Here is a 113227-nt window from a genome sequence, read left to right on the forward strand (position 1 = left end):
ACGGTATTACGGAGACGACAGTACATGTTAGTTATATTGAATTAGATGAAACTATCGTCTCTTTACGAGCAAATAGTTTAATTGGGTGCAGTATACCTGACCTTAAAGTGTATGTGTTAGATAACTATTTACAACCAGTGCCACCTGGAGTAGTTGGAGAAATGTATGTTGCAGGTGCAGGGCTTGCGCGTGGATATTTAGGAAGAGCAGGATTAACGGCTGAACGCTTTATCGCAGATCCATTTGGCAAGCCAGGTACAAGAATGTATCGTACAGGAGACTTAGCTCGCTGGCGTAAAGATGGGACGCTAGATTATATAGGACGTGCAGATCATCAAATCAAAATTCGTGGATTCCGAATTGAATTAGGAGAAATAGAAGCAGTCATAATGAAGCACCCTAAAGTTGAGCAAGTAGCCGTTATTGTACGTGAAGATCAACCAGGGGATAAACGGTTAGTTTCTTATATCGTTGCATCAAATAATGAAGCGATTGATACGAATGAAATGCGTCAGTTTGCTAGTGGTAGTTTACCAGATTATATGGTTCCATACGCTTTTGTAGTAGTAAATGAGTTACCTTTAACTCCAAACGGTAAATTAGATAGAAAGGCATTGCCAGCTCCAGAATTTATCGCATCATCTTCTAGTCGTGGTCCAAGAACACCGCAAGAAGAAATGTTATGTGACTTGTTTACAGAAGTGCTAAGTGTACCTCAAATTGGAATTGATGACGGATTCTTTGATCTTGGTGGCCATTCACTCCTTGCAGTGCAACTTATGAGCCGCATGAAAGAGGCGCTTGGAGTGGAACTAAATATTGGCACTTTATTTGCAGCACCGACTGTTGCAGGGTTAGCTGAAAGACTTGAGATGGGGAATGGTCAAAGTGCACTTGATGTGTTGCTTCCTTTACGAGCAAGTGGCGATCAATTACCACTATTTTGTGTACATCCAGCTGGTGGATTAAGTTGGTGCTATGCAGGACTTATGAAATCTTTAGGAACAGATTATCCAATCTATGGTGTACAAGCACGAGGTATTGCTAAAAATGAAGAACTTCCAAAAAGTTTAGAGGAGATGGCGGCGGATTACTTGAAACATGTTCGTGAAGTACAGCCTTATGGACCATATCGTTTACTAGGTTGGTCGCTTGGAGGAAATGTTGTGCATGCAATGGCGGCGCAATTACAAAATGAAGGGGAAGAAGTAGAATTACTCGTTATGCTTGACTCTTATCCTGGACACTTCTTACCGAATACGGAAGCGCCTACTGAAGAGGAAGCGTTAATCGCATTACTTGCTTTAGGCGGATATGACCCAGATAACATGGATGGTAAACCACTTACAATGGAAAGTGCAGTTGAAATCCTTCGTAAAGATGGAAGTGCATTAGCAAGTCTTGAAGAAGAGACTATATTGAACTTGAAAGAAACATATGTAAATTCAGTAGGGTTGTTAGGGAAATATGTACCGAAAGTTTATAACGGAGATATCTTATTCTTTAGATCTACTGTTATACCAGACTGGTTTGATCCTATTTCTCCAAATACGTGGCTAAATTATTTAGATGGGCAAATTGTGCAGCACGATATTGATTGTAGACATAAAGATCTATGTCAGCCAGGTCCACTTACGGAAATTGGACAAGTATTAGCGAAATATTTGCAGAATAAGAAAGGGGTAAGTAGAGTATGACGAATCCATTTGAAAATGATAATTACACATATAAAGTATTAATAAATGAGGAGGGCCAGTATTCTCTCTGGCCTGCTTTTCTCGATGTACCTATTGGCTGGAATGTCGTATATGAAGAAGCTAGTAGGCAGAGTTGCTTAGAATATGTTGAATATAACTGGAAAGATTTGAATCCACAAGGTAATCAAGTTCGCGAAAAAACATTAGTAGGAAAACGATAATGAAAGAAAAACTAAATCCAAAAGTAGTTGTAAGTATCGTTTATATAACTGCGATGTTTATGGCTGCGATGGACGCAACGATTGTAAATGTAGCACTGCAAACGATAAGTAGAGAACTACAAGTACCTCCATCTGCAATGGGGACGGTTAATGTTGGGTATTTAGTTAGTTTAGCTGTTTTCCTTCCGATTTCTGGTTGGTTAGGAGATCGTTTTGGTACGAAAAGAGTGTTTTTAATTGCTCTTTTCGTATTTACAATTGCATCTGCTTTATGCGGAATGGCTAACGATATTACTTCATTGAATATTTTCCGTATTATTCAAGGTGCTGGCGGAGGGCTTTTAACACCGGTTGGAATGGCGATGTTATTTCGAACATTTTCACCAGAGGAAAGACCGAAGATTTCCCGGTTCATTATACTTCCAATTGCTGTAGCACCAGCAATTGGTCCTATCATCGGTGGTTTCTTTGTAGATCAAATGTCTTGGCGTTGGGCATTTTATATTAATCTACCGTTTGGAATCGTTGCATTGCTATTTGGACTTCTATTTTTAGCAGAACATGTTGAAAAATCAGCTGGTCGCTTTGATTCGCTCGGCTTTATTTTATCAGCACCAGGATTTGCGATGCTCATATATGCACTCAGCCAGGGACCATCAAAAGGGTGGATTTCTCCAGAAATTATGAGTACTGGGATAGCTGGGGTTGTATTCATTACATTGTTTATAATTGTAGAACTGAAAGTAAAGCAACCGATGTTAGATTTACGCTTATTAAAAGAACCAGTCTTTAGAAAGATGAGCCTTATATCATTATTTTCATCAGCTGGTTTATTAGGAATGTTATTTGTTTTTCCTCTTATGTATCAAAATGTGATAGGAGTTTCTGCACTGGAATCAGGACTTACGACATTTCCAGAGGCGATTGGATTAATGATTTCTTCACAAATTGTACCATGGTCATATAAGAAATTAGGAGCTCGAAAGGTAATTTCTATTGGATTAATTTGTACCGCGGTTATCTTTGTTTTATTAAGTTTTGTAAATCACGATACGAATCCGTGGCAAATCCGGGCATTATTGTTTGGTATCGGTATTTTCTTAGGTCAATCTGTCGGTGCGGTTCAATTTTCTGCCTTTAACAATATCACGCCGCCTTCTATGGGGAGAGCGACTACTATATTCAATGTGCAAAATCGACTAGGTTCAGCAATAGGAGTAGCGGTTTTAGCTAGTATACTAGCTGGTTTTGGAGGTAATAACGTTCAATCCGATTTTTTACCATATCAAGCAGCATTAATTGGGTCAGCAATATTTTTGCTCATAGCACTACTATTTTCTTTACGTATTTCCGATAAAGAGGTAATGTCAAAGAAGAAAGAAAAAACATTATCTGTATCAGAAAAAGAGAAAGTACTTGTCAATGAATAACAATATACGTATGCTTTTTTATGAAAATTGATATTCGTTGAATAAAGGAGAGTTTACATGATAGAAAGTAAAGTTGTAGATTCTATTCCAACTTTGAATGAGAATGATTGTCAAATATGGTGGGCAAGAATTTCGGATTTACAATCATGGCATTACAATTTACTAAATGATATAGAGCGAGAGAAAGCAAATTCGTATCATCATTCGGCAGATCGAGCTCGTTTTATAATAGGTTGCGTAATAAGTAGATTAGTTCTCGGCAAGATACTTTCTATGTCACCAGTCCAAGTACCAATTGATCGAATGTGCTCAGTATGTAAATTGCAGCATGGAAGACCACAATTACCAGAAGGTATGCCGCAATTATCCGTTTCGCATTCAGGTGAGTGGGTTGTCGTTGCATTTACAAAATCTGCACCTGTTGGCATAGATGTAGAACAAATGAATCCAAGTATAGATGTTATGAAAATGGCAGAAGGTGTATTAACAGACATTGAAATAGCGCAAGTTATGAAACTGTCAAATGAACAGAAAATAGAAGGTTTTTTAACATATTGGACTCGAAAAGAAGCGGTGCTGAAAGCGACAGGTGAAGGACTAATGATTCCACCAGTACATATTACAGTATCAGCTCCAAATGATCCTCCAAACTTGTTGGTTTTTAAGGATAGACAAGAGTTAGCAAGTAATACAGTGATGGAAGATGTAAGGCCTAGTTTAGATTATAGGGCTTCTGTTGCAATATTCAGTAAGGAAGTGACTGAAATTACGCAATTAGACGCAGCAGCACTTTTAAATCTTAAATAAAAAAATTACAGAAGAGGTGTTCCTCATGTTAGTAGCGGAAAATAGGAAGAATGAATTCACTTATAATGTACAAGCAATTAAAAATATTTTATTTTCTGGAGATACATCATCCATTCATGCTTTAGAAAAGCTTTTAAATGATACAGTTCAGTTTGATGTTCTTGAACAAGAGGCACTTGGTAGACAGTACATTCCGAAAGAAGCAAAGAATTTCTTTGATAAAGATGGAACATTTCTTTACCGTGTATCTAATGTTAGTTATAAAGGAAAGGTGTTATCTGAAAATCTAATTTTTGCAGACACTTCGTTTTTACCGGACGCAATAAAGAGTGAATTAGAGAGTGGAAATATTCCTGTTGAAAAGCTTATAGAAAAGATGGAAGTAAGAAGAAACGTATTATATGAAGGATATCAGCCATCTGGAAATATTATTGAATTGTTTGATGGATGTTCTGTTACAGCGAATGTGTATCCAACTAGAAAGTATCAAATTGTAAGTAACTGCAAATGTGTATTTTATATTTGTGAAGTGTATCATGCAGAGAATATAAAGCGATTGCTTAAATAAAAACAAGAAACCAGCCTATAAAATGGCTGGTTTCTTGTTTTTATTTAACAGCTTCTTTTAATTCTTTACCCGCTTTAAATGCAGGAACTTTACCAGCGGCGATTTGAATTTCTTCGCCAGTTTGCGGATTACGTCCTGTACGAGCAGATCTTTCGCGTACTTCAAAAGTTCCAAACCCGATTAGTTGAACCTTATCTCCAGATTGTAATGCATTAGCAATTGTGTCAAATACGGATTGTACAGCTGCAGAAGCGTCCTTTTGAGAAATATCAGCTGATTGGGCTACGTTTTTAATTAATTCTGTTTTGTTCATGTTTTCACCTCATAAAAAAATTTTTGGAATGAATGTTTTAGTATAATAGATAGTAAAGATAAAGCTATCACTATGATTAGAAAGAATACTATATAATTATGTTAATTTCGTTGCAAGAGACTGAATCCCTTCTATTATTTAGGGATTAATTAAGAATCGATGCATATAAAAAGCTTTAATATGAGGATGAGGGGGAGTATACGAATGATTTTTCGTGAAAAAAATGAGAAGGAAAGTATTTTAATTCGTCAACATGATCATGGTTTTTTAGCTGGAGAGATTGCAAAGCATATAAAAGAAGACTTTTTTGAAGATAAAACATATTTAAAAGAAACAGTTGATGCAATATATGAGCATGACAGAGGATGGATAGAGCTTGATAAAGTACCAATTTTGAATGATGCTAAAAATATTCCATATACATTTATGGATTGTCCAAGCCCATTACGTTTTGTTTTTTATACGATTGGGTTGAATGAAATTGAAAATTCTAATCCATACGGGGCATTGCTTTGTAGTAAACATTTTTTATCATTTCCACTAAACGAGGAAGATGAAGAAATGATGTCATTTTATAAACATGAATTAGAACGACAAAAAAGAATTTTGAAAACGTTAACAAAGGAACAGTTTGCGATGTTCGATAAGCATTATAGATTATTAAAGTTTTGTGATGAACTTTCTTTATACGTATGTATGAATAAGCCTGGTGTCAAAAAGAAAGATGAAATTGACTTATTTAAAGATGGTTTTGAAGGAACAGAAATGTTTAATAGTAAAGAGGAGAAACTTATTCAAGCTGAATGGGTGGACGAGGAAACAATTCGGATTACACCATTTCTATTTCAAACGGAATTTTATACGTATGTAAAATATAAAACGATAAATAAGCATGAAATGAAAGAAAAAGGGATTGCAAAGGCTGATAGAGAATCAGAAATGAAGAAACAAACCATTCGTTTCATACAATAAGGAGGTAATATAAATTGAAAGATTATATATTAAAACAGTGTGATTACCATGCTTGGGCTAATACTAGATTATTCAATCGATTAAAAGAGTTACCAAACTATGAGACAATTTTTAATGAGCAGATACAGTGTGTATTCCCATCCATTAAGGATACTTTTGTGCATATTTATATTACAGATCAAGTGTGGTTACATATATTGCATGGTAAAAGTATGAATGAAGCAATACAAGACCGAGAAGATTTACGAAAACAAATTGAAACTAAATCGTTACATGAATTAGAAAAAATGTTTGAAAACATGGCAAATCAATATAAAGAGTTTTTAATTACAATACAAGATGTGAATGCTGTATTTGTTATTGAGAATCCATACGTAGGGAAATTAGAAACTTCGATTTTAGAATTAGTGCAACATGTCGTAAATCATGGTACATATCATAGAGGAAATATAACAGCGATGATCCGTCAACTTGGTCATTCGTCGACAATGATGGATTTTGTACTGTATTTACATATGGTTAAAAAGCAGGGAGAGTAATATAGTTTGTAAGAAGGAGAGGCTGTAATTGTAGAAGTCTCTCCTTCTATTTTATCCGGCATTAATGGTAGATCGACCGATTAAAATTTTACTTTCTTTATTAAGAAGCTTTATTTTCTTGTAATTGCTTAGCGTATTGTACAGCCTTATATGCATTGACTCTACCATTTTTCCAGTACGTACCTGTACCACTAATTTTATCAGAAGTTGACTCAATAATTTGGCGGATTTGTGTATTGCTATATCCTTGATTTGCTAAAAGAGCAGCGACTCCTGCAACATGAGGTGTTGCCATAGATGTACCACTTAATGATTGATACGTGCTTCCTTTATATGTTGAATATATATTTGAACCTGGTGCTGCAACATCTACCCAGCTACCATAAGTAGAAAATGAAGATTTTCTATCTGATTGATCTGTAGAAGCAACTGCAATTACTTCGCTGTAATAAGCAGGGTAATTAGCTTTTGTGTTTCCAGCATTTCCAGCAGCTGCAACTATAACAGAGCCTTTATTCCATGCATATTGAACGGCTTGTTGTAATGCAGTACCACCATTTGGAGCTCCTAAACTTAAACTAATTACTTTTGCACCCGAATCAGCAGCTTCCCGAATACCTTGCGCTACAGCATCAAGAGTACCACTTCCTTGATTATCTAATACGCGGACAGCATAAATTGAAGTTTGTGGGGCAACACCAGCAATTCCGACACTGTTATTTGTAAGTGCTCCAGTAATTCCAGCGCAATGTGTACCATGACCATTACCATCATCAGATGTATTGTCATTATCAACATAATCATGCCCGTAAATTACTTTCGAAGCCAAATCAGGGTGTGATCCTTGAACTCCTGTATCAATAATAGCTACTTTTACACCAGGATCACTTCGTTGGCTATCCCAAGCCTGTGGAGCTTGAATCTTTTGCAATCCATATTGATTTTTAAAATATGGGTCGTTTGGAGTCCAAAAGGCGTGAACGTAATAATTCGGTTCTGCATATTCCACATCTGGATTATTTTTATAACTCTTTATTTTTTCTTTTACAGTACCTTTCGAAAATTGTACGACTTCAAAACCTAACTTATCATCTTTAGATAAGACATTAGCTCCGACAGATTTATGAAAAGATTGCACATTACTTAAAGATGCATTTTGCTTGAACTTAACGATTAATTGGTTAGGAACGTAATCAGTAGATGAAGTTTCAGCACTTGAAGTATTTGTGTTAAAGAAGAAACCACCAATAATAAATGACAAAACAGATAGGAAAGCAATGATTTTGTTTTTCAAAAGATTTTTCCTCCCTTTTCTTGGATGAGTTTTTCAGCGACTCTTTAATGTCGCATTCCTTTTCAACTATATAGTTAGACCATACGATTTATGACATTTATGTGAAAAACTTTTGGAGGAATAAAAAGGAGTAAACATTGATATAAATATATTTTTAATGACAGTAATTAAGTAAAAGAGGGGATGAAAAAAGGAATGCTCAACATGTATGAGTCATTCCTTTTTTCATAGATTAACTTGCCTGTTTTTTATTACTTTCTTTCAATTTCTCTGCTTGTAAAAAGCGATTCGTTTCAGCAACAACAATACTACTTAATCCAATTAGACCAATCAAGTTTGGAATTGCCATAAGTCCATTTGCAATATCAGCAAATGTCCATACGATTCCTAGTTTTAAATTAGCACCAATTGCAATCATGACAATAAAGATTGCTTTATAATATTTAACTGCACTTTCTCCGAATAAATAAGCTACACATTTTTCTCCATAATACGACCAGCCTAAAATAGTAGAGTAGGCAAATAAAATAATTGCGATACCGAGAATCATACTACCAGCAGTACCGAATACAGATTGGAATGCAAGTGTTGTAGCTTCAACGCCAGTTTTACCAGATTTCCAAGCGCCTGTAGTAATTAATACTAGTCCTGTAATTGTACATACAATAAACGTATCTAGAAAAGTACCAGTCATTGAAACTAAAGCTTGCTTTGCAGGCGAATCAGTTTTTGCAGCCGCAGCAGCAATTGGTGCACTCCCTAAACCAGCTTCGTTCGCAAATACACCACGCGCCATTCCGATTTGGATAGCTGATGCAACTGTTGCCCCAATAAAACCACCAGCAGCTGCCGTACCATTAAATGCACCAGAAAAAATAAGTGAAAATGCTTCTGGAATTTGGTCGTAGTGATAGAAAATAATTATAAGACCAGCAATTATATAAAAGAAAGCTTTTATCGGAACGACATAACCCGTCACTTTCCCGATTTTTTTTACACCGCCTAAAATAACAATTGCGATTAAAAATGCCATTAGTATACCAGTTAAAGCAGGAGGGAAAGAGAAATTAATTCGCATTGCCTCTGCAACTGAGTTAGATTGCACCATATTACCAATACCGAAAGAAGCAGTTGTACCAAATATAGCGAATAATATAGCAAGCCATTTCTTACCTAAACCACGCTCTAAATAATACATTGGTCCACCTGAATATTCACCATTTTCATTACTAACACGGTATTTCACTGCAAGTATTGCCTCGGCATACTTTGTTGCCATACCGAATAAAGCGGTAATCCACATCCAAAATATTGCACCAGGACCACCAATTGTAACAGCTGTTGCAACACCTGCGATATTTCCCATACCAATCGTTGCGGCCATAGCTGTCATAAGTGCTTGGAAGTGACTAATATCTCCAGAAGAAGAGGTATCTTCTGATTTTTTAAATGCTAGTTTGTGAGCGTATAACAGTTTACTAAACTGTAAACCTTTCAAACGCACTGTGAGAATGATACCAGTTCCAACGAGTAGCAACAAAGTTGGTAATCCCCACACGTATTGATTCATTTGTTCTAATACTTTACTTACTGTCTCCATCTTTATTCTCCTTTATTTAGAAAAAATAAAAACCACTTCAAGTAAATGAAATGGTCTCTGGAGAAACAAGGGATAGAAAAATAAACCGATACAATCGGCTTTTTCTTTCGCTTGTCTCTGTCCTTTTACCTGAGAGATTATCCGCTAAAGTAGCGGATTTGCTCCTTCGGTGCTCGTTTTCCTCCGCGCTCTATGAAAGCGAGAGGGAGTCTCTCCAGAGATTCGTCCCCATGCAGTTCTACTTGTAACCAAGACCTGAGAGTTTCAAAGTTGGTATAACAACTTTTTGCCCCGTCGGTAGATCAATAGACCTTCTCCTGAATGGTTCATCCGAATTATAAAATTTATAAACACATTGATTGTAAATCAATAAAAACATTATAGACATACAAATTGTGAATTGCAATCATTTTTTATTTTAAAATAGTAAATAGTTTTATTTTTTTGTAATTCCTAATTTATCTTTAACTTCATTTAAAGTAGATAAAGCGATGACAATATGTTGATCCGCAAGTCCTAAAGCTTGTTTTGTTTTTTCAATAGTTTCATCGGTTGGAGTAGAGTTATTTGCTCCGTCTATAATTAAATTTGCTGCATTTTTCATGAAATTTGATGCGGATTTAAACTGAGTTGTGAACTGAAGTAGTTGTTTTTGTATATCTATATCTGTTATGTTTTCTTCAATTTTAAGCGTGTCTATTTCGTTCATAATTGTTTCGTACTGCTTGGAAACAGCACTCATTGTAACTAATAGTTTATTTCGATCTACTGAATCTCCATTCGTGTGAATCTCTTCCCAGGCAGGTAACCAATCTTTTTCGATGATGTCATTATAATGAGTAGTCAATTCATTGATTTTAGGCTGTAATTTAGTTTTGAAAGTTTTTGTCTCCGCTGTTTCTACAGTTGCTTTTTCATTGTTATTTTTAACATTAGTAGCGTAGAGAATCGTACCGAAAATGATGAAAATAGAAATAACAACTGTCCATTTAGTAAAAAGTAATTTCTGCAATATGTAACGCCTCCAAAATTTAAAAACTTATAATTATAATATATAACAATAATGTTGCTTAAAGTAGAGAAAATAGGCTAGAAATAATTTAAATTATTTCTTTTCTATACATAAATAATTAAAGTTAGTAAAATGATGAAAGTTATATGCGAGAAAAGAGGGTTTTTAGTGAAAATGAATAGAAGAAAACTAGTTTCAAATATTTCAATGGCTATGTTATTAGTTGTTTTAATTGCATTCATATTTATGGATAAAGAATCTAAAATTAAAGGTTTTCCAGTACCAATGTCAGCAATTCATATTAACGATGATAAGGAAGAGGACTATCAATATATAAGTGTAATGCCTATTACAAAGGCCAGTGGATGGGAGAGCTTAGGGGAAAACGGGCATACTGTTACTTTTAAAAAAGGGGAGAGGAATGTAACTGTAATACATTATCCGGGAGAACTAACGTTTTATTTATTTGAGAAAAAGGTGAATATGGGAGATAAGATAAAGATGTAATTCGTTAAGGGTTACATCTTTTTTTGATTCTGAATTATTTGAAATAAAATTAGATAGATGGTTTGATAGATGTAGTGATAAATATGATAAGTTCTATATGTTGATAAAAAGCATCGAAGAGACCATAAAAACATTATGTAAATTAAAAGTTGTAAGTGGAAGATAAATTATATCTTAAGGGGGAATTAAAAATGTTACTAAAAACAATTTACTGTGAAGTGGAAGAAGAGAAAAAAGAGTTATTTTCAAACGCACAAGAAAAATGGCGCGATATACAGCATCTAGATGGATTTCATGGACAATTTGGTGGATGGAATAAAGATGAGGCATGTGTATTTACTTTATGGGAAAATCGAAATGCATATCAATCATTTATGAATGGTGCTCACGATACAATTTATTTAAATAGTAATCAAGAGGATACGTTTCTTTCATGTGAAATTGAATTATTTCAAACGTTGTATGATATAACTGATACGCATTTAAAAGACGTTGTTACAGAAGGATCATTCGTAAGAGTTGCTATATGTGATGTAAAGGTGGAAAAGGAAAATCATTTTTTACATAAGCAAGAAACAATTTGGAATAAAGGAATGGAAAAAGCAAAAGGAATGTTAGGTGGAGTAGTTGGGAAGTCTTTAAAAAATGAAAATCGTTACATAGTGTTAACGTATTGGAAAGATGAAAAGACGCATCAACATTATGTGGAAGAGATTTTCCCAGATTTATATAAATTAGCTAATATTCATGAAGATACAGAAGAGATAAAAGGAAAACAAGCTGTATGTAAGGAAGAATGGCTTGTATATTAAACAAAGAAAAAGTGCATAAATGAATGTATAATAAAGATATTTTCTTATAAACAAGTAATTAATAGAAGACGTTATATACCCTTTCATGTTAATATATTTAAGTTATAATAGGAGGCTTACCCTTTTGTATTGTACGGTAGAAGCAGTGTGAGCTTGAAATTTTTTTAGAAAAGGATGTGCCTAATTTGCGTATCAATAAATTTATTAGTGAAGCTGGAAAAGCGTCTCGACGTGGAGCGGATAAACTAATTAATGAGAGAAGAGTAATTATTAACGGTAAGGTTGCAAAAATTGGTGACCAAGTGAACCCAGGTGATGATGTACGAGTAAATGGAGAGCAGCTTCGAATTGCTCGAGATCATGTATATATCGCTTTAAATAAACCAGTAGGTATTACATGTACCAGTGAAAAAGCTGTAAAAGGTAATATTATCGATTTAGTGAACCATCCTTTACGAATTAGTCACATTGGTCGTCTTGATAAAGACTCAGACGGTTTAATTTTGTTAACGAATGATGGTGATATTGTTAATGAAATTTTACGTGCTGAAAATAAACATGAGAAAGAATATATCGTTTCAGTAGATAAGCCTATTACCCCTGATTTCTTAGAAAAAATGGCAGCTGGTGTGAAAATTTTAGGAACGAAAACACTTCCTTGTGAGATCACACAGTTATCAAAATATGAGTTCAAAATTATTTTAACACAAGGGCTAAATCGTCAAATTCGTCGTATGTGTGAAGCTTTAGGTTATCAAGTATACACGTTAAAACGTACGAGAATTATGAATATTGAATTGAATAATTTACCCGTTGGACAGTGGAGAGATTTAACGAAGAAAGAGAAAAGACGTCTATTTGCAGACTTAAATTACGAACCACAAGATTGGTAAAATTGTGAAGTGAAACCAAAAAAATTTGGTTTAACTTTTTTAAATTAAATAAATAATTTTTTTAAACACTTGCAAAAATAAAATGAATAAGATATATTAAATAACAATAAATGGATGTTTTACAAAAGCGAAGAAAAGGACACGAGTTATTTTCCCCGGTTATACAGAGAAGGAAGGAAAGCTGAGAACTTCCTAACGCAGAAAAATAACTTACCACCTTAGAGCTGCACTAGGGAAACGAAGTATCTAGTGCCGTGTAAGCGACGTTATCGCAAAAGAAGCCATTATGTTTTTTGTGATGGGAATCTGGGTGGAACCACGGATATAAGCATATTCGTCCCTATATTTAGGGATGAATATGCTTTTTTTGCATTCAATTTCATAATAAGCGAAGAAAAGGACACGAGTTATTTTCCCCGGTTATACAGAGAAGGAAGGAAAGCTGAGAACTTCCTAACGCAGAAAAATAACTTACCACCTTAGAGCTGCACTGGGGAAATTAAGTATCTAGTGCCGTATAAACGACGTTACCGTAAAAGAAGCCATTGTTTGTTCACAATGGGAATCTGGGTGGAACCACGGGTATAAGCACGCTCGTCCCTATTTTAGGGATGAGTGTGCTTTTTATTATGAAATGGAGAGATGAAAAATGAAAGAACAAATGATTGAAATTAAATTTCCAGATGGTAGCGTGAAAGAATTTGTAAAAGGAATTACTTTAGAAGAAATTGCGGGATCCATTAGCAGTAGTTTGAAAAAGAAAGCAGTCGCGGGGAAAGTAAATGATGGATTATATGATTTACGCCGAAATATTGAAGAAAATGCGGAAGTGGAAATCATTACTATAGATTCAAATGAAGGGGTAGAAATTGCAAGACACTCAGCAGCACATATTTTAGCGCAAGCTGTAAAAAGAATGTATGGTGATATAAATCTTGGAGTAGGGCCTGTTATTGAAAATGGATTTTATTATGATATGGATCTTCCAAGTAGTGTAAACATGGAAGATTTACGAAAAATCGAAAAAGAAATGAAAAAGATCACAAATGAAAATATAAAGATAGAACGAGTTGAGGTTTCTCGAGAAGAAGCAGCTAAACTGTTTCAAGAAATGAACGATCTCTTGAAATTAGAACTTTTAGAAGCAATTCCTAGTGGGGAAAGTGTAACACTATATAAACAAGGGGAATTTGTAGATTTATGTAGAGGACCACATTTACCATCTACAGGTTATTTGAAAGCATTTCAATTAACTCACGTTTCCGGTGCATATTGGCGAGGTGATAGTAATAACCAAGTGCTTCAGCGTATATATGGCGTTGCATTCTCTTCTCAAAAAGAATTAGAAGAGTATTTACATTTCGTTGAAGAAGCAGCAAAAAGAAATCATCGTAAGTTAGGCAGTGAGCTTGAGTTATTTATGTTTTCTGAAGAGGCTCCGGGGATGCCATTTTATTTACCGAAAGGACAAATGATTCGTAACGAATTGGAAGCATTTTTAAGAGAAATTCAAAAAGAGTATAAGTATCAAGAAGTACGCACTCCGTTCATGATGAACCAAGAAGTATGGGAGAGATCAGGGCACTGGGGACATTATAAAGATAATATGTATTTCTCTGAAGTAGATAATAAAAGTTTTGCATTAAAACCGATGAACTGTCCAGGGCACATGCTTATGTTTAAAAATAAATTGCATTCTTATCGTGAATTACCGATTCGTATGTGTGAATTTGGTCAAGTACATCGCCATGAATTTAGTGGTGCATTAAACGGGTTATTAAGAGTACGTACTTTCTGCCAAGATGATGCACATTTATTTGTAACTCCAAAACAAATTGAAGATGAAATTAAATCAGTAATGGCGCAAATTGATTACGTATATAAAACTTTTGGATTCGAATATGAAGTAGAGCTTTCTACTCGTCCAGAAGATTCAATGGGTGATGATAAATTATGGGAGCAAGCAGAAGCAGCATTAGAAAATGTATTACAATCGCTAAATTATAAATATAGACTAAATGAAGGTGACGGTGCATTTTACGGGCCGAAAATTGATTTTCATATTAAAGATGCTTTAAATAGAAGTCACCAGTGCGGAACAATCCAGCTTGATTTCCAAATGCCAGAGAAATTTGATTTAAATTATATAGATGAAAATAATGAAAAGAAAAGACCAGTTGTTATTCATCGGGCAGTTTTAGGTTCATTAGATCGCTTCTTAGCAATATTAATTGAGCACTTTGGAGGTGCGTTCCCGGCATGGGTAGCACCAGTTCAAGTGAAAGTAATTCCAGTTTCAAATGCAGTACATGAACAATATGCCAGTGAGGTTGCACATAAATTAGCACAAGCTGGGATTCGTGTTGAACAAGATGCACGAGATGAAAAACTAGGATATAAAATAAGAGAAGTACAAATGCAAAAAGTACCGTATGTTCTTGTTATTGGCGATAAGGAAATGGAAAAAGGAGCTGTAAATGTACGTAAATATGGGGAAGAGAAGTCAGAAGTTGTTGCGCTAGATGTGTTTGTGGCAAGTATTGAAGAGGAAATAAAGAATAGAAAATATTGATTGTAAAGAACACACACTCTTAGAAATTAGTGTGTGTTCTTTTTTATCTTACAAAAATGTAAGGTAAATGTAAGCGAAATCGAGGGAACGAGTTGTAGAAAAATGAGAATATGAAGTAGGAAATAGGAAATAGATTCATGTTAAGGGTGTAACTCTTATTGAATGAATAATTAAAAAATTATTAAGGATTTACATGACAAAATAATAAGAAATATGTGAGAAATTAATTTTATACAAAAGGGATGGAGTGAAAGAGATGTCAGCAAATGTAGTTACTGTAGAAAGTGTAGAAAAAACGTATGGAAAAAGAAATGAGAATCAGTCAAAAGCATTAAGGGGTGTATCGTTAAGTATTAAAGAAGGAGAATTTGTCGGGATCATGGGACCTTCTGGGTCTGGAAAAACGACGTTACTTAATGTGATAAGTACACTTGACCAAGCGACAGGTGGTAGTGTGACGATAGCTGGTACAAATATTACTTCTATGAAGGGCAATGCGTTATCTGATTTTCGCTCTCAAAAATTAGGTTTCATTTTTCAAGATTTTAATCTACTAGAAAACTTATCAATTTATGAAAATATAGCTTTACCACTTTCTTTGCAAGGCGTACCATCAAGTGAGATTACTGGGAAGGTAAATGACGTTGCGAAGAAATTAGGCATCACTGAAATTTTAAAAAAATATCCGACGGCTGTTTCTGGAGGACAAAAGCAAAGAACAGCGGCAGCACGAGCTTTAGTACATAATCCAGCAATTGTATTAGCAGATGAACCGACAGGAGCGCTTGATAGTAAAAATGCAAAAAGTTTATTAGAAGCGATGCAAGATTTACATGAAAATCACAATGTAAGTATTTTAATGGTTACACACGATGCATTTAGTGCAAGTTATTGTGAGCGTATTTTATTTATTCAAGATGGTCTTCTTTATAAAGAATTAAATCGTCAAGGCACTCGAGAGAATTTCTATCAAGACATTTTAGGTGTGCTCGCTCATATGGGCTCAGCTGCTGAGTCTAAGTAGGGGGCGAAACTATGTTATTTAAATTATCACGTCATAGTATGAAAAAGATGTTAAAAGATTATATGGTTTTACTTATTGGCCTCGTTATTAGTATTAGTATTTTCTACATGTTCCAAACGATGGCGATGAATAGTGAATTTACGAAAGATAATAGCCTAATTAGTAGTATTAGACTCGTCTTTTGGGTAGGTGCAATACTATTATCTTTCATTACTGTATTTTATATTATATATGCCAACTCTTTCTTACTCACGTTAAGAAGAAAAGAACTCGGTATGTACATGATGCTTGGTGCAAAAAAGAAAAAAGTAGCACAGTTATTATTTATTGAAACATTCGGTATGGGTATTGTCAGTATTATTATCGGTATTTTAGTAGGGATGTTACTTGCAAGTGTAGCAGGAAACTTTTTAATGAATGGAATGGAAATTTCAGCAAAAGGTAGTTATGCATCTGTATACACACCAGCAATTTTAGTTACAGCTATTTTCTTCTTAATACTATTTTTCATTACTGGCTTAATGAACGGTGTCCGATTGTTACGTAAAACTGAACTAGAGTTAATTCGTGAAGATGAAACACTAGATGAAGTGAAGAAAAGTAAAACTCGCATTATAATAATGACAGTACTTGGTGTATTACTAGTAAGTACAGGGTACTATTTTATGATCAATGTAAAAATATATGCTGAATTAGGTTTTATTATAGCAACCATCGTTACAACACTTGGAACATATTTTATCTTTAGTTCATTACTCCCATTTTTTGTGATGAAAATTAAGGGGAATAAAAAACGAAATGAAACGGGCTTAAATAGTTTTACATATGCACAGCTACGCTTTCGAGTAAATAGTTTATCGAGAGTATTAGGTACTGTAGCGATGTTAATTGCATTAGGCGCAGGTGCGATGACGGCAGGTATGGCTTTCCAAAAAAATGTAGGTATTATGACAGACCTTTCTCGTGTATATGATGTCGTAATTCATGATCCAAATGATCAAGATAAAGCAGCCTTAAAAGAAATGGAAATTGTTGAAGAAAGCAAGTACAACTATAAAGTAGATGGGGAAGCGGTTTATTACTTACGTAATGATTTAACAGCGAAACCACCACTTGTTTCAGACCATTTTGATACGAAAACTTTAAAAGAGCCTGCGCGTAAACGGGTGGCTGAACCTTTAACTGAACCTATATATTCTGCTTTGGAAGCTCCTGAAGTAGCAAAATTTCCTCGTATGCCAAAAGATTGGGAAGATGCGATTGTAAGAGAGATACAAATTACACATAATCAATTCAACGGAAAACCTGTAAGAATTGCAGATGAAGCGCATTATAAAGGAATTCAAGGAACAGAACACACTGTAACATTAGCAAAAGTAGATGATATGAAAAAGTATAAACCGTTATTGATTGAAATAGATAAGAGACAAAAAGAACAAATTGAAAAAACAACAGGTACAAAAGTAGACATATTTACGAAAATGACAATTTATCAGTTAACGAGCAGTTTCATGAGCGGAACAATGTTTATGGGATTTTTCCTCGGAATTGCCTTTTTAGCAATGATGGCGAGTTCCCTTATGTTCAAAATATTAACAGGTGCTTCTCGTGATGTACGCCGTTATGAAATGTTACGAAAAATCGGTGTAAGACGCAGTATGTTAACGAAAAGTATATATAAAGAAATTTCGTATTTATTTATCTTCCCAGCGATCATTGGCATTTCTCACGTTTTAGTTGGGCTTAACTTATTCAGCTTTATATTAGTTGACCCGTTTGTGAAAGTGTGGGTGCCAATAGGAATCTTCTTAGTCATTTATTTTATGTATTACTGGATAACTGTTCAACTTTATAAAGGTATGGTAATGCCGAAAGAAGAAGTAGCTAAATAGTTTATGAAAAGAGTCCTTGTGTTGAGAATAAGGGCTCTTTTTTATGTTTTTTATAAATAAGGAAAAGATTGGATAATGGTTGAAAAATATAATATTATTTCTAATAAATTACTAAAATGATAATGTTTTAGTAAGAGAAACGATCTGAAGTATGAAAGAAATACTACAGTTAGTTGGAAACAAAGTGTATGCACGTTTTTTCTAGGGAATATTTTAGAGCGAATTAGTTCTATAATTGCTGGAATCATTCTTTCTATAGAGAGATAGAAAGAATAAAAAAGATAGCTGAAAACAAATTGTTTTCAGCTATCTTTTTTGTTTAATTTAGTGATGTCCAGCTAGTAGAGTAAACGCTATTATTAGGAGAAAACCACTAGTTGCCCACATTAGAAATGTAAGGAAAGAGAGCTGTTTCTTAGCTTTCCAAAGCATTTCATGAATTGTGACATATCCAAGTGAACCGATAGCACTTCCCATAATGAGGCCTTGCAGGTGAAGAGCTTTTCCTTCCATCAAAATTCCAAAAACTGTGCCAGTACCGAGAATAAGAGAAAGTAATAAAGTCGTTAATAAAAAGGAAATATATTTATGTTTTGTAAAAAGAAATGGAATAATTAAAGCTAATCCTTCTGGAATATGGTGAACGACAATTGCTATTAAAAAGGGAATGGCAGAGTCATTATGATTTATAAAAGCTGTACCTAACGCAAATCCACTAGGTATATTATGAATAAATATAGCGAAAGAGAGAAAAAGGAAGGTTTGCCATGCTTGTTGATCTTTTTTATGTATCATTGGATGGTGACAATAGTTATCTAATAAGCTCATAACTAAAATACCGATAGCTATACCAAGTATAGGCCCAACTATTTCGTAGCTTGAAAATGTTTCAGGAATAATTTCAAGGGATAAAAGCCCAAGTAAAATACCACCACATAATGCGTATAAACGATGCATCTTTTCTTCAATAAGTTGGCGTGTTGCTACTCCAACAGCACCTCCTAATAGTAATCCACCGAACGAAAAAAATGTTACAATCATTGGAATCCATAAACGTTCCATAGTATCACACTCCGATTCTATTCCCTTATTTTTAGCTTACGAAAAGGAAAGTTAGATTAGTCCAAGTAATTGTGTTTGATTATAGAGAAAAAAGTAGTGATTCGTTATAATTTATATATTAATTTTAAGTGAGAAAATGAAAAGGGGAATTGGTTATGCAACAAATTAAAAAAATAGGAAACTCATTTTGGTATATGACACCTGTTTCTGAAACAGATAGACCTATCTTAGGAATGGTCGTTGGACAAAAAAAAACGTTAATGATTGATGCAGGGAATTCAGAAGAACATGCACAATTATTTTTAGAAATGTTAAAAGAACAAAATGTATCGATTCCTGATTTTGTAGCACTAACGCATTGGCATTGGGACCATATTTTTGGATTATCCGTATTACGGAATGCATTAACTATTTCGCACGCTGAAACGAAAAAAGAAATGCAGGCAATAGTATCTTATGAATGGACAGATAAAGCGTTGGATGCACGCGTAAAAGAGGGTACTGAAATTGAATTTTGTGCGGATTGCATCAAGAAAGAGTTTGAAGAAAAAGCGAGAAATATTAACATTATTCCTCCAACCTTAACGTTCCAGGGGCAAATGGAATTAGACCTTGGTGAAGTGACATGCGTGTTAAAACATGTGGGCGGAGATCATGCACATGATTCTGTTGTTATGTACATAAAAGAAGAAAAGATATTGTTTTTAGGAGACTGTATATATGCAGATATTTTTTCTTCGAAGTGGAACTATACGACGAAAAGAACGTTTGCATTAATAGATGAATTAGAGAAATTTGATGCTGAGACATATATTCTTTCTCATGGGACAGCTATAAATCGAGAAGAGTTTTTACAAGAAATTCATTTGCTAAAAACAGTAGGAACATATACAGAAGCTTATAAAGGCGATGAAGAGAAGATAAAGGCAGCGTATAAACAAGAGCTAGATAGAGAATTGAATGAAGATGAGCTAGAAACAATAACGTATTTTGTCAATGGTTACGAAATGAATAATCTGTAAGACACTACATTAATCAAATATAATTAAATTGCACAAAAAGAGTATTGAAATTTAATTCAATACTCTTTTTAATAGTTAAATATCTAGTTACAACCAATTTCTAAAATTAGGGCTCGTTATCTGAAGTTATATCACTTTATAGGGGTTCAGATAGAAGCTTTCTTTGCTAATTCAGTAATATACTCAAAGAAAACATCATGTTTTACATCATAAACGACATTTACAGGTCGTCCATCAGTAGTTTCCTCTGTACGTCCTTGGCTTGGTCCGTATGTATGAACGATACTATTAATCGTTTCAGTTTTTGCAAGGCTAGTGTTTCCGACAAAAGCGGTAGTTAGTACATCCCATAAATAGTAAGTAGAGTTCGTTGAGAAGTGAATGAGAGGGGGGACCATTGCATAGCATTGACCAAGGAAATCCATACCAATATACTTTCGCTCTTTTGCCCACTGTTCACGTATGTTTATAGTTAACGGAACTTGGTTTGTACTTTCTAGTGTCACTAAGTCGATTTTAATTTTTGCATCCCATACACGAGCCACCGCTTCAGGGTCCCAAAACGAATTCCACTCAGCTGTTCCATCATGCTCTGGTTCATGTACATTGCCAGCTTTAAGAAATGTACCACCCATCCAAACAAGGCGTTCAATTTGATCTTCGATTATGGGAGCTTCATATAATGCACGAGCAAGGTCAGTTAGGGGCCCGGTAAATAATAAAGTTGTTTTTTCTTCCGTTTGTAGAAGCGTTTCTATTAAATGATGATGCGCAGGTTTTGCCGCCACGGGTGTTACAACTTTTCCAGACTCATTTAAAATTGGTAAAGCATCTACATAAAATGCATGCATCCGCCAGTCTTTCGGAAACGGGTTTTGCCCGCGAGAGTTTGAAGCGGCTACGGCAATATTACCTTTGCCGAAGCGATCGATAATTTTACGACTGGCAGACATTGCGGGTTCTAAATAGCAGTCTGCTGGGATAACAGATACACCGGTAAGCTCAACGTTTTCCATTTGAAGTAATAAAAATAATGAAATTAAATCATCTACGCCGCCATCATGATTGAAGTACACTTTTTTCTTCATTGTAATCTCCATCCTATATGATTTAGTTAGAAATTAAATATGAATTGAGGAGAAGTCATCAATAATTTCCACAACTTCAATTTCTCCATTAATCAGTAGTTCAGGAAGCTCATTTCTAATATTTCCTTTCCAATACTCTCTAGCTTGTTCGAATTTTTGAGAAAAAGGAATACCATCTTCTTTCGGTAAAAGATTACCGTCACCTTCAAAAGAACTTCCGATTACTCGTAGTTTAACAATCTGTAAAACTTCTCGATTGTAAGAATCAAATAATGCTTTCCATTTTAAAGCATCTTCATAGCTTTTAGCAGCATATAAGCAAGATAACCTGGAAGGGTATTTAGGGAATTCTTGTAGTCTAACCATTTCTGCAATTGTTTCTCTAACTGTTTGATCTATATAACTCATAATTACTTTAGCATTTTCATTATTTATATGTAATTCTTCATTTTTATAGTGATTATTTAAAATTTGTATGCCATCTTCACCACTAGCATTTAATTGTTCTCTTTCAAAAAAGAAGTGATATAGAGTATTGTGTTGATTTTTGTTAACAGGAATGATTTGTCCGATATGCATTTTTTTCTTTGTTACAATATGATATACGAAAAATTCTTGTTCATTCATGGTTCTCCTCCTAGTAGTAATGTTTAAATTTAGTAATTCAACATCGAAATATATAAAACCTTTATAAGTAAAAGTTAGAATTTGAGATGAAAGTAAAGAGAATATATGAAAACGTTTTAAGTTTGTTCACAAAATGTTCACTTACGAAGGGGTTTCCAATGTCGATATAATGACAAAGAATCAAAGAGAAAGGATGATGAAATTTGCCAACAACAAGAAAGGAAAACCTCCAATTTGGCATGATGATGTGCCTTGGAATGGTTATCGTAATGACGTTTTACAATTTACTAATGAATGAAGCAGGAGGACCAATTTATATTAAAGAGATTGCATTAGAACTATTGATTGGATTTATTATTGCGCTATTAATTGAAATATGTATCGTTGGACCTTGTGCGAAAAAAATTGTATTTATGTTACCATTTGATAAATCTAAGAAAATAAATATTATCGTTGCGATGGCGACAACTATGGTAATCGGAATGGTGTTCTTTATGTCATTTTTCGGTATGACTATGATGCATTTACATGGTGGACTACAAGGAGATTCATTTGTTTCAATTTATGTTTCAATTTTTATTAAAAATTTCATAATGGCATATCCATTACAATTAATTATTATGGGACCGCTTGTGCGTTTCTTATTTGCAAAGTTTGTTATGAAAAAGAAATCTTTTAATGTAGCGTAATTATAATTTGGAAAACATTATATGCAAATAAAAACCACATCTCGCATTTTTGAGGTGTGGTTTTTTGTTCATTCCTAGTTATTTTCATAGTGATGTGACATTTGTCCTTTTGCCATTATAGGATTATAGCTTTTAATTAAGTCAGAAATAAAAGATGAGGAGATGATTTTTTGAAAGGTATTATATTTGCTGTTTTTGCGGGGATATTTATAACACTTCAAGGAACCTTTAATGCGAAACTTAGTTCACATATCGGTATATGGTCGACGAGTATTATAACCCATTTAATTGGATTCATTATTGCAACAACTGTATTTTTGTTAAAGAAAGAAGAGAAAATAACGGATTTAAAGAGTGTGAAAAAAATATATTTAGCAGCGGGTGCATTTGGTGGATTCATTATTTGTGCAGAAACTATGGCGATATATTCATTAGGAGTTACATTGACAGCTGGTACACTAATGGTTGCTCAATTGTTAACGGCAACAGTTATTGAAATGAAAGGACTGTTTCATATAAAAAAGATACAGATGGAGAGATATCATATTGTGGGAACAATAGTAATGATTATAGGTATTGTTGTATTTAATATGTGAATGAAAGGGGGGAAATGAATATGTGGGATAGATCAAGTTTAATTACGCATTATTTAAAAAACAATAAAACGCTCGAGTTATTTTCAGAAATAGATACAGCGTATTTTCAAATAAATCACTTTGAAAAAGGCGAGCTTATTTGCAATATAGATGACGAAATGGATCGTTTATATTTTGTTGTTAAAGGTAAAGTAAAAGTTTATACGATTACACCTGAAGGGAAGAAACTAATTCTTCGCTTTATCAATCCATTGGCCATTGTTGGTGATATTGAATTAATTCAAAATAGCAAAGCACATAATGTCGTTGAAGCTTGTTCAGATGTTGTAGCAATCTCTATTTCTAATACGGTTATTAGAAACAAGTTATTACATGATCCTATATTTATGAAGTTCTTGCTTAAAAACATTGCGAACACGTTAAAAATATCGACTCGTTTTACTGCTCTTAATTTACTGTATCCTGTAGAAGTACGTGTAGCTAGTTATTTACTTTCAATTTCAACAGATAGTAACGGGAATATGTATAAAGGGGATTTGGATGCAACTTCGGTAACGAGTATTGCAGATTTTATAGGGGTAAGTTATAGGCACGTAATTCGGGTATTACAAAGATTTTATAATGAAAAACTAATTGAAAAGAGTAATGGAGTTATTGTAATTAAGGATTTTTCTAGAATGAAGGAAGTCGCTAAAGATAATATATATGAGCAATGAAAGGGAGAGGAAGATTTTGATTGGATTTAGTTTAGCCATATTAGCAGGAATATTAATTAGCTTACAATCTGTTTTTAATGCAAAAGTAAATGAAAATGTAGGACAGTGGTTAACGACTACATGTGTCCTTGGAATAGGTCTCATTAGTTCTATTCTATTTTATATCATTACAGAAAACAGTAGTAACATTAAAGTGTATACTACAAATTATTTGTTTTATGTAAGTGGACTGTTTGGCATCGGGTTAATTATTTGCATAATGGGTGCAATAAAGAGCTTAGGTCCAGCATATACGGTGCTAATTAGTCTTATTACTCAATTGGTTGTTGCGTTATGCATTGATACATTCGGATTATTTGGAATGGAGAGCATTCCATTACAAGTAAATAAATTAGTTGGTATAGGTTTATTAATTGTGGGAGTAGGAATTTTTAAAAATCTATTTTTGAATAAGAAAGCTATTCATATAAATGAGGATAGTGTCTAAAGAATATAAAGGGAAAAAGTGTGAATGGTCAGAACTTATACATTTAGATAGTAATAAGTGAGCGATGAGGAGAGAGGATAAATGAATCAGTTAATGTTGCAAGATGGTGTACACTATTTGAAAATCAATGGGGTATTGCATTGGTGTAAAGTTGCAGGGGCAGCTCATAATACAGTTCCTCTCATTATTGCACATGGTGGTCCAGGTGGCAATCATTATGTATTCGAAAGAACACTTGGGTTGAGGTTAGAAGAGAATATGACTGTTGTTTATTATGAACAAAGAGGATGTGGTAGAAGTGAGGCACCACAAGATGACGGTGAGTACTCAATCAATACTCTAGTCGAAGATTTAGAGGAATTAAGAAAGCAATTACATGTAGAGAAGATAAATTTGTTAGGATATTCTTTTGGTGGACAACTTTGTTTAGAGTATGCTTTGAAATATCCGAAAAATGTTGAACAAATGGTATTACAAGCACCATCGTTAGATGATTTAAATGATATGTATACTGTGCAGATAGAAGGTTTTCTACAAGTAACGAAAGGGGAAATGAAAGAAGAAATATTGATAATAAGTAAGTCAGAAATTCCTTTAAAAGAAAGGTATAATCAAGTTTGAAGTATAGTTGATACAAAAGCTGTAGATCGATTATTGTTTAAAAATGAAGAATTTGCAAAGCTAAATCGGAGTCTTTGGGAGGAAAGTCAGTTAAGTAATACAGGGAAGATGAGCAAAGTTATTTTTGGAACAAAATCATCTTTACCGCTTATTGAGCGTATTAAAGGTTTAGAAATTGATACGTGTGTCATAGTTGGAGCGCATGACTATAACACGGGTGTAGGAATGAGTTATAGAATAACGAGACAATTGAAAAATGGTAAACTTGTTATATTTGAAAATAGTGGACATTTCCCAGATATCGAGGAGACGGATAAAGTATGTGAAACGATTATTGAGTTTTTGGAACGATAGGGAGGATCGCTAGTATTTCAGAAAACCCTCAAGCTAAGAGTATACGAAATTTTATACAGTTTTTCGGATAATTCAATAACAAACGAGATCCATAAAATGGAACCAGAATAGAAATTTATAAAAAATGTATAGATCCCTAGAATAAAAAAGGAGGAATTCTTATGAGAGTAAGTGTTCCTCCTTTTCCTTGCTACCAATAATGATACGTTATGTTAAACAGTCATGAATAAGTATTCATCCCTATTTTCATTGTTTATAAGTGTAATTGCTAATGGTACAATCAGGATGATATAGGAATATCATCCTGATTGTGTTTTATGGAACATCATTTCTGATAATCAGTACTGCAATGGGACAAAATAACTTTCTATGAAATTATTTATATTGGAGCTGAAACACATGGATTATATAAGTTATTTAAGAAATATGGTTGGACATGAAAAAGTAATTATGGTGGTCGCAGGTTGTTTTGTGTTGAATGAAAAGAATGAAGTACTTCTGCAATTACGATCTGATAATGGGAAATGGGGACATCCTGGCGGGTTTATGGAATTTGGCGAGACAGTTGAAGATACAGCAAGAAGAGAAGTGTTTGAAGAAACTGGTTTAAAATTAGGAAAACTTGAATTTTTTAATGTGTATTCTGGAAAAAAATACGAAAAAAAGCTATCTAACGGTGATCAAGTTGCCTTAGTGAAATTAACTTATATTTGTAAAGATTTTCATGGAACATTACATACTGATAACGAAGAAAGCTTACAGCTAAAATTTTTTCCCCTAGATAACTTGCCTGAACTATGGCAAAATCAACAAGAAGTTTTCGATGATTTATTAAAGTTTATGAAAATAAAAAACTAATTCCCCCTCCTTTTTTGATATTATTTTACTGCCTATGACGATAATTAGATAAATAATCTATCCTTATGGGCAGCTTATTGTAATTTTTTATTTGGGTTATTTTTCTTCAAAAATGCATTGGATTTTCATAGAAAATTGTGATGTGATGAAAATTTTAGCTAGATGGTTATGAACTGGTACCCCATAATAAAAAAGCAGGAACATTTTGTACATATCAAATATGTTCCTGCTTTTTGTTTTATTAAGATTAACATCTATGACTTAAAAATAAATTTATTGATTTTGAAGTTATGTGGATTGAATTCGATGTGTTTGAGTAGTGGTTTTAGGCAACGAGAATATAACCGAAAATAAAATATTACTAAACGTATATAACTAATGAATACAATGTCTTTTTCAGTTATTAAGTTGTAAATCATTTTATGATAAAATCTTTTACATAATTTAATAAAGGGGTAGTATTCAATGGGTTATTTCTCAAATGGTTTATTAGTTTTGTTTGTGCTAATCGTATGCAGTTGTATATTTTTTGGTTGATAATATAATGAGAGTCTTATATAAAAGAAGTTATCTTAAGTGAGATAACTTCTTTTTATTTTATATTGAGAAGGAATTCTATCTTTCTTATTGAAGTTTGTTCTAGTTATTTTTACATCGATCAGATTTGTGTAAAGGGAATTTTATGAAATATAAACAAGCCAGAGAATAGGGAGTATTTACATGGAAAATAGTATACGCTACACAAGCGAACATCCTGCAGATTTTAATGGATTATTATCCTTATACGAATCTTTAGGATGGAATTCTCTTAAATTAACGGTTAACGAGCTAGAAAGAATGTGTAAGCAAAGTTGGTATGCAATTTATGTTTTTGATGATGAGAGGTTAGTAGGGATGGGGCGTGTCATATCAGATGGAGTCATAACAGGCATTATTTGTGGAGTTGGTGTATTGCCAAAATATCAGTCTAGTGGCATCGGAAAAGAAATAGTGAAACGATTAATCCAGCACTGTGAACAAAACAAGGTTATTCCACAACTTATGTGTGTAGAAAAATTGCAATCTTACTATGAATCTATAGGGTTTGAGGCATTCTCTATTGGGATGACAAAACATATTATAAGATAGAGGTGCTTTATCCCGCTATTTGTCGGGTAGTAAAACCCCACGGATTAAAGTTTCACTTTATATTTTCAGTTTACTCGTACATATTTTCAAACTTCAACATAAAGGAGAATGGCTGTATGGAGATTGCTACAGGAGTAGAAATGTTACAACTTGAATTTCAAGAATTTGTTATTCATCCAATTCTTTTATGGGATGATGAAATGGCAGTATTAATAGATACGGGTTTCCCAGGACAAATTGAAGATATACAAGTAGAGATGGAAAAGGTTGGGGTATCATTTGATAAGTTAAAAGTCGTGATTTTGACGCATCAGGATATTGATCATATAGGTAGTCTTCCAGAATTGTTGCAGCACTGTCGAAGTAATATTAAAGTTTATGCGCACGAACTAGATAAGCCATATATCGAGGGGGATTTACCTTTATTGAAGGACGGAAATGTAGAGAACCGACCAAAAGGAAAAGTGAGTGATACTGTGATTGACGGGCAAGAACTTCCGTATTGCGGTGGAATACTAATTCTTCATACTCCAGGGCATACTCCGGGTCATATTAGTTTATATTTGAAACAAAGCAAAATTCTTATTGCAGGAGACTCTATGTATAGTGTGAATGGGATGTTAGGAGGAATTCACGCCCCAACAACTATAAATATTAAGGAAGCAAAGCAGTCTTTGAAGAAGTATTTAAATTTACATATTGAATCTGTAGTTTGTTACCATGGGGGATTAAGTAAGGAGAATATAAATGTTCAACTTCAAAATTTGTAAAGTTAAAATGGAGTTTTTTGTTAAGTGACGTTGAAGTATAATCTGGTTATTAGTATATAAATAAATTATAGAAGAGCATGTTTGAAAAAATTAAACATGCTCTTTTATTAAAGTAAATCAGTTTAATATGAATGACCTAACCCATTCCAATAAAAAGAAACGATTTCTTGTGCTAATTCATCTATATTTGCCAGAATAGGATTGTGATTTTCATCTTTAAAATTCCCAATTGATAATAAAGATACGAAAGCATGAGCCACAAATTTAGCGTTTCCTTTCGGAATTTCTCCCATGTGCATCGCAGTATCGAGTGCTTTTTCTAGCACTTCATACATATTATTTTCAGCATTTTTTAATTCCTTCAATTGTTCTTCAGATAACGACAGTTTAGCATCTTTCATAAAATTTTTCATATCAATATCCATCGTTGCGTGTAAGTAAACTTTGGCGAAGTCTAATAATCTTTCTTCTAAAGTTTTGTTTGTAGAGAGTATTTGAGACATATTCTCTCGTATACGTATCATCATTTGGGTCATAGTAGCGGTAAATAAATCGGCTTTTGTTGAATAGTAATAGTAGACGGTTGCTTTCGTAACACCACAAACTTTTGCGACTTCATCCATAGAAACGACTTGATAATTTTGTGTAAGAAATAAGCGAGTTGCCACTTCTAAAATGGTTTCTTTTGTAGATTTTGTATTTTTATTTTGCCGTGGCCTTCCGAGAGGACGTTGTTTTTGTTCCAAATCCATTCGCTCCTGACATTTATTCTTGAGATAATTATAACATAATTTTCAATCATTCTTGATTAATTAACCTACCAGTATATATAATTAATAATGAAGGAAAAAAGGAAGGTGGGTTTTTATGAAAAAGCACCCGTTACATATGTTAGGGAGGCTTGTAGCAGGGAAAAATACGCAATGGATCACTTTATCGGTGTGGGTTCTTATTACATTATTACTTTCATTTACGTTACCACAAGTAAATAGTACGAAAGAACCGAATCCAAAAAATTTACCTGAAACAGCTATGTCACAGCAAGCGGAAGCGCTTATGAAAAAAGAGTTTCCGAATAATGCAGGGAATCCGTTGTTAGTAGTATGGTATAGAGATGGTGGATTACAGTCACAGGATTATAAACTCATACAAGACGTTTATAAAGAGTTAAAAGTTAGTCCTTTAAAAGAACAATCAACGTTACCACCATTTGATACAATCCCAGAGCAAGTATTATCAAAAAGTGCATCAAAAGATGGTACATCGTTTGTTACACCGGTATTCTTTAATAAATCTGCTGGTACGGATATATTAAAAGGAAATCTTGAAGAGTTTAGAGAAATAGTGAATAGTAAGGTGGATGAAGATCCATTTAAACAAAAAATAAGTGAATCTGGTTTACATGTTCGATTATCTGGACCTGTAGGTATTCAAACGGATGCAGTTAGTTTATTTAGTCAAGCAGATGTGAAATTGCTAGTGGCTACAGTACTACTAGTGTTAGTTTTGTTAATTTTACTGTATCGTTCACCAATTTTAGCGATTTTACCTATACTTGTTGTTGGCTTTGCATACGGTATTATTAGTCCTACACTCGGTTTTTTAGCTGATTACGGATGGATTAAAGTAGATGCCCAAGCAATATCAATTATGACAGTATTATTGTTTGGCGCTGGAACGGACTATTGTCTATTTTTAATTTCGAGATATAGAGAGTACTTGTTAGAAGAAGAAAGTAAATATAAAGCATTACAACTTGCGATTAAAGCTTCTGGCGGTGCAATTATAATGAGTGCGTTAACTGTTGTACTTGGTTTGGGAACATTATTACTTGCTCATTATGGTGCCTTTCATCGATTTGCAGTACCATTTAGTGTTGCTGTATTTATAATGGGAATCGCGGCTTTAACAATTTTACCAGCACTATTATTAATTTTCGGTAGAGCTGCATTCTTCCCATTTATACCGAGAACAACTTCAATGAATGAGGAGTTTGCAAGAAAGAAAAAGAAAGTCGTAAAAGTTAAAAAATCAAAAGGCTCCTTTAGTAAAAAACTTGGAGATGTAGTAGTACGAAGACCGTGGACAATAATTATGCTAACTGTGTTTGTATTAGGCGGATTGGCTTCATTCGTACCACGTATTCAATACACATATGACCTATTAGAATCGTTTCCAAAAGATATGCCTTCACGCGAAGGGTTTACGTTAATTAGTGATCATTTCTCAGCTGGTGAACTAGCACCAGTAAAAGTTGTTGTTGATACGAAAGGAAAAGAGCTTCCTATTAAACGAGAACTAGAGAAATTGTCTTTCGTAAATACAGTGAAAGAGCCAAAAGAGGGAAAAGAAAATAAGCAAATACAAATGTATGAAGTTTCTTTAGCAGAAAATCCATACTCAATTGAAGCGTTAGATCAAATTCCTAAATTGAAAAGTAATGTAGAAAAAGTATTAAAAGATGCTGGGATTAGTAATGCTGAAGAGCAATTGTGGATTGGTGGAGAAACAGCTTCATTATATGATACAAAGCAAATTACTGAACGTGATGAATCAGTAATTATTCCAGTAATGATTAGCATTATCGCTTTATTATTACTTGTCTACTTACGATCGGTTGTTGCGATGATTTATTTAATTGTAACTGTTGTCTTATCATTCTTCTCAGCGTTAGGAGCAGGATGGATATTACTTCATTACGGTATGGGAGCGCCGGCCATTCAAGGTGCGATACCGTTGTACGCATTCGTATTTTTAGTTGCTTTAGGTGAAGATTATAATATCTTTATGGTTTCAGAAATATGGAAAAACAGAAAGACACAAAATCACTTGGATGCAGTAAAAAATGGTGTAATACAAACAGGTAGTGTTATTACATCGGCAGGTTTAATTTTAGCAGGAACTTTTGCAGTGTTAGGTACACTTCCAATTCAAGTATTAGTTCAATTTGGTATTGTAACTGCAATTGGCGTATTACTAGATACGTTTATCGTAAGACCGTTACTTGTACCCGCAATTACAGTTGTGTTAGGCCGATTTGCTTTTTGGCCAGGTAAACTTTCAAGAAAGAGTGAAGAAATACAAAAGGTGGATGCATAGTTAAAAAAGCCAAGGGTATTTTCCTTGGCTTTTTTCAATATAGTTAATTAATTTTTTGAAGTCAAATCATCAGCTGCAGCGTGATCAGCATCTTCAATTGTTGTTTCGGGCATTCCGTATAAGCCGTTCATTGCTTGTTCTTCAATAGTAAGGTTTGCAGTATTATTATTTTGAATAGATGTAGTATTTTCAGTAATATTTTCTTTTTTATTCATATTTTTGTTATTCATGTATGTATCCTCCAAATTTCATTTGATTTATCTATAGTATGTGGATGGATTTCAAGAAATATGTGAATTGATTCTTACATATGTTATATAATTAAATAAATAATTAGGGTGAAATGTAAACTGTTAGGAGTGAACAATTATGGTGAAAGCAAGGGAAATAGCCTTCTAAAATAAAAAGAAAATTTTAGGAGGCTATTAGAATGAAGTTTCATGTAATTGATAGAGAAGATTGGAATAGAGAGCAGTATTTTGAGCATTATTTAAAGTTGAAATGTACATTTAGTATGACTGTTAATGTTGATATCACGATGTTATTAGAGGAATTATATCAAAAGGGAATAAAATTTTATCCCGTTTTTATATATTTAATTTCTAGAGTAGTAAATAATCATAAAAAATTTCGAACATGTTTTAACGATGAAGGAGTTTTAGGCTATTGGGAGGAAATGATACCGAGTTATACAATCTTTCATAAAGATGATAAGTCTTTTTCAAGTATATGGACGGATTATTCAAGTGATTTCCGCACTTTCTATAAGAATTATGAAGACGATATGAGATGCTATGCTAGTGTTCATGGTTTTTTCACGAAAGAAAATATTCCACCTAATGTATTTCCGATTTCTAGTATACCTTGGACTAGTTTTACTGGATTTAATCTTAATATTAATAATGATGAAAATTTTCTATTGCCAATTATAACTTGTGGGAAATATTTTAATGAAGGAAACAAGGTTATGCTACCAGTTTCATTGCAAGTACATCATTCGGTTTGTGATGGATATGATGCGAGTCAATTTATAGAAGATTTACAGCAGTTAAGTAATACTTGCAACGAGTGGCTTAAGTAATATTTAATTTTTAATTATATAAAGTGAAACTTTAATCAGTGGGGGTTTTGTTCAGCCCCCACTGATTATTAGCCCGACCCCCACCTAACTTCTTTGCTTTCGCTGAATTTTGAGGTGGGGGTCTTACTGCCCAGCAAATAGCGGGATAAAATTGAAAATGAATAAAAGAAGAGAACATGTTTATATTACATGCTCTCTTTTTATTATTCATTAATACTAAGTAATCGTGGAAAATATAGGGTGATTTGTAGTTTAATAGTAAAGAGGGTGATTAGTGTTAATTTTCTTTATTTTTAAAAAATTAAGGATATAAATGTTTTAATAGGGGGTAATAAAGTGAAATTCGTAAGCATTAAAAAAGATGAAATCTTAATTGGGGATATGGCAAAATTGTATTGTAAAGTATTTGAGAAAATAAATTTCAATGAAATGATCGAGCGAATGAATAGGCATATAGAATATACAGGTTTTAAAGGTATAGTAGCAATAAATGATGAAAATGAAGTAGTTGGCTTTACTTATGGTTATCGCTCAATGGAGGGACAGTACTATAATCAATTAATGAGAGAAGCGTTACATCTAGAGCAAGTAGACGAATGGTTACAAGATTGTTTTGAATTTGTAGAGTTAGCAGTCCACCCACAATATCAAAATGAAGGTCTTGGAACGAAATTACATAATGAATTACTAGAAGGGATTCCAAATAGAACGAGTGTTTTAACAACACAAATAAACAATGAAAAAGCACGTTCGTTATATGAAAGATTAGATTGGATAAATGTATTGGAGCCATTTCATCCAAGTACAAATGATGTTCCATATGTAATAATGGGAAAAGCATTAAAAACAAAAGTGAATTGATAATTATGCCATTCACAAAAATGGTTGGTTTGTAATAATGAAGGGGAAAACGAAAATGACGAGAATATCTATAGAAAAAGCTACAATTTTAGATGCTGAGAAATTAACAGAAATAATGAAAAGAACATTTGATGCAGAAGCAAAACAATGGCTATACGGCCAAGATGATGTCATTGATTATAACATTCAACCGCCAGGGTATTCTTCAGTTGAAATGATGGAATATTCCATTGAAGAATTGGATTCTTTCAAAGTTGTAATGGATAAAGAAATAATTGGAGGGATAATAGTTACGATTTCTGGTAAGTCGTACGGTCGAATTGATCGTATTTTTGTAGCTCCTGTTTATCAAGGAAAAGGAATTGGATCACATGTTATGAAATTAATAGAAAAGGAATATCCAAACATAAAGATTTGGGATCTCGAAACATCTAGTAGACAAATTAATAATCATCACTTTTATAAAAAGATGGGCTACCAAATGATTTTTGAATCGGAAGATGAGTATTGTTACGTGAAAAGAATAAAAACAAGCTCAAACAAAGAGAGTGTAGTTACAAATAAAGATATGAAAAATAGTCAATACGAAAACTGTAATTTAGCAAATACAGGGTATTATCAAGTGAATTTAAAAAACAGTTCATTTGTTGGTAGCAATATAATGAATACGAATATGAGTAATTGCAATGTAAGTCAATCAAAGTTTAGAAATATAAATTTTAGAAGTTCATCATATGCAGATTTAAATCTTTCTGGCAGTAAATTTAATTTGGTGACTTTAGGTGGAGTACAATTCAAAAATACAAGTCTCGGAGATGAGAAGGAACCTATTGTATTCGATAAATGTGACTTGGAAGGTAGCACCATAAGTAACAGTAATCTGAAAAATATTGAAATAGAAAATTGTGATATAGCCGGTATGGAAATAAATGGTATTCCAATTGAAGATTTGCTTAATTTATATAGCAAGGTGAAAAGTTAATCATATAGATATAGTTGTTAATCTTTTTGGAAATTAAATATTATATCGGAATAATTATGTAAAAATGACATAAAGAAATACGGACGAGAAGGTCATTCATGAACATTTCTAGAATACACACAAATATATTGTTATTTATATGGAGGAGAGAAAGATGGGGGTTAACGTTAGAGCAGTAGAAATACAAGATGCTAGAGCAATTCATTGTATATGTATACAAGATGACGTTTTACCGTATATGGTTTTCTTACCTAGCATGCGTGTAGAAGCTATGGAAAATAGAATTCGAAATTTAGCACCAAATCAATTTGAATTTGTTGCAGAATATGATGGAGAAGTTGTTGGATTTGTAAGTTTAACACAAAGTCCAGGCCGAAGATCTCATTCAGGCGATTTATTCATTGGGGTAGACAGTGAATATCATAATAAAGGAATTGGGAAAGCACTTCTTTGATCTGGCTGATAATTGGTTAATGTTAGAGAGAGTAGAACTAGGTGTGTTAGAAACGAATCCAAAAGCAAAAGCTTTATATGAAAAATTTGGATTTGTAGAAGAGGGGGTAAAGATAGGGAATTTGAAAGCTCACGGAAAGTTTATTAATGAAATTATGATGAGTCGTTTTAGACCGAATGGTTTAATTGTACATAATTGATAGTTAAAAGCATGACAGTATACTGTCATGCTTTTTCATTAGAATTTGGCTGTAATAAAAATAATGCTAAACCAATAAAAATAACGGCAATTCCTAGTCCTTGTTGTAAAGAAATGGTCTCATGTAATATAAAGTACGCTAGCATACAAGTGCCAATTGTTTCACCTAAAATACTCATTGAAATTACAGTAGCACTCATCCATTTTAATAACCAATTAAAAATGGTTTGTCCTAAAATTGTAGCAATGAAAGCTAATCCAATAAAGCACAACCAAGTTTGTGTAGAGTAATGGATGAAAGATTCTTGTTGCGTGAAAGCAAATATGCCAAGAAAGCCAGCACTACTTCCATAACTAATTACCGAATAGGGTATAAGTGACAAATCTTTACGGACGTGTTGGCTAATGAAAAAATAAGCAGTAATGATACCAGCAGCGATAAATGCTAAAATATCTCCATATAAAGCTTCTCCACTAATTTGGAAATCTTGCCAGCCAATGATGATACTACCTGAAATGGCGATGAGGCAACCAATAACCGCTCCTTTCGTAAATCTCTCCTTAAATAAAAAATAACCACCAATTATTGAGAACAAAGGTTGTAACGTTACGATAACTGTAGAGCTTGCTACAGAAGTATATTGTAATGATTCAAACCATAGTACATAATGTGCAGCTAAAAATAGCCCAGATATGAATCCGAATGTCCATTGTTTTTTCGTTAAAGTTTTTAGCTCATTTCGACTATTTTTATTAAATAGTAATAACGGTAACAGGATCAGTGTGGCAAAGAATAATCGGTAAAAAGCAATGATTGTCGCAGGAGCAGCTGCCAATTTTACAAAAATTGCTGAAGTTGATAAGGCGAATACACCAAAAAATAAGATGAAATATGAAAGAATAGGTGATTTCAAAGTTTGTCCCTCCGATAGATTGTTTATTATAATAAACTTAGTGCGATATAATATACAAAGGTAAGTATATAAGTCCCGGAGATAATAGGAAAGGATTATTTGCCTTTGTTTAGTATGTCAGCACAAAGACAATGAAATATGCATTATGATGGACGAAAGGAAGTTTTACTATGATACATGATAGGCTTGGACAAACGGTATTAAGTTATCGTAAGAAAAATAATATGACAATTCGTGAATTCGCTGAGTATGCAGGGATTAGTACATCACTAATTAGCCAAATTGAAAGAGGACATGCTAATCCTTCTTTAAATGTTTTGGAGTTAATTGCAAAAGCATTAAATGTACCGCTGTTTACACTTTTTATTAACGATATTGATACAGATTCGCTCATTTCCAAGAAAAAAGATCGAAAAAAAGTATATCGGGAAAACAATGATCACATTGTATATGATGTATTAACACCTGATTTTATGAAAGCACGTATTGAAATGCTAATGATGGATTTAAATAAACAAGCAAACACAACAGAAAGCCATTATTCCCATGAAGATAAGGAAGAGATTGCTGTTATTATGAAAGGGGAAGTATACGTAGAATTGGAGGGAAAAGAATATTTTTTAGAAGAAGGCGATGTTGTACGTATTCCACCAAATGTGAAGCATCGATTTTTGAATAAAAGTGATGAATCGAATCACATTTTATTTGTCCTGACACCATCTTTAGGATGAAAATATAGTGATTTTAATTAGGGGAGAAAGAAAATGGAAAACAAAAGTATTTTAAAAGGCGGCCTTTCAATTATTTCTCAATGCAAAAAAGAAACAAATGATATTTGGCATGCGCATTTTGGAGCAGCTGCAATTGCTAGTTATTTTAATCATATAAAGAGATCTCCAAATTATAAAGATATAACATTAGAAAAATTCCGGTATGTTATTCATTCTTAATGAACTTTAATAATCTGAAAAAAGAAGCTTAATCTAGTTTCTTTTTTTGTTAGTAGTATATTATTTTTTCAAATATGTAAGATTTTACATGCGTATTTTACTTTTACTAATTATGTAAGTAGGCTATACTGAAATACATACATTTTATTTTTGGAGAGATGTAAAACGACATGGAACTAGCGAAATTGGAAAAAGTAATTGAAATAAAAAAAGAAGAACTTTTATATTTAGTATCGGATTATGGAATTCAACATGAAAAAGTATTGGCATTGAGTCAAGAACTAGACAAATTAATCAATTACTTTATGTTTTTAAAATAAAGAGAACTATGACGGGGTTTGTAAATGTTATAGTTCTTTTTTATTAGGTAATTTGAAAATATATTCAAATATATTGTCTAATTTCTTACAGAATGCGCAACTTGCTAGTCGAATATAAGGACTTTTGGTTATAATAAAAAGGAATTATTAATTGTATCGGTTAGGAGCGCAGCACATATGAAAACAGTTGTTGTTATCGGTGGAGGTATAACGGGACTTTCTACTATGTTTTATTTAGAAAAATTAAAAAAGGATTATAATATCGATTTAAATTTAATTCTTATTGAGAAAGAAGAGTATTTAGGTGGTAAAATCCATAGTGTGGAAGAAAAGGATTTCATTATGGAGTCAGGAGCGGATTCAATCGTTGCTCGTAATGAATATGTTATGCCACTTGTAAAAGATTTAAATTTAGAAGATGAAATGGTATATAATGAAACGGGTATTTCTTACATATATTCTGAAAACATGTTACATCCGATTCCTTCTGATACTATATTTGGGATACCTATGAGCGCCCGGTCGCTGTTTAGCAGTACGCTAGTCTCAACGAAAGGGAAAATCGTAGCTTTAAAAGATTTCATAACGAAAAATAAAGAGTTTACGAAAGACACATCACTTGCTCTATTTTTAGAAAGTTTCTTAGGGAAAGAGTTAGTGGAAAGACAAATTGCTCCTGTGCTTTCAGGCGTATATTCTGGTAAATTGAATGAGCTTACAATGGCATCTACATTACCATATTTACTGGATTATAAAAATAAGTATGGAAGTATTATTAAAGGTTTTGAAGAGAATAAAAAACAATTTCAATCAGCAGGAAATAAAAAATTCGTATCATTTAAAGGTGGACTATCTACGATAATTAATCGCTTAGAAGAAGTGCTGACTGAAACTGTCGTAAAAAAAGGTGCTATAACGACGGCTGTAAGTAAACAAGAAGATCGATATGAGATTTCTTTTGTAAATCATGAAACAATACAAGCTGATTATGTTGTTTTAGCAGCTCCACATGATATAGCACAAACTTTATTACAGTCTAATGAGTTAAATGAGCAGTTTAATACATTTAAAAACTCATCTCTTATAAGTATTTACTTAGGATTTGACATACTAGATGAACAACTACCAGCTGACGGCACAGGGTTTATTGTAACGGAAAACAGTGATTTACATTGTGATGCTTGCACATGGACAAGTCGAAAGTGGAAACATACATCGGGTAAACAAAAATTATTAGTAAGAATGTTTTATAAGAGCACCAATCCGGTATATGAAACAATCAAAAATTATAGTGAAGAAGAATTAGTACGAGTTGCTTTATATGATATTGAAAAAAGTCTCGGAATTAAAGGTGAACCAGAAGTAGTCAAAGTTACAAATTGGAAAGATTTAATGCCGAAATATCATTTAGAACATAATCAAGCGGTTCAAACATTGCAAGAAAAAATGACGAATCTTTATCCAAATGTATATTTAGCTGGTGCCTCATATTACGGTGTCGGAATTGGTGCGTGTATTGGAAATGGAAAGAATATAGCCAATGAAATAATGGCTACATTAAATAAATAATACTGTAGAATAAATAAAAACTGTCCCTTCAGCAAAATGGAGGAACAGTTTTTATTTATTTTATTTGAATCGAAATTGTATTGTTTTTTACATTGTTTTCTTTTATTGTTAATGTTATTTCTCCAGACTCTTTAAATGAATACGGTGATAGTTGATAAATATCTTTTATATCATGTTTTTCTTGTAATTTATTTACCGGTATTGATACGATATTTGGCTTCCATGTTTCTTGTTTTCCTGAAGGATATTCTATAAGTATTACCGGATTTTTTAACTGTATTGTTTTCCAAGAGACGAAATATAGTTGTACTTCTGTATCTTTTTTTAATAATTCTTCGGAGAAATAACCGAATTCGCCTACATTACCGAAAACAGTATAATTTTGATTTTTTAATTTAATATCTAAATAACTAGGTTGATATGTTACTGCATGATAAGTTCCATATGAAAGTGAGAGTATGGCAGCGATTAAAATACCGATTGAAAATGTCCTAAAGCTATTGCCTTTAAAGCTAGTCATCATGAATGAGTTTGGTGTGAATTTTTTTGCGAATAAAAAAATAAGTAATATGAGTAAGAGGGATAAGCCGATGAATATATACATAGGAAATTTACACCTCCACAATAAAAAAATACATTAACTATATTTTACCATAAATGTATGGGGTAGGGTGGTTGTTTAGAAGGAGAAAATGAAGAAACAATTTCTTTACAGTTCTTGATAATTTAAAATTAGATTTATGGAAATTATAGCGTCATGTTTGATTGGCAATCAGAAGGTATCCAATTCGTGTATATAGAATAAAGAGGGAATGCGCCATTAGAAATGTTTGATTTATGGAACAATAAGGACTTTACTAATTATACATATTTTTTCTGATATAATGAACGAGTAGAGAGAAAGGAGTGATCCTATGGCATTTCCTATATTAGAAACAGAACGCTTACGTTTAGTTGAAATAGAACAATCTTATTGTCAAAAAATATATGAAATCTTTTCATTGGATGAAGTGACGTGTTATTACGGTATGAATTCTTTTACGGAGTTTGGACAAGCTTCACGTATGATCGAATCTTTTTCAAAAAATTACTTTGAGAAAAAGGCAATACGATGGGGAATTGTGTTAAAAGAAACGAATGTTTTAATAGGAACAATTGGACTAAACAATTTACAATTATGGAGCAAACGATCTGAGATTGGATATGATCTGCATCCTCATTATTGGGGAAATGGTTATGCTTCAGAAGCAGCTCGAGAAATTATTGATTATGGATTTAAAGATTTAGGTTTGTTTAGAATTGGAGCTATTACATATCCTGAAAATGTTACTTCTTGTAGAATGTTATCTAAAATTGGCTTCCAAAAGGAAGGTCTATTGCGCGGATATATTCATCAAGGAAATAAGCAACACGATGCATTATTGTATTCTATAGTACGAACTGATATTGAGGACATAAATTTATAATAAAAAAACCTCTTAATTAAAAGAGGTTTTTTTTATTATAAATTAACCTAATTTAGGTAATAAACGTTCTCCGCTTTTCATGCTACTTTTACATAAAGGGCATTTAGGCTCTTCTTCAAATGAAAAGTTCTTTCTCATCCATCCTAAACAATCCTCTGATTCACATTCCCAAACAGGGGTTTGTTCTGGTGGTACTTCTGCTACATCGTTCTTTCGATTGCGATACATGTAACCACTCCTTTTATGTAAAAAATTTTAGTTATATATTAAAAAGGTTGTTAACCTTGCTGGTAACAACCTTTTTATTGTTTGAATTATAGCTTTACAACGTTTTTAGCTTGAGGTCCGCGGTTACCTTCTTCAACTTCAAAGCTAACTTCTTGACCTTCGTCAAGAGACTTGAAGCCGTCGCCAGTGATAGCTGAGAAGTGAACGAATACATCGTTACCGTCTGCAACTTCGATGAAACCGAAACCTTTTTCGCTGTTAAACCATTTTACTTTACCTGTTAATGTCATGGTAATGCCTCCTAAAAGTAGAAAAATTACAATATGATCGGCCTTATTTGAATGAAAATAAAATTTCACATATTATCAAAAACCCATAAGGAGTACAAACTGTCCCTGATTGATACTTGATAATATGCAAAGAAAATATAGTGTTAAATTGACCTTAATTACTATCTTACAACAAATGGTGGGAAATAGCAAGTGCTGGTAATACCACTGAGTAATCTGGGTGATAATAGTAAAGGCACAAAGGCACCTCTTTTATTTATATATTATTCCTAATTTGGATTTATGCAAAATCATGTAAGAAAAACTTAGAGTAAATATTAATAATGTATTTTTTGTGGTAAAATATGGATGTTTACTGTTGGTAGTTAAATATTATAAAAGGAGAAAAGAAAGTGAAAAATAATTCATTTTTAATAATTGAAGCAGCAAAAGCAGGGAGAAAAAAGGTCCATCCAGTCTTTGCTGTAATATTAGCCATTATATTTTTGACTTTAGGCGAACTTTTTATGTTATTTATGTTATTTTTACCGAAAGCTGAAACGATATTCATGAAAGGTATTTATGACAATGTTAGAATGGTGTTAACGTTTGGCGGAGCTATATTTATTTTATTTATATGGGTTCGTTTTGTAGAAAAAAGACCTTTTTCATCTATTGGCTTTTGGAAAGAGAAATGGATGAGAAAATATTTAAAAGGTGCGTTAATAGGGTTTGTATTTATTTCAACGCCAGTTATTCTACTATTACTAATGGGGAGTGTGAAATTGCAAGTACAACATATTACCTCAACAGTGATAGTAGGAATAGTAGGATCTCTAGTTGCATTTTTAATACAAGGGGCAACGGAAGAAATTATTGTACGAGGTTGGTTATTCCCGATTCTTTCTGTTAGAAGTCGTATATGGGTTGGAATAATTGTAACTTCATTTTTATTTGGATTTCTTCATCTACTTAATCCAGGAATTACAATATTATCTATATCGAATATAATATTAGTGGGTGTTTTCACAGCTTTATATGTATTGAAAGAAGACGGTCTGTGGGGAATATGTGCATGGCACTCAATTTGGAACTGGGCTCAATATAATGTATATGGTTTTGCAGTTAGTGGCACAACTGTATATTCTACTCCAATTTTTAAGTCTATAACAAATGGACCAGAAACATTGCATGGAGGCACGTTCGGAATTGAAGGTAGTATCATTACAACAATCATGCTCACTATTGCTTCAATTGTTTTATGGAGAAAGTTATGGGGAAGAAAAGTGAAACAACGAAATTTTAGTTAATGAAAGAGGGAGAAACTATGGGGATAATAGCATTTGAGGGAGCAAGCGCTGTTGGTAAAAGTACCACGTGCCGTGAATTAGAAAAGAATTATGGTGCTTATATAATACCTGAAGTGAATTCTTTATTTGAAAGGCCAAAAAATGAACATAGAACATGGTATTTTGAAAAACAAGTTGAGCGCTGGAATATAGCTGTTCAGAAGTCAAAGCAATATGAATTAGTAATACTCGATGGCGATATTTATCAGCCACTTAGTTATAATTGGTGTTTTCATTTTGATATATTTAATCAGCCATTATCTTTAATAGAAAATTTTTATAAAGAAAAGATGATAAATAGGGAAATTGGCTTTCCGGATCAATATTTTTATTTATATACGAACGATGAAGAACTTAGAAAGCGGAAAGTATCTGATGAGACGAAAAGAAGAAGAAACTTTGAAAAACATTTACATATATCAAAATCGTTTCAGCGTTATTATGAAAATTTAAATACTGTTACAGATGGGTATTGTAAATTAATTGAGGCAAAAAGTGTAAGAAATAATGAATTAGAAATAGTGAGAAACTCACAAAATTTGAACGTGTGTGAAGAAAGACGTTTTGATGTTTCGAAGTTAGATGCTATTACGAAGTGGTTAAAAGAAAATCGTGCATAAAGTAAAAACAACGAGTGTTGTAGAACGCGCTCGTTGTTTTTTTGTTTCTTTATAAATATAAAGGAAAAATTTGTAGAATATTTTCATTATTTAACAGAATAATCTTTCAATTTTAAAGAAAAAGAAATACAATATGAGGAAGTATATATAAATAATATGATAGGGGATGGGATGCGATATTTTGAATGAAGTAACAGTTTTTATATAAGAAATAATTAGGTAGTCAGAACGGAGATATTTGGGAGGAAACAAGCGAGATGAAAACATTTTTGAAAATAATAGGTGTTATAGCTGGTATGGCGGTAATTGGAGTAGGTTTAACATATGGTATGCTGCATTATTTAAATAATAGTAAACCAGCTGCGAAAAAGGCATCATCAGCTGCTCCAGCAGTAGAAGTATTAGCTGATAGTAACGTAAAAGCAGAAGATGCAAAGCTTTTAGAAAATGGAAATTATTCATTGCCGAATAGTGGTTTTAATAAAAATTTTAAATGGACAGATGAGAACATACAGACAGCATTACATGAAATGGCACATCAAAAAGCGAAAGCTGATCAAAAGTGGGGCTATATTTTTATTACACAAGAGCGGATTGAAAGCTTAATTGATATTGTAAAGAGTAATGATCTTGTACAGGGAAGTACATATGTAGAAATTTTAGAACGATGGAAACAAGGAAAATATGAAAAGGTTGATGGGGATCATAATAAGATTTGGAAATTACAAAGTGGGAATTTAGGAGAAGGAAAAGGAGTAATGTCGGTAGCTGAGCAAAAAGAATTAATTAATCAAGTGTTTATGAACAAAGGTACATATTCAGGTAGTAAATTAATTGCAGGTGGGGGACAGACTAATAAATAGTATACTAATTAATGAAAGAGAGTAATTGCTTATTAGGCAATTACTCTTTTTCTATGTACGTCTTAATATTTTAGTCTCGTTCAAGTAAGGAAAGGAACGATTGTAATACCGGGGAAATCCATCTAGATTTATGATAGATTACATAACTTTGAATTACTGTTGGAGTTTCGATAGGTTGAAAACATAGTTGTCCTTTTTGGCAACTTTCTTGTACAACGATATAAGGAAGAATTGAAATGCCTAACTCACACATAACGGATTGTTTAATGACTTCAACATTGGAAGTTTCAAATGTTTTAGCTGGAATATTTCCACTTTGACGTAAAAAACGATCTACCATTGGCCTATAGCCGCAGCTTTGTTCTGTAAAAATGAACTGGGTGTCCTGTAATAACTGGAATGGATTTGTATGTGCAGAGGAATAAGCTGGTAAAATCCATCCAAATGTTTCATTACTAAAAGTACGCGTAATAAAATCATTATGTTCTATACTTTCTCCAATTATGAAGACAACGTCTGTTTCTCCTTCACGTAATTTTTGTAATGCTTGTTCATTTGTGTTTGTTTCAAGTACGATATTTACTTTTGGATTTTTCTGTTTGTAAGTACGTAATAATTGTGGTAATCGGTATACCGCTAATGATTCATTAGATGTAATACTTAATGTACCTTCTAAATAATCTGTATTTTGGGGGATTTCTCGCGCTTTTTCATATATTGAAAGTAATTCTAATGCATAAGGATGAAATTGATGACCTGCTTTTGTAAGTAGCACTTTTTTCCCTAACCGATCGAAAAGAGGAATATGTAAATCGTTCTCTAAAGCTTTCATATGTGCTGTAACAGTAGATTGCGCATAACCTAGCGCATGCGCAGCCTTAGAAAAATTACCATACTTCACAATGGCGCAAAATGTTTTAACATGTCTCATTTCCATAAGCGATCCCTCTTTTATTATCATGATTTGTGAATGATTATATCATGTATTTTAATTTTCCAAATGATTAAATTCTGTATAAAATGAAATTGTAGAAATATTCATTCAGGTGATATTGGAGGAGAAAAGATGAAAAAAAAGGGCTATCATGTAGCTGTTGTTGGGGCTACAGGTGCGGTAGGGCAAAAAATTATTGAACTGTTAGAGAATGAAATGAAGTTTAATATAGTTGAAGTTACATTGCTTTCGTCAAAACGATCCGCTGGTAAGAAAGTAAGATTCAAAGGACGAGAGATAATTATAAAAGAGGCAAAAACAACTAGCTTTGAAGGTGTAGATATTGCCTTTTTTAGCGCTGGGGGAGAAGTATCTAGACAATTTGTAACTCATGCAGTTTCTAGTGGTGCGATTGTAATTGATAACACAAGTGAGTACCGAATGGCACAAGGTGTACCGCTCGTTGTTCCGGAAGTGAATGCGCATACTTTAAAGCAGCATAAAGGTATCATTGCAGTTCCAAATTGTTCAGCATTACAGATGGTAACAGCACTTCAGCCGATTCGAAAATCATTCGGTTTAGAAAGAATCATCGTTTCAACATATCAAGCCGTATCGGGTTCTGGCATTCATGCGATTCATGAATTACAAGAGCAGGCTAAGTCTATGCTTGCTGGTGAAGAAGTGAAAAGTAATATATTACCGGCGAAAAAAGATAAAAAACATTACCCAATAGCGTTTAATGTACTGCCTCAAGTAGATATATTTACAGACAATGATTTTACTTTTGAAGAAGTAAAAATGATTCAAGAAACGAAGAAAATATTAGAAGATGAAAACCTGAAAATGGCAGCTACTTGTGTACGTGTTCCAGTTGTATCAGGGCATTCAGAATCGGTTTATATAGAACTGGAAAAAGAAGCAACCGTTACGGAAATTAAGGAAGTATTAATGGATGCACCAGGTGTTATTTTGCAGGATAACCCTAGTAAACAGCTGTATCCAATGCCATTATATGCAGAAGGGAAAATAGATACATTTGTCGGAAGAATACGTAAAGATCCTGATATGCCAAACGGATTCCACCTCTGGATTGTTTCCGATAACCTATTAAAAGGTGCGGCTTGGAATTCAGTTCAAATCGCAGAGACTTTAGTGGAAAAGGGGATACTTTAATATAGTTAAAAAAAACTGGAGAATCGTTAATGATTCCCCAGTTTGTATTTCATAATTGTTTTCTTTATTTCGGCCAACTTTAATTTAAATTAGTTGTTATTGAATTTTTATAAATATCTACTTTATGTGCAGAGAAGCGTAAGGTTTTGGATTCTACATGAATTGTAAGGTTAATAATAATCGATAACGGCATTTCGACCGTTTTCACAATATCTTCTATAGCAATATACTCATTTTCTGCTTCGTTATAATAAACAACAGAACGAATTACGGCCTCGTCACCTTCGATATCAATTTCACACATCATAGGGAATTTTTCACCATTATGTAAGAATAATTCGCCTAGTACAATTGAACCGTTTAATTCTTCTGTAAGATTAGTAGTTGCTGCTGGTTTTACCCATGTTTCGTCATGTTCTTCATTTTCCTCTTCATCTATTGCCCATTCCCATATGGGGTTTTGTTTTAGGTCTTCAATAGTTAATTCATCAATTGGTTTGCAATTATTCATACATAAATTCTCTTTTTGTTTTGATAAATAAGTTTCTTAGTTTCATGAATTAGATGATTGCTTATAAGTGGGTTTAACAAAGTATTTTGCTCATTTGATATCCAAACTACTTTATTTTGAAATAAAGCTATTACAGCAATATTAACAAAACTTTAATTGTCTAGTAAATAATTATTAGTGGAGATATTAAAATGGGATGGTGTTAAAGAAAGATAGTAAAAAACATCAAGGATGAATGAAATCCATTTGGTATGATATGGATATATCCAATGTGAGGGGGAATTTGATGTATCAAGTAAAGGGGTATTTTTCATCATTAAAAGGAAGTTATTATGAGACTGGAAAGCAACAAGGGGAATTCGTGAAACAAAATCCGTATCTCATCCCGCAATTTATACACGAAGAAAATATAATATCTAATAACCATTGGACAGAATCGAGAAATATACTAAACAAACATTGTCCAGGCATAAATGAAGAAATTGAAGGGTTTTGTGAAGTGTTAAAAATTCCTTCGAAAAATATGATGTATTACTATCAAACACTATTGAAAGCAGGTTGTAGTCATTGTGCAGTATTACCTAAAAAGACAGATTTAACTCACACTTATGTATTAAGAAATTATGATTTGTCACCAGTAATAGATGATATGCGTTTTTGCTCGACGCATGTTGAAGGTGCGTATGCGCATAGTGGCTTTTCTACTCAATATTTTGGTCGAACAGAAGGGGTTAACGAACATGGATTATCTGTTACATTTTCAGCATGTGGTCAACCAGTAGGAAACATTGCAGGTTTAAGAAAGCCAATGGTAAATGGTTTACAGTGTTTTGCGGTAATTCGATTGTTGTTGGAGAAATGTAAAAATGTGCAGGAAGCTAAATCACTAATAGAAGAAATACCAATTGCTAGTAATATTAATTTAATAGTAGCTGATCCTTTAAACGCAGCACATATTGAAATATTTGACGGTCATAAATCCACAACAACGATTGATGGTGACAACCAAGCTTTTATTGTATCAACAAACCATGCAGTTAGTTCATCAATTCAGAAATTAAATAATAGGAAATTAGAACAATCTACAAAGAGATATCATGTTTTACATGAGCATTTAAATGGATATGAACAAGTGAGCATAGAGTCTTTAAAAAAGTTAGTAGAAGAAGAATATCCTGATGGACTGACTGTACATAACTATGAAGAATGGTTTGGAACTTTACATTCTGTATTATTCGATTTACATGATCGTACAATGAAGATTTGTTTCGGATCACCACTTTTAAACGACTGGTACTCATTGAAAGTTGGAGGAAGTATGCCGTTTTCTGAGGTGAACGTGAACTTTAAAAATAAAACTTATACTGACTTTTGGAGGGAAGATAAGAATGAATTGATGCCTAAAAGATAAATGAGATAAGATGATAATGAAGAGAGTGCATTTACACTGGAGGGATTACCAATGCTAAAAGTTATGTTACCATTTATTCTTATCTTTTTTCTTGTCATTGCGATGTATATTGCTTATCAAAAGAGAAAAAAAACCGGGATAAAAGGATTGAAAAGTGCGTTAACTTCTATTTGCTTCTTTTCACTCGCAATTTTAAATATGTTTGCATATTGGTTTCACTTTGGCGGTGCTTTTACTTGGTTATTTTCAATTGTATTATTGCTAGTTGGTGCATATTTTACTAAATATATTCCAATATCTAAAAAGGTACATTAAAATCTATAAGAGTTTAATATAATGTTTACTTTGTTTTGAAAAGAGATTATTCTACTAGATCGTTGTGAAACGGTTTCATAGGATAATCTCTTTTTTTTAGTTTTGGAAAGAACTTACTGTGCTTTTTAGTTGTTCAATAAATTCTTGAGTTGCAGCACACATATATTTATCTTTTCTATAAATTAACCCTATTTCAATTGTTGGAGTAGGGTTTTCTATTTTAATAGCTTGAATGTTATTATTTTGTAAAAAGTCTATATATGGTTTGGGTAACACTGTAATTCCCATTCCTTTGGAAACCATTTGGATTAAAGATTCCATCGTGCTAATTTCTAAAATTGGTCTTGGTTTAAAGTTGAATTTTTGACAATAAGATGTAATTAGTTCGGTTAAAAAGAAATTTTTAGGTAAAAGAATTAAAGGATAGTTCTGTAATTCAGCAATAGATACATGATTACGTTCAGCTAATCGATGACCAGTGGGCACGACTAATGTAAGATCGCTTTTGTATAGAGGTATAGAGATAATCTCTTTATCTTGCACCGGGAGAAATGTAATTCCAATATGTAGTTCGTTTTGTAATAATTTTTCACGAATATCTCCTGTACGAAGCCCTAATACAGAAAGCTCTATATTGGGATATAAATTATTGAAATTTAAAATAGTTAGTGGTAGTAAATAATTTACGACGGTTAACAAAGCCCCTATTGTTAAGGAACCTTGCTGTAATCCGTTTAGGTCTTGAATAGCTGAACGAGCTTGTTCGACTTCATGAAAAATGGTTTTACTATGTGATAATAAAATCTTCCCTGCTTCAGTTAAAGATATTTTTTTACCAATTCGATCGAAAAGTGGCATTCCTAGTTCATGCTCTAATGCACGTATTTGTTGACTTAGAGAAGGCTGTGAAATGTAATTCTTTTGAAACAGCTAAAAAGTATTCAAGTTGTCGTAATTCGATTGGAATCACCTCAAGTATAATAATAGGTTATACCTATCATTATTATATAAATAATTGAATTGAACAATGATTTTAGAGGTTTTATAATCATCTTTATATAACAGAGAGGGTTGTAAAAATTAATTGAGAGAAAATACATGTAACACCTTTAAAGGAGGAAATAGAATGGCTAATGAATATCAATTATTATCTTTAAATATAGGGTTACCAAAAGAGGTTACATACGGCGGAAAGGTAGTTCATACAGGCATAAATAAGAAACAAGTAAAGGAACCGGTATATTTATCCTTTGTAAAATTTAATGGGGATGGACAAGCTGACTTAGTTCATCATGGAGGAGTAGATAAAGCAGTTTGTGTTTATACTGGTGATCACTATCCATACTGGGAAAAAGAATTGAATCAAGATCTTGTATATGGGGCTTTCGGAGAAAATGTAACAGTTAGTGGTATGAGCGAAGAGGATGTTTGTATTGGTGATACGTTTGAGCTAGGACAGGCAATCGTACAGGTAACACAACCAAGGCAACCTTGTTTTAAATTAGCAAAAAAATATAATATTCCAAAGTTACCACTATATTTTCAAGAAACAGGATATACAGGATTTTATTTTCGTGTATTAAAAGAAGGATGGGTATCATCAGTCGACACCTTAAAAAGACTACAGTCTGATCCAAAAGGTGTTTCAGTAGCATTCGCTAACCGTATTATGCACAAGGAAAAACAAAATATTGAAGGGGTAAAAAGAATATTAGAAGTAAATGCACTTTCAAATAGTTGGAGAAAGTCTTTTGAAAAGCGTATAAGTGGAGAAGAAATTAATACGAAGGAAAGACTTGAAGGGATAAAAGAATAAAAATATTTTATTATAAATAGTGTATTTCTATTAGTAAAAGCTAATTAGAAAGCGCTATTTTTATAAAATAAACTAATTAATATCCGAAAATCTTAATATTTTTTTATTCGACTTATTTTCAAATAGTCAAAACATAAAATTAATTAGACTTTTTTTTTATGTTTTATGATAGTATATTGATTGGTAAGACCTCTATTTTTAAGAGTAGGTCATATAAGTATATCTAATTTAATGGAATTTAACATTTGGAGGTACAACATGGGGAATGTTGAAAAATTGGCAAGTCTTCTAATAGAAGAACCGAAAAGAGAGCAGTTATTTCCTTTATTTGAAGAAGTGTTTGGAATTGCAACTCAAACATTAAATGATTTTTCGGATAAAGGATATTGGGATGATACATATAAAGCTTTATCATTTTTACAAGAAGGTAAAGTGATTGCAAATGTTTCGGCATTTTCACTCCCATTATTAATTAATGGTGAAAAAATAAATGCAGCGGGTATTCAATCAGTAATGACACACCCTAATTTCCGTAGACAAGGGCTAATGACACAATTAATGAGTAAAATGATAGAGGAAATCGATAAGAAATGTGAATGTGCATTATTGTTTACGGAAAAACCTGAACTATATACAGCATTTGGATTTGAAGTTGTGCAGGAATATTTGATGACTATACCATATGATAAAAATATTAATAATAACGATTCACTACTTAAAAAGTTAGATTTCTATAATATAGAGAATAGACAGTTAATACATGAAACTATTGATAGTAGCCAAAGACTTTCAAATAGTTTTTCAACTTTAAACTTCCATCCTTCATTTTATTTGAATATGTATGATTCAGAATGGAATGAGAAACTGTATTATTCAGAGAAACTAGATGCTTTAATCGTTTATGAAGTAGACAATGAAAAGTTGAAATTATTTGGAGTATTTGCGCCAGTACTTCCGGTTTTAGATGAATTATGTGGAGAAATCAATGAAAGGTTTACGGAAATCGAATTTTATTTTTCTCCGGATCAATTAGGGGTTGAGGATGTACAGTTTACAGAATTACAGTCTAGCAAGTATTTAATGGTTCGAAGTGATAAAGAGTTAGATTTTAAAGGTTATAAATTCCCAGTATTAGCGGAGTTTTAAATGTCTATATAAATGCTTTGTTATGGAGGAGCTATGAATATATCGTATATACCAGAAAGTATTGAGCAACTCACTATAATGAATGTACCTGAATACTATAAAATTAATGACAATCATGCGTTTATTGTCCGTTCGAAAGCAGAAACCGATTTTTGGCTTAAAACACATTATGGTTTTGAAGTAATGAATGGTCATGTATTTTATAATGAGATGATGACAGACTTTCAAGCTGAAGTTCAGTTACGTATGAATCCAAATTCAAAATTCGATCAAGCAGGTCTTTTTGTTATGATTTCGGAGAACTGTTGGCTGAAAACTTCATTAGAATATATTCCAGATGGTCCATCTCACTTAGGTGCTGTCGTAACGAATAATGGATATTCTGACTGGTCAACGCAAGATTATCCAACTGAAGCAGCTAAGCAACAACTTCGTTTTCGCATTATTCGAAAACGCGGTGATTATACAATATATGTGAAAAAGAGCCATCAATGGGAACAAATAAGAATCGCTCATTTAATGGAGGATATAGGGAATGAGCCTATTAAAATAGGTTTTTACACGTGTAGTCCTTCTAAAAATAAGGGATTTGAGACTGAGTTTTTAAATTTTACAATTGAAGAAATATAGATGAAAAACCGTATTCTTTTTATTAAGAATGCGGTTTTTGTATTTACATAATATAAAGCATATGTATTGACCAGAAAGTCATTAATACTTATCATTTAATAATGTTAAATATTAATTTACATAATATAATAGAAGTAATGAAGAAATTGCAAAAAATATCGCTTAAATAAGGAGGGATATGAATTATTCAGTGGTAATTTCATAGGAAAAGGAGATTATGTATGAAATCATTTCGTAAGTTATTACAGTATTTAAAACCATACATGTTCTTCGCTATTATTGGACCGCTATTTATGGTACTTGAGGTTGCGATGGACTTAATTCAACCGACTATTATGCAACATATCATTGATGTTGGGATTGCAAATCGGGATTTAAATTATGTAATAAAAATGGGGCTTCTTATGATAGGAGCAGCAGCACTCGGTTTAGTTGGAGGGCTTGGGTGTATGATGTATTCTACAAAAGCAGCTGTTAATTTCGCTACAGACATACGAAAAGATGTGTTTGCGACAATAGAAACATTTTCTAGTAATAATCGTGATTCATTTGGAACAGGTAAATTATTAACGATTGTGACGAATGATATCACTTCCATCCAATCGGCAATGACAATGACATTACGTGTTCTCGTTCGTGGTCCGCTGTTGTTTATTGGAAGTATAATTATTGTTTTTGTAACAGCGCGAGAGTTATTTCCAATATTACTTGTAGTTATTCCAATTTTATTACTTGCGATTATTTTAATTGCAAGCAAAGCAAGTGGTACATTTAAAAAGGTGCAAGAGGCATTAGACAAAGTCAATACAAAGTTACAAGAAAATTTATCTGGTGTGCGTGTTATAAAAGCGTATGTAAGACAAAAATATGAAATCGCTCAATTTGGAAATGTAAATACAAATTTAACGAAGATAAATATTCGAGCTGTGCAGCTTATTTCTTTAATGATGCCAATCATTATGCTAGTTGTAAGTGGCGGGATTGTCGCAACATTATGGATTGGTGGAGAAAAAGTATTCAATGGAACGCTTCAAGTAGGAGCGATTTTGGCATTTATTAATTACTTGAATATCATTTTAATGTCACTTATGTCGATTAGCATGGTATTTATTCAAATTGCGCGAGCTTTTCCATCTGCGGATCGTGTACAGCAAGTGTTAAATACAGAGGTTGATATTATAAGCGGAGCGAATGCGATCGAACCTGAGAAAATCGAGGGGAATATTCAATTTAAAAATGTTAGTTATAGCTATACGAAAAATAATGAATACGTTTTAAAAGATATTTCGTTTAGCATACAAAAAGGTGAAAAAGTAGGGATTATTGGATCGACTGGAAGTGGTAAATCTACCTTAGCGAAGCTGTTACCACGTCTATATGATGTTGATCAAGGTGAAATATGTATAGATGGAATAGATGTTAAAACATATGATTTGCAAAAACTCCGTGCTTCAATAGGGTTTGTACCTCAGAAGGCTTTGTTGTTCTCAGGTAGTATAGAAGAGAATTTACGTTATGGTAAAGAAGATGCAACACATGATGAGCTGGAAGTAGCAGCTGCATCAGCTTGTGCGACTGAGTTTATCAATAAGCTGGGAGAATCTTATCAATATAATTTAACACAAGGTGCGACAAATTTATCAGGTGGACAAAAACAACGTCTATCAATTGCAAGGGCACTTGTGAGAAAACCACCGATTCTCATATTAGATGATTCTACATCAGCAGTTGATGCGAAATCAGAGGCTACTATTCAAACAGCTTTAAAAACAAAATATAAAGGCACAACGACTTTATTAATTGCGTCCAAAATTTCTTCCATAATGGATGCGGATAAAATACTTGTATTAGATAATGGTGAATTAGTTGGCAATGGTACACATGAACAATTATTAGAACAAAGTGAGGTTTATCAGGAAATTTATCTTTCCCAAGGTGGTAATTTGCATAAAGAAGGTGGGGAAGAACATGCGTAATTTTCAAGGGCAATTTGCTAATAAAGGTGGACGAAACACGCCAAAGATGGGGAAAGCTAAAAATGCTCAAGGAACTGTAATGCGGATATGGAACTATATGGGCTATCAAAAAGCTGCTCTTATGTTTGTTATATTTCTAGTCGTTGTTACTACTTTACTTGGATTATTAGGTCCCTATTTTATGGGAGTCATTATAGATCAATATATTGTACCGAAAGATTTAAGTGGTACAGCAAGAATGTGTATGTTACTTATCGCGATTTACGGTGTAACTGTACTTTTAACATGGTTACAAACATTTGTCATGATTAACGTTGCATTAAAAACAATTCAAAAAATAAGACAAGATATTTTTGAGAAAATCCAAACGCTTTCTTTACGGTTCTTTGATGTGCGTTCTCAAGGTGATTTAATGAGCCGGGTGACAAATGATATAGATAATTTGAATCAAGCTTTGACACAAAGTGTTGTACAAATTATTTCATCAGCGTTAACTTTTATAGGTGTAACGATTGCGATGTTCGCTTTAAATTGGATTTTAGCAATTGTAACTTTAATTACAGTACCTATTATGTTTTACGTTACAAAAAAACTAGTTGCATATAGTGGTAAAAACTTTGCGAAGCGTCAAAAAGATTTAGGTGAATTAAATGGATTTATTGAGGAAGCAATTACAGGTGCGGATGTTACGACGTTGTACGGAAAAGAAAAAGAAACTGTACAAAATTTCAATAAAATTAATGAACAGCTAAGAGTTTCAGCTACGAAGGCTGATACATTTTCAGCTTTTATTTTTCCAAGTATGAACTTTATTAATAACTTAGGTATGGGGCTTGTCATTGGGACTGGATCAGTTATGGTCTTAAACGGAATGACAACAGTAGGTGTTATTGCAGCTTTTATTAATTATTCTCGTCAATTCTCAAGACCGTTAAGTCAATTTGCGACTTTAATGAATACAATTCAAGCGGCAGTTGCTGGTGGAGAACGTGTTTTTGAGATTATGGATGAGGTACCAGAAATTCAAAATAAAAAAGACGCATTTGTTGTACAAAATTTACAAGGGCATGTTGCACTTGAGAATGTTTCATTTGGCTATGCAGAGAATAAAACGATTTTAAAAGAAGTGAGTCTTAAAGCGCAGCCAGGAGAGACAATTGCTTTAGTTGGTCCGACTGGATCAGGGAAAACAACAATCATTAATTTGTTAACTCGCTTTTATGATATACAGCAAGGACAAATTCATATTGATGAAAAAGATATAAAAGATTATGATATTAATTCTTTACGAAGTAAAATAGGAGTAGTTTTACAGGATACGTATTTATTTGCTGGTTCGATTATGGATAATATCCGTTATGGACGCTTAGATGCTACTGATGAAGAAGTCATCACTGCGGCTAAGGCAGCATCTGCACATACTTTTATTAAGCATTTGCCAAATCAATATGAAACAGAAATTGCTTCAGAAGGATCGAATTTAAGTCAAGGACAGAAACAACTTCTTGCGATTGCACGAGCAATTTTAGCAGATGCAGATATATTAATTCTCGATGAAGCGACATCTAATATTGACACAAGAACAGAATTACAAATACAAGCAGGACTAAATAATTTAATGAGAGGTCGCACAAGTTTTGTGATCGCTCATCGACTTAAAACAATTGAAAAAGCAGATCAAATCCTTGTTATAAAGGATGGAAGAATTTTAGAAAGAGGGGATCACGAATCTCTTATGAAAGATAAAGGATTCTATTTTGATTTGTATACGAGTCAGTTTAAAATATAGTAAAAGCATTGATATGTTGCGGTTTCTCTTGAGAGGAGAAACCGCATTTTTTATATTTATAAATATTACTATTCAAATAGTTTTTCACTACATGTTTTAACAGTATCCTCCTGCATTCCAGGCAAAACATGTGAATAGCGATTTAATGTTATGAACATATGTTTATAACTGAAGTGTTCACTTACAGTCTTTGGATGTATACCTTGTTTCAAAAGTAGCGTAGCATGTGTATAACGTAAATCATAAAATCGAACCTTAAAAATTGGAATTTAAATAAAAAGAGCACTGTTAAAAGCGCTCTGAGACAAACCATATATTTAGAGAGGAATCAAGATAATATATGGATATTGTGTGAGAATGTTGTAGGTTTTAATTAAAAATAAAGCACACATATAAGTGTGCTTTTATGAACGCTTTAGATTTGTATGACTATATAGTCATACAATAAAATATGCTTGTTTGATATAAATGTGTGTAAAATCTATAAAAAGATATTGTGTATAAGGAACATATTAAATGTTAATTAGCCAAGTCTTTTGTTTTTATCCTGTTATTTGCCGGGCAGTAAGACCCCCCACCTCAAAATTTAGTGGAAGCAAAGAAGTTAGGTGGGGGCTGGACTGCCCGTAAAAGCCCGATTGGTGAGGGCTCATTAAAGTTTCACTTTATTAACGAATTTGCGCAACTGTTAACGCTGCAGAACGAATATCTACTGTACCTATTACTTCAACGGGGACAATTTGAATTAAATCACCAGGGTTTAAGTTAATTAGAATGACACCACTTGATACATCGACTTCACCAGTTCCGATAATATTAGAACGGACTGCGGTTCCGGATCCTGCAATAACATTAGTCGATGAATTTAATGTCAAGAAAAAGCGTGCTGCTTCCGGGGCTACTGGAACGTTATCAAGGCTAATCGTTAATGTATAGCTAATTTGATAAATACCAGCTACCTGAATTTTAATACCAGTTCCAGTACTAATTGTATCATTGATTACAGGGACAGTAATGTTAGGATTTGGGCCTGTACTAGGTAATAGTAGTGGTGTAAATAATGTTGCAAATTGAGGTGAAGTAGCATTGAAGGCAAAACCTAGGGCAGGTAGTGTACTAGATGCTTGTGCTTCACAATTAAAATTAGCGAATTTACGAATGGATGAGCGCATATTTTCACTCCTTTCTTGTATTTAGATTTCGTGAGTATTAACTTCACATTTTGGACAAGCATAATACAATATATGAAAATTTATAGTAGATAGTGCATAAGCGTTACTATTACGGATAAAGCTATGAATAATAATAAATACTATATGGAAAAAGCAGTTAGCTAATTTAGCTAACTGCTTAGTAGGTTCTCCAAGAGCAAATAGACGAAAAATTATTGCGCTATATAAAAGATCACTATAGATAAGTGCTCTTTTTGAGAGTGAGTATAAATTTCTATCATTCTATCTAGTATATGCACTGTATTATGTAGTTGCTACTAAAATTGATATGAACTTTTAAAATTAGAGGTTTCTTTTAATGAAACCTCTAAAAAGACAACTAAAGTTACGTTATAGTAAATTCAATTGCGATAGGAGTGCCTCCATCTAGGACAGCTCCTCCTACAATAGTAGCAGCTGTAGTAGTTACACCAGTAATAGTATCACCTGTTTGAATAACACCATTAATATAAAGTGTTAAAAAGGCATATGAAGCAGGGAATGTTGTTACAGCACCAGTATCATCAGTGAAGTCTGTGTTAGCAAAAGTTAAATCTGCTCCAGCAGCAGTTCCTGTTGCTGCTGTACTTACAAATCGTCTTCCAGCTATAAAAGGTTTAACGATAGGCATTTATATTCACCCCTTTTTGAGAATTAACTCAGACAAGTTTTTTTGAAAGTTTTGTCCTGTATCGTATATTATGCTGTGCTTCTACTAAGAGATACGGCTTGTATACTAGTAAATAAATATAATTATTATGCGTTTTACAAGTTAGATTCTTATAAGTAATTAAGTGATTAAGGTTGGATTTTGTATATGGTACGTTCAGGTTAAAAAAGAGCTCTTTTAGAAAGAGCTCTTCATCAAATTATTATCTTAGTGTTGGAGGGAAACTGGCGGCCTCAGTGACAGATGGTAGAAGTAATTTACGTGGTATTGTAATACATAGCCTTTAAATCCTTGATATATAAAGGTTTTGAAGACTATGTATATATGGATTGCAAACATTGTCATCCGAAAATGTTTTTTGCGAAGTTTTTAACAGCATCCTCTTGCATATTCGGAAGAACATGAGAATATATACTTAATGTCATAGATATATTTGAATGTCCTAATCTTTCGCTAACGATTTTCGGGTTTACACCTTGCTTTAATAATAGAGTTGCGTGTGTATGCCTTAAATCATGGAATTTTATTTTTGGCACGTTAGCTTTTTGGATTATTTTATAGTAACATTTTCGGAAATAGTCTCTGTATACAAAATTCCCACTCATTGTACAAACAATCAGATTAGAATCGCTGTATGCATTTCCAAATCTCAATTTTTCTTTTTTTATAAATAGGTGGTGTTCCTTTAAGGCATTTATAGTTTCTATCGGTATAGGTAAAGTGCGTTTAGAAGAATTTGATTTAGCGCTTTGTTTAATTTTATTATCATGACCTAATGTTTGATTAATTGTAACTGTGTGGTTATCGAAATCAACATCTTGCCAACGTAGCCCTAAAACTTCACCTAGCCTCATTCCTGTTGTTATTGCCAGAATATAGCCAGTATGATATCGTGAGTTTTGTGAATGTAACAAAAAAGTTTTTACTTCTTCCTCTGTCCAAGTTTGGATAGAGGTGCCTTCTTTTTTGGGTTTCGCTGCAAATCTAGCAGGATTTGTGATGATTAAATTTTGTGCAACAGCTTGATTTAATGCAGTGTTTAAAATCCTATGAATCAATATGATTCTACTGTTAGATAATTTTTCAGTTAAATTTCTATAAAATTGTTGAATCTGTATCACATTCAGTTTATTAAGGTTGTTTTTTCCAAGCGCAGGAATAAGATGCTTTAAAACAATACATTCGTAACCACCATACGTACTTTTGTCGACTTCCATTTCTTTTACTTTTAACCACTCTAACAAATAGTCCTTTAGAGTAATTTTAGACGGTTCGATAAAAGTCCCTTCATTCAACTCCGTAATCTTTTTCGCTACATCTTTTTCAGCTTCTTTTTTTGTCTTATATCCAGAGAACCACTTTTGTCTTCTTTTTCCTGTCTCCGGATCAGCCCCGATATCAATAACGATGCAATATTTATTTCCTCTTTTTCGAATATGTCCTTTCACTTAAAACACTCCTTCATTTTGTTTTGAATCATGTTGTATAAGTCTAGTTGTAATTTTGCTGCTATGAAAATTACATGTTTGGACATATCAGCGATGGATATATTCTACCATATATAAACAAATTCAGTTATAGGATATGATTGTCATCCAATGTTAAATAATAGTAAGATATTAATAGAATTAGATAAAGGGGGATGTAAGACTATGAGAAAATTCCCAAATGATCCAGGCGGACATAAAGTAACTAATCCTGGTGTAGGGTGGCATAATGAACCGGGTGGTGGTTGGAAACACAATCAAGAACCTGGTACAGGGTGGAAAATGATTTCTGATCCAGGCGGCGGTGGATGGGATATAAGTTTAGACCCAGGCACGGGTATATAACAAGGGGGAGAATACCTAAATGACAAATTATATAAAGGACCCAGGGGGATGGAAAATAAGTTTAAATCCAGGAACGGAGTGTAATACATAGGAGCCTAATGGCTCTTTTTTTATTGCAGAAAAAAAGAGAGTATCATATGCATATGGTACTTTAAAATACGAAATGCAAAATTGCATATTCTATTCCATTGAATGCGAAGAACGTTGATATATAGCGTTTTTTGAACTTTCTCAATAATTATCAGATTACTGTATGACCGAATTTTGGGAAATTTGTGTTATTATGAAAATAATAAAATAAATGGACGCAAAAAAGACCCATGACTGTGTAAGTAGTGTTGGCTGCACTCTTACACCGTCCTCCCTAATGCGAGTAGGGAAAACATCTGTCATAAGTCTCATCCATAATTATAACATATAACCTAGATATAATGACACGTTTTCCTGTAAAGGTAAGAAATCTAGGGTAACGTGTCTTTTTGTCCAATAAGGGGGACAAAATAGTGGATAATATTCTAGTAAGTAGGGAAAAAGACCAGGTAATGACAGAATTATTAAGAAAAATAAATGACGATTTATTTGCATTAAAAATTACAAACAATGAATTAGCTTCTTATTTAGGGATTGCTAAAAGTACAGTATCTAGTATTTTGAGCGGGAAAACTGAAATTAGTTTTAATTATTTGATTAAAATAATTATGAAGATTTACAAGAAACCGTATGTTACATTAAAAGATGACATAATATCAGATTATTTAATGTATGCAAAACCCGAGAACAGAAGAGAAGCTTTAGAATACGCTGCATTCCGAAGAGAATTCGATTCTTTGAAAGTAATAATTGATATTGAGAAAAGTTCTAATACTGAAATTAATCGGGAATTCGCGAAAATATACGAAATTGTCTTTAAACACTGTAAGGATGTAGAAGAATATAGCCCTGAGGATTTTTATGACGAATTAGAAGAGTGCAAAAGTCATGTTTTATCATGGGAAATGAAAGTACTAATTGATATTCTTTTATGCCAAACGTTATATCAAACGAAAGAATATAAAAAATTATTTAAGCGTATTAGTATCGCTAAAAAAAATGTAAAAGAAATAAAGAATAAATTTATTTATAATAGTTTTTTAGTCAGAATAAAAGAAGTGTTGATTGTCACTTATATGATGCAGAACGAAGTGAGGAAAGCTAGATTAACATGTATTGAATTAATGGACATGTGTGACGGAAACAGCAGTTTTTTTATGCAAAAAGCTAACTCCTATTACAACATGGGAGAATCATATATATTTGAAGATTATTCAAAGGCGAAAATGTTTTTAGAAAAAAGCTTATCAGTTCTAAGTGATGAAATGTTTACTGGGGATAAAGATATCGAAAGAAAAATGAGACGAATTAAGAGTACCATAATCTTTTTGAAAATTCATCATTACCAGGACATAAAAGAAGTGTATTCTGGATTAGATAAGGATGGTCATGTCTATTTAGAATTACAAAAAGGGAACAAGGAACAAGCAGAAATGTATTTATTAGAAATTGAAAAAGAAAACGGCGCATTAAACGAATTCCAAACTTGTTATATGGGGTTAGCTAGAAACGATAAATCGTTAATAGAAAAATCCTATATGATGTTTTTGCAAAAGAAGAGTCTTTTCTATGCAAATTTACCTAAATTATACTTGGGTGATTTTTAAAAAAATGGTATAATTATCTTTGTAGAAAGAGGTGGATTTATTGAAAAAAATACCAATCCTTTTATCATTTTTAGCAATCGCTGGAGTGTTTGTTTTCTCAGTAGATAAAAAAGTTGAAGAGCCGAAACAAGAGGCAGCGAGCTATGAAAATATTATTTTGTATTCAAACGAACCAGGCGGAGGCGGCCTTTAAGGTTCTACTATATAATCAATAGAAATGCGATTGTCCTAAAAAGGATGGTCGCATTTCGTGTTTTTAAGGGGCGTTCGGTTTTTATCTAAAAATAGAGAAATCGAAACTATGTGAACAATTCACAAATTACTATAAAGAAAAAGGATGGGGAATTTAAAATGGAGGATTGTAAACAAGGTATTCAATTGTTAATTGATATGGCTAAAAAAGGAGATGAGGGAGCAACTTTAATGTTGAAGGAGATTGACAATCTTTTAGATGAATGTGAAATGGTTATGCTAAAGAAAAAAGGATGATTGTTAGCTATAGCTATCAATCATCCTTACTATTTATTTTCTTCTATGTCTAATCCAGAAATTAATGCTTTTATCTTTTTAATAGCAAATTCTTTCGTTTCATCATCGAATGTTTCTACTCGATCTATATAATACTTTAGTTCTAACATAACATCTGATGCTGAAGGTTCTTCGCTAGTTTTATTATCTGATAAACCCATAATGTAGTCGGTTGATATGTTTGCTAAATTGGAAATTTTTGAAACGGTTTCCCTAGATGGAGTCTTTTTACCTGATTCGATATAAGATACCATAGGTTTACTAATATCCACGCTATCTGCAAATTGTTGCTGCGTATACCCGAGCGACATTCTTATCTCTTTGATTCTTTTCCCAATTATATTCTCCATAAAAATCCCCTTTTTATTACCTTAGTATTACCTGATATATAAAATATAACAGAAAAGTTGACTCTGAGACAACTTAGTTTTTTTGAAAAGATTTTTTTACACAAACTTGTTGACTTGTAGTTAACAAGTTGTTATTATGAAGACATCGAAAGAAACAAGGGTGATGCTAATGACAAAACTTAATGTAGAACGCGTGAAAGAATTAAGGATATCACTCGGTTATACACAACAATTTGTAGCTGAATATCTAAGTTGTTCTAAAAGTGGTTATTGTTATATGGAACAAGGAAAAAGGCAACCGAGTTTAGAAAAATTAGGTAAACTATCAACATTATATAATGTGGCAACTGATGAATTGTTAGAACAAAGTTAACTATAGGTTGTCCTTTTTTTAAAAAAATAAGTTAACCTGTAGTTAATTTGTGTAGGAGGGAAAAAATGAATCAATTATAAGTTGTGCAACATCTTACAGAAAGACTTCAATGAAGCGATATCATGCATAAATGCATGGCCACCGAGATTGGTATGATTATATATCTTTAATAAAATTCAGGGATTTCAAAAGGAGTAGAAGGAAAATGGGATTAGATCAAATTATTAAAGAATCAATCCGTGAAGTTGTTCGAGAGGAAATTCAAGCTGCTTTAGCACAGTTCCAACAAAAATCACAACCAAACAAGGTAATGAGGGTGAAAGAAGCAGCTGCTTATCTCAATATCGCTGTTTGTCGAATGTATGAATTGGCAAAACATCCACAGTTTCCAGCGATTAGAGATGGGCGCAAACTACTTTTCCTACAAAAGGATTTAGAAGCTTGGCTTGAAACACAAAAGGAGGTGATCTAGTGGAAGATACAACATCGTTAGTTATATTCGCAATATTTATCGCGTGTAGCTCGTTGTTACTTTACATTACTTACGAACCGATAAAAAGATGGGCTTGGAGTGACGTAAAGCAAAATAAAAAGACCCACGGCAATGGGTCCTTTAAGAAAAAACAATTGTTATAAGTATATCACGGAAAGTAGGGAAATAGTACATGGATTTAATTGAATATCAAGTGCTATTACCTAATAAGTTCTGGGACTTAACAGAGAGCAAGGATGACTTAAAGAAGATGATTGAGCAGTATTTCAATGTAGGTTATCCGCATTATGAAATTCAACGGATTATTAAAAGTGGACAAGCATATGTGGCAGTCTGTACAAGGAGGTAAATGAATGGCTACTTTTCGAGTTAATAAAGATAAGAACTACACGACAATAAATAATACAGGTCTTAAAGATAAAAGATTAAGTTGGAAAGCAAAAGGGATTTTAGCGTATATTCTTACACTTCCTGATGATTGGGTTTTTTATAGAGAAGAATTATCTAGGCATGCAAAGGACGGGCTAGATAGTTTAAGAGCTGGAATGAAAGAACTAAAGGAATATGGGTATCTTAAAAGATTTCCGGTGAGAGATGATAACAACAAAATTATTAAGTGGGAAACAATCATATATGAAGTTCCGCAAAATGACCCAGTGGCGGAAAAGCCACCAGTGGAGATTCCACCAGAGGTAAAGCCACCAGTGGAAAAACCACCGGTGGAAAATCCCAAGCTACTAAGTACTAAAGAACTAAGTACTAATAAACAAAATACTAATATACAAAGTAGTAGTAGCATCTTCTCTTTCTACGAAAATAATTTCGGTATTTTAAATTCATTCATAGCCGAAAGTATTTCGCAATGGGTAAACGATACTAGCGAAGAACTTGTACAAGCAGCTATGGAGCGTGCTTTGAAACAGCAGAAGAAATGGAATTATGCTGAGGGGATTTTAAAACAGTGGGTTAATAAAAACATTCGTACTTTAGCTGATGTTAATGCAGCAGAAATAGAGTTTAAAAACAAAGGTAAAAAAGGAGAGAAAAACAATGCAAGCGTTAGGAAAAACAGTAGCTTCATCGAAAAATACGATTTTGAGTAAATTTGCTCAAAGTTATGTGTTGTCTCCTAATAGATGTACAAATGTTTTCTTGGTCGGGAAAGACAAAATTAAAGACGTTTGTAATAAACGCTTACTTATAGATACAAAAACGAATGAAGAGTTTTGTCCACAATGTAGATCGGTAGAGCAAGAGGACCAGCAACTTGCAAAAGAAACATTGGCCATTAAGAAGAAGAACGAAATTATTCATTTATACGATTCGTTTTCAGATAACAGTCTTATAAATCCTAAGTTGAAGCAAACAACATTTGATAGCTATGAACCGCCTACAAAAGAATTAGCAAAGGCTAAAGAAGTAATGATGGATTTTGCTAAAAACTTTGATCCTAACAAGTCAGAAAGTATTGTAATTACAGGTGACTATAGAGTCGGAAAGAGTCATTTATGTGTAGCAGCTACAAAAGAAATTATGAGAAAAGGCTACAGTGCAATGTTCATTGAAATGAATGCACTCTTCACAAAAATTACATCTACATGGAACAAAAATAGCGAATTAACAGAGGACAAGCTAATGTCTATTCTCGCAAATGTGGATGTACTTGTATTAGATGACTTTGGAGCCGAGTTCACGGAAAAAGATGCTGAGGGAGTTACTTGGAAGAAAACGAAAACAAAGGATATTCTTGAGCGTAGGCTAGGCAGAACAAACTTATTTACAACAAACTTTAGAGTTATGGAGTTAGCTGGAATGTACGGAGAACGTGAGTTTAGTCGGATTATGGAAGATACTCAAGTATTGAAAATGTACGGTGAAAATTACAGTTTGCGTAACTTTAAAAAGGAGGAATAAGCATGTGTGCATTATGTCATGATACAGGAATTATTCGTAAAGAAACTTATCCAGGTGTAACTATAACAGAAGGATGTAACTGTGAATTAGCAAAGCAACAGCAAGAAGAAAACGATAAGCGTTGGCAAGCATGGTTAATCAAATTTGAATCAATGAAACAAGAATTGCAACGGAATCAACAACAAAAAGTAAGTTAACAAGAGGGAGCGAGAAATGAAAAACACAGGTGTTGCAAGAAAAGTGGACGAGCTAGGGCGTGTAGTAATTCCAGTAGAGTTACGCAGAACTTTAGGAATTACTGAAGGTACAGCATTAGGCTTTCATGTTGAAGGGGAAAACATTGTTTTAAGAAAACAGGATAAGTCGTGCTTTGTAACGGGTGAAGTTTCTGAATCAAACATAGAGTTGCTAAATGGTCGGATGTTTTTAAGTAAGGAAGGTGCAAGTGAGTTGCTGGGCATTCTTGAAAAGAGTGGAATCGCACATGGCTAAACAACTAAATATTTTCGATGTAGAACCGGAGATTTGTCAGTTTGATGTAATGAAGGCCAATGTTAAGAAAGGAACTGGACGCAATACATATGCTGATGTACGCGTCCAAGTTCCAAAGAATGCAAAGTGTACGGATGAGTTACCACGCAAAACGAAACCAGATGAACGTTATGAATTATTTGAACAGTATGCAATGGCAATTTGGCGATATGGGAGATCAATTGATAGTTCATGTAATTGGGAGACAGCTGAAGAATTGTGTAAGGCAGCAAGGGATAAAAAAGAAATAATTCCGGTACGGGTTTACCTAGGGAGTGGATTTAAACCTGATGTTGTCGAGTACATGCAGTAGTAAAAGGGAGAGGGACATATGAAAAAAATAGAAATTGATGTTAGCAGCAACAAACTTTTAATAGTGAAGGATGGAAATGTCACAGCGGTAAATCCACCAATGAGCGGATTCGGTGAGCAAGTTGCGGTTTGGGTAAACGGTAAAGTTGATCGTGTGGATACTAAGTTTACTGAAAAGATAAAATAATCATTTTTAGAAAGTAGGTTCGCTTATGAGTGTAGCAAGAAATCATGAAGCGATGAAGGAATCACGTTTAAAAATATACATCGCTTTAGAAGAAGCTAACTTCATTTGGGATGAAAGAGATGTAGTACGTTTTCGTGAAATGTGGAGTCAAGGTATGAGCTTACCGAAGATGGCCAAAGCGTTAAGGAGACACCAAGTGGAAGTTGCGCTTCTTGTAATAGATCAAGCTGATAAGTATTTAATTGAAAATCGTCCGATAGGATTAGGGATTTGCTAAATAGGAAGGAGAAATCAAAATGAACATGATGGAAAATGGTGTATTAGAAGCAACTAAATTAATGAGTAAATCAAAGGAAGGACAAGCCTTAATGAACAACAATCAAATTTGTGAATTAGATCAATATCAAGAAGCGGCATTACGTACATGGAATACAAATCAGGATTTTGGTGGACGTGTTTTAAATGCAGCATTAGGACTTTCAGGGGAATCTGGTGAGGTTGCTGATATTGTAAAAAAAGCTATTTTCCATGGCCATGGATTTGATCCGGCTCATTGTTTAGGAGAGGAGAACGGGAATACCCATAAATTAGCTTTAGAGTTGGGGGACATCTTGTACTATCTCTCCATTATGGCCCACGAAATGGGGTATACCTTAGAAGATATCGCTCAAATGAATATTGCAAAATTAGCTAAAAGGTATCAGGTTGGTTTTAGTCGAGAAGCAAGTCAAGCACGTGTCGATGTAAAGTAAGACAAAATTTGAATTTTGTAGAAAAACGGAGGGGAAGAAATGACTTTAATGTTAGCTGACTTACACACAATGAAAGTTGGTACGGTATTGCAAAAAGGAAAAAGAAAACGAATCTTTTTAGGAGTTAAAGGTATGTTTGCTTATTATAGAACACCTTCTTCAAAGTCAATTACAGGTGAAAACTTAACGATTTTCAGAAAGTGGCTCCTAGATGCAAAAGTAGTTGAAAATTAAACAAAAGCGTTATTTTATAGTAATGCAAAAAGAGTACATATCGAATATGTACTCTAAAAAAAAGGAGGTGTATATGAGTAATGAAACACCATACTACAACATATGCTTGTCTCATTTAAAAGTGCAAGGAATATTACAAAATAGTTATTTGGCAGAAAATACAGTGTAGCGAGGTAGAGTAAATGGAAGCAAAGATTGATTTAATCAAAGAAAAACTCTCTAATGGAAAATCTCGTTTTGAGAATGGTGAGACGGTGGTAGAGGTTGGTTTATCTGATTTAAATGAATTACTAAGCCTAGCTTATGACATAAATAATTATCGTTTAAATGCTTTGTGGAATTTAGAGCAAACATCAAAGGCATGTAAAGAGTATGAAATGCGTAACGAAAAATACGAAGAGTCGTTAAAACTGATAAAAGGAATAACAAATGGATTAGATAATGCCATTGTCAAAGATGTGAATCGAATAGCAAAAGAATCATTACTATAATCAAAAACGTTATTGGATAGAAAGGGGAGGACAGGAATGGAGCTAAATAAAGTTTATCCAGGACATTGTTTAGACGTACTAAAAACTTTTCCGGATAATTTTGTGAGTACCGTGGTCACGAGTCCTCCATATTGGGGATTACGTGATTACGGGGTAGATGGCCAGATTGGATTAGAGGCAACGGTAGAAGAATATGTATCAAATCTTGTATCTGTATTTAGAGAAGTAAAGCGTGTACTAAGGGATGACGGAACACTTTGGCTAAACCTTGGTGATGCATACGCTGGAAGTGGGCGTGGAAGAAATGCAGACGGGAAAGGAAATCCAGGTAACAATCATTTTCAAAGTGTTGGCCAAGTTACTGGAATTGTTTCAGTCACAAAATCAGTAGATGGATTAAAACCAAAGGATTTGATTGGTTTACCTTGGCGAGTAGCTTTCGCATTACAGCAAGATGGTTGGTATTTAAGACAAGATATCGTTTGGAACAAGCCAAATGCGATGCCAGAGAGTGTAAGGGATAGACCTACCAAGTCACACGAATATATTTTCTTGTTAAGTAAGTCACCTAAATACTATTACGATCATGAAAGTATTAAGGAACCAGCAGTTTATGGGCAACAAGATGTGCGAGGTTCGGAAGGTGCATTTGGTCCACCACAAAGAGCAAAAAGAACAAGCAAAGAGAAAGGTTCTTTTAACGGAAAATATGGTCATGAAGCATTTAGAGCAATTCGAGATAAAAGAAATAAAAGGTCGGTATGGACAGTATCAACAAAACCATTGAAGGAAGCGCATTTTGCTACATTTCCGGAAGCATTAATTGAACCGTGTATATTAGCTGGAGCGCCAGCTGAAGGAATTGTTATGGATCCGTTCTTCGGTTCAGGAACAGTTGGTCGTGTCGCTGCAAAGCATAATAGGAATTTTATTGGTATTGAATTGAATCCTGGTTATATCGAGATATCTGATAGATTACTAAGTAATGTTCAGTTGGAATTAATTAATCATTTTTAAACAAAATAGTTATTTGACACAACAAAGCGGTCAGCTTAACTAGCTAACCACTTGTTGTACAAAAGAAACTAGGCCCTACAAGTACAGATACGTAACTTAAAGTTACAGCTATAGTATAAACGGAATTGGAAATGTTATGTGGGGAGAAGTAACCTGAATTTTATTTTGTAACAAAAGGAGATAAAAAGAGCACCGTATATAAGTGCTCTTTGACCAAGAATTTATGAAATGAAGTTTGAATACCTTTTCAATACTAAGGTATGACAAAAATGTTTCGTTGATGAAACCAATATAAAAGAGAGCACTCGTTTACGATGCTCCAAAGATAGGAGGTAACTAATTATGAGAACAAAATGAACTTACTAAAAATGTAAGTTGTATGTAAAAAAGGACACTGTTTAACAGTGTCAATTGGCACTAAGAGTTTGACGGGAGTACCCTAAGCACTTGGAACTATAGGGCTCTAAACAATTTATGAAATGAATTTAAAGAAAATGCTATTCCGTATAAAAAGAGCACTTTCGCAAGTGCTCTTTAGAGGAGTGAACAGTCTATAGAGTTTTAATGAGCGTTCATTAATAAATTTTGAATTTTTCCAACGGGTTATGAATAAGTAGGATCTCACATTAAATATATGTGTTAACTAACCAAAAGTGTATGTACACAGAAAAGCAGCTAGCAAAAGCTAACTGCTTCCTTGTCCAACAAAAACATTACCACAATGTTTTGTAACTTAGAAGTTACAGTTATAGAATGAACAAAATTGTAGATGTTATGCGGGAAAAGCCTGATAAAAATTTTATTTTGCAAATCAAAATAATAAGAAAAGAGCACCATGCACAAGTGTTTTTTAGGAAAGGAGGTAACTCAGTGAACGAAATGTCTGGATTAAAATTATATGTTGTAAAAAAAGAACAATGTTTTATTGTCATCCAATATATAAGAGCAGCTAGCGAAACTAACTGCTCAAGTAGTAAGGAGGAAGATTAAAATAAAACATTTATTTTGTAGAAAAAAGAGCAATTAGTAAAAATTAACTGTTGAGCTTCAGGGGGATGAAGAAGAAATAATAACTATTCAATTTTTAATGAAGGTAATGAGATTTTCATTTAGTACTCAATTCGTTTGTTAGTTTTTATTTGAAATTGTATCATTTTTGTTTATTAAGCATTTATTAAAAATGATAAACGTATTTAGGAGGTGTATTGATGGAGAATAAGAAAGGCTTAAAACATAATGAAATTATAAGTGCTAAAGCATTCGATCCCAACTTGGTTGGTCCAACTCTACCGCCTGTACCCTCATTTACATTACCAACGGGGCCGACGGGAGCAACGGGAGCAACGGGAGCAACAGGAGCAACGGGAGCAACAGGAGCAACAGGAGCAACGGGAGCAACAGGAGCAACAGGAGCAACGGGAGCAACAGGAGCAACGGGAGCAACAGGAGCAACAGGAGCAACAGGAGCAACAGGAGCAACAGGAGCAACAGGAGCAACAGGTTCAACAGGAGCAACGGGAGTAACGGGAGCAACAGGAGCAACAGGAGCAACAGGGGCAACGGGAGTAACGGGAGCAACAGGAGCAACAGGAGCAACAGGAGCAACAGGAGCAACAGGGGCAACGGGAGTAACGGGAGCAACAGGAGCAACAGGTTCAACAGGAGTAACAGGTTCAACAGGAGTAACAGGGGCAACGGGAGTAACAGGAGCAACGGGTTCAACGGGAACAACAGGAGCAACGGGAGCAACGGGAGCAACAGGAGCAACGGGAGTGACGGGGCCAACGGGAGCAACAGGGCCGATGGGTTCAACGGGCTCAACGGGAGCAACAGGGGGATTAGCAGTCGCGAGTGCTAGTGCTATGACAAGTACAGCGCAGACAGTAGACAATTTAGTGGCCATTCAGTTTACTGCACCGGTGCTAGAGCTTGATAGTGTAATATTTAATGGTACTGATACTTTTACAGTTTTAGTTCCAGGTAATTATTATTGTATAGGTTCTTTAATGCCTGCAGAGACTCAAACAGGACCATTTGCTGTCGGTATAGGGCTTAATGGCATTCCTGTCCCAGCATTAGATGGTGCAAATTATGCCCAGTCAGCAGGGCAAGAGGTCGTAGGTTTTGGTTTAACTGGTCAAATTCCAGCTGGTACAACAATTAGTTTATTTAACCTTAGTGGACATACAATTTCAATAGGAGGAACAATTTCAGGAGCTACCAGTGTAGCAGCTCGTTTATTGTTATTTCGCATTTCTTAAATTGCATGTAAACCAGTTATATTTCAAATTTTTGCTTATTATGTTTGAAATAAATTAAAAATCATTTTATACAATTTGTCATAAGTAAAAGGTGGTTGTTTTCGCAACCACCTCTCGATAAAATAAAAAATTTTTCAAAAATAAATTATAAATGATAATGAAAAAATATAGAATATGATCCTATTTATAAAACAAAAGGGACGAGCTCAAGTTATAAGAAAGGACTAATTATATTACTACAAAAATATGAAACGAGTAATGAATGCGTTGCGCTAGCGTTACTAATGCGAATAGTGGATTTAGAAAAGCAAAAGGAACAGTTGCTCTTAGCATAGAGGTTTGTTATAAAAACGCTGTTTTATTAGAAAACGTTAAAAAAGGACCCGAAAAGGGGTATGGGTCCTTTTTAATGGAACAATAGAACTTTATGGGATTACCAATATGTTACCATAAAAGGTAATTGATTTCCAGCATATAGTGTTGAGAAAATTATATTTTAATAGAAAAGGAGAATGAAAGATGAAATATGTTGAAGAGTTAGAAACAAGTGGTTGGCATATTGCTGTAGGTGATGTTTTCAGTAACGGAATTGAGTAATTCCATTTAAAAGTTACTCAAATCGAAATTGAAGATGAAGAAAGTGATCCAGATAATGCAAAAGTATATTGCTTACCAGTTGATCCTAACGACCGTAACAAAGCTGTAGAAAGCTTAGGCGATGCGTGGCATAGAGCTTGGTATATAAACGAATGCTGGTATAAGTAATTTCGAACAAAAACTTCATTTTATAGAAATAAGGAAACTAAAAAAGAGCACCATGCATCAGTGCTCTTTAAGATAGGAGGTAACACTTTGAGCTGGATGATTAGGTTAAAAGTATATGATGTAGAAAAGGAATAAGACCTAAATTTTATTATTAGTTCAATAAAAAAGAGCGGCTAGCAAAAGCTAACTGCTCCATTCATGGGGTCTCCTACAAAAATCTGTAGGATGGTTATAGTATGTGTAAAAGTTAGAGTTTTATTCAGGATTGAATAAAAGAGCAGCTAGCAAAAGCTAACTGCTCTCCAGAAAAGCATTAAGAAGGAAGTTCAGAACTCAAGTGTATTTATAGTATGGACAAGGTTTAGAAATTTATTCGAGGAGGAATGGATAATGTGCACTTATTGGGAAAACGCAGTTAAAGAATTCTTTAAGAAGCAAGAGCAGGAACGAAATAAAAAAGCAGCTAGCAAAAGCTAACTGCAATGAGAAAATTACATACACGAATCTAAGGAGTATCATATAGTATGGACGGAATTTCTAAGTTTATGTAATGAAAATTAAAAAGAGCAGTTATCATAACTAACTGCTCTCACAAATACTGGAGAAATGGACTGCTTTGGGGAAAACAGCTTGTAATTAGTATTAACGGAATATTGGATTTTATTCAGTTCAATAAAAAAGCAGCTAACAAAAGTTAACTGCTCGAGTAAGGAAATTGGAGAAAAGATCACCGCGTTATCTACAGTATTGACGGATTATTAAGTTTTATTCAGGGGGTAGAGGGAAATGATTGAGATTAATCTTAAAAGCGGAAGAAGTTTAGGATGGATATTTGACACTGAACAGGAAATGCAAAAAGCGTGGGAACGAATGAAGAAAGTGGATTATACCAAGAAAGGTGCTATTGAATGTAATGGAACTTTAATTCCTTATAGTAGTATTGAGTTTCTAAAAATAAAGAAAAACTCAACAAAATAATCCTTTTAAAGTAAAACAAACAGAATATAGTCCGGCTAGAAAACTAGAGGACACCAATTCATTAAAGCAGCAATTAAAGCTGTTTTAGGAATAGGTGTCCTTTTTATTTTGAAAAGGGAGATGGGGAAATGAAGGGGTTAAAGGATCAGTTACGTGAATGGAAAAAGCAATCGAATCAAACAAAGAAGAAAAAGAAGAAAAAACGAAAAGAGAAATTTAGCACTCGTGAAATTGAAGAGTTAATGGGAGTTCATGGACCACGTTATGAACGCAGACGTGGAGCAGTAAGACAAAAATAATAATAATGGAGGAATCTAATATGAATAAACAATTATCATTTAAAATGCCAATCGTGGATGGGAAAAGAACAAAACAAGAAATTGAAAAAGTATTCAACGAGTATCGTACATATTTAGCAACAATGCCATGTGATATGCTGCCAAAAGTGACACCATCATATTCTATTGTTCCTCCATCAACTACAAACGAGTTTAATAGTTCAACTGAAAATATTGCAATTGAAAGAATTGAGTATGAACAAGAAAGAAATGAATTTATGAGTTGGTTGTATGATGCTGTGAATCGCCTAAGAGATGATGAACGAGAGGTCATCGTAAAGTTTTATATGGAAGACGATATTGGATATGATCCCGATATCTGGATGGATTTAGGTATAGGTAAAACAAAGTATTATAAGTTAAAAGGACGTGCGATATTACGTTTAGCTTTCAATCTAAAGAAAGAGGTATATCTAAAAACACGTAAACAAAAAGAGGGGCAAAGTGTATGAACATTGTACAGCCGATTCGAGATAAAGAAATGATTAAAGAACTAAAAGAATATTTTAAGGAGCAGAATGAACGTAATTATATTCTGTTCCTTCTTGGCATTAATACAGGATTACGCATTTCAGATATTCTACGTTTGCGAGTACATGATGTTGAAGGGTGGAACATATTTATTCGTGAAAAGAAAACTAATAAGATTAAAGATGTGAAGATGCCTTCTGATTTAAAGAAGGCATTAAGGGATTATACAAAAGGAAAACCGAAGAATGAATTTCTCATTAAAAGTAGGAATGGAAAGAACAGGCCTATTACAAGATCGATGGCATATGTCATATTGAATCAGGCAGCACAAGAATTTGGATTAGAACGTATTGGAACTCATTCGCTTAGAAAGACATATGGGTACCATCATTATAAACAGTTTAAAGATGTGGTTGCCTTACAACAAATGTTAAATCATACAGATCAGAAAGAGACTTTAAGATATATAGGAATCCAACAAGATACATTAAATGATTATCAAAGGAAATTTAGAATCTAATTCTTTTATTTTTTTATCAATTATTGAATTAGCTTTAAACTGAAAGTGTCAAATTCATTTTGATGAAATGCTAGAAAGCTTGATAGCTCTAGGAAAAAATAGGATAGGTTAACTCAACACAATCCAGATTATAGCTAATTCATTTTCAAGGATTAAAGTACCTATTTAATCAAAACGATGCGAAAAAATGCAGAAATAAAAAACGCGAACTATTCGTGAACTATTTGCGAATACGTTTTGGTTTTTAACATGTTATATTTGTATTGTGAGAAGTGGCGGAAAACACAACTCGCTATGTTGTTTCTGAAATTCCAAACGGTTCATAATGACGGCACATAAAATCCGAAACCAGCAGATGGTAGCGGTTGAATGATACCGTTGAGAAAAAAGAGCATCCAATGATGCTCTTTTTTCTATTAATAAGCGAATCACACAATTATAAGTATGATAAGAGCGAAAATAATTAACAGAAAGTGTGTTAATTTCATAAAGCACTTTTTTTAGAAATATTGTGTGAGGTAGTTAAAGGATATACACTGTTTAAAATATCCATGACATAATGGATATTTTAAACAATAAAGTACTATACATGCATATATCATGGTATGAGATGAGTCTCACCGAATTATTTCGTAAAAAATCAGTCAGGATAATCTGAACGATTATTAGATTGATTATTATCGCAATGGAAGGTTATGTTTTTTTTGCAGATACATCTTTTTGTCCAGTAGCATTCTTTCTCAAAGCGAATACATTTTTTAACACATTTACGCTTTCTCACGCGAACACGCTTTGTAACATACGTACATTTTTTTTCGCGAATACGTTTTGATACAAATGTCCATTTTTTCACTCGTACACGAGTACATCTTGATACAAATGTCCATTTCTTTACACGAGTACATTTTGATACAAACGTCCATTTCTTTACACAAGCACATTTGGTTTTCGGGCATTTACAGCTTTCTTTTGAAGAACAATCCTCATTACAATCAAATTGACAGGGGTCCTGATGTAAAAAATCCTCCATTCCTGCACTTTTCAGTTCTTCAACTGCTTTTCGAATATCACGTTGCATAGAAATTTTACCTCTTTCTATTTAGGATTTACATGACTATGATATGTCAATAAGGCACTAACAGTTTGGGACAGGAGTTTATATGTAAAAATAAATGAATAACATATATGTCATGAAAAGAGTACAGAAATGTAAACGTGTTATGTAGCAGAATAACGATTTGAGAAAGACCTTGTTCATTTGTACCCTTTGATGGTTAATTGAAGTGAGCTGCGGAAACAGTCGGTCTTCAAATGAATACTGAATTTATACAAGAGCATACCTTAGGGGCTGCTTTTTATTTTCGAGGAGGGTGAATGATGGAATTAAATAAGCTTGAGAAAGCAATGATTGTTGGCATAATCCTTCGTGGTCTTCGTAATAAGAAGAAAATCAAACAGCATGCTGGTTTAGAAAGGTTACCAGATGTAATTAAACTGTTAGATGAATTACAAGAGAGTACAACACTTGAAGACAAAGAAGAAGCTATAACAAGTGTAATCAATAAGTTGATGGATGATTTGTTAGAGAATAATAAGGGGTGAAGGAAGATGTATGTGACACGTATTGGAGATAAAGAAAAGCTGTTAAAGATTATTGATGCATTAGATGAACTCGGGAAGGATTATAAGGTAACTAAAACTACTAAGCATGTCTCTTTACCACCAGTAACTTATCCGAAAACATCTTGGATTGTTGAGGAGTTAAAAGTGCTAAAAGAAACACAGGAATCTAAATAGGGGTGAGGTAATGTTATATGGGGAGAAGCTGCATAAAGAGATTTCAAAGTTAGTTGATGATATAGAAAACGGTGCTAAATCAAGACCAGATTTAATCGGTCAGACTGGCACAATTACACGTACCATTGAAATAATTGACGCAACGGAAAGTGAACATGGCGTATCAGTGCGCGTGAGCGATAATGTCGGTGAAGTTTATTGGACGGATTTACAAGATGTTGAGTTAGATTAGGGGGTGAGATAATGAGAACAGATTACCTTATCCAACTTATAAAAGAAGATAAACTTATGAAGTTCTATAAGTCTAAAGAGTGGAGAGCCTTAAGATTAAAAGCAATCCAACGAGCTAAGAATGAATGTGAGCATTGCAAACAGGAAGGAAAGGTAACAACACGGGACACACTTGATAAGCGTGGACGTAAGACGAAGATGGATGTGAACCATATCAAACCGGTTAAGACTCATCCACATCTTGCGTTGGAATTAGATAACCTTGAATACATTTGTGTACGTCACCATAACATTGCTGATGGTAAGGACAAGATGATTAACAATAGTAAACCTAAGTTCGTTAATGAGGAACGGTGGTAGCTATGATAATTGTGGATGGTAGCTGGACATTCGATACTGACTTAATGATTCAATATGCTGAGAAGGACGAGCGCACATCGTATGAGCGCGACATGCTTAATCAGTTTCGAAGGTATTCTTACTGGCGTTACTGTCAGATAAGAGACTGTGTGAACCCAAGGAAGTGTAAGAGACTTAAGCTTACTGATGTAAGAGAAAGATTACAAGAAGAAGAGAATTTAATATTTACAAAAGATATTTTAAAGATTTCTAGTGAAGAAGTCTTTTTTATTTTGGATTTTATTGAAAGGTATTTTGAGTTAGTTTCTTAAACACCCCCCGGTCAAAAGTTTTGGTTTTTATTTGGAGGACCATTCAACGGGGGGAGGAGATGAGAAAAAATATTTTTTGAGATATCAAATTAAGAGGGGGGGTACATGTGCAAAAACTATCAAAGAAAGCACAAATCAAACAAGATTTATTACAACAATTGGAAAATGCTAATTTGAATGGTATGCACTATGTTGACCTTGTTGACGATTACATAACATTGTTCGATACGAAAAACAAATTAGCGAGAGAAATTAAAAAGAATGGACCAATGATTGAATGGCAGAATAGTGAAAGCCAAAAGGGAATGAAAGCTAATCCAGCTACGAAAGAATTTCGTGAAACCAATAAACGTATGACGGACTTATTAAAAGTGCTTGGTTTAAAAGAACCTGTATACGATGGAAGTAATGATGACGATGATGTCTAAGCAATCGGTAACATATCATCCATATATCGATGAATATATGAGTATGGTAGAAAGTGGTCAAATCAAATCATGTAAAGAACAAAAATTATTAATGAAATATGTTCGAAAAATATTAAGCCGAGACGACATCTACTTCAATGCTAAAGCAGCAGAGGATTCTATTAATGTTCCCGCTAAATATTTTCCGTTTGAATTATTCCCATGGCAAAAGTTTTTAAATGCATTGATGTATGGCGTGCGCTTCAAAAAAGATGATCGTATTGTATTTGATGAAGTTTTAATATTAATGGGTCGTGGTGGCGGTAAAACAGGTTATATGGCATATGATTCTTTTTATATGATGACTGGACATCATGGTATTAATAATTACGATATTGATGTAGTTGCAACCAGTGAAGATCAAGCGAAGCGAACATTTACTGATGTATATAATGTTATAAATACGCCATCTTTTAAAGAGAAGTTTAAAAAAATTTTTAAATGGACATTAGAAGAAATTCAACATAAAAAAACAAATTCAGTGATGAATTATAATACTTCCAACTCTCGGACAAAAGACGGTAAACGTACTGGATGTGTAATTTTTGATGAGGCACATGAATACGAAAATTACGATAATATCAATGTTTATACAAGTGGTCAAGGTAAAGTAAGAGGTTCCCGAATCATTTATACCACAACAGATGGACACGTAAGAGGTGGGCCACTTGATGATTTAAAAGAAACAGCAAAATTAATTTTATCTGGTGAGATTGAAGATATTCATTTTTTACCATTCATTTGTAAGTTAGACAGTGAAGATGAGGTTGATGATCCGGCAAATTGGGAGAAAGCGAATCCTTCTTTACCATACAATGATGAGTTAAAGATAAAAATGAAACGGGAATATCAAAAGATGCAACGTAATTCGAAATTACGAGTCGAATTTATGACAAAGCGTATGAATATCCCGATTTCAAATATCTTAGAAACAGTTTGTACCTGGGATGAATTAGAGAGAACAAATCAATCTATACCAGATTTATCTGGATGTGAATGTATTGGTGCTGTGGATTTCGCGCAAGTACGAGATTTTTGTGGAATGGGTCTATTATTTAAAAAAGATAATAAACGATATTGGTTACATCATTCCTTTATTAATCAAGTTGCACTAGATATTCAAGATATAAATATGGATGTTATCCGAGAAGCGGAAGCAAAAGAATTATGTACCATTATTCGAACTGAAAAATCTATTGATCCACACCGGGTTAAAAATTGGTTCTTAGAAATGGCTAAGAAATATAGAATCAAAAAGATTTGTATGGACTCGCATCGTGCAAGTGTATTAGGACCTGTACTTGAAGAAGCGGGTTTTGAAGTCGAAATTGTAAGAAGGGGACATATTACGCATTCAAAATTATCACCACTTGTTGATGATTTATTTATTAATGGAAAGTTAGTATTTGGTGATGACTTATTAATGCGTTGGTATGTATGGAACACTTTCAAGGATAATAAAAACAATGGGAATATCGAATATGCAAAGATTGATCCAGAGAAGCGGAAAACGGATGGTTTTCACGCTTTTTTACATGCTCTTAATTTAGATAGTGAATTGAAAGAATCCAACGCTTTAACAAAAGAGAATGTTAGAAAGATATTTAGATCATTTAATGTGTAAAAGGTGGTGAGAATATGGGATTAAGAGAATGGATAAGTGGCTTTCTTGGAAGTAATAACACTTTTACTTTAAAGGAGTGTTTTTATGAATTAAGTGTTGATTATTATTATAAAAAATTAGCTGTGGACAGTTGTATTGATTTAATAGCTAATGCTCTAACCAGGAGTGAATTTCAAACGTTTGAAAAAGGGAAAGAAAAACGTGGTGAAAATCATTATTTGCTCAATGTACAACCTAATCAGAATCAAAATGCATCAGAATTTATGCATAGCTTAGTTAATCATTTAATTATGGAAAATGAATGTGTAGTAATTATGCAAAATAAGCAATTATATATTGCAGATTCCTTTGAAATTACTAAGTTTGTGTTAAAAGAAAACATTTATAACAATATAACAATTGGTGATTTCACCTTTGATAAATCATTTAATGAATCTGAAGTATTTCATTTTAAATTGAATGACCGCAATATTATGCAAGTCATAGATGGAATGTATAACAGTTTTGGGAAATTGCTTGCATCTTCCATTGACTATTATAAAAGAAAAAATAATAAGCGCTTGTTAATTAAAGGTGATTTTCTAAGAGCGCAAGATCCAGAAACGCAAGCCGCGATTGATGAAATGTTTGAAGGTCAGTTAAAAAATTGGTTTAACGCTGATAAAGTAGGTTCGGCTTTTCAATTACAAAATGGATATGAAATTGAAGATATGAGTGATAGTAAAAATGGTGTCGCAAACAATAGCACAAGCCGTGATATTAGCGATTTAGTTAGTGATATATTTGGTTATGTAGCAACGGCTTTTCATGTGCCTATCGGCATTTTAAAAGGTGATGTGGCTGATATTGAAAAGCAAATGGATTCATTTTTAGCATTTTGTATTAATCCGATTGCTGAATTGATACAAGATGAATTTAATCGAAAGATGTACAAAAAAGAAGAGTATTTAAAAAGAACATATTTAAAAATTGATACAACAAAAATTAAGATTGTTGATATTACGAAATTATCAACCGCAATGGATAAATTATTTGCGATTGGTGGTCTAACAATTAATGATGTCATAATGATGCTTGGAAAAGAGCCTATTGATGAAGAATGGGCAAACAGAAGACATGTAACAAAAAACTATCAAGAAGCTGATTCACTGGAAGGAGGTGAAAAGGATGAAACGTTACAAGAATGAAAAATATAACCATCTAGCTAATGTCCAACATGCCTTTAAGGCAGAAGCGAAAGCTGATTCACTGGACATAACGATTTATGGTGATATTGGTGAATCATGGTGGAGTGATTCTACATCCGCAGTTGATATTGAGAGAACATTAAAAGCTACTTCAGCAAATATTATTAATATCAATTTGAATAGTCCTGGTGGGGATGTATTCGATGGGATTGCAATTTATAACCAACTAAAAAACCACCCGGCAAAAATTATCATTAACGTAGATGGACTGGCCGCAAGTGCCGCATCTATTATTGCAATGGCAGCAGACGAACTAATTATGAATACAGGTTCTATGTTAATGATTCATGAAGCCTCTACATGGACTTGGGGAACAAAATTAGATATTCGCAAGACATTGAATGCTCTTGAGGGAATTGATAAATCGCTTGCGGATATTTATATGACCCGTTATCAAGGGGAACGTTCAGAAATTGAGACAATGATTGCGAATGAAACATGGTTTACCGCCAATGAGGCAGTAGAGATTGGATTGGCTCATAAAGTAAATGAACATGTAGAAGATGACGATGAGGTAGATCCAGAGGAATTTAAAAATAATGTACTTCAGAAATTCCGAAATAAAAATAACCAACAGAATGAACCAGTAGCAGCAGGTTCAAATGAAAATATACTTAACAAATTTAAGCGCGCGTAAAGCAGTGCTTTTTTTATTGTCTTAAAAACAGGAGGGAATAAGATGACTATTAAAAATTTAGATCGTCCGATAATCGAAAATAAAGATCAACAAATTAATAATGTAAAAGAGGCGCTTGAAACAGGTGATGCACAAGCGGTAGCGGCACGAATTGTCGCAAATATGGAAAACAACATGCAACATTTTCAAGATATGATGAACGATGTAATTAATGAAGCACAACAAGCAAAAAATGAAAATTGGGATGCTCAAGTGTTGGCCTCTCGTGGTGTACGTGTTTTAACTAATGAAGAAAAGAAATTTTATAATGCAGCAATTGAAGTTAAATCATTTAGCGAAACACATCAATTAATGCCGCCAACTGTTTTTGAACGAGTTTTTGAAGATTTAGAAAAGGAACATCCGTTACTTTCTCTTGTTAATTTCCAAACCGTAGGTGCAAAGACGCAATGGGTTGTTAGAAAAGAGGGTACTACGACAGCGTTCTGGGGCGATGTATGTGACTCGATAAGAGAAATGATTGATGAAGGTTTTGAAACAATTGAAGAAGGAATGTACAAACTTAGTGGATTTTTAGTTGTATGTAAAGCAATGTTTGAACTAGGTCCTGAATGGTTAGATAAGTATGTTCGTACATTTATGAAAGAAGTTGTAGCAGAAGAATTAGAAAAAGTTATTGTTATGGGGACAGGGAAAAAACAACCAATTGGTATGATTAAAGATTTAAAAGGATCAGTAACAGATGGTATTTATCCAGATAAAAAGAAAGTTGTTTTAGAAGACTTTACTCCTGTAACAATCGGTAAAAAAATCTTAGCTCCTACTACTAAAGGAGGAACGAAACGCTATACAGGGGTAACGCTTATTGTGAATCCTTTGGATTATGCAACAAAATTTTTCCCGATTGGTGCAAAACGTAAAGATGATGGTACTTGGACATATGATAATTTTGGAGTGCCAGGTTTAACGATGGTTCAATCACCAGCCGTCCCATTAAATACAATGATCTCTGGTAAACCGAAAGATTACTTTATGGGAGTTGCTTCAGAACAACGTTTAGAGTCAGACGATACAATCCGTTTAATTGAAGATCAACGTTTATATCTCGTTCGTCAACTTGCAAATGGTCGTCCGTTAGATCCTGATTCGTTCACTGTATTTGACATTACAGCGCTAGAAGCGAAAGAAGGCACTACAACGCCCTAATCCATCCTCTCCTGTTGAAGAGAGGAATTATTCAGCATTAACGAAGGTAGAGATTCAGTCTTTATTAGATCAAAGTGGTATTGAATACAAGTCTAATGCAACAAAGGCTGAACTAATCACTTTATTAGAAGGTGATGCGAATGGATGAGCTTTTGAATGAACTAAAAGATGTTCTTAAAATCACCTGGAATGAAGAGGATGCTAGTTTAATAAAACTTTTAGAAAAGGGAAAGGCGTATTTGTCAGGATTAACAAATGCGTCTTTTGATTTTTCAAAAGAGCTAATACCGAAAGACTTGCTGTTAGAACGGTGTCGGTATGTCTATAACAATGCAGGTGATGAGTTTGAAAAGAATTATAAAAATGAATTATCCAGGCTTATTTTAGATGTGGCTTTAGGAAAAGTTGGTGTAATCAATGGTTCTAAAATCGTATAGAGAAACCTTAAATGACGGATTTCTACAATATGGATATAAAAAAACAGAGCGTTCAGAAGAGGGAAAAAGAATAGGTGAGAAGTTTCGTGAAGAAGGAAAGCTTGCCTATAAAGTGATGTCTTTACGGGACAGTGATTATAAAATGGTGGGCGTTTTAACAACGGGATTAGATTTAAAAGTTAAAACACTGTATCCATCTTCCTTTAGAAAGATAAATAAAAATAAACTTAAGGTATTAATGGATGGAATCGAATATGACGTGATTAAAGCGGATCATGATTCTAACAAACAATACCTTTTCTTTTATTTGCAGCAGGCGGTGAAATCTCGTGAATGAAAAATCTAAAAAGCTTATGAAGGAGCAAAGAAAGGGCATTAAAAAAGCTCTTGAAGATGGATTTAAGCTTTTAGTAGTTGAAGATGAACTAGCAGAAGATGAGGAATCGCAATTAACAGAAGAGGGATACAACTGTTTTATTTTGGAATATGGTGAGTTTCAACCGTCTTCTAATGATCGTACAATTTCTCAAAGCATATATGTAAGTTATTTATCGGAAAATCAATCGAATTTAGATGAGCAGGTCATTGATATTATTTCGTGGGTTGGCAAGGTGAAAATGGTATCCTTTGTAGTTTCTAAAAGTGATCGCCTTCAAGTGAAAGATACAGATCGTTTTATTGATCGTGTTGTTTTTACGTTTAAGAGGGTGATTCCAATTGAGTGCATTTGAGCTTGATTATGAAGCGATAGAAAAGCTTGAAGAAAAAATGCGGTTATTACCAAATAAGATGGAACCTACAATCAATACCATCCTCCACACGGACGGTATACGAATTGCGATAGAAGAGATTACAAAGCTTATTCCGGTATCTCGTTCTAAATGGAGTGTTCGAAATAAAACCCATGCCAAAGATAGCAATTGGTCAAAAAGTGAAAAGATGAATTTAGGTTTTAGGATATTGGCCCGTGGTGGAGCAGCTAATAAAAAAGGATCGTTTGGTTATCTAGTCTTCCCGAACGAAGGGAGAGGTTCACATAATCCCTTAGAACAACGATTTGCGGAGCGTGGGATTGTGAACGCTAGGCCAAGAATTTTAGGAGAGCTACACAAAGGTGTAGATAAAGTATTGAGGAGGAATTTTAAATGGTTAAAGTAATTGAAGAATTTGATTCCGTATCGATTGCGAATGCAAGTATTCAATTTAAGAAGAAAGGAACGCAAGAGCCAGGAACAAAATTTGGATGTGTAGGATCAATTGAAGGGGAACCAGAAAACAAGGAAATGAAAAAAACATGTGGTGGCGTGACGTTGAAAAAGAAATCAAAAACCACGGAACTTAAAGTTACTGTTTCAGCGCATATTCCTGTTAAAGTAGCAAGAGATTATTTTGGTTTTAATACAACTGGATTAAAGCCGGGTGTATGGGCGTTCGGTAGTGATTCAAAGGGATATGATTTTGTATTTACGGCTGATGTAGTAGATGAGTTTCAAGATGTTGTAAAACTCATTGCGTTTCCAAATTGCTCAAACTCCACTGGTTTTAAATTTGCTATTGCGAATGGTGAGGAAGAATTGGCAATGATGGAATTAGAATTCTCGGCTTTACCAGATGATTTAAATAAATTCTATTATGAAGCGTTTGTGGATGAGTTAGCAGATGCAACAGTGGCTCAAAAATGGCATACACAATTTAATTCAGCCCTTGTAAAAGGAACAACTTCAGCTTAAAGCCCTAGTTTCATACAGGGCTTTTTCTTTTGGATTTAAATAAGTGAAAAATGAAAGTGGGGAAATTGCAGATGAAAGTACAAAAAATAACACTAAAAGAAGTCGAATTTGTAGAAGTAGAAGGTGAGTATGAACAACGTTTTATTAATAAACAAAACTATCCGGCATTTTTAACGAATTATGCTTTAAAAAAGGGACAAGAAGAAGGGCTTATTACTAGTTCAATTATTGCTGATATTGTAAAATTCCAAGCTTTAGATGGACTAAGAAATGAGGATAATAAAGACTTATCAGCTTTAGAACAAATCGATCAAACAAGTATTCATAAAGTGATTTATATGTCTTTTAAAGGAGCAAATCCTAAAGAGAAGTTAACATTTGATGATTTCTTACAGAAGTATCATGATTCATTAGCGGAATCTATGGAACTATATACTAAGCTTGTTGTGGATGTAATTAGTCAAGATCCAAATCAATTTGCCGCAGCACTCAAAAAAAGCACAAATAGCGGCGGTAACGGTGAAAAAAAGTAAAAAATCCAGACATTAAAATTGAATGTGTGGAAGATAAATACGTCTTGTATTGTCTAGTCTCTGGAATAGATCCAGAGACTTTTTGGCATGAGCCAATTTCGTCTGTTGAGCGTATTTACGCAGGGATTACAGCGTTTGAAGCATGGCGTAATAATCCCAAGTAAAGGTAGGTGAGAAAATGGCCAGAAATAATTCGGAAGTTGAAGTTATATTTAAAGCGCAAAATAAAGATTTTAATGATGCTATGAAGGGCATGAATCAGGAAACTAAAAAACTTCGTCAAGAAATGAAATTGCAAGAAGAGCAGATGAAGTTAAATGCTACTGATTCAGAAAAACTACAAGCAAAGCTTCAAAACCTTTCCCAACAGTATGCAGTTGCACAAAGGGCAACGCAAGCAACGGCGGAACATTTACAACGTGCTAAAGAATTGTACGGAGAAAATTCTACTGTTGTAGCAAAGCTAGAATCAAAATTACGAAGTCAACAAATAACAGAACAACAGTTAGCGAATAGTATCAAACAAACTTCTGAAAGTTTAAAACAGGCGAGAGATGCTGAACAAGAAAGAACAAGTGAAACAGCTAAAGCGGCTCAAAAACTGAAAGAGCTAAAAGGACAGGAAGAGCAGTTGCAATCTTCTCTTTCTAAGTTGAATGCTCAATACGAGTTACAAAAAGCGACGCTTGGTGAGAATGCTTCAGAAATAGAGAAATTACGTTTAAAAATAGATAATCTTGGAGAGCAACATACTGTTGCAGCTAGTAAAGTACAAAACTATCAGAAACAGTTAGATCAAGCCAAACAGCAGTATGGTGAAAATGCTAGTGAAATCCAAAGATATGAAACGCAGCTTATACAATCTAGGACAGCAGAACAACAGTTGCAGAACCAATTAAGTGCGACAAATAGAAGTTTGCAGGAACAAGAAAACGCAACGAAACAGTTAAAGACATTCTTTGATGCGACTGAAACGAGTGTAGATCATTTTGCAAATGCATTAGGAAATAACCTTACAAACGCAATACGAAACGGTACAGCGACAGCTAGGCAGTTAGAACAAGCGATCCAAATCATCGGCCGTGAAGCATTAGGTTCAGAAGCAGATATTGAGAAATTACAGCGATCTCTTCGTTCAATAGATGATGGAAACTCATTACAACAAGTTCGAAATGATTTGAGAGACCTTTCACGAGAAGCAGAGAGAGCGTCGCACAGTTTCAAAGAATTAGATATCGGCTTAGAAAATATTCTAGGTGGATTAATGGCTGGAGGTGGTATTTCAGGAGCCATTGAGCAAGCGCTTGATACCTCTAAGTTAAAAACAAAAATTGACGTCTCTTTTGAAGTTCCAGCATCCTCTAAAAAATCAGTAGAAGAAGCGGTTCGCGGGTTAGAAGCTTATGGTGTTGATGTGGAAGAAGCACTGGAGGGTACACGTAGACAATGGGCATTAAATCAAACTGTAAGCGATAAGGCTAATGCTTCCATTGTAAAAGGAGCAGGAGCCATTGCAAGTGCATATGCAGGTATAGATTTTACTGAGTTAATTCAAGAAGCGAATGAAATTGGTAATGAATTAGGGATAACTAGTGATACGGCTTTAGGGCTAACGAATCGTCTGTTGAAAATTGGCTTTCCTCCTGAGCAATTAGACATTATTGCTGAATATGGTGGGCAACTAACACGAGCGGGTTACAATGCTGAAGAAGTACAAGCGATTATGGAGGCTGGTGTTGATACAGGTACCTGGAATTAGATTATAGTTCCCTTGTATGGCGACATACAATGAAAAACTCCTTTAATTCAGTGGAACTCTCAAATGAGACAATACTGAGCGAAGCCTTTTAATTAAGGAACGTGCAACGACTAGTCGAGAGACGTAGGGTGTAAGCAAATGACACTCGAAACGGGGAGCAACTCAAGTAGTTGAAGATATAGTCTAATCTATGCGGTGACGTATAGCAGTTCATAAGAGAACGGGCGTGACGTTGCGAATCACGTTGACTACAAATGATTGATAATCTCTTAGATGGATTAAAAGAAGGCCGTATTAAAGCGGCTGAATTTGGTCAAGGTGTCGACAAGTCTATGAAAGAAGCTCTTGAAGGCACTAAAATATCGGCTGATCAGTTAGAAAAGTGGGGGCAATCTGTCGCTAAAGGCGGTAAAGAAGGTTCAGCAGCTATGACAGAGATTGCGAAAGCATTGGCTAGTATTGAAGATGAAACAAAGCGAAATGAGATTGGTGTTAAGCTTTTCGGAACGATGTATGAAGATCAAGGCCAGAATATCACCAATACACTTATTGGCGCTCAAGATAAAGTTATAGATTTAAACAAGAATCAAGAACAGCTAAATGAAATGATTAAGAAAATGGATGCCAGCCCAGCTGTAAAGTTTCAAAAAGCTATGAATGACTTAAAAATGGCACTTGAACCTGTTTTGGGAGTCATTGCTGATGTAATAAGTGCTTTTGCGGGCTTCGTTTCGGAACACCCAGCGTTATCAGCAGCTATAACAACAATTGTAACAGCGCTCGGGATTCTTGTTGGAGCATGTATGGCGTTAGCCCCAGTATTTGTCACCTTATCCAGTATAGCTGGTATATTGGGTGTGAGTATTGGGGCTGTTGCTGGTCCAGTTGCATTAGTAGCAGGTGGAGTGATAGCTGCATCGGCGGCTATTGCTGGATTGATTATTTGGATGAGAAATTTATGGCAAACCAATGAAGGGTTCAAAAATAGCATTACGAATGTAATTGAAAGCGTTCAAAACTTTGGACACGCATTATCTTCACTAGGTAAATATCTATTCTATACGGCTGTTGATGGAGATTATTTAAATGATTGGATTACTCATTTGCCAAAAGGATTTCAAGATGCGGCTGAAATGATAGGGTTGGCAGTTAGTAAGATACGTGAAGCATGCCTTCATCTTTTTGATGCAGTAAAAGCGGTCTTTTCGGGAGATTTTAGCCAGTTAGGTGAAATTTTTAAGATGATTGGCCCTACAATCGCAGGAGCAATTATTGGTGGGCTTCCTGGTGTACTCGTCTCGGTATCTCGTTATTTACCAGCTATAGCGGAGTATTTGAATACAAACTCAGGGATTATTCTTGAAACTATTACAAATATTTTTAACAATATAGCTAACTTCGTAACAACAGTATTACCGCAATTTCTTGAAGCGGGATCACAAATGATTTCAAACCTTGTGAATGGTTTGGTTGTAGCAGCTCCAATTATGCTTGAAGCCATTGTTGGGATTATAAACACAATTTCACAGATGATTGCTACCTATCTCCCTATGATTGTTCAAATGGGAATACAAATCATTCAAACTTTAATTTCTGGAATTGTACAAGTCTTACCTACTCTGATAGAAACAGGACTTCAATTGATTCTAACTTTAATAAACGGAATTATGCAGATGCTTCCACAGTTAATCCAAATAGCTGTAACAATTATTCAAACTATTATTAACGGAATCATGTCATTTTTACCTCAGTTAATTGAAATGGGAATAAATTTATTAGTTTCATTAATTACAGGAATCACACAAGCTTTACCAATGATTGCTTTAGCGATTATTACAGTCATTACAACTTTAATTGAAGCCATTACAGCGAATTTACCTATGATTATTGAAGCTGGTGTTAAGGTTTTAACTAGCTTAATAGATGGAATCATTAAAATGCTACCGCAACTTATTAATTTAGCGATAAATCTTATAACCAAAGTGGCGGATACTTTATTAACAAACTTACCTAAAATAATTGAATCCGGTGTAAAGATTTTAATGGCCATTATTGATGGTATCGTACAGGTGTTACCACAGCTTATTAATGCAGCATTAGATTTAATTGTCAAAATAGCATCCACATTAATTGCAAACTTGCCGAAGATACTTGAAGCTGGTGTGAAAATTTTACTTATGTTGATTGCTGGGATTGTAAAGGTGATACCGGAATTAATTGCCGCAGCATTAAAGCTAATTGTTACTTTAGCAGGAGAGTTAATTAAGAATCTACCTAAAATCCTTGAAGCGGGTGTTCAACTGATCTGGGCTTTAATAAAAGGTATTGTGAGTATGGTAGGAAAATTAGGTTCTACAATCGTGACAGATATTGTACCGAAGATTGTTGATACACTAAAGAAGATTGATTTATTCAAGATAGGTAAAGATATTATAAGTGGATTGATAGACGGTCTAGGTAGTATGACTGGTAAAGTGTTAAGTAAGGTGAAATCTATTGGTAACGATATTCTTGACGGTTTTACTTCCTTCTTCGACATCCATAGCCCTTCTCGAAAAATGAGAGATCAGGTTGGTAAACAAGTTGGTGCTGGGCTTGCTGTTGGTATGGAACAATCAATGTCGACAGTTCTTGCGGCAGCTAAAAACTTAGCAAATTCAGTGTATACGGTATTAGAAACAACGTTAAATACTTTCAATAGCTCCACTTTAAACGACATGAATAATAACAATCCTCTTCGGAGCTATTTTGAGGCAATATTGGAAGATGGTGACTATCTTAATGATTGGATTACCCATTTGCCTGTAGACATGAGGGATGCACTTAAAAAAGTTGGTAAAGAGCTTGAAGGTTATGATGTTAATAGTGGTATGAGCGAAAACAATCCTGTTGCTCGTTATATTCGTAGTGTATTAGAGAGTGGAGATCCTTTTCAAAAGATATTAGAAGAGGAATTTGTAGAGTCTGGAAAGTGGTTAGAGATAGGTAAGAAAGTAGCTGGTTTCAGAGAACAAATTTTTAGAGATTTTTATAATGCTCCAAACCAAAAGTCAACCAAAGGTAATGTGTTACAATCCGCACTTAATAACATTTCAAATATGGTTGATGATACTTTTAAAAAGTTAAATTTATATGGAATAAATAAACAAGATAACATCACTTCTAATCTGTCTACGTTAGCGACAAGAGCAGTTCAACCGATTGTTCAACAAATTGACAGTGGTCCTGTAGAAATTAATTTTTATAACACAATTAATAATGAACGTGATGTGGATCGTATGTTTGAAAAAGCAAATGATTGGTTTGCTGAGCGTGGCCGTAATGTAAAAATAGGAATAGGGAGGACTTAAATTGCTAGACATAGGTATCGATAATCAGTTAGCAAGTGACTATGGAATATGTATGGTAGAACGCCCTGTTATTCCTACAGCAGAACAGGAAGTAGAACATATTGAATTGCCGGGTAGACATGGTTCACTTACAAAAAAAGGGGCGTTTAAAGACGTCCCTTTAAAAATAAAATTCAATATGCTTGAAGAAGAGAATATTAAGCCATTAGTTCGGCGCATGAAGGCTTGGTTGATGAATGGCAAGACACTATATTTTACAGATGATGATGTGTATCGAAAAATTAAACATGTTGTAGTAGGTGATATTGCAAATGAAATAGAAGAACACGGTGAGTTTGAAGTCGACTTTACGCTTGATCCGTTTGAGTATACAGAAGATGCAAACATAATGTTGAGTACTCCTGGAACTATTTATAATCCAGGTACAATGGAATCAACTCCAATGTTGTTCATTGCAGGGAATGGTACATTTCGAATTTTCATTAATGATGTTTCTTTTCAGATTAAAGATGTAAATGGTTCTGTTGTAATAGATTCAGAATTATTAGAGGCATACAGTGGTACAGTATCAATGAATGATAAGATGATTGGTGGTTTTCCAGAATTCCAAATAGGAGAAAATAAAATAGAGTGGTCAGGTGCTATTCAATTTATTTCAATTCAACCAAGATGGAGATATAAATAATGATTACTTTATATAAACCAAATGAAACAGATTTTACGCATAACGGAATTGGTGTTTTAGATAAACATATTTATAGTGCAACTGTTGAGGAAGAACTCAACGGTTTATTTGTTTTTAATTTTAATTATCCTTTATTTGCTCCATATGGAACGAAGATTGACGGAATGAGCATTATAAAAGTTCCTACTCCTGATGGGGAACAGTTATTTCGCGTGGTGACTCCTAAAGTGAGCATGGGAGAAATCAAAGCGGTTTGTTATCACATTTTTTATGATTTAACGGAAAACTTGGTTGAAGATATATTTATACAGCCTACAAATGGTAGTGGGGCTATGGCTAGGTTATCATCAGGTTGTCAATATAAGCATCCGTTTACTTTTTATTCTGACGTAACGAATATATCCACCGCACGTATTGTTCGAAAGAATCCAGTGGAAGCAATGTTAGATACGAGCCAAGATAACTCATTCGTGAATCGATGGGGCGGGGAATTAAAAAGAGACAACTTCGATGTTAAGATGCTGAAAAGCCGAGGAGCTAATCGTGGAGTAGTAATAAGACATAAAAAAGATTTGTTAGGTTATGAAGGAAGTGTGGACTGGAAAAGCCCTACTACCAGAATTATGCCGCAAGGGTTTGACGGATTGTTATTACCAGAAAAATATGTAGATAGTCCACTGATTAATAAGTATCCACATCCGAGAATACGAGTTATTGAATTTAATCATATAAAAGCAGCAATTGGTAAAAATGCAAATGATGAAGACGCATTACCTGTAGAAGAAGCATATAAAAGGTTACGTCAAGCCGCTAAAGCTATGTTTGATATTCAGATGGTAGATCAACCGAAAGCGACATATAAGGTTGAATTTCAAGAGTTGTCTCAAACAGAGGAGTATAAAGAATATAAAATTTTGCAGCGTGTCTGGATGGGCGATATTGTTACAGTTAAACATGAGGAAGATGGTATTGATATTCAAGCAAAAGTCATTGCGTATAAATATGATCCAATTAAAAAGGAATATATCAATGTAACCATTGGTAACTTTAAAGAATCTTTTACAGACATGGCGGGTAAAGTAGATCAAATTCAACAAGATTTATCAAATATGCCAGGATCTTTACTTGATGCAGCGAAAGAAAATGCAACAAAACTAATCAATTCAGGATTTGGTGGAAATGTTCGTGTATATCCAGACCGAATTCTAATTATGGACACAAAAAATGAAATGACAGCTTCAAAAGTGTGGCAGTGGAACATAAACGGGTTAGGTTATTCATCAAACGGGGTAAATGGTCCGTATGAAATAGCAATGACAAAAGATGGGCGTATTGTTGCGGATTTTATTACAACTGGAGTATTGAATGGAAATTTGATTCGAGGCGGAGAAATAACAGGAACTACTCTTAGAACTGCCAATGATTCTAACTATGTCTCTATTTCCAAACAGTTTATTAGGTTAATGGAATCGTATATCACTCGGATTTTCATGGGCTATTATATAAATCAAAGTAATATCATGCAACCCACTATTGTATTAGGTGGCAACAATGATATAACAGCAACGCAGGGTGCAGTGTTAGTTTACCAACTCGAAGGTTCTCCCAAGTCAGGAGGAATCGGAATATCAAATGGATACCTAAATGGTGATCCAAACAGAGTCTATTTTTCAGCGGCCCTTGCGTTTAATCAAAATGGACATGCAGAACTAAGAGCGGATCAAAGCCTAGAACTAGAGTCAAAAGAATCCTATGCTTCTTTGAGAAGTAAAAATAATCTTTTTCTGGAAAGTAGAACAGGTGGTGCTTATTTCACTGCAAAAGAAGGGTTTAATTTCCGCCAAAATGGAGATCGAGTTGTTGATTTGAAGTTGACACCTGGTGGAGATAGTGACATCGTATTTCAGAACATTTTATTACGGAACAACAGAAATTATGAAAATACCTATGTGCAAGTGAAAAGTGCTGGGGGAACTTATTTCAACGGTGTTTTAGCAGCAGATTTTAAAGTATCTTCTAAAAAGAAATATAAAACGAATATACGTGATATTAAATTTGATGCGTTAGAGAAGGTAATGGGCTGGGAAATTAAACAGTATAACCTTAAGACAGAAGTAGCCGAGTTATATGATATGCGTATGAAACGTAAAGAAGGAGATCCAATCCTTACAACAAAGGATATTACAACTCATTATGGAATTGTACTTCCGGATGAAGCAAAAGAAAATGGTGTTGGCATCTATGGAATGATTTCGCAGACTGTTAAAGCATTTCAGGAGTATGTAACTAAAACAGATGCTAGAATCGAAGAATTAGAGCCGATAAAGCCTAAAGGAAATATAAAACACAGGAACAAAGTAAAACGTCAAAGAAGACCGCCTAGACGCGTGAAAAGGAATAGTTAGAGAGAGGTGTAGTCATGCGAAATGAGGAAATTATTATAGATTTAGCAGATCCTGTGTTTACCAAAACAATTCGTTCGAGGCAAAATGATAAAAACGGATTGAAGATTACTGTAAATGTAAGAGAAAAGGGGCAACTTGTTGATTTAACAGGGTATGCAGTGAAGTACGAAGCGATTAATCAAGTCGGACTGTTTGTTCGGGATGATGCCCAAATAGTTGATGCAAAGAATGGTGTATTTTCATATACGTTGTCCTCACAAGCTGTTTCCACATCGGATGATTGGACAGCTTATTTTGTTATGGAAAAAAGTACAGAACGAATGAGTACACCAGACATTCGGATTACATTAAGGCGAGATGTAAAAGAAGGAAATGTTAAAATAGAAAACTATATTTCAGAGTTCGATAAACTCAAAAAACAGATAGATGCTTTGCAGCAAGCGGTTGATAAAATGGATGTTGTAAAGCGATCAGGCGGGATAATGACAGGTTATCTAACAATGAGACCGACGCCCGGTTCCAATATCGGATTTGGATTCAATAGTGAGGATAAGGTATTAGATATCGGTCTTGTAGGAGCCTCGGATGGTCAATTCTATTTAAAAGACTGGAAAAATAATAAAGTGTTGCTTGATAAATCACCTACTGGGGTATTCAATGTTTTTGCTGATAATCTTCTAAAAAAAGCTGGCGACATCATAAATGGATTACTTGAATTTAAGAGCGATAATGCAATAGTGCTAGGAAGTCGTTCTTTTAAATCAGTTATTCATAAGGGTTCGCAGGGAGAATTGATATTTGCACCTTCCACAAAAGAACAAGGGGATACTTGGGATTGGTCTAAAAGAGTAGAATTTCGAACAGATGGGACAATTAGACAAGCAAATGATACAGGTTGGATTAACCTTCCTACAACTGGGGTAGAGAATGTTCCTGATAGAATTTTGAAGTACAAGAGAAGTGGGGAACAAATATCTGTCATTGGATCAGTTAAATATCTAGCAAATACAACAGTATTTGCAACCCTTCCGGCTGGATTTCGCCCTGTACAACATATTGCTTTCCCAGCACTTGCATATGGCAATGGACCAACAGTTTGTGAAGTTACAGTAAAAAGTGATGGTGGAATTTTCTTGAATGGTGTTCAAAATGGAAATGTCATTCATATTGCGATGAGCTTTTTAATTTAGTTATTACAAGTCAAGCGTGCATAAGCAGGCTTTTTTATTTTGTATAAAATAGTGCTTTTATTTGGAAAGGAGTTGAACCAATGCCAGAGCAAAAACATGATGATTTTAAAGAACTATTAGTAGGGTTAACAAGGGTAGAAACAAAGTTAGACACACTTGGTAACGTTAAGGATGTTGCGATTGAAGCGCAGCAATCAGCGAAAAGTGCTCATTTACGAATTGATCGATTAGATAAGTTAGTATTTTGGATTGGTACTACAGTAGTTGGAGCTATTATCACTGGTGGGATAATGGCTCTTTTTAAATTCGCAGGAAAGTGATCGTATATACGGTCACTTTTTTTATTGAAAGGAGGTGAGAATATGAAAAATCTTGATGCAGCATCAATTAGTCGCTATGTCATATTGGTTATTGCTGTGATTAATAGTGTCTTAAATCTTGTCGGATACCAAACGATTGATGACAAAATCACAAATGATTTAGTAGCCGTAATTACAGGTGCATTCACTTTGTATATGGCGTGGAAGAACAATTATTTGAGCAACAAGGGACTACAACAAAAAGATGTATTAGAAAAAAATAACTTACACTAAAAGGAGATGTTCAATAATGGAAATTAGAAAAAAATTAGTTGACCCAAGTAAATATGGTACAAAGTGCCCTTATACAATGAATCCAGAATTTATCACAGTTCACAATACGTATAATGATGCTACAGCAGAAAATGAAGTATCTTATATGATTCGCAATGACAACCAAGTTTCGTTTCATATTGCAGTAGATAATAAGGAAGCTGTACAAGGTATTCCTTTAGAGCGTAACGCTTGGCATTGTGGTGATGGTGGAGGAAATGGCAATCGAAAGTCTATCGGGGTTGAGATTTGCTACTCTTTAAATGGTGGAGATCGATATTATAAAGCAGAAGATAATGCAGCTATCGTTGTAGCTCAACTCATGAAACAGTACAATATTCCAATTAGTAAAGTTCGCACACACCAATCATGGAGTGGAAAGTACTGTCCTCATCGTATGTTAGCAGAAGGACGTTGGAATAGCTTTATTGAAAGAGTCCAAAACGCATACAATGGAGGTGGTAAAGTAACACCTACACCTATTCCGCCGTCAAATAACGGGACAGGTATTGCGTATATTGAGGGGAATGGCGTTAACCTTCGTAAAGGTCCGGGTACTGGATACGGGGTTATTCGTCAATTAGGTAAAGGTGAATCCTACGAAGTATGGGGACAATCAAACGGGTGGTTAAACCTTGGTGGTGATCAGTGGATTTATAATGATCCATCATACATTCGTTATACAGGAGGGGATGCACCCGAACCTTCTAAACCTTCAAATGATGGCGTTGGTGTAGTGACCATTACAGCTGATGTATTGCGTGTTCGTACTGGTCCAGGAACTAACTATGACGTCGTGAAAAATGTGTACCAAGGTGAAAAATATCAATCATGGGGATATAGAGATGGTTGGTATAATGTTGGTGGTGATCAATGGGTTTCAGGTGAATATGTGAAGTTTGAAAAGTAAACAACGAAAGCCGTCCTATTGGGCGGCTTTTTTATTTTGACTTTTATCAATCACTATATACGTTTTGTTTTTATTGATCCAACTTTATTATTCCATTTCTTATCAGTTCCATCAATATAGTACTCATTCAAATTAACGGTTAAGTAACTTGATTCATCTGTATTCTTGATTGTTATCTTCTTCCCTTCATAATCTTGATCTCTGTAAAGAGTCATAGAGGAGGATGGAGGCATTTTTATAGATGATATGCCAGCATCTCCTACAAAGTTTTTAGAACTACCAGGAGTTAGAGTGAAAAATTCCGTTCCTCTCAGATCACTTAAGTCATAGAAGGAGAATTCATATGATGCAATACCTCTATTTTCTGTAGAAACCTCAGATTTACTTGTTTGAGCACCAGTAGCACTTACTTGTTCACTAAAGCCAAAAAGGAAACCGCCGCTTAAAACCAATGATGTAACAGTTAAGCTTTTTAGTAATTTCTTCACTTTTAATACACCTCCTATTTATTAACACAAATTCATCGTACAGCTTCAATCTTTCTCTAAACTTTCAGTTACCTTACAATAACCTTAAAAAATGTAAAAAGGCTGATAATAATTAGTCAGCCACATCAATAATTTCATCAAATTTAAATTCCGTATTTAAATTAAATGCATCTGTACAATGCACCGTATTAGTATGTAAATCAATTCATGTGACAGTTATGTACATATTGCTGATAAATCCGTCTCTATAAAAAGAAATAAGGATATCTTCCTGCCTCTGTGCAGAATCAATTAAAGCACGTTCAATCCTCTCTTTTGTATCTTGTGTAAGCATCGGCTTAGGTACTTTGTTCAACTCACCCATTATTTCTCTGATACCTGCAAATTGCTCCGGCATACTGGCGAAAGGTTGCCATTTTACCATATTATCAAGACTTTTTTTCGATTATTGTAACGATATTAATGCCTCTATCGTTGTACACATATCTTCATACATAATTCTCTTTATAATAGATTTCTATATTTTAAAGTTTGTTAAGCAATTTTTACATTTTGATACACCTGGAAAATTAAGACACATATGTAAGCTATTTTTAATACACTGGGATTTTATATGCCAACTTAAGTACCTTTACAGTGGTGTTTAAATACAATGGTATGAGTAGTTACCATTGTATTTAAGTGTTCAATAAATATCAGAATAACGAAGGGGTTTGGCTGATGAAGGACAATATTAAAGGATTAATTGAATATGGCGAACGTATTCCACATTTTCATAAAGATTTCCCCATAATTTTATTTTGGAGTCACAGAAGTGGTTGCACTTCTCTGGCGAATTGGTTTTTCTTCCAAATTGGGTTATATGAGGAAGCAATGAAATATGCACCGTTCATTCATTACTATGAATCTGAAATATACAAAAATAAAATTGATTACTACAAAGATTTAGAAATGCAGCTCTTGAAACTAAGTAAGGATACCATAAAACTTGTACGCAACCCTTATAAAAGAGCTGTAAGCTCATTTTTAATACTTTATGACAACCCTTACGCCTCGAAACAGTGGGAACAGATTAGAGAATATTTTTATAATGATAAAAATGATTCGAAAGGAATTTCATTTAAGCAATTTTTATATTATGTAAAAGATATGGGCCCTAAGTCCAGTCAGTTAGATCAACATTTTTTACAACAATATATTGAGGGGGAAGAAAAGGTCATCAAACAAAATATAAAACTAGAGAATTTTAATACAATAATTCCAAAGTTGGAGAAAGAATATGGATTACTTTCTTCTGATATATCACTCCTTACAAACTCCAATCACCATAGGGCACATCAAATGATTCATAAAGGAAACTATGCAGATGATGATATTACAAACCCACACTTCCCTTCATTACCAACCTATCGAAGTTTTTATGATGAAGAAGCTCTAAACCTTGTTTCAGAAATATTTACTGACGATTTTGAAGCATATGGATATAAGAAGAATGAAATTAATTTTTAACTAATATACCTATCACCCCACTATGTATAGAGTCTCTTTAAAAACTATAACCACTATGAAAAGCCAGCGGTATGGAAGGGGAATTATAATGAGTATTTCTATTATAATGATGGGTTTCATTATAGGGGGATTGGTTGGAGTAACAGGGATAGGCGGAGCTGCATTACTGACTCCATTTCTTCTAACATTAGGTATAAGTCCTTCTGTGGCTGTTGGAACGGATCTAGTATATAATTCTATCACTAAAATGTTTGGCATATCCCAACACTGGAAACAGAAGACCATCAATTTTAGATTAGTAAAATATCTAGCTGTTGGAAGTATACCTAGTGCGGTTATCGCAGTGGTAACAATTCATTTCTTACCAATTTTTCATTATAATCGAGAGGGAATTATAAAATATATATTAGGTTATGTTTTAATTATTGCGGCAATTTCTATTTTTATAAAAGCATTTTTCTATAATGAATCTACACAAAATTATTTTCAAAAACAGACTATGACACAAAAAAAGAGCCTAACAATTATTATTGGTGCAATACTCGGTTTTATCGTGGGACTTACTTCTGTGGGATCAGGCTCTTTATTCGCTATTGCAATGATATATTTATATCGACTGAAACCATCCGAATTAGTAGGCACGGATATTACACATGCGTTTTTATTAGTGACGGTTGCAAGCATACTAAATATAAATTTAGGAAACGTAGATTATCTCTTATTAATTCACTTACTCATTGGTTCTATCCCAGGTGTCATACTTGGTAGTAAATTCTCCACTAAGATCCCAGTTAAACCTCTTCAAATATTTTTAGCTATCATTATTGGTGTTAGTGGACTAAAGATAGTTATCGCTTATTAAAAATATTTTATGTTTTTTCTATATAAGAATGGAGGTTCAAAATGGATCATACAGAACTATATAATTTTATACTCAAGCAAGGGCGTGTACCTTATTTTCATAAAGATTTTCCTCTTATCTTGTTTTGGAGTCAAAAAAGCGGTTGTACTTCACTAGCACATTGGTTTTTTTATCAAATTAATCTATTTAAAGAAGCAATAAAATATGAATCGTTCATCCATAACTATGAGTATGATGTATATAAGAACTCTACAAAGTATTTAATACAAGTAGCTATCGCGTTACAAATAAAAGAAAAGAATACGTATAAACTAGTAAGAAGCCCTTATAAAAGAGCAGTAAGTTCTTTTACTTCTCTTATTTCTCCTCCAAATATTTCTCATCCTGCATGGAAACCTATTCGTTTATTCCTTTATGGTGATGAGACATGCAACAAACCAATCTCTTTTAAATTATTTTTGTATTACCTAAGAGCTCATATGAACAAATTAGATGAGGTGGACCCTCACTATAGTCAACAATATATCGAAGGAGAAGAAGAATTCGTTACAAACTATATTTATCTAGAAAATTTCAACACAGGCATTTCAAAACTAGAAGAGGAGTATAAATTAAAAAAATCACCATTAGATCTATTATCAAAATCTTGGCATTATCAAGCGAGTAAGATGATTTATAAAGGAGTTTATGCAGAAGCTGATATTACAACCCCTATTTTCCCACGATTCCCTACTTATGATAGTTTTTATGACGCAGAAACGATTCAATTGGTCCAAGAGGTATTTGCAAAAGATTTTAATATGTATCATTATGATTTAAATCCTATTTCTTAAAATAAAAATATTCAAAGCCTGCTTTATTAAGGGTGTTATTTTAAAACTGATAGGACGATATCACATATTTATAAATTTTCATAAACCTTTCCTAAATCTTTTTTTTAGTTGTGTTTTTAAGTGCTCGTTTTCACTTTCTAATAGCTTGTTCTTATGTTTTAAAAGGTTGATCTTATTCTTTAAAGTTTCTATGATTACATCTTTTGATGCATCAGATGTATTTCTTTTTAGAGTTTTTAAATCATGTAATCCTTCTTGCTGTTGACGTAAGTCTTCAATCGTTTTTCTGATTAAGGGTTCTCTATATAAATATGCTTTTGAAACCTGTGCTTTTTCTGAAACTGAATTAAAATTAATTTTTTGTCCTTCTTTAATCATTAACTGTATTACTTTATTCACTCGATATTGCGTTTTCTTCTTTTTTTAGAAGCGTAATTCAATAACCCTGTTGTATTTGGCTCATTTTTGTTTCTATGTAATTAAAATTTACTTTTTGATAATGCTTTGAATATTGGAGTAATGATTTTACTCATTATACGAAATACGTTAAAAATAGAACGAATTACCTTCATATTAGTTTTCCCCTTATTATTTCCACTCGATTAGAGTGTTTTTATTACAGCTATGACATTTAAAATTGCCGATACCTTTTTTTACTGTCTGTTTTCTATTACAGTTGGGACAATCTACACGTTGAAAACCAAAAGAACCAACAAAGAAAGGTAATCCAAAGGTAATTAACGGTATACCAGCAATTGCTCCAATAATGGTTAAACATAAGATGATTCCTATAACTAAAAAGAATGATCCTGTTAAAAATGATAACGTTCTTGCTACAATCCCCTTTTTCTTAGTTATGCCCCACCTTTGCCCCGCTTTGTAGAAGAAGATAGAAAACATTTAGAAAAGTGTATGAGTGAAAACGCTGATATAACTAGATATTAACAAGGATAAAAGGGGTGTATCTATTTTTAGGGCGAGTACAATAAAAGAAATAAAAAAAGTGCTAACAAGTTTGCAAACGAACTTGCTAACACTTATACGGAATAGGCATAAAATATCGCTGATATGTCACCTTCAATAATAGTTAAAATCAATTAGAAAACACTAAATCGAAATGCTTATAAAATCAAATTGAATATACGTGGTATTGTAATAAATTCAAGCGCAATTTGCTTTGGATAAAAAAATATTTGAGTTAAATCTAGAGCATGTATTAATAGTATCATGAAGCTTGTAAGAATTATAAAACTACCCCAAAAGAAACTTTTTGAAGTATTGCGAAAATCTTTTATTAAAGAAAAGAATGAAAAAATGCGGTAACAATGAGAATTAAAAATTTATACTTATCAGACATTGTGATCCTCCTAAAGAACAGTAATTTATATTATAACGTATTTTTTTTCTATAATTATAAAAAGATTTTCAAATGCCTATGTTGTAGACTTATTGTTTTCATTTTGCATACAATCGTATAATATTAAATTGAATAATATTGAAGAGCTTTATTAAGCTAGCGTCACAAAACAAAATTAATATTATAAAGTGAGAAACATTCTAGTTTATTTCGTAGTCCCAATCCATAAATTAGAACTACGAAATGGATTATTAATAAAAACATTTTAAGATTATTATAATAATGATGTGGTGTATACAGAAAAGAGGATGAAAAAAAGCATCCAGAATGAGTTGATAGCTAGTGGATAACAATTGAAATAGCACTGAAAACTAATAAAACAGCCATAATGATGTTAAATAATTGATTATGTTTTAATAAAAGTTTTTGAAACATGGAACCAAAAAGGCTCCAACTAAATGTACTCAGTAAACCGACTATACCTAGAAATAATGAGAAAAGTAGAAAACTTGAATATGAATTGTAGTAAGGGAGTATAAAAGTAGAGACTACTGTGAGTCCGAATAATATTCCTTTAGGGTTAAAAAATTGAAGGAAAATACCCACTGTAAATAAGTTTTTATTATTTTTTTCATTGTGATCTGCACCGCCTTTACTAGTGATTATTTTAAAGGCTAAATATAGCATATACGTGACACCTAAAATTTTTAAAGGAAATTCAATTATAGGGACAATATTAATTAATACAATATTAAAGAAACTACATAAAGAAGTGAGGATGAAAAAAACGAATGCTACTCCAAAGCAAAAGTTTATGCTTCTCTTTAATCCATGTTGATTTGCGTATGTCATAGCTAAGAAATTGTTAGGACCAGGTGTGAAGCTACTTATAAATACAAATAACAAAAAAGAAAATATAGGCATTTCAACCTCCTTATTTTTTGTGTGTTATAATGACCAAAAAGAACAATATAACGTTTTTTATTATACATAACGGTCGTTATATTGTATACAGTGTAGGAGTGTTTTTTATGGAAGAAATTCAACTTATTCTGGCAAAAAATTTAAAATCAATACGTGAAAAAGAAAAATTAAGTTTAGAAAAGGTCTCTCAATTAACAGGTGTAAGTAAAACAATGATTGGACAAATAGAAAGAGGAGATTCAAGCCCGACAATAACGACAATATGGAAAATTGCTAATGGTTTGAAAGTATCCTTTACCTCTTTAATCAATAATCCAAAGCCTGATACGAAAGTAGTTTTACGAAATGATGTTCAAGTATTGTCTGAAGACAATGGGAAATATAAGGTGTATCCCTCATTTCCTTTCCAAGATGATAGGAACTTTGAAATCTATATGGTTGAAATTGATACAGAAGGGAAATTAAGTTCAGAAGCGCATAAAGAAGGAACAGAGGAGTTTATAACAGTATTTGAAGGGGAATTGACAATTGACATAAATGATTGTCAATATACGTTAAATAATGGGGACTCAATTCGCTTTAAGGCGGATAGACCGCATACTTATACTAACTCAGGAAGAACATTAACTCGGTTAAGTATGACTATTTATTATCCAGCTTTATAAGCTGGCAATAATATGAAGAGTAAAAGTGTATTGTTAAAACCATCTATAAGAGATGGTTTTATTTTTTTGAATATAAAAAAAGACACTCAATTGAGTGTCAATATAGTATTGCTCTCGCGTATAGGATTGGAGATGTTCCTCAAATACATATTGAGATGGTCTGTAAAAAAGAAACAATCTTCATCTTTAATGTAACATCGACATGGGGGAAGTGTAAATTGATAATATATATACGGAAAATTTAGTATAGATGTTTTCTACTATGGATATAGTACAATTTACTTTTATTACGTAATCACTATCGTAATATTTACCAATTGAGTATTTAGGTTGTTTATTATAAAAAGAATGAATCATTTTTTAATCAATTCGTATAATTGTAAGAGAGGCACCTGTTGATCCACCTCCAACTAAATTCACGACAGATAATATACCAAATAATTGTAGTGAAATTGTATTACCAGCATTTAAATTAGTAATTAAATTATTACTATAATTTGAAGTTGATAAAGCGGGAGAAAAAATAGAGCCAGGAATTGGCGTAGAAGCGTTTAATAGTAGTCTAGTTCCAGCAAGTAGAGCGGTTGTCGTATTAACTTGATAGGTTAAATGATATCTTCCAGTTACAGGAATTGTAAATACGTCATTTGAAGCGTTAACTGTAAAATTACCAAGACTTTGGTTATTTGAAAGTGGAATGTTTGTTCCTCCTAATATGACTGAAACAGGACCACCTGATGTATTATTAGCGAACATAGAGTTGGTTGTAACGATAGACCCAGTACTGCCGGTAGGCCCAGTAGATCCAGTACTGCCGGTAGGCCCAGTACTCCCAGTAGACCCAGTACTGCCGGTAGATCCAGTATTCCCGGTAGGCCCCGTAGGTCCAGTAAGCCTGTAAGGGAAAATAATGTCAAGAGCCATTGATATTAATTCCTTTTTTCTAATTTCATTATTATCTTGAATATAAATCACCTCAACTTTTTAAATAAGAATGTTATAGATTTAGTACTTTTTAAATAGAATGATTAATTTATTATATTAATTAAAGCGGTTATAGCAACGGTAAAATGTTTAATATATGTAATAATTCTTTGGGAAGAAAAAAGAGAATAGTTATAAATTTTTTCTTTAATGATAGGGTCATAATGATGTGTATGAATTAAAAAACATGTGGAATGAGGTATTAAATTGAAACGCAATGACAATTTATCATTGAATAAGGGGATGATAGGACCAGAAAATATTGGACCTACCTTTCCGATTCTTCCACCAATTTATATTCCAACCGGAGAAACAGGACCGACTGGACCAACAGGGATAACAGGCCCAACCGGAATAACAGGAGCAACCGGAGAAACGGGGCGGACCGGAATAACAGGCCCAACCGGAGAAACGGGGCCGACCGGAATAACAGGCCCAACCGGAGCAACAGGCCCGACCGGAATAACAGGCCCAACCGGAGAAACGGGGCCGACCGGAATAACAGGAGCAACAGGCCCAACCGGAATAACGGGACCGACCGGAGCAACAGGCCCAATTGGAATAACAGGTCCAACTGGAGAAACGGGACCGACTGGAATAACAGGCCCAACCGGAGCAACAGGTCCTACTGGGGATATCGGTCCTATAACCACAACCAATTTGTTATATTACACTTTTGCAGATGGAGAGAAACTTATATATACAGATGCTGACGGGATACCTCAATATGGTACAACGAATATTTTGTCTCCTAGTGAAGTTTCTTATATTAATTTGTTTGTTAACGGAATACTACAACCACAACCATTATATGAAGTGAGTACTGGTAAATTAACTTTATTGGATACGCAACCACCATCGCAAGGATCTTCAATTATATTACAATTTATCATTATTAATTAAAAGGACAGATCCTTAATGAAAAGGAATCTGTCCTTTTTTGTTTTATATTTAAATAGTTAAAATTAAGTGAAGGTACATTCAATTTCTAGCTGTCATAAATGGTTGAATGATAGGAATTTTAACTTCAATCCTTTCCACAGTGTATTGGAATAAAATATAAAATGAATTTTTCAATATATTATATGAGAGTCCTCTATAATACAAACGGCTTCATGTTTAAAAAGAGAACACAATCTTAGTAAAGAAATAATGTATATTTATATAAAAAAATGGCACTGTTAATTGTTGAGTATATTCAAATTAATATGTGTATTTAAACCTAAGAGATAAACGTGGAAAAATAAAATAAACCCGTAAGTTTAGGTATTTAATCTAAGCAGTCAATTATTAAAAACATATAATTAATATGTGAGTCATGAACATAATTAAATAACGTTTTTAAGTTTAATTATATTTCATGTTTCCTATTTTAAGTCAATATATAACATGTTTTTTTACAACTTTATGATCCTTATAATAGGAAAAACTCAAATATAAAACAAGTAAGGAGGACATAAATGACAAACAATAATTGTTTTGGTCATAACCACTGCAATAATCCGATTGTTTTCACTCCAGATTGTTGTAATAATCCACAAACAGTTCCAATTACTAGTGAGCAATTAGGTAGATTAATTACTTTACTAAACTCTTTAATAGCGGCTATTGCAGCGTTTTTTGCAAACCCAAGTGATGCAAACAGATTAGCTTTACTCAATTTGTTTACTCAACTATTGAACTTACTAAATGAATTAGCACCTTCTCCAGAAGGGAATTTCTTAAAACAATTAATTCAAAGTATTATCAATTTACTACAATCTCCTAACCCAGATTTAGGTCAATTGCTTTCTTTATTACAACAATTCTATAGTGCTCTTGCACCATTCTTCTTCTCTTTAATTATTGACCCTGCAAGTTTACAACTTTTATTAAACTTATTAACTCAATTAATTGGTGCTACTCCAGGAGGAGGAGCAACAGGCCCAACAGGTCCAACAGGTCCAGGAGGAGGAGCAACAGGTCCAACAGGTCCAACAGGTCCGGGAGGAGGAGCAACAGGTCCAACAGGTCCAACGGGAGACACAGGTCTAGCAGGAGCAACGGGAGCAACAGGTCCAACAGGAGATACTGGAGCAGCAGGCCCAACAGGTCCAACGGGAGACACAGGTCTAGCAGGAGCAACGGGTCCAACAGGAGCAACAGGTCTAGCAGGAGCAACAGGCCCGACAGGAGCAACAGGTCTAGCAGGAGCAACAGGCCCGACAGGAGCAACAGGTCTAACGGGAGCAACTGGTGCAACGGGAGCAACTGGTGGCGGAGCTATTATTCCATTCGCTTCAGGTACAACACCAGCTCTGTTAGTTAATGCGGCATTAGCTAATACAGGAACTCTTCTTGGATTTGGATTTAGTCAGCCTGGCATAGCTCCAGGTGTGGGAGGAACTCTCACAATACTACCAGGTGTTGTAGGTGATTATGCATTTGTAGCACCACGTGATGGAATTATCACGTCATTAGCAGGATTCTTTAGTGCAACAGCGGCGTTAGCTCCATTAGCACCTGTTCAAATTCAGATGCAAATATTTATCGCACCTGCTGCAAGTAATACGTTTACACCAGTAGCACCACCTCTATTATTAACACCAGCATTACCAGCAATAGCAATTGGTACTACAGCAACAGGAATCCAAGCTTATAATGTTCCAGTAGTTGCTGGGGATAAAATATTAGTATATGTTTCATTAACAGGAGCTAGTCCAATAGCTGCAGTTGCCGGATTTGTAAGCGCAGGTCTTAATATCGTCTAATTTGTTACAATGTTAATAGGAAATTAAACAGGGGTTCGTATATAGTCCTTCCTAATAAATTTAGGAAGGACTATATTTTTGGGGGAAATATGTAATAAATTAAATGAACAATTACTCTTTGTTAAGTTCGTATAAAAAAGTATAATTTCCCCTTTCTTATTTAAGGAATAAATTATGTAACTTAAAAAATTTCAATCAGCAAAAAAAGATGAATTCTTTTAAAAAAGAATTCATCCATAAAATAAACTATTTATTTTTATTGCAGTTACATCCTTTTTTCTTTACATAGCCTTGCTGAGTTAAGTCTCTTTGCGATTGGGAATTGGAAGATTGCGAATTGGAAGATTGAGAGGATGCTGAAGAGCTACTATTTTTATTATAAGAGTAGTTTTTTCGATAGTTATAATTACTCATAGTACTATCACCTCCAATTTAATATATAAATATTATATGTATGTACACTATCAATTGTTACTATTATTAATAGGAAGAGAAGATACAATAAAAAATCTCCTCGGTATTTTCCTAGGAGATAAATGATGATTCTTTTGAAAAATTATAAATTAATAACCCCAGTAAAGAGGAAAGTAATAAGAGTCTTGGCAATACGGATTATGTTGTTGAGCGGGGGGCTGGGGTGGATAATTTTTCATTTCGCGGTTTTGATTACAGTTTGCCGGAGGGCCAATTACAGCAGTTGATTGGATAGGAGAAACCGCTTGTTTCCATTGTTGTTCATTGAGACAATAAGTATGGGCCATCATATGAGCAGGAGTTAATCTTAAAATGTCAGAACCGAAAATAACTTCTGGCGTTGGGGCATTGAAAATAGCTAATAAATGAGTATTATCTGCTGTAGAAATTTCATAATGCCACCATGCTTGTGGAATGTTGGCAACTTGCCCGGGTTTTATCGGTAAGTTTAATATTTGATTCGTAAATGGATTAAGTAAAGAAACAACAGCAGACCCTGAAATACAATAAACAAGTTCAGCTGCATTTTGATGAATATGTGGCTCTACAACATTTCCTGTACTTAAATAAATATCTAATAATGAAGTATTTTCTAAAGTATTTAATTGTTTAATACCAAGTACATTTATATAATTTTTGGCATCTTTCCGAAAAAAATTACTTTTATTTACATCATAAGTAAAATTGGTTGAGGGGGAGGTATAGTCGATGTTGGCAGTCAATTGTATTACCCGCCTTTCTATAGGTAAGTTAGGTTACAAAATTAGGATATGTGTCTAGTCTTTGTTTTGTGCTGTTGTCGGTAGCTTAATAAATTCACTTATTCCATAAAGAATAAGGTGTTAAGACTAAACTATATTCGTATTCCCATTCATACTTTGGATTGATGGAAAAAAGTAATGAAAATGTTAATTTAAAATTACATCAATCATTTATAAGGAGTGAATGTTCATGTCATTTAGTGAAATGATTAGAAATGAAGTACTCAGCTGGGCGGGTGTTTCTGAAAAACCGCATCGATTTGGTGGTATTGAAATAAATTATGGTAAGAAAGAACTTGGGCATCTTCATGGTGATAAATTAGCTGATTTACCATTTCCGAAGTTAAAGAGAGATGAATTAGTGAAGCAAGGATTGGTAAAACCACATCACGTATTACCTGAATCAGGATGGATCAGTTATTATTTAAAGAGTGAAGAGGATATTCCATTTGCAATTGAGTTATTTCGTATGCAATATGATCGAATTAAAAAGTAATGAAATAAAGTAGGGTAATAAAAATTTATTTTTATGTCACATCCCTCCTTAATCGTTCGTCTTGTATGTAGAACGATTGAGGAGGGATTTTATTATGGATACATTTGATATAGCAATTGTTGGCGGTGGGCTTGCTGGATTAACAGCATCTATATATTTAGCGAAAGCTGGAAGGAAAGTGATTGTATTAGAAAAGTCTAGTCAATTCGGTGGCCGAGGGATGACTATAAATAAAAATGGAATCTGCATGAATCTTGGTGCACATGCTTTATATAGAGGCGGGACAGCGTTTATAACTTGTAATGAGCTCGGTATGAATCTTCCAGGTGGAATACCATCTACAAAAGCACATGGAATATGGAAAGGGGATATATTCACTATCCCAACAGATTTTTACTCAATTTTATCAACACCACTACTTTCTTGGTCTGCAAAAGTACAATTCTCACGTCTTATGATGCGTTTAGGAAATTTAGATGTAGGAGAAGTTCCGAAAATGAGTCTAACTACATGGGCAGAAAATGAAATAAAAGATCCAATGGTTCGCAATATATTTTATGCGCTATGCCGGACAACAACATATACGTTTGCTCCTACAATACAATTAGCATCATCTGTACTAAAGCAAATACAGCTTTCTATAAAAGAGGGGGTGGTTTATGTAGATGGTGGTTGGGAGACGATAATAACAAAATTAAGAGCTATAGCGAATGATATTGGGGTACAGTTTTTGGCTAAAAAGCATGTTGTGGAAATTGAGCATTCCGAAGATAAACAAAGAATACATTGTGTTGATCATGAGGTTTTTGAAGTAGGCACAGTTATCGTGACGACTCCGCCGAAAGAAGCTTGTAAAATAATAAAAGGTGCAGAAGGAACAAGTTTGCATAGATGGAGTGAACAATCGGTACCGGTTACTGTTGCTGCATTAGATATTGGCTTGAGACAATTACCCAATCCTACACATCAATTTGTATTAGGATTAGATCAACCTATATTTTTCACAAATCAATCGAGAGCAGCTAAATTAAGTGAAGATGGATCAATTGCAGTGAGTCTAATTAAGTACCATAATCCTGTGCTAGAGATGAATCATATTCATGAAGATAAAGAACAATTGGAAAGTACGATGGAGTTGTTACATCCAAATTGGAAAAGAGAAGTTGTTGCACAGCAATATTTACCGAAAATAACAGTAGTACATGATTTTCCTCATATTGACCGTGTTGAAAAACCGGGCCCTAATATACCTGAAATGCCAGGTGTTTATGTTGCAGGAGATTGGGCAGGGCATGATGAAATATTAGCTGATGCTGCGGTAGCAAGCGGGAAACGTGCAGCGTTACACATTTTAAAGCAATATGAAAGTGAGGCAGTTCATCATGGAAACGGAGCAGTTATATGAAGCGTATCAACCATTATTATTTTCGTTAGCATACAGAATCCTTGGGAGTGTTATGGATGCTGAGGATATCGTTCAGGATGTATTTATCTCGCTAAATAATATAGAAGATCCTCAATCTATAGAAAATATGAAAGCATATTTATGTAAGATGGCGACAAATCGTTCAATTGATAAATTACGATCGGCAGCGCATAAGCGTAACGTGTATGTAGGGATGTGGTTACCAGAGCCAATTGTAGAAGAGAGTGATGAGCCATCAAAGTCTTTTATAATGAAAGAATCCCTTTCCACCGCATATTTATTACTTTTACAACAGTTATCTGAGGTAGAAAGGATTGTTTTCATATTAAGAGAGGTTTTCAGTTATGAATACGAAGAAATAGCTTCAATTGTTGATAAGAGTAGTGTGAACTGCAGGAAGATCTTTCAACGTGCTCGAAAAAGCATGTTGGAGAAACCGAAGCAATCAAAATTAAGCACGGAGAAAATGGCTTCTTATGTTGAAAAGTTTGTATCATCATTACAGTGTGGGGATGCGGAAGGTATGTTAGAAGTATTAAAAACAGATGCTATACTCAAAGCTGATGGTGGCGGTAAAGTTACGACTGCGATCAATCCGATTTATTCTGCAGATCGAATTATACGTTTGTTCTTTGGGATTGCACAACGATTGACAGAAGAGTACACTGTTGATTTCAAAATGGTAAATGGTATACCAGGAGTTATAGTTACAATAAATAATAAAGTAACGTATGTTCTTTCGTTTGCATTTGAGGATGAGAAGATTTCAAATATTTATATGATGGTTAATCCTGAAAAACTTATGCATTTAAATGTAAAAATATAAAAAAGCGCATTTCTTCAGAAATGCGTTTTTTATTATTTTTCTAACATTTCAAGAGGTACATCTTTTTCGCCGGCTACCTCAAATTTAATTTCCCCGTCTTCTTCATAAATACGTGTAATAATCGGTATAGTAATCATTAATTTTTTATGCTGCTTTCGTTTTCGAGCAGCATCTAAGCTAATAACGTTCATTTGTAAGCATCCTTTCTTCTGGAAATATATAAACAAAGAAAATGCGTCCGAAAAGGGCGCTTAATTGAATTTGAAATACCGATTCATTTAAATGGGGTTTATATAATTTAATAACTGCAATTTTAATATGAAATAATATGAATGGAATAATTGCACGTAGAAATTAACTTTACCAAAAAACGAAACAATATGCTATAAAAAATTATAAATCTTTGTCATATAACAGGAAAAAGGTTTTTGTTTCGCATATAATAAAAAGTAGACGGGCAGCAAGAGCTTTTTTCATCATATTGCTTGGAAAGGCGATGAAAAGAATGGATACAGTAGATTCATTATTATTGCAACTTGAACAATATGGAGAAGAGCATGATCGAAATAAAAAAACAAGGGAAGAAAAATTACGGAATGTTTCTCGTGAGATGGGGCAATTTTTATCAATTTTAGTAAAAGGGTGTAATGCAAAAAACATCTTAGAAATTGGAACTTCTAATGGTTATTCTACATTGTGGTTAGCTAATGCAGTAGAAGAAACAAATGGAAATGTAACAACTGTAGAGCTTTCTTCAGAACGAGTTGGAGAGGCACTTGTCAATTTTGAAAAGGCAAACCTGTTACAAAGAATCGATATTCATAATCAAGAAGCAGGGGCATTTTTAGATTCACAATTAGATCATTCATTTGATTTTATTTTCCTAGATTCAGAGCGCACGCAATACATGTGGTGGTTTGAGCATATAAAACGTATGTTACAACCAAAAGGTTTTCTTGTTGTTGATAATGCAACTTCTCATGCGAGTGAATTAGATGAGTTTATAAAAATGATTGAAGAAGATGATACGTTTGAAACGGTGTTATTAGCGTTTCAAAAGGGAGCATTTGTAGCTCGCAAAAATAAATAGAAGTGAGTGTAATAGAATTATCACATTGAAAACGGGTGAATGTCAAAAGATTGAGTGTAGCACGATTAAAAGAACATAAATTATTTAGGAAATATATGAAGAATCCGCCTTCAGCATGTAGTTCTCTAGGTCTTAAGTCTGAGGAAAATTATGTTGATTACAGGTATACTTATAGTAAGAAACAGGGAATGACTGCATAAACAGACATTTCTAAAAAAATCGATTTCAAGCAGTCAGAATGTATATGAAATACGATATAATTGATGAAATATAGTGCATATAAATTCGCACATATAAATAAAGGAGCGATTTTGTTGACTGAACTCGAGAAAAAAGAACCTGTATCCATTGTGAAAGATAATAATGTAGAAGTAGTAGTTGATACAGTTATAAAAGATGAAGAATTAGAGGAACTAAATAAAGAAGCTGATCTTTATGTACAAAAGTTAAATAGCGAGCAAAATACAGATTTATCAAAAGTATTGTCTCAGCTAGGAGATTTAGGGGATAAAGAGCAACAAGCAGCAGGACAAACGTTATCAGCTTTAAAACGCCCTGTAACAGCGATGATGAATGGGAAAAATGAAGAAATTCCAAATACATTGTTAGAATTACGAAAAGTGGTATCAGAGCTTGATCCCAATTCACTTAAAGCAAGTGGTATGAAGAAAATAATGTTTAAAGTATTCAAGAAAAATCCACTTGAAACATACGTGCATAAATACCAATCTATAGATAAACAAATCGAGGAAATTATTAGATCCCTTCTAATTGGCCGTGATAACTTACAAGAGGATACAGTTGGTCTTGAAATGTTAAAAGAACAATCGCACGATAAAATTCATGCGCTTGATAAACAAGTATACTTAGGGAAAAAGCTTGCTGGCATGCTTGAAGCTGAGAAACAAAACCCAGAGCGTCAAAGAGATATTCCGTTAATTAACGATGCGTTAGAAAAGATACTTGTACGTACACGTAATATGCAGCAAGCGAAAAGTGTATTATTACAATCGATAGCTTCTGTAGACATCATTAAGAAAAATAACGAAAAGTTAACAGAGGCAATACGAAATGCAATTACGATGACGCAAAACGTTGTAACAGTTTCAGCTGCTATTCAGCTAGCATTAACGAATCAACGTAAAACAATTGACGCTGTAAATGCGACGAATGAAGCAATTGAATCGATGGTATTAAGTAATTCTCAAGCGTTAAAACAAAATACAGAAGAGACGACGAAATTGCTTGAAAATCCCGCTATTAGCATGGATAAATTACGTGAATCATTCCAAAATGTGTTCGCTGCAATTGAAGCATCTGAAAAATCGTCAGAACGTATTATCGAGTCAAGTAAGAAGTTCGTTATTGAACTAGACACATTTAATGATGAGATGAAGCAGAAACTCATTCAGCGTCCAAGGAAATAACGGATTATTAGAGGAGGTGAACAAATGAGTTTCATTCAAACAGTACTATTACTACTCGGTACATTGCTTTTAATAGCATTTACTGTTGTTGTTTTAGTCGTATATTTCGGACGGAAGTTGTATTTTTCATGGGCGAAGCCATATAAAAGAGCGCAAGATTCTTTAGATAAGTTATCAAACAAATCAATACCGTTTCTACAAGAATTTACACAACATCCACTGTTTTATCGCTGGATTCGCACTGAAGGAAAGAAAGAACAAAATACATTAAATACTCTATTTTGTGCATCAGGTCAACGTACGAGAGAACAAGTCTTCTCGATGTTACCGAAAGAAAAGCAGAAAAAAGTGCATGTAATGGCAAAAACTACGAAAAAGTTTACGAATGAAGATATCGATGTGGCTGCGATGAAAGTGAAAGATTTCTTAAGACAAGAAACACAACAAACTGTAAAACCGACAGACTTATCATTTTACAAATTGTATTTTTATGACCGTTATCCAGACGCATTAAATACAATTCAAGCGTATAAACGCTCAATAAATCCTTCATTACAAAGAACGGTTGATGATATTACAATTTCAGTATTGAATGCACTTCCGTACTATCAAGAGCAACGCATGTTTGAACAACAACATAAACTTGAAACGTTCTTAATGAAAGATTTAACGGCCATGTTATCGTTGGTAGTACAATTACCACCTTCACAAAGACCAGAGAAGGAAGAAGAATTGAAAATCTACTTGGAAAATTTCCAAAAAGAAATGGAAGTAGTAGAGCGAGATATTCGCGACTCAATTGATCACGATTTAAATGTGAAGATGAGAGCAGCGACTGAGAAGTTTAAGAATAAATAGAAGAGATCGCCTAAAAAGTTGAATGTTTCAGCTTTTAGGCGTTTTTTTTGTGAGTTGAGAGAGTGTAATCTTTTGTGAAATTGTATATACAAACGTTAATAAGTGGTAAAATATAGAGTGTTTTTTTATACTTTGTGTAAACAATTATTATAAAAGGGGTATGATATTGTGCTAATTGAGTTAGTCATACTATTTGTAATTCTATTTTTATTTCTTGGCTACCCTATTAGTAAAGCATGGGATAGTTTCCAATTGAAGAAGGAGAATTCCTCAAGTATACTAAAGTTCGAGCCACAGGAAATATTATCAATAGGTTTGAGTTATTTTATCTTTGGTTTAGGTATTATGTGGAATGCAAATGATGTAAGAGCAGGAATACCATTACATAAATTCGAAAAGAACGGAATGATGTCTGATCAATATGCTTCTTTAGCACATGACCACATTGCGATAGTAGTTCTTTTAGTTATTTTAGGTGGAGTTTCGTATTGGAGATTAACAACAGGCTTAATAAAACTTTCACCAATATTTTATATTTTTTATAGTACTTTAATGATAGTAAACATTGTATATACATTCATCTATATTACTCATACAGGCTCTGCTTTTTATACGGAATTAGGAGGATTGAGATACATTCCAGTCTTTTGTATTCAAGTTGGAATGCTTGCATTTAGTCTATTATTCTTAGCTAAATTAAGAAATACATTAGGTTATTTCATACAATCTCAGAATGAGAAAGATTATACGCAGAGCAACAGAATTATATTATTGCTGTATCGCATTTCTTTTGGATATCAAAAAATGGCTACAGTCTGGATGATAAGTTTATTTCCTGTCTTGTTAATTGTTCAATTTATTTTAATACTGTTTGGCCAAAAACCAGATAGTTTTATAAGAGTGTTTATGGAAACAAGTAGTTTTAATTATTCTAAGATTCCCGCCCCAAGTCCTCAAATTGTC

129 protein-coding genes, 7 pseudogenes, 1 riboswitch and 2 other annotated features (2 of these 139 running past the window's edge) are annotated in these 113227 nt (G+C 33.7%); of the genes and pseudogenes, 106 read left to right on the forward strand and 30 right to left on the reverse strand.

All coding sequences use genetic code 11. From position 1 onward, the window contains the following. The 5 genes in view from CGQ22_RS07760 to CGQ22_RS07780 are tightly spaced (at most 57 nt apart) and all read left to right on the forward strand, a layout consistent with a single transcriptional unit that may run on beyond the window. Positions 1–1697 carry the 3' portion of an amino acid adenylation domain-containing protein gene (locus CGQ22_RS07760; RefSeq protein WP_089148493.1) on the forward strand. It extends 5461 nt beyond the left edge of the window, so 1697 of the gene's 7158 nt are visible here — the last part of the coding sequence; its start codon lies off the left edge, out of view; its stop codon occupies positions 1695–1697. Next, the gene (locus CGQ22_RS07765; RefSeq protein WP_000184059.1) at positions 1694–1918 is read left to right on the forward strand and encodes an MbtH family protein; all 225 of its coding nucleotides are present in this window, start codon (positions 1694–1696) and stop codon (positions 1916–1918) included. Before CGQ22_RS07760 ends, CGQ22_RS07765 begins: the two co-directional genes overlap by 4 nt. Beyond that, positions 1918–3348 (forward strand): MDR family MFS transporter, encoded by a 1431-nt coding sequence (locus CGQ22_RS07770; protein WP_089148494.1) that lies wholly within the window; start codon positions 1918–1920, stop codon positions 3346–3348. Before CGQ22_RS07765 ends, CGQ22_RS07770 begins: the two co-directional genes overlap by 1 nt. A 57-nt stretch (positions 3349–3405) precedes the next feature. Further along, positions 3406–4155, forward strand: a complete 750-nt coding sequence (gene sfp / locus CGQ22_RS07775; RefSeq protein ID WP_089148495.1) for a 4'-phosphopantetheinyl transferase Sfp — start codon at positions 3406–3408, stop codon at positions 4153–4155. Between the two features lie 25 nt (positions 4156–4180). Beyond that, the gene (locus CGQ22_RS07780; protein WP_000959128.1) at positions 4181–4723 is read left to right on the forward strand and encodes a hypothetical protein; all 543 of its coding nucleotides are present in this window, start codon (positions 4181–4183) and stop codon (positions 4721–4723) included. Positions 4724–4763: 40 nt separating this feature from the next. Here the strand turns inward: CGQ22_RS07780 and CGQ22_RS07785 are convergent, their stop codons facing one another. Continuing rightward, a complete protein-coding gene (locus CGQ22_RS07785) occupies positions 4764–5036 on the reverse strand; it encodes an HU family DNA-binding protein (RefSeq protein WP_001043905.1) in 273 nt (90 codons plus the stop codon). A gap of 204 nt (positions 5037–5240) precedes the next feature. On the opposite strand from CGQ22_RS07785, the gene CGQ22_RS07790 reads away from it, so the two are divergent. Next, positions 5241–6008 (forward strand): DUF3891 family protein, encoded by a 768-nt coding sequence (locus tag CGQ22_RS07790; RefSeq protein ID WP_000577280.1) that lies wholly within the window; start codon positions 5241–5243, stop codon positions 6006–6008. A 14-nt stretch (positions 6009–6022) separates the two neighbouring features. Next, a complete protein-coding gene (locus tag CGQ22_RS07795) occupies positions 6023–6547 on the forward strand; it encodes a DinB family protein (protein WP_089148496.1) in 525 nt (174 codons plus the stop codon). A 100-nt stretch (positions 6548–6647) separates the two neighbouring features. Here the strand turns inward: CGQ22_RS07795 and CGQ22_RS07800 are convergent, their stop codons facing one another. The 3 genes from CGQ22_RS07800 to CGQ22_RS07810 all read right to left on the reverse strand — a co-directional run bounded on the left by CGQ22_RS07800 (position 6648) and on the right by CGQ22_RS07810 (position 10453). Then, a complete protein-coding gene (locus tag CGQ22_RS07800) occupies positions 6648–7841 on the reverse strand; it encodes a S8 family peptidase (RefSeq protein ID WP_000790911.1) in 1194 nt (397 codons plus the stop codon). A 232-nt stretch (positions 7842–8073) separates the two neighbouring features. Beyond that, the gene (locus CGQ22_RS07805; protein ID WP_000451045.1) at positions 8074–9441 is read right to left on the reverse strand and encodes an alanine/glycine:cation symporter family protein; all 1368 of its coding nucleotides are present in this window, start codon (positions 9439–9441) and stop codon (positions 8074–8076) included. A gap of 107 nt (positions 9442–9548) precedes the next feature. Next, a riboswitch (glycine riboswitch) is annotated at positions 9549–9669 on the reverse strand. Positions 9670–9877: 208 nt separating this feature from the next. Further along, a complete protein-coding gene (locus tag CGQ22_RS07810; RefSeq protein WP_089148497.1) occupies positions 9878–10453 on the reverse strand; it encodes a hypothetical protein in 576 nt (191 codons plus the stop codon). Positions 10454–10585: 132 nt separating this feature from the next. Between CGQ22_RS07810 and CGQ22_RS07815 the strand changes: the two genes are divergently transcribed. From CGQ22_RS07815 to CGQ22_RS07840, 6 genes are all read left to right on the forward strand, one after another. Beyond that, complete coding sequence (locus tag CGQ22_RS07815; protein ID WP_139032744.1) at positions 10586–10960, forward strand: hypothetical protein; 375 nt, start codon at positions 10586–10588, stop codon at positions 10958–10960. A 191-nt stretch (positions 10961–11151) separates the two neighbouring features. After that, entirely contained in the window at positions 11152–11772 is a 621-nt protein-coding gene (locus CGQ22_RS07820) for a YdbC family protein (protein WP_000925137.1), read from the forward strand. Between the two features lie 185 nt (positions 11773–11957). Further along, positions 11958–12665 carry a 23S rRNA pseudouridine(2604) synthase RluF gene (gene rluF, locus CGQ22_RS07825; RefSeq protein WP_001222158.1) on the forward strand — a complete coding sequence of 236 codons (708 nt, stop codon included), beginning with the start codon at positions 11958–11960 and terminating at the stop codon, positions 12663–12665. Positions 12666–12786: 121 nt separating this feature from the next. Beyond that, positions 12787–13010 (forward strand) — a binding site (T-box leader). A 37-nt stretch (positions 13011–13047) separates the two neighbouring features. Continuing rightward, positions 13048–13270 (forward strand) — a binding site (T-box leader). Positions 13271–13314: 44 nt separating this feature from the next. After that, positions 13315–15237 (forward strand): threonine--tRNA ligase, encoded by a 1923-nt coding sequence (gene thrS, locus CGQ22_RS07830; protein WP_000663060.1) that lies wholly within the window; start codon positions 13315–13317, stop codon positions 15235–15237. A 256-nt stretch (positions 15238–15493) separates the two neighbouring features. After that, positions 15494–16261, forward strand: a complete 768-nt coding sequence (locus CGQ22_RS07835; RefSeq protein ID WP_001275722.1) for an ABC transporter ATP-binding protein — start codon at positions 15494–15496, stop codon at positions 16259–16261. Positions 16262–16272: 11 nt separating this feature from the next. Beyond that, complete coding sequence (locus CGQ22_RS07840) at positions 16273–18153, forward strand: FtsX-like permease family protein (RefSeq protein ID WP_089148499.1); 1881 nt, start codon at positions 16273–16275, stop codon at positions 18151–18153. Positions 18154–18477: 324 nt separating this feature from the next. Here the strand turns inward: CGQ22_RS07840 and CGQ22_RS07845 are convergent, their stop codons facing one another. Further along, positions 18478–19215, reverse strand: a complete 738-nt coding sequence (locus CGQ22_RS07845) for a ZIP family metal transporter (protein ID WP_046946324.1) — start codon at positions 19213–19215, stop codon at positions 18478–18480. A 155-nt stretch (positions 19216–19370) separates the two neighbouring features. On the opposite strand from CGQ22_RS07845, the gene CGQ22_RS07850 reads away from it, so the two are divergent. After that, positions 19371–20237, forward strand: coding sequence for an MBL fold metallo-hydrolase (locus CGQ22_RS07850; RefSeq protein WP_089148500.1), 867 nt, complete (start codon positions 19371–19373; stop codon positions 20235–20237). Positions 20238–20383: 146 nt separating this feature from the next. Here the strand turns inward: CGQ22_RS07850 and CGQ22_RS07855 are convergent, their stop codons facing one another. Both CGQ22_RS07855 and CGQ22_RS07860 read right to left on the reverse strand, forming a co-directional pair. Continuing rightward, a complete protein-coding gene (locus tag CGQ22_RS07855) occupies positions 20384–21337 on the reverse strand; it encodes a nucleoside hydrolase (protein ID WP_139032745.1) in 954 nt (317 codons plus the stop codon). A gap of 21 nt (positions 21338–21358) precedes the next feature. After that, a complete protein-coding gene (locus CGQ22_RS07860) occupies positions 21359–21952 on the reverse strand; it encodes a DUF2441 domain-containing protein (RefSeq protein WP_089148502.1) in 594 nt (197 codons plus the stop codon). Positions 21953–22155: 203 nt separating this feature from the next. On the opposite strand from CGQ22_RS07860, the gene CGQ22_RS07865 reads away from it, so the two are divergent. The 8 genes and pseudogenes from CGQ22_RS07865 (at position 22156) to CGQ22_RS07900 (ending at position 28171) form a co-directional block, all read left to right on the forward strand. Then, positions 22156–22641 (forward strand): DUF2798 domain-containing protein, encoded by a 486-nt coding sequence (locus CGQ22_RS07865; RefSeq protein ID WP_061884135.1) that lies wholly within the window; start codon positions 22156–22158, stop codon positions 22639–22641. Positions 22642–22811: 170 nt separating this feature from the next. Continuing rightward, positions 22812–23237 carry a DMT family transporter gene (locus CGQ22_RS07870; RefSeq protein ID WP_089148503.1) on the forward strand — a complete coding sequence of 142 codons (426 nt, stop codon included), beginning with the start codon at positions 22812–22814 and terminating at the stop codon, positions 23235–23237. Positions 23238–23257: 20 nt separating this feature from the next. Further along, complete coding sequence (locus CGQ22_RS07875) at positions 23258–23953, forward strand: Crp/Fnr family transcriptional regulator (protein ID WP_061884137.1); 696 nt, start codon at positions 23258–23260, stop codon at positions 23951–23953. 16 nt (positions 23954–23969) lie between these two features. Next, positions 23970–24440 (forward strand): DMT family transporter, encoded by a 471-nt coding sequence (locus CGQ22_RS07880; protein WP_061884138.1) that lies wholly within the window; start codon positions 23970–23972, stop codon positions 24438–24440. Positions 24441–24521: 81 nt separating this feature from the next. Then, a pseudogene (locus tag CGQ22_RS07885) lies at positions 24522–25415 on the forward strand (alpha/beta fold hydrolase). A gap of 399 nt (positions 25416–25814) precedes the next feature. Beyond that, positions 25815–26273: an NUDIX hydrolase gene (locus tag CGQ22_RS07890; protein WP_089148504.1), complete on the forward strand. Its 459-nt coding sequence runs from the start codon at positions 25815–25817 to the stop codon at positions 26271–26273. A 720-nt stretch (positions 26274–26993) separates the two neighbouring features. Then, positions 26994–27401, forward strand: a complete 408-nt coding sequence (locus CGQ22_RS07895; RefSeq protein WP_089148505.1) for a GNAT family N-acetyltransferase — start codon at positions 26994–26996, stop codon at positions 27399–27401. Between the two features lie 116 nt (positions 27402–27517). Next, on the forward strand, positions 27518–28171 hold the full coding sequence (locus CGQ22_RS07900) for an MBL fold metallo-hydrolase (RefSeq protein WP_089148506.1): 654 nt from the start codon (positions 27518–27520) through the stop codon (positions 28169–28171). Positions 28172–28293: 122 nt separating this feature from the next. On the opposite strand, the gene CGQ22_RS07905 is transcribed toward CGQ22_RS07900, so the two are convergent. Next, complete coding sequence (locus CGQ22_RS07905) at positions 28294–28917, reverse strand: TetR/AcrR family transcriptional regulator (RefSeq protein WP_000436039.1); 624 nt, start codon at positions 28915–28917, stop codon at positions 28294–28296. 121 nt (positions 28918–29038) lie between these two features. Here CGQ22_RS07905 and CGQ22_RS07910 point away from each other — a divergent pair, with 121 nt between their 5' ends. Beyond that, a complete protein-coding gene (locus tag CGQ22_RS07910) occupies positions 29039–31270 on the forward strand; it encodes an MMPL family transporter (RefSeq protein ID WP_089148507.1) in 2232 nt (743 codons plus the stop codon). A 47-nt stretch (positions 31271–31317) separates the two neighbouring features. Here the strand turns inward: CGQ22_RS07910 and CGQ22_RS07915 are convergent, their stop codons facing one another. Then, entirely contained in the window at positions 31318–31500 is a 183-nt protein-coding gene (locus CGQ22_RS07915; RefSeq protein ID WP_001060656.1) for a DUF4021 domain-containing protein, read from the reverse strand. A gap of 200 nt (positions 31501–31700) precedes the next feature. On the opposite strand from CGQ22_RS07915, the gene catA reads away from it, so the two are divergent. The 4 genes and pseudogenes from catA to CGQ22_RS07935 all read left to right on the forward strand — a co-directional run bounded on the left by catA (position 31701) and on the right by CGQ22_RS07935 (position 34847). Continuing rightward, positions 31701–32351: a type A chloramphenicol O-acetyltransferase gene (catA, locus tag CGQ22_RS07920; protein WP_000668527.1), complete on the forward strand. Its 651-nt coding sequence runs from the start codon at positions 31701–31703 to the stop codon at positions 32349–32351. A gap of 336 nt (positions 32352–32687) precedes the next feature. Further along, positions 32688–33212 (forward strand): GNAT family N-acetyltransferase, encoded by a 525-nt coding sequence (locus tag CGQ22_RS07925; protein WP_000673978.1) that lies wholly within the window; start codon positions 32688–32690, stop codon positions 33210–33212. A gap of 37 nt (positions 33213–33249) precedes the next feature. Continuing rightward, complete coding sequence (locus CGQ22_RS07930; RefSeq protein ID WP_139032747.1) at positions 33250–34194, forward strand: GNAT family N-acetyltransferase; 945 nt, start codon at positions 33250–33252, stop codon at positions 34192–34194. 154 nt (positions 34195–34348) lie between these two features. Continuing rightward, positions 34349–34847 (forward strand): annotated as a pseudogene (locus CGQ22_RS07935) (N-acetyltransferase family protein). Positions 34848–34872: 25 nt separating this feature from the next. Here the strand turns inward: CGQ22_RS07935 and CGQ22_RS07940 are convergent. Next, complete coding sequence (locus tag CGQ22_RS07940) at positions 34873–35760, reverse strand: DMT family transporter (RefSeq protein WP_000841802.1); 888 nt, start codon at positions 35758–35760, stop codon at positions 34873–34875. A gap of 170 nt (positions 35761–35930) precedes the next feature. On the opposite strand from CGQ22_RS07940, the gene CGQ22_RS07945 reads away from it, so the two are divergent. The 4 genes from CGQ22_RS07945 (at position 35931) to CGQ22_RS07960 (ending at position 38599) form a co-directional block, all read left to right on the forward strand. Beyond that, the gene (locus CGQ22_RS07945) at positions 35931–36491 is read left to right on the forward strand and encodes a helix-turn-helix domain-containing protein (protein ID WP_000581041.1); all 561 of its coding nucleotides are present in this window, start codon (positions 35931–35933) and stop codon (positions 36489–36491) included. 33 nt (positions 36492–36524) lie between these two features. Then, complete coding sequence (locus CGQ22_RS07950; RefSeq protein WP_046946314.1) at positions 36525–36710, forward strand: hypothetical protein; 186 nt, start codon at positions 36525–36527, stop codon at positions 36708–36710. A 170-nt stretch (positions 36711–36880) separates the two neighbouring features. Continuing rightward, on the forward strand, positions 36881–37030 hold the full coding sequence (locus tag CGQ22_RS07955; protein ID WP_000417698.1) for an aspartyl-phosphate phosphatase Spo0E family protein: 150 nt from the start codon (positions 36881–36883) through the stop codon (positions 37028–37030). A 177-nt stretch (positions 37031–37207) separates the two neighbouring features. After that, positions 37208–38599: a protoporphyrinogen oxidase gene (locus CGQ22_RS07960; RefSeq protein ID WP_000860363.1), complete on the forward strand. Its 1392-nt coding sequence runs from the start codon at positions 37208–37210 to the stop codon at positions 38597–38599. 55 nt (positions 38600–38654) lie between these two features. Here CGQ22_RS07960 and CGQ22_RS07965 read toward each other — a convergent pair whose 3' ends face one another. Further along, positions 38655–39203 carry a hypothetical protein gene (locus tag CGQ22_RS07965; protein ID WP_000275250.1) on the reverse strand — a complete coding sequence of 183 codons (549 nt, stop codon included), beginning with the start codon at positions 39201–39203 and terminating at the stop codon, positions 38655–38657. 310 nt (positions 39204–39513) lie between these two features. On the opposite strand from CGQ22_RS07965, the gene CGQ22_RS07970 reads away from it, so the two are divergent. Continuing rightward, on the forward strand, positions 39514–40065 hold the full coding sequence (locus CGQ22_RS07970; RefSeq protein ID WP_000885386.1) for a GNAT family N-acetyltransferase: 552 nt from the start codon (positions 39514–39516) through the stop codon (positions 40063–40065). A gap of 42 nt (positions 40066–40107) precedes the next feature. Here CGQ22_RS07970 and CGQ22_RS07975 read toward each other — a convergent pair whose 3' ends face one another. Together CGQ22_RS07975 and cspD are read right to left on the reverse strand one after the other, a co-directional pair. Next, the gene (locus CGQ22_RS07975; RefSeq protein WP_000286203.1) at positions 40108–40293 is read right to left on the reverse strand and encodes a cold-shock protein; all 186 of its coding nucleotides are present in this window, start codon (positions 40291–40293) and stop codon (positions 40108–40110) included. Positions 40294–40379: 86 nt separating this feature from the next. After that, positions 40380–40583, reverse strand: a complete 204-nt coding sequence (gene cspD, locus CGQ22_RS07980; RefSeq protein WP_000176366.1) for a cold-shock protein CspD — start codon at positions 40581–40583, stop codon at positions 40380–40382. A gap of 392 nt (positions 40584–40975) precedes the next feature. Between cspD and CGQ22_RS07985 the strand changes: the two genes are divergently transcribed. From CGQ22_RS07985 to CGQ22_RS07995, 3 genes are all read left to right on the forward strand, one after another. Continuing rightward, entirely contained in the window at positions 40976–41872 is an 897-nt protein-coding gene (locus tag CGQ22_RS07985) for a CPBP family intramembrane glutamic endopeptidase (protein ID WP_074594855.1), read from the forward strand. Further along, positions 41872–42531: a nucleoside/nucleotide kinase family protein gene (locus CGQ22_RS07990; protein WP_002005064.1), complete on the forward strand. Its 660-nt coding sequence runs from the start codon at positions 41872–41874 to the stop codon at positions 42529–42531. The genes CGQ22_RS07985 and CGQ22_RS07990 overlap by 1 nt, the downstream gene beginning before the upstream one ends. A 257-nt stretch (positions 42532–42788) precedes the next feature. Continuing rightward, positions 42789–43394 carry a PRK06770 family protein gene (locus CGQ22_RS07995; protein WP_089148509.1) on the forward strand — a complete coding sequence of 202 codons (606 nt, stop codon included), beginning with the start codon at positions 42789–42791 and terminating at the stop codon, positions 43392–43394. 70 nt (positions 43395–43464) lie between these two features. Here the strand turns inward: CGQ22_RS07995 and CGQ22_RS08000 are convergent, their stop codons facing one another. Next, positions 43465–44331, reverse strand: a complete 867-nt coding sequence (locus CGQ22_RS08000) for a LysR family transcriptional regulator (protein ID WP_000425906.1) — start codon at positions 44329–44331, stop codon at positions 43465–43467. 129 nt (positions 44332–44460) lie between these two features. On the opposite strand from CGQ22_RS08000, the gene CGQ22_RS08005 reads away from it, so the two are divergent. Continuing rightward, complete coding sequence (locus tag CGQ22_RS08005) at positions 44461–45504, forward strand: aspartate-semialdehyde dehydrogenase (protein ID WP_000726549.1); 1044 nt, start codon at positions 44461–44463, stop codon at positions 45502–45504. Positions 45505–45583: 79 nt separating this feature from the next. Here CGQ22_RS08005 and CGQ22_RS08010 read toward each other — a convergent pair whose 3' ends face one another. Next, positions 45584–46015, reverse strand: a complete 432-nt coding sequence (locus CGQ22_RS08010) for a hypothetical protein (RefSeq protein ID WP_001057956.1) — start codon at positions 46013–46015, stop codon at positions 45584–45586. A gap of 286 nt (positions 46016–46301) precedes the next feature. Between CGQ22_RS08010 and CGQ22_RS08015 the strand changes: the two genes are divergently transcribed. Both CGQ22_RS08015 and CGQ22_RS08020 read left to right on the forward strand, forming a co-directional pair. Further along, positions 46302–47426, forward strand: a complete 1125-nt coding sequence (locus tag CGQ22_RS08015; protein WP_000285238.1) for a C45 family autoproteolytic acyltransferase/hydrolase — start codon at positions 46302–46304, stop codon at positions 47424–47426. Between the two features lie 51 nt (positions 47427–47477). Next, entirely contained in the window at positions 47478–47741 is a 264-nt protein-coding gene (locus CGQ22_RS08020) for a hypothetical protein (protein WP_000921852.1), read from the forward strand. 96 nt (positions 47742–47837) lie between these two features. Here the strand turns inward: CGQ22_RS08020 and CGQ22_RS08025 are convergent. Further along, a pseudogene (locus CGQ22_RS08025) lies at positions 47838–48711 on the reverse strand (LysR family transcriptional regulator). 156 nt (positions 48712–48867) lie between these two features. Between CGQ22_RS08025 and CGQ22_RS08030 the strand changes: the two are divergent. The 5 genes from CGQ22_RS08030 to CGQ22_RS08050 all read left to right on the forward strand — a co-directional run bounded on the left by CGQ22_RS08030 (position 48868) and on the right by CGQ22_RS08050 (position 55098). Further along, positions 48868–49557, forward strand: coding sequence for an MOSC domain-containing protein (locus tag CGQ22_RS08030; protein ID WP_001263004.1), 690 nt, complete (start codon positions 48868–48870; stop codon positions 49555–49557). A gap of 258 nt (positions 49558–49815) precedes the next feature. Beyond that, positions 49816–50703 carry a GNAT family N-acetyltransferase gene (locus CGQ22_RS08035; protein ID WP_000528662.1) on the forward strand — a complete coding sequence of 296 codons (888 nt, stop codon included), beginning with the start codon at positions 49816–49818 and terminating at the stop codon, positions 50701–50703. A gap of 33 nt (positions 50704–50736) precedes the next feature. Further along, positions 50737–51333, forward strand: coding sequence for a DUF1349 domain-containing protein (locus tag CGQ22_RS08040; protein WP_001027685.1), 597 nt, complete (start codon positions 50737–50739; stop codon positions 51331–51333). Positions 51334–51554: 221 nt separating this feature from the next. Next, entirely contained in the window at positions 51555–53309 is a 1755-nt protein-coding gene (locus tag CGQ22_RS08045; RefSeq protein WP_000834795.1) for an ABC transporter ATP-binding protein, read from the forward strand. Further along, positions 53302–55098, forward strand: coding sequence for an ABC transporter ATP-binding protein (locus tag CGQ22_RS08050; RefSeq protein WP_001243553.1), 1797 nt, complete (start codon positions 53302–53304; stop codon positions 55096–55098). The genes CGQ22_RS08045 and CGQ22_RS08050 overlap by 8 nt, the downstream gene beginning before the upstream one ends. Positions 55099–55766: 668 nt before the next feature. Here the strand turns inward: CGQ22_RS08050 and exsF are convergent. The 3 genes from exsF to CGQ22_RS08080 form a co-directional block, all read right to left on the reverse strand. Beyond that, positions 55767–56270, reverse strand: coding sequence for an exosporium protein ExsF (gene exsF / locus CGQ22_RS08060; RefSeq protein WP_001257879.1), 504 nt, complete (start codon positions 56268–56270; stop codon positions 55767–55769). Between the two features lie 385 nt (positions 56271–56655). After that, positions 56656–56940: a DUF4183 domain-containing protein gene (locus CGQ22_RS08065; RefSeq protein ID WP_001123247.1), complete on the reverse strand. Its 285-nt coding sequence runs from the start codon at positions 56938–56940 to the stop codon at positions 56656–56658. Between the two features lie 380 nt (positions 56941–57320). Further along, positions 57321–58427, reverse strand: a complete 1107-nt coding sequence (locus CGQ22_RS08080; protein ID WP_089148510.1) for a site-specific integrase — start codon at positions 58425–58427, stop codon at positions 57321–57323. A 204-nt stretch (positions 58428–58631) separates the two neighbouring features. Here CGQ22_RS08080 and CGQ22_RS08085 point away from each other — a divergent pair, with 204 nt between their 5' ends. The 4 genes from CGQ22_RS08085 to CGQ22_RS31895 all read left to right on the forward strand — a co-directional run bounded on the left by CGQ22_RS08085 (position 58632) and on the right by CGQ22_RS31895 (position 60997). Continuing rightward, the gene (locus tag CGQ22_RS08085; protein WP_089148511.1) at positions 58632–58811 is read left to right on the forward strand and encodes a hypothetical protein; all 180 of its coding nucleotides are present in this window, start codon (positions 58632–58634) and stop codon (positions 58809–58811) included. A 503-nt stretch (positions 58812–59314) separates the two neighbouring features. Next, positions 59315–60508: an AimR family lysis-lysogeny pheromone receptor gene (locus CGQ22_RS08090; RefSeq protein ID WP_089148512.1), complete on the forward strand. Its 1194-nt coding sequence runs from the start codon at positions 59315–59317 to the stop codon at positions 60506–60508. Positions 60509–60548: 40 nt separating this feature from the next. Continuing rightward, positions 60549–60701, forward strand: coding sequence for a hypothetical protein (locus tag CGQ22_RS31890; protein ID WP_000723681.1), 153 nt, complete (start codon positions 60549–60551; stop codon positions 60699–60701). 158 nt (positions 60702–60859) lie between these two features. Continuing rightward, entirely contained in the window at positions 60860–60997 is a 138-nt protein-coding gene (locus tag CGQ22_RS31895; RefSeq protein ID WP_175423360.1) for a hypothetical protein, read from the forward strand. Between the two features lie 29 nt (positions 60998–61026). On the opposite strand, the gene CGQ22_RS08095 is transcribed toward CGQ22_RS31895, so the two are convergent. Then, entirely contained in the window at positions 61027–61386 is a 360-nt protein-coding gene (locus CGQ22_RS08095) for a helix-turn-helix domain-containing protein (RefSeq protein ID WP_000427704.1), read from the reverse strand. 169 nt (positions 61387–61555) lie between these two features. On the opposite strand from CGQ22_RS08095, the gene CGQ22_RS08100 reads away from it, so the two are divergent. The 21 genes from CGQ22_RS08100 (at position 61556) to CGQ22_RS08210 (ending at position 73023) form a co-directional block, all read left to right on the forward strand. After that, positions 61556–61759: a helix-turn-helix domain-containing protein gene (locus CGQ22_RS08100; RefSeq protein WP_044797971.1), complete on the forward strand. Its 204-nt coding sequence runs from the start codon at positions 61556–61558 to the stop codon at positions 61757–61759. A gap of 205 nt (positions 61760–61964) precedes the next feature. Further along, a complete protein-coding gene (locus CGQ22_RS08105; protein WP_089148513.1) occupies positions 61965–62231 on the forward strand; it encodes a helix-turn-helix domain-containing protein in 267 nt (88 codons plus the stop codon). Next, entirely contained in the window at positions 62231–62395 is a 165-nt protein-coding gene (locus CGQ22_RS31900; protein WP_000390297.1) for a hypothetical protein, read from the forward strand. The genes CGQ22_RS08105 and CGQ22_RS31900 overlap by 1 nt, the downstream gene beginning before the upstream one ends. 29 nt (positions 62396–62424) lie before the next feature. Continuing rightward, on the forward strand, positions 62425–62601 hold the full coding sequence (locus CGQ22_RS31905; RefSeq protein WP_044797974.1) for a hypothetical protein: 177 nt from the start codon (positions 62425–62427) through the stop codon (positions 62599–62601). 4 nt (positions 62602–62605) lie between these two features. Then, a complete protein-coding gene (locus CGQ22_RS08120; RefSeq protein ID WP_089148514.1) occupies positions 62606–63355 on the forward strand; it encodes a DnaD domain protein in 750 nt (249 codons plus the stop codon). Continuing rightward, complete coding sequence (locus tag CGQ22_RS08125) at positions 63303–64166, forward strand: ATP-binding protein (protein WP_089148515.1); 864 nt, start codon at positions 63303–63305, stop codon at positions 64164–64166. The genes CGQ22_RS08120 and CGQ22_RS08125 overlap by 53 nt, the downstream gene beginning before the upstream one ends. Positions 64167–64168: 2 nt before the next feature. Continuing rightward, complete coding sequence (locus tag CGQ22_RS08130) at positions 64169–64363, forward strand: hypothetical protein (RefSeq protein ID WP_089148516.1); 195 nt, start codon at positions 64169–64171, stop codon at positions 64361–64363. A 16-nt stretch (positions 64364–64379) separates the two neighbouring features. Then, positions 64380–64658, forward strand: a complete 279-nt coding sequence (locus CGQ22_RS08135) for an AbrB/MazE/SpoVT family DNA-binding domain-containing protein (RefSeq protein WP_089148517.1) — start codon at positions 64380–64382, stop codon at positions 64656–64658. Beyond that, the gene (locus CGQ22_RS08140) at positions 64651–65010 is read left to right on the forward strand and encodes a cell division protein SepF (RefSeq protein WP_089148518.1); all 360 of its coding nucleotides are present in this window, start codon (positions 64651–64653) and stop codon (positions 65008–65010) included. Before CGQ22_RS08135 ends, CGQ22_RS08140 begins: the two co-directional genes overlap by 8 nt. Before the next feature lie 18 nt (positions 65011–65028). After that, positions 65029–65196 carry a DUF3954 domain-containing protein gene (locus tag CGQ22_RS08145; protein WP_000717826.1) on the forward strand — a complete coding sequence of 56 codons (168 nt, stop codon included), beginning with the start codon at positions 65029–65031 and terminating at the stop codon, positions 65194–65196. A gap of 25 nt (positions 65197–65221) precedes the next feature. Next, positions 65222–65473: a helix-turn-helix domain containing protein gene (locus CGQ22_RS08150; protein WP_089148519.1), complete on the forward strand. Its 252-nt coding sequence runs from the start codon at positions 65222–65224 to the stop codon at positions 65471–65473. Between the two features lie 19 nt (positions 65474–65492). Then, the gene (locus CGQ22_RS08155; RefSeq protein ID WP_089148520.1) at positions 65493–65948 is read left to right on the forward strand and encodes a nucleoside triphosphate pyrophosphohydrolase family protein; all 456 of its coding nucleotides are present in this window, start codon (positions 65493–65495) and stop codon (positions 65946–65948) included. 39 nt (positions 65949–65987) lie between these two features. Beyond that, a complete protein-coding gene (locus CGQ22_RS08160) occupies positions 65988–66182 on the forward strand; it encodes a hypothetical protein (protein ID WP_089148521.1) in 195 nt (64 codons plus the stop codon). Between the two features lie 182 nt (positions 66183–66364). Beyond that, positions 66365–66673, forward strand: a complete 309-nt coding sequence (locus tag CGQ22_RS08165; RefSeq protein WP_089148522.1) for a hypothetical protein — start codon at positions 66365–66367, stop codon at positions 66671–66673. Between the two features lie 36 nt (positions 66674–66709). Then, positions 66710–67690: a DNA-methyltransferase gene (locus CGQ22_RS08170; RefSeq protein WP_089148523.1), complete on the forward strand. Its 981-nt coding sequence runs from the start codon at positions 66710–66712 to the stop codon at positions 67688–67690. 753 nt (positions 67691–68443) lie between these two features. Next, positions 68444–68680, forward strand: a complete 237-nt coding sequence (locus CGQ22_RS08175; RefSeq protein ID WP_089148524.1) for a hypothetical protein — start codon at positions 68444–68446, stop codon at positions 68678–68680. A 218-nt stretch (positions 68681–68898) separates the two neighbouring features. Beyond that, on the forward strand, positions 68899–69951 hold the full coding sequence (locus CGQ22_RS32680; protein ID WP_175423361.1) for an exosporium leader peptide-containing protein: 1053 nt from the start codon (positions 68899–68901) through the stop codon (positions 69949–69951). A gap of 1551 nt (positions 69952–71502) precedes the next feature. Beyond that, positions 71503–71694 (forward strand): hypothetical protein, encoded by a 192-nt coding sequence (locus CGQ22_RS08195; protein ID WP_089148527.1) that lies wholly within the window; start codon positions 71503–71505, stop codon positions 71692–71694. Positions 71695–71822: 128 nt separating this feature from the next. Next, positions 71823–71993 (forward strand): hypothetical protein, encoded by a 171-nt coding sequence (locus CGQ22_RS31910; RefSeq protein WP_089148528.1) that lies wholly within the window; start codon positions 71823–71825, stop codon positions 71991–71993. A 20-nt stretch (positions 71994–72013) separates the two neighbouring features. Next, the gene (locus CGQ22_RS08205) at positions 72014–72484 is read left to right on the forward strand and encodes an ArpU family phage packaging/lysis transcriptional regulator (protein ID WP_089148529.1); all 471 of its coding nucleotides are present in this window, start codon (positions 72014–72016) and stop codon (positions 72482–72484) included. After that, the gene (locus CGQ22_RS08210; RefSeq protein ID WP_089148530.1) at positions 72481–73023 is read left to right on the forward strand and encodes a tyrosine-type recombinase/integrase; all 543 of its coding nucleotides are present in this window, start codon (positions 72481–72483) and stop codon (positions 73021–73023) included. Before CGQ22_RS08205 ends, CGQ22_RS08210 begins: the two co-directional genes overlap by 4 nt. 700 nt (positions 73024–73723) lie before the next feature. On the opposite strand, the pseudogene CGQ22_RS08215 reads toward CGQ22_RS08210, so the two are convergent. Then, positions 73724–74101, reverse strand: a pseudogene (locus CGQ22_RS08215) (CotG/ExsB N-terminal domain-containing protein); the annotation flags it as partial. 299 nt (positions 74102–74400) lie between these two features. Here CGQ22_RS08215 and CGQ22_RS08220 point away from each other — a divergent pair. The 25 genes and pseudogenes from CGQ22_RS08220 to CGQ22_RS08340 all read left to right on the forward strand — a co-directional run bounded on the left by CGQ22_RS08220 (position 74401) and on the right by CGQ22_RS08340 (position 94534). Continuing rightward, complete coding sequence (locus CGQ22_RS08220) at positions 74401–74625, forward strand: hypothetical protein (protein WP_089148532.1); 225 nt, start codon at positions 74401–74403, stop codon at positions 74623–74625. A gap of 6 nt (positions 74626–74631) precedes the next feature. Next, the gene (locus tag CGQ22_RS08225; RefSeq protein ID WP_089148533.1) at positions 74632–74820 is read left to right on the forward strand and encodes a hypothetical protein; all 189 of its coding nucleotides are present in this window, start codon (positions 74632–74634) and stop codon (positions 74818–74820) included. Between the two features lie 10 nt (positions 74821–74830). Continuing rightward, a complete protein-coding gene (locus CGQ22_RS08230) occupies positions 74831–75052 on the forward strand; it encodes a hypothetical protein (RefSeq protein WP_089148534.1) in 222 nt (73 codons plus the stop codon). An 11-nt stretch (positions 75053–75063) separates the two neighbouring features. Beyond that, complete coding sequence (locus tag CGQ22_RS08235; RefSeq protein WP_001258413.1) at positions 75064–75411, forward strand: hypothetical protein; 348 nt, start codon at positions 75064–75066, stop codon at positions 75409–75411. 2 nt (positions 75412–75413) lie between these two features. After that, entirely contained in the window at positions 75414–75722 is a 309-nt protein-coding gene (locus tag CGQ22_RS08240) for a hypothetical protein (protein ID WP_089148535.1), read from the forward strand. 107 nt (positions 75723–75829) lie between these two features. Then, a complete protein-coding gene (locus CGQ22_RS08245; RefSeq protein ID WP_001170969.1) occupies positions 75830–76150 on the forward strand; it encodes a P27 family phage terminase small subunit in 321 nt (106 codons plus the stop codon). Continuing rightward, positions 76134–77813: a terminase TerL endonuclease subunit gene (locus CGQ22_RS08250; RefSeq protein ID WP_254704106.1), complete on the forward strand. Its 1680-nt coding sequence runs from the start codon at positions 76134–76136 to the stop codon at positions 77811–77813. Before CGQ22_RS08245 ends, CGQ22_RS08250 begins: the two co-directional genes overlap by 17 nt. A gap of 14 nt (positions 77814–77827) precedes the next feature. Then, positions 77828–79000 (forward strand): phage portal protein, encoded by a 1173-nt coding sequence (locus CGQ22_RS08255; protein WP_089148536.1) that lies wholly within the window; start codon positions 77828–77830, stop codon positions 78998–79000. Next, positions 78981–79697 carry a head maturation protease, ClpP-related gene (locus tag CGQ22_RS08260; RefSeq protein WP_086391596.1) on the forward strand — a complete coding sequence of 239 codons (717 nt, stop codon included), beginning with the start codon at positions 78981–78983 and terminating at the stop codon, positions 79695–79697. Before CGQ22_RS08255 ends, CGQ22_RS08260 begins: the two co-directional genes overlap by 20 nt. Positions 79698–79739: 42 nt before the next feature. After that, entirely contained in the window at positions 79740–80903 is a 1164-nt protein-coding gene (locus CGQ22_RS08265) for a phage major capsid protein (protein ID WP_089148537.1), read from the forward strand. Positions 80904–80940: 37 nt separating this feature from the next. Beyond that, positions 80941–81051, forward strand: a pseudogene (locus CGQ22_RS32885) (hypothetical protein); the annotation flags it as partial. Further along, on the forward strand, positions 81044–81340 hold the full coding sequence (locus tag CGQ22_RS08275) for a hypothetical protein (protein ID WP_089148538.1): 297 nt from the start codon (positions 81044–81046) through the stop codon (positions 81338–81340). The pseudogene CGQ22_RS32885 and the gene CGQ22_RS08275, both read left to right, overlap by 8 nt. Then, on the forward strand, positions 81321–81677 hold the full coding sequence (locus CGQ22_RS08280) for a phage head closure protein (protein WP_089148539.1): 357 nt from the start codon (positions 81321–81323) through the stop codon (positions 81675–81677). Before CGQ22_RS08275 ends, CGQ22_RS08280 begins: the two co-directional genes overlap by 20 nt. Continuing rightward, entirely contained in the window at positions 81670–82071 is a 402-nt protein-coding gene (locus tag CGQ22_RS08285; protein WP_240522243.1) for a hypothetical protein, read from the forward strand. The genes CGQ22_RS08280 and CGQ22_RS08285 overlap by 8 nt, the downstream gene beginning before the upstream one ends. Continuing rightward, positions 82058–82498 carry a hypothetical protein gene (locus tag CGQ22_RS08290; protein WP_089148540.1) on the forward strand — a complete coding sequence of 147 codons (441 nt, stop codon included), beginning with the start codon at positions 82058–82060 and terminating at the stop codon, positions 82496–82498. Before CGQ22_RS08285 ends, CGQ22_RS08290 begins: the two co-directional genes overlap by 14 nt. Further along, entirely contained in the window at positions 82486–83070 is a 585-nt protein-coding gene (locus CGQ22_RS08295) for a hypothetical protein (RefSeq protein ID WP_033693050.1), read from the forward strand. The genes CGQ22_RS08290 and CGQ22_RS08295 overlap by 13 nt, the downstream gene beginning before the upstream one ends. A gap of 71 nt (positions 83071–83141) precedes the next feature. Then, positions 83142–83603, forward strand: coding sequence for a hypothetical protein (locus CGQ22_RS08300; RefSeq protein ID WP_089148541.1), 462 nt, complete (start codon positions 83142–83144; stop codon positions 83601–83603). Between the two features lie 178 nt (positions 83604–83781). After that, a complete protein-coding gene (locus CGQ22_RS08305) occupies positions 83782–85362 on the forward strand; it encodes a coiled-coil domain-containing protein (RefSeq protein ID WP_089148542.1) in 1581 nt (526 codons plus the stop codon). A gap of 509 nt (positions 85363–85871) precedes the next feature. Next, on the forward strand, positions 85872–88712 hold the full coding sequence (locus CGQ22_RS08310) for a hypothetical protein (protein WP_254704107.1): 2841 nt from the start codon (positions 85872–85874) through the stop codon (positions 88710–88712). Position 88713: 1 nt separating this feature from the next. Then, positions 88714–89397 (forward strand): phage tail domain-containing protein, encoded by a 684-nt coding sequence (locus CGQ22_RS08315; protein ID WP_089148544.1) that lies wholly within the window; start codon positions 88714–88716, stop codon positions 89395–89397. Further along, a complete protein-coding gene (locus CGQ22_RS08320) occupies positions 89397–91802 on the forward strand; it encodes a phage tail spike protein (protein WP_089148545.1) in 2406 nt (801 codons plus the stop codon). The genes CGQ22_RS08315 and CGQ22_RS08320 overlap by 1 nt, the downstream gene beginning before the upstream one ends. Positions 91803–91816: 14 nt before the next feature. Continuing rightward, positions 91817–92992 (forward strand): BppU family phage baseplate upper protein, encoded by a 1176-nt coding sequence (locus CGQ22_RS08325; RefSeq protein WP_089148546.1) that lies wholly within the window; start codon positions 91817–91819, stop codon positions 92990–92992. An 80-nt stretch (positions 92993–93072) separates the two neighbouring features. Further along, positions 93073–93312, forward strand: coding sequence for a hemolysin XhlA family protein (locus tag CGQ22_RS08330; protein ID WP_001115042.1), 240 nt, complete (start codon positions 93073–93075; stop codon positions 93310–93312). Between the two features lie 42 nt (positions 93313–93354). Beyond that, positions 93355–93585 (forward strand): phage holin, encoded by a 231-nt coding sequence (locus tag CGQ22_RS08335; RefSeq protein WP_000792639.1) that lies wholly within the window; start codon positions 93355–93357, stop codon positions 93583–93585. Between the two features lie 16 nt (positions 93586–93601). Continuing rightward, complete coding sequence (locus tag CGQ22_RS08340) at positions 93602–94534, forward strand: N-acetylmuramoyl-L-alanine amidase (protein ID WP_089148547.1); 933 nt, start codon at positions 93602–93604, stop codon at positions 94532–94534. Between the two features lie 53 nt (positions 94535–94587). Here the strand turns inward: CGQ22_RS08340 and CGQ22_RS08345 are convergent, their stop codons facing one another. Further along, complete coding sequence (locus CGQ22_RS08345; RefSeq protein ID WP_089148548.1) at positions 94588–95022, reverse strand: hypothetical protein; 435 nt, start codon at positions 95020–95022, stop codon at positions 94588–94590. A gap of 112 nt (positions 95023–95134) precedes the next feature. After that, positions 95135–95446: pseudogene (locus CGQ22_RS08350) on the reverse strand (YolD-like family protein). A 296-nt stretch (positions 95447–95742) separates the two neighbouring features. On the opposite strand from CGQ22_RS08350, the gene CGQ22_RS08355 reads away from it, so the two are divergent. The 3 genes from CGQ22_RS08355 (at position 95743) to CGQ22_RS08365 (ending at position 98226) form a co-directional block, all read left to right on the forward strand. Further along, positions 95743–96531, forward strand: a complete 789-nt coding sequence (locus CGQ22_RS08355) for a sulfotransferase family 2 domain-containing protein (RefSeq protein ID WP_089148549.1) — start codon at positions 95743–95745, stop codon at positions 96529–96531. Positions 96532–96619: 88 nt separating this feature from the next. Beyond that, entirely contained in the window at positions 96620–97393 is a 774-nt protein-coding gene (locus CGQ22_RS08360) for a sulfite exporter TauE/SafE family protein (RefSeq protein ID WP_089148550.1), read from the forward strand. Between the two features lie 41 nt (positions 97394–97434). Further along, complete coding sequence (locus tag CGQ22_RS08365; protein WP_089148551.1) at positions 97435–98226, forward strand: sulfotransferase family 2 domain-containing protein; 792 nt, start codon at positions 97435–97437, stop codon at positions 98224–98226. Positions 98227–98304: 78 nt separating this feature from the next. On the opposite strand, the gene CGQ22_RS08370 is transcribed toward CGQ22_RS08365, so the two are convergent. From CGQ22_RS08370 to CGQ22_RS08385, 4 genes and pseudogenes are all read right to left on the reverse strand, one after another. After that, entirely contained in the window at positions 98305–98604 is a 300-nt protein-coding gene (locus tag CGQ22_RS08370) for a DUF6262 family protein (protein ID WP_254704097.1), read from the reverse strand. Positions 98605–98814: 210 nt separating this feature from the next. Further along, entirely contained in the window at positions 98815–99126 is a 312-nt protein-coding gene (locus CGQ22_RS08375; protein ID WP_254704098.1) for a DUF5362 family protein, read from the reverse strand. A gap of 221 nt (positions 99127–99347) precedes the next feature. After that, positions 99348–99583, reverse strand: a pseudogene (locus CGQ22_RS08380) (hypothetical protein). A gap of 339 nt (positions 99584–99922) precedes the next feature. After that, positions 99923–100507, reverse strand: a complete 585-nt coding sequence (locus CGQ22_RS08385; protein WP_089148552.1) for a LysE family translocator — start codon at positions 100505–100507, stop codon at positions 99923–99925. Between the two features lie 29 nt (positions 100508–100536). Here CGQ22_RS08385 and CGQ22_RS08390 point away from each other — a divergent pair, with 29 nt between their 5' ends. After that, a complete protein-coding gene (locus CGQ22_RS08390; RefSeq protein ID WP_003301221.1) occupies positions 100537–101172 on the forward strand; it encodes a helix-turn-helix domain-containing protein in 636 nt (211 codons plus the stop codon). A gap of 360 nt (positions 101173–101532) precedes the next feature. On the opposite strand, the gene CGQ22_RS08395 is transcribed toward CGQ22_RS08390, so the two are convergent. Then, entirely contained in the window at positions 101533–102147 is a 615-nt protein-coding gene (locus CGQ22_RS08395) for a BclA C-terminal domain-containing protein (RefSeq protein WP_089148553.1), read from the reverse strand. Between the two features lie 216 nt (positions 102148–102363). On the opposite strand from CGQ22_RS08395, the gene CGQ22_RS32685 reads away from it, so the two are divergent. Further along, on the forward strand, positions 102364–103059 hold the full coding sequence (locus CGQ22_RS32685) for a DUF4183 domain-containing protein (protein ID WP_089148554.1): 696 nt from the start codon (positions 102364–102366) through the stop codon (positions 103057–103059). A 557-nt stretch (positions 103060–103616) separates the two neighbouring features. After that, positions 103617–104906 carry an exosporium glycoprotein BclB-related protein gene (locus tag CGQ22_RS08405; protein WP_089148555.1) on the forward strand — a complete coding sequence of 430 codons (1290 nt, stop codon included), beginning with the start codon at positions 103617–103619 and terminating at the stop codon, positions 104904–104906. A 563-nt stretch (positions 104907–105469) separates the two neighbouring features. Here CGQ22_RS08405 and CGQ22_RS08410 read toward each other — a convergent pair. Then, the gene (locus CGQ22_RS08410) at positions 105470–106102 is read right to left on the reverse strand and encodes a cupin domain-containing protein (RefSeq protein WP_061884152.1); all 633 of its coding nucleotides are present in this window, start codon (positions 106100–106102) and stop codon (positions 105470–105472) included. Between the two features lie 229 nt (positions 106103–106331). On the opposite strand from CGQ22_RS08410, the gene CGQ22_RS08415 reads away from it, so the two are divergent. The 3 genes from CGQ22_RS08415 (at position 106332) to CGQ22_RS08425 (ending at position 108889) form a co-directional block, all read left to right on the forward strand. Further along, positions 106332–106637 (forward strand): luciferase domain-containing protein, encoded by a 306-nt coding sequence (locus tag CGQ22_RS08415; protein WP_000010319.1) that lies wholly within the window; start codon positions 106332–106334, stop codon positions 106635–106637. A 94-nt stretch (positions 106638–106731) separates the two neighbouring features. After that, positions 106732–108042 (forward strand): phytoene desaturase family protein, encoded by a 1311-nt coding sequence (locus CGQ22_RS08420; RefSeq protein WP_061884153.1) that lies wholly within the window; start codon positions 106732–106734, stop codon positions 108040–108042. Beyond that, a complete protein-coding gene (locus CGQ22_RS08425) occupies positions 108020–108889 on the forward strand; it encodes a sigma-70 family RNA polymerase sigma factor (RefSeq protein WP_000447142.1) in 870 nt (289 codons plus the stop codon). The genes CGQ22_RS08420 and CGQ22_RS08425 overlap by 23 nt, the downstream gene beginning before the upstream one ends. 32 nt (positions 108890–108921) lie before the next feature. On the opposite strand, the gene CGQ22_RS31915 is transcribed toward CGQ22_RS08425, so the two are convergent. After that, positions 108922–109080, reverse strand: a complete 159-nt coding sequence (locus CGQ22_RS31915) for a hypothetical protein (RefSeq protein WP_001100984.1) — start codon at positions 109078–109080, stop codon at positions 108922–108924. 305 nt (positions 109081–109385) lie between these two features. Here CGQ22_RS31915 and CGQ22_RS08435 point away from each other — a divergent pair, with 305 nt between their 5' ends. The 4 genes from CGQ22_RS08435 to CGQ22_RS08450 all read left to right on the forward strand — a co-directional run. Continuing rightward, positions 109386–109979, forward strand: a complete 594-nt coding sequence (locus tag CGQ22_RS08435) for an O-methyltransferase (protein ID WP_002094007.1) — start codon at positions 109386–109388, stop codon at positions 109977–109979. A gap of 314 nt (positions 109980–110293) precedes the next feature. Beyond that, positions 110294–111406 (forward strand): toxic anion resistance protein, encoded by a 1113-nt coding sequence (locus CGQ22_RS08440; RefSeq protein ID WP_000137407.1) that lies wholly within the window; start codon positions 110294–110296, stop codon positions 111404–111406. Positions 111407–111430: 24 nt separating this feature from the next. Further along, complete coding sequence (locus CGQ22_RS08445; protein WP_000008360.1) at positions 111431–112264, forward strand: DUF3974 domain-containing protein; 834 nt, start codon at positions 111431–111433, stop codon at positions 112262–112264. Between the two features lie 168 nt (positions 112265–112432). Further along, on the forward strand, positions 112433–113227 hold the 5' portion of the coding sequence (locus CGQ22_RS08450; RefSeq protein WP_000904387.1) for a DUF6688 domain-containing protein. The gene runs 357 nt beyond the window's last position; 795 of the gene's 1152 nt are visible here — the first part of the coding sequence; its start codon is at positions 112433–112435; its stop codon lies beyond the right edge, outside the window.

Source organism: Bacillus sp. M13(2017) (genome assembly GCF_002218325.1).
Taxonomy (GTDB): Bacteria; Bacillota; Bacilli; order Bacillales; family Bacillaceae_G; genus Bacillus_A; species Bacillus_A thuringiensis_K.

Excerpts from the sequence above, each read along its gene's own strand:
- CGQ22_RS07765 (WP_000184059.1), top strand. The coding sequence starts at position 1,694 with ATGACGAATCCATTTGAAAATGATAATTACACATATAAAGTATTAATA.
- CGQ22_RS07770 (WP_089148494.1), top strand. The coding sequence starts at position 1,918 with ATGAAAGAAAAACTAAATCCAAAAGTAGTTGTAAGTATCGTTTATATA.
- sfp (WP_089148495.1), top strand. The coding sequence starts at position 3,406 with ATGATAGAAAGTAAAGTTGTAGATTCTATTCCAACTTTGAATGAGAAT.
- CGQ22_RS07780 (WP_000959128.1), top strand. The coding sequence starts at position 4,181 with ATGTTAGTAGCGGAAAATAGGAAGAATGAATTCACTTATAATGTACAA.
- CGQ22_RS07785 (WP_001043905.1), bottom strand. The coding sequence starts at position 5,036 with ATGAACAAAACAGAATTAATTAAAAACGTAGCCCAATCAGCTGATATT.
- CGQ22_RS07790 (WP_000577280.1), top strand. The coding sequence starts at position 5,241 with ATGATTTTTCGTGAAAAAAATGAGAAGGAAAGTATTTTAATTCGTCAA.
- CGQ22_RS07805 (WP_000451045.1), bottom strand. The coding sequence starts at position 9,441 with ATGGAGACAGTAAGTAAAGTATTAGAACAAATGAATCAATACGTGTGG.
- CGQ22_RS07815 (WP_139032744.1), top strand. The coding sequence starts at position 10,586 with ATGATGAAAGTTATATGCGAGAAAAGAGGGTTTTTAGTGAAAATGAAT.
- CGQ22_RS07820 (WP_000925137.1), top strand. The coding sequence starts at position 11,152 with ATGTTACTAAAAACAATTTACTGTGAAGTGGAAGAAGAGAAAAAAGAG.
- thrS (WP_000663060.1), top strand. The coding sequence starts at position 13,315 with ATGAAAGAACAAATGATTGAAATTAAATTTCCAGATGGTAGCGTGAAA.
- CGQ22_RS07835 (WP_001275722.1), top strand. The coding sequence starts at position 15,494 with ATGTCAGCAAATGTAGTTACTGTAGAAAGTGTAGAAAAAACGTATGGA.
- CGQ22_RS07840 (WP_089148499.1), top strand. The coding sequence starts at position 16,273 with ATGTTATTTAAATTATCACGTCATAGTATGAAAAAGATGTTAAAAGAT.
- CGQ22_RS07845 (WP_046946324.1), bottom strand. The coding sequence starts at position 19,215 with ATGGAACGTTTATGGATTCCAATGATTGTAACATTTTTTTCGTTCGGT.
- CGQ22_RS07850 (WP_089148500.1), top strand. The coding sequence starts at position 19,371 with ATGCAACAAATTAAAAAAATAGGAAACTCATTTTGGTATATGACACCT.
- CGQ22_RS07855 (WP_139032745.1), bottom strand. The coding sequence starts at position 21,337 with ATGGAGATTACAATGAAGAAAAAAGTGTACTTCAATCATGATGGCGGC.
- CGQ22_RS07860 (WP_089148502.1), bottom strand. The coding sequence starts at position 21,952 with ATGAATGAACAAGAATTTTTCGTATATCATATTGTAACAAAGAAAAAA.
- CGQ22_RS07875 (WP_061884137.1), top strand. The coding sequence starts at position 23,258 with ATGTGGGATAGATCAAGTTTAATTACGCATTATTTAAAAAACAATAAA.
- CGQ22_RS07890 (WP_089148504.1), top strand. The coding sequence starts at position 25,815 with ATGGATTATATAAGTTATTTAAGAAATATGGTTGGACATGAAAAAGTA.
- CGQ22_RS07895 (WP_089148505.1), top strand. The coding sequence starts at position 26,994 with ATGGAAAATAGTATACGCTACACAAGCGAACATCCTGCAGATTTTAAT.
- CGQ22_RS07900 (WP_089148506.1), top strand. The coding sequence starts at position 27,518 with ATGGAGATTGCTACAGGAGTAGAAATGTTACAACTTGAATTTCAAGAA.
- CGQ22_RS07910 (WP_089148507.1), top strand. The coding sequence starts at position 29,039 with ATGAAAAAGCACCCGTTACATATGTTAGGGAGGCTTGTAGCAGGGAAA.
- CGQ22_RS07915 (WP_001060656.1), bottom strand. The coding sequence starts at position 31,500 with ATGAATAACAAAAATATGAATAAAAAAGAAAATATTACTGAAAATACT.
- catA (WP_000668527.1), top strand. The coding sequence starts at position 31,701 with ATGAAGTTTCATGTAATTGATAGAGAAGATTGGAATAGAGAGCAGTAT.
- CGQ22_RS07930 (WP_139032747.1), top strand. The coding sequence starts at position 33,250 with ATGAAGGGGAAAACGAAAATGACGAGAATATCTATAGAAAAAGCTACA.
- CGQ22_RS07945 (WP_000581041.1), top strand. The coding sequence starts at position 35,931 with ATGATACATGATAGGCTTGGACAAACGGTATTAAGTTATCGTAAGAAA.
- CGQ22_RS07950 (WP_046946314.1), top strand. The coding sequence starts at position 36,525 with ATGGAAAACAAAAGTATTTTAAAAGGCGGCCTTTCAATTATTTCTCAA.
- CGQ22_RS07955 (WP_000417698.1), top strand. The coding sequence starts at position 36,881 with ATGGAACTAGCGAAATTGGAAAAAGTAATTGAAATAAAAAAAGAAGAA.
- CGQ22_RS07960 (WP_000860363.1), top strand. The coding sequence starts at position 37,208 with ATGAAAACAGTTGTTGTTATCGGTGGAGGTATAACGGGACTTTCTACT.
- CGQ22_RS07965 (WP_000275250.1), bottom strand. The coding sequence starts at position 39,203 with ATGTATATATTCATCGGCTTATCCCTCTTACTCATATTACTTATTTTT.
- CGQ22_RS07970 (WP_000885386.1), top strand. The coding sequence starts at position 39,514 with ATGGCATTTCCTATATTAGAAACAGAACGCTTACGTTTAGTTGAAATA.
- CGQ22_RS07975 (WP_000286203.1), bottom strand. The coding sequence starts at position 40,293 with ATGTATCGCAATCGAAAGAACGATGTAGCAGAAGTACCACCAGAACAA.
- cspD (WP_000176366.1), bottom strand. The coding sequence starts at position 40,583 with ATGACATTAACAGGTAAAGTAAAATGGTTTAACAGCGAAAAAGGTTTC.
- CGQ22_RS07990 (WP_002005064.1), top strand. The coding sequence starts at position 41,872 with ATGAAAGAGGGAGAAACTATGGGGATAATAGCATTTGAGGGAGCAAGC.
- CGQ22_RS07995 (WP_089148509.1), top strand. The coding sequence starts at position 42,789 with ATGAAAACATTTTTGAAAATAATAGGTGTTATAGCTGGTATGGCGGTA.
- CGQ22_RS08000 (WP_000425906.1), bottom strand. The coding sequence starts at position 44,331 with ATGGAAATGAGACATGTTAAAACATTTTGCGCCATTGTGAAGTATGGT.
- CGQ22_RS08005 (WP_000726549.1), top strand. The coding sequence starts at position 44,461 with ATGAAAAAAAAGGGCTATCATGTAGCTGTTGTTGGGGCTACAGGTGCG.
- CGQ22_RS08010 (WP_001057956.1), bottom strand. The coding sequence starts at position 46,015 with ATGAATAATTGCAAACCAATTGATGAATTAACTATTGAAGACCTAAAA.
- CGQ22_RS08015 (WP_000285238.1), top strand. The coding sequence starts at position 46,302 with ATGTATCAAGTAAAGGGGTATTTTTCATCATTAAAAGGAAGTTATTAT.
- CGQ22_RS08020 (WP_000921852.1), top strand. The coding sequence starts at position 47,478 with ATGCTAAAAGTTATGTTACCATTTATTCTTATCTTTTTTCTTGTCATT.
- CGQ22_RS08030 (WP_001263004.1), top strand. The coding sequence starts at position 48,868 with ATGGCTAATGAATATCAATTATTATCTTTAAATATAGGGTTACCAAAA.
- CGQ22_RS08035 (WP_000528662.1), top strand. The coding sequence starts at position 49,816 with ATGGGGAATGTTGAAAAATTGGCAAGTCTTCTAATAGAAGAACCGAAA.
- CGQ22_RS08040 (WP_001027685.1), top strand. The coding sequence starts at position 50,737 with ATGAATATATCGTATATACCAGAAAGTATTGAGCAACTCACTATAATG.
- CGQ22_RS08045 (WP_000834795.1), top strand. The coding sequence starts at position 51,555 with ATGAAATCATTTCGTAAGTTATTACAGTATTTAAAACCATACATGTTC.
- CGQ22_RS08050 (WP_001243553.1), top strand. The coding sequence starts at position 53,302 with ATGCGTAATTTTCAAGGGCAATTTGCTAATAAAGGTGGACGAAACACG.
- exsF (WP_001257879.1), bottom strand. The coding sequence starts at position 56,270 with ATGCGCTCATCCATTCGTAAATTCGCTAATTTTAATTGTGAAGCACAA.
- CGQ22_RS08065 (WP_001123247.1), bottom strand. The coding sequence starts at position 56,940 with ATGCCTATCGTTAAACCTTTTATAGCTGGAAGACGATTTGTAAGTACA.
- CGQ22_RS08085 (WP_089148511.1), top strand. The coding sequence starts at position 58,632 with ATGAGAAAATTCCCAAATGATCCAGGCGGACATAAAGTAACTAATCCT.
- CGQ22_RS31895 (WP_175423360.1), top strand. The coding sequence starts at position 60,860 with ATGGAGGATTGTAAACAAGGTATTCAATTGTTAATTGATATGGCTAAA.
- CGQ22_RS08095 (WP_000427704.1), bottom strand. The coding sequence starts at position 61,386 with ATGGAGAATATAATTGGGAAAAGAATCAAAGAGATAAGAATGTCGCTC.
- CGQ22_RS08100 (WP_044797971.1), top strand. The coding sequence starts at position 61,556 with ATGACAAAACTTAATGTAGAACGCGTGAAAGAATTAAGGATATCACTC.
- CGQ22_RS08105 (WP_089148513.1), top strand. The coding sequence starts at position 61,965 with ATGGGATTAGATCAAATTATTAAAGAATCAATCCGTGAAGTTGTTCGA.
- CGQ22_RS31905 (WP_044797974.1), top strand. The coding sequence starts at position 62,425 with ATGGATTTAATTGAATATCAAGTGCTATTACCTAATAAGTTCTGGGAC.
- CGQ22_RS08120 (WP_089148514.1), top strand. The coding sequence starts at position 62,606 with ATGGCTACTTTTCGAGTTAATAAAGATAAGAACTACACGACAATAAAT.
- CGQ22_RS08125 (WP_089148515.1), top strand. The coding sequence starts at position 63,303 with ATGCAAGCGTTAGGAAAAACAGTAGCTTCATCGAAAAATACGATTTTG.
- CGQ22_RS08130 (WP_089148516.1), top strand. The coding sequence starts at position 64,169 with ATGTGTGCATTATGTCATGATACAGGAATTATTCGTAAAGAAACTTAT.
- CGQ22_RS08135 (WP_089148517.1), top strand. The coding sequence starts at position 64,380 with ATGAAAAACACAGGTGTTGCAAGAAAAGTGGACGAGCTAGGGCGTGTA.
- CGQ22_RS08140 (WP_089148518.1), top strand. The coding sequence starts at position 64,651 with ATGGCTAAACAACTAAATATTTTCGATGTAGAACCGGAGATTTGTCAG.
- CGQ22_RS08145 (WP_000717826.1), top strand. The coding sequence starts at position 65,029 with ATGAAAAAAATAGAAATTGATGTTAGCAGCAACAAACTTTTAATAGTG.
- CGQ22_RS08150 (WP_089148519.1), top strand. The coding sequence starts at position 65,222 with ATGAGTGTAGCAAGAAATCATGAAGCGATGAAGGAATCACGTTTAAAA.
- CGQ22_RS08155 (WP_089148520.1), top strand. The coding sequence starts at position 65,493 with ATGAACATGATGGAAAATGGTGTATTAGAAGCAACTAAATTAATGAGT.
- CGQ22_RS08160 (WP_089148521.1), top strand. The coding sequence starts at position 65,988 with ATGACTTTAATGTTAGCTGACTTACACACAATGAAAGTTGGTACGGTA.
- CGQ22_RS08165 (WP_089148522.1), top strand. The coding sequence starts at position 66,365 with ATGGAAGCAAAGATTGATTTAATCAAAGAAAAACTCTCTAATGGAAAA.
- CGQ22_RS08170 (WP_089148523.1), top strand. The coding sequence starts at position 66,710 with ATGGAGCTAAATAAAGTTTATCCAGGACATTGTTTAGACGTACTAAAA.
- CGQ22_RS08175 (WP_089148524.1), top strand. The coding sequence starts at position 68,444 with ATGAACAAAATTGTAGATGTTATGCGGGAAAAGCCTGATAAAAATTTT.
- CGQ22_RS32680 (WP_175423361.1), top strand. The coding sequence starts at position 68,899 with ATGGAGAATAAGAAAGGCTTAAAACATAATGAAATTATAAGTGCTAAA.
- CGQ22_RS08195 (WP_089148527.1), top strand. The coding sequence starts at position 71,503 with ATGATTGAGATTAATCTTAAAAGCGGAAGAAGTTTAGGATGGATATTT.
- CGQ22_RS31910 (WP_089148528.1), top strand. The coding sequence starts at position 71,823 with ATGAAGGGGTTAAAGGATCAGTTACGTGAATGGAAAAAGCAATCGAAT.
- CGQ22_RS08205 (WP_089148529.1), top strand. The coding sequence starts at position 72,014 with ATGAATAAACAATTATCATTTAAAATGCCAATCGTGGATGGGAAAAGA.
- CGQ22_RS08210 (WP_089148530.1), top strand. The coding sequence starts at position 72,481 with ATGAACATTGTACAGCCGATTCGAGATAAAGAAATGATTAAAGAACTA.
- CGQ22_RS08220 (WP_089148532.1), top strand. The coding sequence starts at position 74,401 with ATGGAATTAAATAAGCTTGAGAAAGCAATGATTGTTGGCATAATCCTT.
- CGQ22_RS08225 (WP_089148533.1), top strand. The coding sequence starts at position 74,632 with ATGTATGTGACACGTATTGGAGATAAAGAAAAGCTGTTAAAGATTATT.
- CGQ22_RS08230 (WP_089148534.1), top strand. The coding sequence starts at position 74,831 with ATGTTATATGGGGAGAAGCTGCATAAAGAGATTTCAAAGTTAGTTGAT.
- CGQ22_RS08235 (WP_001258413.1), top strand. The coding sequence starts at position 75,064 with ATGAGAACAGATTACCTTATCCAACTTATAAAAGAAGATAAACTTATG.
- CGQ22_RS08240 (WP_089148535.1), top strand. The coding sequence starts at position 75,414 with ATGATAATTGTGGATGGTAGCTGGACATTCGATACTGACTTAATGATT.
- CGQ22_RS08250 (WP_254704106.1), top strand. The coding sequence starts at position 76,134 with ATGACGATGATGTCTAAGCAATCGGTAACATATCATCCATATATCGAT.
- CGQ22_RS08255 (WP_089148536.1), top strand. The coding sequence starts at position 77,828 with ATGGGATTAAGAGAATGGATAAGTGGCTTTCTTGGAAGTAATAACACT.
- CGQ22_RS08260 (WP_086391596.1), top strand. The coding sequence starts at position 78,981 with ATGAAACGTTACAAGAATGAAAAATATAACCATCTAGCTAATGTCCAA.
- CGQ22_RS08265 (WP_089148537.1), top strand. The coding sequence starts at position 79,740 with ATGACTATTAAAAATTTAGATCGTCCGATAATCGAAAATAAAGATCAA.
- CGQ22_RS08275 (WP_089148538.1), top strand. The coding sequence starts at position 81,044 with ATGGATGAGCTTTTGAATGAACTAAAAGATGTTCTTAAAATCACCTGG.
- CGQ22_RS08280 (WP_089148539.1), top strand. The coding sequence starts at position 81,321 with ATGGTTCTAAAATCGTATAGAGAAACCTTAAATGACGGATTTCTACAA.
- CGQ22_RS08295 (WP_033693050.1), top strand. The coding sequence starts at position 82,486 with ATGGTTAAAGTAATTGAAGAATTTGATTCCGTATCGATTGCGAATGCA.
- CGQ22_RS08300 (WP_089148541.1), top strand. The coding sequence starts at position 83,142 with ATGAAAGTACAAAAAATAACACTAAAAGAAGTCGAATTTGTAGAAGTA.
- CGQ22_RS08305 (WP_089148542.1), top strand. The coding sequence starts at position 83,782 with ATGGCCAGAAATAATTCGGAAGTTGAAGTTATATTTAAAGCGCAAAAT.
- CGQ22_RS08310 (WP_254704107.1), top strand. The coding sequence starts at position 85,872 with ATGTATGAAGATCAAGGCCAGAATATCACCAATACACTTATTGGCGCT.
- CGQ22_RS08320 (WP_089148545.1), top strand. The coding sequence starts at position 89,397 with ATGATTACTTTATATAAACCAAATGAAACAGATTTTACGCATAACGGA.
- CGQ22_RS08325 (WP_089148546.1), top strand. The coding sequence starts at position 91,817 with ATGCGAAATGAGGAAATTATTATAGATTTAGCAGATCCTGTGTTTACC.
- CGQ22_RS08330 (WP_001115042.1), top strand. The coding sequence starts at position 93,073 with ATGCCAGAGCAAAAACATGATGATTTTAAAGAACTATTAGTAGGGTTA.
- CGQ22_RS08335 (WP_000792639.1), top strand. The coding sequence starts at position 93,355 with ATGAAAAATCTTGATGCAGCATCAATTAGTCGCTATGTCATATTGGTT.
- CGQ22_RS08340 (WP_089148547.1), top strand. The coding sequence starts at position 93,602 with ATGGAAATTAGAAAAAAATTAGTTGACCCAAGTAAATATGGTACAAAG.
- CGQ22_RS08355 (WP_089148549.1), top strand. The coding sequence starts at position 95,743 with ATGAAGGACAATATTAAAGGATTAATTGAATATGGCGAACGTATTCCA.
- CGQ22_RS08360 (WP_089148550.1), top strand. The coding sequence starts at position 96,620 with ATGAGTATTTCTATTATAATGATGGGTTTCATTATAGGGGGATTGGTT.
- CGQ22_RS08365 (WP_089148551.1), top strand. The coding sequence starts at position 97,435 with ATGGATCATACAGAACTATATAATTTTATACTCAAGCAAGGGCGTGTA.
- CGQ22_RS08370 (WP_254704097.1), bottom strand. The coding sequence starts at position 98,604 with ATGATTAAAGAAGGACAAAAAATTAATTTTAATTCAGTTTCAGAAAAA.
- CGQ22_RS08375 (WP_254704098.1), bottom strand. The coding sequence starts at position 99,126 with ATGTTTTCTATCTTCTTCTACAAAGCGGGGCAAAGGTGGGGCATAACT.
- CGQ22_RS08385 (WP_089148552.1), bottom strand. The coding sequence starts at position 100,507 with ATGCCTATATTTTCTTTTTTGTTATTTGTATTTATAAGTAGCTTCACA.
- CGQ22_RS08390 (WP_003301221.1), top strand. The coding sequence starts at position 100,537 with ATGACCAAAAAGAACAATATAACGTTTTTTATTATACATAACGGTCGT.
- CGQ22_RS08405 (WP_089148555.1), top strand. The coding sequence starts at position 103,617 with ATGACAAACAATAATTGTTTTGGTCATAACCACTGCAATAATCCGATT.
- CGQ22_RS08415 (WP_000010319.1), top strand. The coding sequence starts at position 106,332 with ATGTCATTTAGTGAAATGATTAGAAATGAAGTACTCAGCTGGGCGGGT.
- CGQ22_RS08420 (WP_061884153.1), top strand. The coding sequence starts at position 106,732 with ATGGATACATTTGATATAGCAATTGTTGGCGGTGGGCTTGCTGGATTA.
- CGQ22_RS08425 (WP_000447142.1), top strand. The coding sequence starts at position 108,020 with ATGGAAACGGAGCAGTTATATGAAGCGTATCAACCATTATTATTTTCG.
- CGQ22_RS31915 (WP_001100984.1), bottom strand. The coding sequence starts at position 109,080 with ATGAACGTTATTAGCTTAGATGCTGCTCGAAAACGAAAGCAGCATAAA.
- CGQ22_RS08435 (WP_002094007.1), top strand. The coding sequence starts at position 109,386 with ATGAAAAGAATGGATACAGTAGATTCATTATTATTGCAACTTGAACAA.
- CGQ22_RS08445 (WP_000008360.1), top strand. The coding sequence starts at position 111,431 with ATGAGTTTCATTCAAACAGTACTATTACTACTCGGTACATTGCTTTTA.